Origin of the sequence: uncultured Psychroserpens sp., from assembly GCF_947501425.1 — a bacterium.
In the GTDB taxonomy this organism is placed as follows: Bacteria; Bacteroidota; Bacteroidia; order Flavobacteriales; family Flavobacteriaceae; genus Psychroserpens.
In genome coordinates this window covers 57,672-173,014 of the sequence record NZ_CANMVN010000004.1, presented here as the reverse complement: position 1 = coordinate 173,014, position 115,343 = coordinate 57,672, and the positions used below count along the sequence as shown (strand labels likewise).

The window sequence follows — 115,343 nt, the reverse complement described above, 5'->3', positions numbered from 1 at the left end:
AATGAAGTAATATAGTTATGGCTTATATTCCAAGATTAAAACAAGAGTACAAGGACAAAGTAGTTTCTGCTCTTACAGAAGAATTCGGATATAAAAACGTAATGCAAGTTCCTAAACTTAAAAAGATTGTTATATCTAAAGGTGTTGGAGCTGCTGTTGCCGATAAAAAATTAATTGATCACGCAATTGATGAATTAACAATGATATCAGGTCAAAAAGCTGTGGCTACACTATCTAAAAAGGATGTTGCATCTTTTAAATTACGTAAAGGTATGCCAATTGGTGCTAGAGTAACATTGAGAGGAGAGCACATGTATGAGTTTTTAGATCGTTTAGTAACTTCAGCTTTACCACGAGTTAGAGATTTCAATGGTATCAAAGCAACAGGTTTTGATGGTAGAGGAAACTATAACTTAGGTGTTGTTGAACAAATCATCTTTCCAGAAATTAACATTGATAAGATCAATAAAATCTCTGGTATGGATATTACTTTTGTAACATCTGCTGAAACAGATAAAGAAGCAAAATCGTTATTAACTGAAATGGGATTACCATTTCAAAAGAACTAAGATATGGCTAAAGAATCAATGAAAGCCCGTGAGGTAAAAAGAGCAAAGACAGTAGCTAAATATGCTGAGAAACGTAAAGCTTTAAAAGAAGCTGGAGACTACGAAGCACTACAAAAGTTACCAAAAAATGCTTCTCCTATTAGAATGCACAACAGATGTAAACTAACAGGAAGACCTAAGGGATACATGAGAACTTTCGGTATTTCACGTGTAACATTCCGTGAAATGGCAAACCAAGGTTTGATTCCAGGTGTTAAGAAAGCATCTTGGTAGATTACCATCGCAGAGCGAAAAACAAGAATTATAAATTGGTCTCAGGTTCGAGAGTTATCGAAAACCGTTACCGCAAATTAATATAAATGAATACAGATCCAATTGCTGATTACTTAACAAGAATCAGAAATGCAGTGAAGGCAAACCACAGAGTGGTAGAGATTCCTGCTTCAAATTTAAAAAAGGAGATAACTAAAATTTTATTCGATCAAGGATATATTTTAAGTTATAAATTCGACGATTCTACTGTACAAGGAACAATTAAGATTGCTTTGAAGTACAATAAAGACACTAAAGAATCGGTAATCAAAAAAATACAACGAATCAGTACACCAGGTTTACGTAAGTATGCTGGCGCTAATGAAATGCCAAGAATTCTTAACGGATTAGGTATTGCTATTGTTTCTACATCACATGGTGTAATTACAGGTAAGCAAGCGCAAAGAGAAAATGTAGGTGGTGAATTATTGTGTTACGTTTACTAATTTAAAGCAGAAAGAACATGTCAAGAATAGGAAATAATCCAGTAGCCATTCCAGAAGGCGTTACAGTTGACGTTAAAGATAACGTTGTTACTGTAAAAGGTAAATTAGGAGAACTAACACAAAAATTTGATACTGTTGAAATCAAAGTAGAAGATGGAAACATCCTCGTAAGACGATCAGCAGATAACAAAGAATCGAAAGCAAAACACGGTTTATACAGATCTTTGATGCACAATATGATTGAAGGTGTATCAAAAGGATGGACTAAAGAATTAGAACTTGTAGGTGTAGGTTACAGAGCAAATAACCAAGGTCAGAAATTAGATTTGGCTTTAGGTTTTTCTCATAACATTGTAATGGATATTGCACCAGAAGTGAAAATTGAGACCATTTCAGAAAAAGGTAAAAACCCAATAGTTAAATTAACATCTCACGATAAACAATTAGTTGGACAAGTTGCTGCGAAGATTCGCGGATTTAGAAAGCCAGAACCTTACAAAGGAAAAGGTATCAAGTTTGTTGGTGAAGAATTAAGAAGAAAAGCAGGTAAATCAGCTTAAAAAATTAGTTATGGCATTAACAAAGAACGAAAGAAGACTAAGAATAAAAAGCAGAATACGTAAGGTTGTTTCTGGAACAGAAGCAAGACCTCGTTTAGCTGTTTACAGAAGTAATAAAGAAATCTATGCTCAAGTAGTAGATGATGTAACTGGTAAAACATTAGCTGCAGCATCTTCAAGAGATAAAGATATAGCTTCTGCAAAAGGAACTAAGACAGAAATAGCTGCCCTAGTTGGTAAAGCTGTTGCTGAAAAAGCAACTAAAGCTGGTATCAATACAATCTCTTTTGATAGAGGTGGATACCAATATCACGGAAGAGTTAAATCATTAGCAGAAGGCGCAAGAGAAGGCGGACTTAAATTCTAAGACACTATGTATCAAAAATATAAAAACGCAGAATTAGTAAAACCAAGTGGAATTGATCTTAAAGATCGTTTAGTTGGTGTTCAAAGAGTTACTAAAGTAACAAAAGGTGGTAGAGCTTTTGGTTTTTCAGCGATCGTAGTGGTTGGTGATGAAGCTGGAGTTGTAGGTCACGGTTTAGGAAAATCTAAAGATGTAGCTACTGCAATTGCAAAAGCAGTTGAAGATGCTAAGAAAAACTTAGTTAGAATACCTATTATCAAAGGAACTTTACCTCATGAACAAAAAGGTAAATATGGTGGAGCAAGAGTAAATATCATACCTGCTGCTCCTGGTACAGGTGTAATTGCTGGTGGAGCTGTGAGAACAGTTTTGGAAGCAGTTGGTGTACATGATGTATTATCAAAATCTCAAGGATCTTCTAACCCTCATAACGTTGTAAAAGCTACATTTGATGCTTTATTACAATTAAGAGATGCAAGAACAATTGCAAAGGATAGAGGAATCTCTCTTGAGAAAGTGTTTAACGGTTAATCAATAGGACGATGGCAAAGATTAAAGTAACAAAAGTAAAAAGCGCAATAAATCGTACTCAAAATCAGAAGAGAATCTTAGAATCTCTTGGGTTAAACAAAATTGGTCAAACCAAAGTACACGATGCGTCTCCAAGTATTCTTGGAATGGTAAATAAAGTTTCACATTTAGTTTCTGTTGAAGAAGCTTAAAAATATAAACTTAAAAATGAATTTAAGTAATTTAAAACCAGCAGAAGGTTCTGTAAAGAATCAAGGAAAAAGAGTAGGTCGAGGACAAGGTTCTGGAAAAGGTGGTACTGCAACACGTGGACACAAAGGAGCAAAATCTCGTTCAGGTTACTCTAAAAAATTAGGTTTCGAAGGTGGTCAAATGCCATTACAAAGACGAGTTCCTAAATTTGGATTTAAGAATATTAACCGAGTAGAATATCAAGGTGTAAACTTAGATACTTTACAAGAGTTAGTAGACAACAAGAAAATAAAAGATGCAGTTGATTTTCAAACTCTAGTTGATCTAGGTTTGGCGGGAAAGAATGAATTAGTGAAAATTCTTGGTCGTGGTGAATTAAAATCAAAATTAACAGTAACTGCTCATAAATTTACTGCTTCAGCAAAAGCTGCAATTGAAGCTGCAGGTGGAGAAGCTGTAACTTTATAAGAACACTTTAGTATGAAATTTATAGATACATTAAAGAATGTTTGGAAAATAACAGAGTTAAAAGATAGAATCATTCTTACACTTGGTCTTCTTTTAGTTTACCGTTTTGGTGCTCAGGTTGTTTTACCAGGTATTGATGCAACTCAATTAGGTAATTTACAATCTGGTGCAGAAGATGGTATTATCGGTTTACTTAATATGTTTACTGGTGGAGCCTTTGCTAATGCATCTGTATTTGCATTGGGTATCATGCCGTATATCTCAGCATCGATTGTAGTTCAGTTGATGGGAATTGCGATTCCTTATCTTCAAAAATTACAAAAGGAAGGAGCTAGTGGTCAAAAGAAGATTACTCAAATCACACGTTGGTTAACTATTATTATTTGTTTGTTCCAGGCACCTGGTTATTTAGCAAGTTTACAACCAGCGTTCGGTATTCCTTCAACTGCATTCTTATTAGGAACTGGTCCAACATTCTATATATCTTCAGTGATCATCTTGGTAACTGGATGTATATTCGCAATGTGGTTAGGTGAAAAGATAACAGATAAAGGTATTGGTAATGGTATCTCATTATTAATCATGGTGGGTATTATTGCAACTTTACCAGCATCATTCATTCAAAATGCTGCTTCACGTTTAAGTGGTGGTGGAAACGGAGGATTAATGATGATCTTAATCGAACTTGTAGTTTGGTTTGTTATCATATTAGCTTCTGTAATGTTAGTAATGGCTGTACGTAAAATTGCAGTTCAATATGCTAGAAGAACAGCATCTGGAGGATACGAGAAAAACGTATTTGGATCTAGACAGTTCTTACCATTGAAGTTGAATGCCTCTGGAGTTATGCCAATTATCTTTGCACAAGCTATTATGTTCGTGCCGAGTTTAATTGGAAAATCTATGGGATCTTCAAGTGAAGTTGGGCAATGGATGCAAACACAATTTAATGATCCATTCGGATTATGGTATAACGTTGTGTTCGCTCTGTTAATTATCATCTTTACGTATTTCTATACAGCTATTACTGTTCCTACGAACAAGATGGCTGATGATTTAAAACGAAGTGGTGGTTTTATTCCAGGTATTAGACCAGGAACAGAAACATCTGAATATTTAGATAAAATAATGTCTCAAATTACATTGCCTGGCTCTATATTTTTAGCATTGATCGCTGTGTTCCCAGCAATCATTGTGAAACTAATGGACGTTCAAGGTGGTTGGGCATTATTCTTTGGTGGCACATCGCTACTGATCATGGTTGGAGTTGCAATAGATACAATGCAGCAAGTCAATTCATATTTGTTGAACAAACATTATGACGGCTTGATGAAAACAGGTAAAAACAGAAAAGCAGTAGCTTAAATGTAATACTAATTTAGAGGGAAGTCGACGGAAAAAAATTAGGCAAGGTATTTGCTAATCCAAGACTAAACACTAAAATATATAATATGGCAAAACAAGCAGCAATAGAACAAGACGGATCAATTATAGAAGCATTATCAAATGCAATGTTCCGAGTTGAACTAGAAAACGGTCACATTGTGACAGCACACATTTCAGGTAAAATGCGTATGCATTACATTAAATTGTTACCTGGAGATAAAGTAAAATTAGAAATGAGTCCTTACGATTTAACGAAGGCTCGAATAACTTATAGATACTAATACGATGAAGGTAAGAGCATCAATTAAAAAGAGAAGTGCAGACTGTAAATTGGTCCGCAGAAAAGGTAGACTTTACGTCATTAACAAAAAGAATCCTAGATTCAAACAAAGACAAGGGTAATTATGGCAAGAATTGCAGGTGTAGACATACCAAAACAGAAAAGAGGAGTTATCTCTTTAACTTATATCTACGGAGTAGGTAGAAGTAGAGCACAAGAAATTTTAGCAACAGCTAAAGTAGACGAAAGCATCAAAGTACAAGATTGGACAGATGAGCAAATTGGAGCAATCCGTGACGCTGTTGGAACTTATACTATTGAAGGTGAATTACGTTCTGAAACACAATTAAACATTAAGCGATTAATGGATATTGGATGTTACAGAGGTATCCGTCATAGAGCTGGACTTCCATTAAGAGGTCAGAGAACAAAAAACAACTCTAGAACTAGAAAAGGTAGAAGAAAAACTGTTGCTAACAAGAAGAAGGCAACTAAATAATAAATAGTCTTTAGTCTTTAGACGTTGGAAAGAATCTGTTTGAAATTTAACGGTTTAGGATTCTAGCGACTATTACTAAAACTAAAAGCTAAACAAATATGGCAAAGTCAAGTACAAAGAAACGTAAAGTAATAGTAGATGCTGTTGGAGAAGCTCACGTAGCTGCCTCTTTTAACAACATTATCATCTCTTTAACGAATAAGAAAGGTGACGTTATTTCATGGTCATCAGCTGGAAAAATGGGATTCAGAGGTTCTAAGAAGAACACACCTTACGCTGCTCAATTAGCTGCAGAAGATGCTGCTGGAGTTGCAAAAGAAGCTGGACTCAAAAAAGTAAAAGTATACGTTAAAGGTCCTGGTAATGGTAGAGAATCTGCTATCAGATCCATTCATAATGCAGGTATAGAAGTAACTGAAATCATCGATGTTACTCCATTACCACACAATGGATGTAGACCTCCAAAAAGAAGAAGAGTTTAATCTGAATTTACTTCAGATGTTACATGAGTTTTAATCATGTAATCTCAAATACTATTGAATAAACTAATATTAATACATTTATGTATGATATTAGTTTATTTTGCATAAATTTGCAAACTGAAAAATAACAAACAAGTATCAACGAGAGATCAACGTTTGTCGAAGGATAAGATTAAGACCTTAATTCACAAACACTCTCAAAACAAATTTTAAAAATGGCAAGATATACTGGTCCTAAAACTAAAATAGCTCGAAAATTCGGTGAAGCTATCTTCGGAGATGATAAAGCTTTTGAAAAAAGAAATTATCCTCCTGGTCAACATGGTGCAAACAAGCGTCGTGGAAAAAAATCTGAATATGCAATCCAATTAATGGAAAAGCAAAAAGCTAAGTACACTTATGGTATCTTAGAAAAGCAATTCAGAAACATGTTTAAAAAAGCAACTGCTGCTCAGGGTATTACAGGTGAAGTTTTACTTCAGCTATGTGAATCTCGTTTAGATAACGTTGCCTACAGAATGGGATTGTCTCCATCTCGTAGTGGAGCAAGACAATTAGTATCTCACAGACACATTACAGTTAACGGTCAAATCGTTAACATTCCTTCTTACCAATTAAAAGCTGGTGATGTTGTTGCTGTTAGAGAAAAATCTAAATCATTAGAGTCTATTCAAAATTCATTAGCTAACTCTAGCAATGTCTATGAGTGGATCACATGGAATAATGATACAAAACAAGGAACTTACGTTTCTGTTCCTGAAAGAATCCAAATTCCAGAAAATATCAACGAACAATACATCGTTGAACTTTACTCTAAATAATAATTAATCATATTGGTATTTAGCCAAAGGATTTATTGGTCTTCTTCAAACTTATAGATCGCGCAACTAAATAACAATCAAAACGAAGAACATATGGCAATATTAAATTTTCAGAAACCCGATAAAGTAATCATGATTGATTCTACTGAGTTCGAAGGTAAATTTGAATTCAGACCTTTAGAACCAGGTTACGGATTAACAGTTGGTAATGCGCTAAGACGAGTGCTATTATCTTCTCTTGAAGGTTTTGCAATCACATCAGTTAGAATTGAAGGTGTAGACCACGAATTCTCAACAATTGCTGGTGTTGTTGAAGATGTTACAGAAATGATTTTGAACTTAAAGCAAGTTAACTTTAAGCGTCAAATTGATGAAGTTGATAACGAATCTGTGTCAATTTCTATCTCTGGACAAAATCAAATTACAGCTGGTGATTTCCAAAAGTTTATCTCAGGTTTCCAGGTGTTGAACAAAGACTTAGTGATTTGTAACCTAGATCCTAAAGTTAACATCAATATGGAGATTACTATTGAAAAAGGTAGAGGTTATGTTCCTGCTGAAGAAAATAAAAAAGCTTCTGCGCCAATTGGAACCATCTTTACAGATTCAATATATACACCAATAAAGAATGTAAAGTACAGTATTGAGAATTTCCGTGTTGAACAAAAAACCGATTATGAAAAATTAGTTTTTGAAATCATCACTGATGGATCAATTCACCCAAAAGATGCTCTAACTGAAGCAGCTAAAATATTAATTCACCACTTCATGTTATTCTCTGATGAGCGTATCACTCTTGAAGCTGATGAAATTGCACAAACAGAGACTTATGATGAAGAATCACTTCACATGAGACAACTATTAAAAACCAAATTGGTTGATATGGATCTGTCTGTACGTGCATTGAACTGTTTAAAAGCTGCAGAAGTAGATACTTTAGGAGACTTAGTATCATTCAATAAAAATGACTTAATGAAGTTCCGTAATTTTGGTAAGAAATCTTTAACAGAGCTTGAAGAGCTTGTAAATGTTAAAGGTCTTAACTTCGGAATGGACTTAGCAAAATACAAATTAGATAAAGATTAAATTATAATAATCATATTTTGCTCCTCAGAAAATGAGTTTGGAAGCAAGATGATAAATAGAAAGTCATGAGACACGGAAAGAAATTTAACCATTTAGGAAGACAAACAGCGCACAGAAAAGCGATGTTAGCTAATATGGCTTGTTCATTAATAGAACACAAACGTATCAATACAACAGTTGCTAAAGCGAAAGCTTTAAAACAATTTGTTGAGCCAATGATTACAAAATCAAAGGAAGATACAACCCATAACAGACGTATCGTAATGTCTAGATTAAGACAAAAAGATGCCGTTACTGAACTGTTTAGAGAAGTAGCTGTAAAAGTTGCAGATCGTCCAGGTGGTTATACAAGAATCATCAAATTAGGAAACAGACTTGGTGATAATGCTGATATGGCAATGATTGAGTTGGTAGATTACAATGACATCTACAACGCTGGTAAGAAAGAGAAGAAGACGACGAGAAGAAGTAGAAGAGGTGGATCTAAACCAGCAACTCCTCCAGTTGATACTAAAGCAACTAACGAAGAAGAATAAATGTTAATAAGCATTTAATATATAAAGGATAATCTGTTTCAGATTATCCTTTTTTTTATGCAATTTTGTAAAACTTTTTTAATAAGATGAGATACCAAAAACGTAAAAAAGCCCTAATCTTACTCGCTGATGGAACAATTTTCCACGGAAAATCAATAGGTAAAGAAGGCACAGCCTTTGGTGAAGTTTGCTTCAACACAGGTACTACAGGTTATCAGGAAATTTTTACTGATCCTTCATATTACGGACAATTAATGGTGGCTACCAATGCTCATATTGGTAACTACGGAACAAAGGCCGATGAAGTTGAATCTGATTCCATAAAAATTTCTGGATTGATCTGCAAGAACTTTAGTTTTAACTATTCACGCCCTGCAGCCGATAAGTCACTAGAAGAATTCTTTGAAGATCACAATCTGTTGGCAATTTCAGATGTAGATACACGAGCACTGGTAAGTCATATTAGAGATCATGGTGCCATGAATGCTGTTATCACTACTGAAGTGGATAATGTTGAAGGATTGAAGAAGCAATTAGCCGAAGTACCAAGCATGGAAGGTTTAGAATTAGCCTCTCAAGTGTCAACAAAAGAACCTTACTATTATGGTAATGAGAACGCAACCTATAAGATTGCAGCTTTAGATATTGGAATTAAGAAGAATATCCTTCGTAATTTGGCTAAGCGTGACGCTTATATTAAAGTCTTTCCTTACAATTCAAAATTTGAAGATCTAGAAGCATTTAAACCTGATGGTTATTTCTTATCAAACGGACCAGGAGATCCAGAACCTTTAGTAGAAGCTCAGCAAGTGGCAAAAGAGATCATTAAAAGAGATCTTCCTTTATTTGGAATTTGCTTAGGGCATCAGGTGATTGCTTTAGCTAATGGAATTTCAACATATAAAATGCATAACGGACACAGAGGCATTAATCATCCTGTTAAGAACCTTATAACTACCAAAGGCGAGATTACCTCTCAAAACCACGGATTTGCCATTAACAGAGAAGAGACCGAAGCACATCCAGATATTGAGATCACACATGTACATTTGAATGATCACACAGTAGCTGGAATTAAAATGAAAAATAAAAACTGTTTCTCGGTACAATATCATCCTGAAGCTAGTCCTGGACCAAACGATTCAACATACTTATTTGATGAGTTTATTCAGAATATTCAAAAAAACTAATAACGAAAAAGCAATGATTTTTAAATTTCATTGCTTTTTTTCTTTTACGAAAACATTATCGTTGAGATATAATGTAATTCTGCTATGATAGGATTCTATTTGGGGCAACAATTTCGTAAATTTGTAGTAATAACTTTTGTCACCTTGAGCGCAGTCGAAAGGTCTTTGTTATTAAGAACTTAAAATAAGTTCTCGACTGCGCTCGAACTGACGGAAACAGTTCAATAATATTTAATCAATTATAAATCAATACAAATGAGCATTATTATCAATATTCATGCAAGACAAATTTTAGATTCAAGAGGAAATCCAACAGTAGAAGTAGATGTGGTTACTGAAAACGGTGTTTTAGGAAGAGCAGCTGTACCTTCAGGAGCGTCAACAGGAGAACATGAAGCTGTGGAGCTAAGAGATGGAGGAAGTGATTACATGGGAAAAGGTGTGTCTAAAGCTGTTGATAATGTCAATTCTGTAATTGCTCAGGAGTTATTAGGTGTTTCAGTATTTCAACAAAATATGATCGACAGATTAATGATCGAGATCGATGGCACGCCAAACAAATCAAAGTTAGGTGCAAATGCTATTTTGGGAGTGTCATTAGCCGTTGCTAAAGCTGCAGCTAATGAATTGAACATGCCACTATATAGATATGTTGGAGGTGTGTCTGCAAATACGTTACCTGTACCTATGATGAATATCATCAATGGAGGTTCACATAGTGATGCTCCAATCGCATTTCAGGAATTTATGGTGATGCCAGTTAAAGCAGAAGACTTCACTCACGCGATGAAAATGGGAACTGAGATCTTTCATAATTTAAAGAAAGTATTACATGATAGAGGTTTAAGTACTGCTGTAGGCGATGAAGGTGGTTTTGCACCAAACCTAGAAGGAGGTACAGAAGATGCATTAGATACTATTGCAAAAGCTGTAGCTAATGCAGGTTACAAATTAGGAGATGATGTAATGATTGCGCTGGATTGTGCTGCAGCCGAATTCTATAAAGATGGAAAATACGATTACACCATTTTTGAAGGCGATTCTGGCAAAGTAAGAACGAGTGAAGAACAAGCCGATTATTTAGCCGAATTAGCTAAAAAATATCCTATTATTTCTATTGAAGATGGTATGGATGAGAACGACTGGGATGGCTGGAAATACCTTACCGACAAAATCGGAGATAGTGTTCAGTTAGTTGGAGATGATTTATTTGTGACTAACGTAGAGCGTTTATCGCGAGGAATTGAAAACGGGATTGCTAATTCAATCCTGATTAAAGTGAACCAGATTGGAACACTTACTGAGACGATTTCCGCAGTGAATATGGCGCATAATGCTGGATATACATCAGTTATGTCACATCGTTCAGGAGAGACTGAAGATAATACCATTGCCGATTTAGCCGTAGCTTTAAATACAGGTCAGATCAAAACGGGTTCTGCATCACGTAGTGACCGAATGGCAAAATACAATCAGTTATTACGCATCGAAGAAGAATTAGACGATGTAGCTTACTTTCCTAAAATGAATGCATTTAAAGTGAAGTAAGACTTTTATAAAATACTAGATTTAAAAAGCCTATTCGTTCATTCGGATAGGTTTTTTGTCATACTGAGCGTAGTCGAAGTGTCTTGGTTATTAGTAGTATAATTACATTGGTTTGTTTAATGCTACTAGAACGTATATAACAAGCCGTTAGTCAATTCAAATTGCGTCTTTGGAATACTTGAACTTACCGGAAATGCGTCATAGAAATAATTGAAGTTAGTCTTAAAGGCCAGATCTTTAAAAATTTCGAATAGGAGTGAGGTGTTACTCGACAAACGATAGTCACTAAAGGCATCAATCTTTGGCTGATAATAACTAGTGCTGATAATGCTTATCGTTTCCGTAGGATACATGCTGAATGATAAATACGCACTTCCTCTGATATCCTTTTGAATGCGATCGCTAATCACATCTGAAGCGCGTTCATATTCGTACATGACCAAAGTGCCTAAGTAAAATTTATAATTGTCATTTTCGCTGAGTTTAAAACGCGGACCAGTACCTAGCAAACCTCTAAAATCAATTTCTGAAATGGCATCATATTGGGCTTGCCCGAAAGCTTCCCATTTGATCCGGTCAGAGACCTTACGGTTGTATCTCAAATGCTGAGTCCCTCGATTAACCAGAGAATTGCCCTCAACCTTTTGAAAATTAAGATCGTTGACAAACAGCCACAAATTCGTCTTGTCATTATACTGAACATGAGCTTTGTTGGCTATTCTGAAAATATCATTAGTATTTTTAATAAGCGATATATCCAAGCTAACAGATCCAGACCATTTCGCAGAGTCGGTCGATTTACGTAAGGTCTCAATATTGACCACCTGAGCAAAGCTCTTAAAGCTTATCAAAATAAGAAGAAGTTTGACGTATCTCATGCCTGTTAAAATTTCCGAAGTAAAAATAATATTTAAGATTAAAATTTTGATGGATGATCTCAAGAATTAACCGATAAGATATTCACAATTTGTAAGGATTTTGAGATATCAATTTTATCAATCTCATAATTGTTAAAAGCATTATAAATAGACTTCGTAAATCCTTAGATATTTCGTAATTTTACGAGACTTAAAAACAATATAAAAATTCAATATATATGTCAGATAAAGCTACATTAGAAATCAATGGTGAGAAGTATGAATTTCCTTTGGTAGTAGGTTCAGAAAATGAAGTTGCTATTGATATAAAAGCATTAAGAGGAGCAACAGGTGGTGTAACTACCTTGGATCCAGGATACAAGAATACAGGAAGTTGTGAAAGTGCTATTACCTTTTTAGATGGAGAGAAAGGAATTTTAAGATATAGAGGCTATTCTATAGAAGAATTAGCTGAAAAGGCTGATTTCCTGGAAGTAGCTTATCTATTGATCTTTGGTGAATTACCAAACAAAGAAGAACTTGAAAAATTTCATTCTGATATCAAATCACATTCTGTTGTAGATGATGATGTAAAGAAAATTCTTGACGCATTTCCAAAGTCGGCTCATCCAATGGGTGTATTGTCATCATTGACAAGTGCATTGACAGCTTTTAATCCTTCTTCGGTTGATGTAAATTCTGAAGAGCAAATGTACAATGCTATTGTAAGGATACTAGGAAAATTCCCTGTACTTGTAGCTTGGACAATGCGAAAAAAACACGGATTACCACTAGAGTATGGTGATGATAATTTAGGCTATGTAGAGAATGTTTTAAAAATGATGTTCAAGAGCCCAAACAAAGAATACGAACAAAATGATATTCTAGTTAATGCCTTAGATAAATTATTGATCTTACATGCCGATCATGAGCAAAATTGTTCGACATCTACAGTGAGAATCACAGGATCCTCACACGCTGGATTGTTTGTGTCCTTATCTGCTGGAATCTCTGCACTTTGGGGACCACTCCACGGAGGAGCAAACCAAGCTGTTCTGGAAATGTTAGAGGCCATTAAAGAAGATGGAGGTGATACCAAAAAATATATGGCGAAAGCTAAAGACAAAAATGATCCGTTCCGTTTAATGGGATTTGGTCATAGAGTCTACAAGAACTTTGATCCAAGAGCTAAAATTATTAAAGTTGCTGCAGATGAAGTGCTAAGTGATCTTGGTGTTGAAGATCCAATTCTCGATATTGCCAAAGGATTAGAAAAAGAAGCTTTAGAAGATCAGTACTTTGTAGATCGTAAATTATATCCAAACGTCGATTTCTATTCTGGTATCATATACAGAGCTATGGGAATTCCTGTAGAAATGTTTACCGTAATGTTCGCTCTTGGTCGTTTACCAGGTTGGATTGCGCAATGGAAAGAAATGCGTATGCGAAAAGAACCAATTGGCCGTCCACGTCAATTGTACATTGGTGAAACGCATAGACCATTTAAGACAATCAACGAAAGATAGGCTATTTAAAAAACTATTAAAAGTGCCTGTGATTTGAGTACATGCTATGTCACATTGAGCGGAGTCGAAATGTCTTTTTGAGAACTATAGAGTTTTCGACTGCGCTCAAACTGACAGTTATGCTCAGACTGCAAGCACTTTTTTATATTTGCAACCTATGAAACTAAATATTCAAAACGAAACCTCGCGTTTACGAGCTGTTGTCTTAGGAATAGCTGAAAGTTGCGGACCAACACCTACAGTAGAACAAGCTTACGATCCTAAATCTATTGAGCATATCAAAGCCGGAACCTATCCGAAAGAAACTGATATGATCAAAGAAATGGAAGCTGTAGCAGACGTACTTAAAAAATATGATGTAACGGTTTACAGGCCTGAGGTAATCAAAGACTGTAACCAGATCTTTGCCAGAGATATTGCCTTTGTTATCGATGATAAAGTAGTTAGAGCTAATATTTTACCAGATCGTGATGAGGAAATTGAAGCCATCAGGTATCTGTGGAATCAAATAGAGGATAAAGACCGAATCATTCTGCCAGAAGAATGTCATGTTGAAGGTGGAGATGTCATGCCGTGGAATGATTATATTTTCATAGGAACCTATTCAGGAGAGGATTATCCAGATTATATCACAGCTCGTACCAATATGGATGCTGTAATTGCCATTCAAGAGTTATTTCCGCATAAAACAGTAAAGTCGTTTGAATTACGTAAATCTAATACTAATGCTAAGGAAAATGCCTTACATCTGGATTGTTGCTTTCAGCCTGTAGGTAAAGACAAAGCTATTTTACATAAGAACGGATTTCTTGTAGAAAGCGAATATCAGTGGTTGGTTGATTATTTCGGAAAAGAGAATATTTTTGAGATTACAAAAGAGGAGATGTACAATATGAACAGTAATATTTTTTCCATTTCTGAAGATGTGGTTATTTCTGAGCGCAATTTTACAAGATTGAATGCTTGGCTTCGTGAGAATGGTTTTACTGTTGAGGAAGTCCCTTATGCCGAAATTGCTAAACAGGAAGGCTTGTTACGCTGTTCTACAATGCCTTTGATTAGAGATTAAAAAAAGCAATACCCAAATCTTAATTATTTGGATATTGCTATATTAATTAATCAAACTAAATTCTAATTTTTATATATAAGTCTGTCTTTACCCATAGTTATTCTGGACGATTCACAGCAATTATCAATATCAAAAGTAATAGTTCCACAACCTGCAGCACTTCCAGTAATAGAACCTCCGAGTGGACCAAAATTTGAATTTAGAGTAAAGGTAGCTGTATTTCCATTAGAGCTTACCAATGTAATTCCCGGACTTACAGAAGCCCAGTTCACATTGCTAGCACCATTAAATGTATAGGTTAAGGTGTCTCCTTCAACACCACAATTTGGCCCGCTGATGGAGCAGGTAGGAGGTGGTGGAGACGAACATGGAAGCACAATGATATTATCCTTACAACCAAAACTGCCATCGCAAACGGCTTGAATCCAGCCTTGTTGAAAGTTACTACTAAAGGTGAAAGCTTGACTTGAAGTACCAAGGCCGTTAGGACCTAAAGGTGTAGCTGGAGTAATGCCGACACCGCTTTGATACGACCAATATACGTTTCCACTTGGATTACTTGTACATGAAATGGTGAATGTTGTTGTTCCTCCTGGTCTAATACATGATGGACCACTTAATGGACATGGTAATTCTGGATGGTAATCTATTTCATTAAATTGACTTTTACGCTGACTAGGATCATTAAAGCTTTCAGCCTCCATATTCAAAGTGTTGTCTGGTGCTGTGTCGTTATCAGAATTACAGGCATAAAGTACAACGAACATGAGTACTAGGCATGATAAAAATAGTTTCATTTGTGTTTTCATAATTTTATATGCAATTAAGTTTAATTCCTACTCTCTTTTTAGGATTTTCGGATATCTCCATAATGGATTAACACAATGAGAATTATCTAGAATGCTCACATTGATTTGTAACTATTTAAATGTAGACACTTTATTTGAGAATGTGCTAGGGATTATCCTTAGTATTTTTACGGAAAAGCCCTACAAAATGTCTGTAATGAAAGATGAGCGACTTTTTTATCCGAATTAAGACAAGATAATTTCATATTGGATTATTATCTCTAGGTCATTATACATAAGATTATATTGACTAAGAATGGGTTATAGAGCTAAATTAATCAATACGCTCAATAGTCCATCTCGTTTTCCTATAGGTAGGTCTGGCACCACAGCAAGAGCAATTGGTTTTGCCTACAATCACCCAACCATTTGGAATGTTCTTTTTACTACAAATAGCAACTTTAGATCCTACTTTCATAGTACTAATTTTTTTAATTGTGTACCGAAAGCGTTTGTAAGTAGGAGCTGCACCACAGCAGGAGCAATATTCAATTCCTGTAATCACCCATCCTTCTGGTATGTTTTGTGTAGAGCATATTTTTTTGGTTTGCCCAAGACCAGAATGACTCACACTTAAAAATAAAATAATACAGACAATACGTAACATAGTTTTCATAATCTTAAAATTTATGTCAAGTACGTGGTTGTTATGAAGGTATACAATACCTGATCATAGGTATTTTTTGATGAGATAAGCCTGAGTCAAACGAAGATCTTACAATTCATTACATCTATACAATGCTCGAGTCCTACTAAACAATAATGAGCAATTGGTTATATGCGCTGTAATTACTGTTGTTATTTAAATAGACTGTCCGAAAGTCAATAAGTTTGAGTCAGGATCCAGCAGTGCGAATTCTTTTTGTCCCCAAGGTTTGGTTTCTAATGCTCCATTGGGATGAATCTTAACTGCACTGTCTAATAAAGATTGATATAAGCTTTCAATGGCGTTAGTTCTTATATAGACTTGCCCATAATTTTCTTTAGGATTAAGGTCTTTAAACTCAAAGAAATGAATTTCTATATTATCTTTTTGAACCATCAAATACTGTCTATAATCACCAAGTTCTTTAAATCCTAACTGATTTACATAATAATCTCTGGTAATCGTTTTGTTACGCATTGGTAATTTGGGATTGATATCTGTTAGCATAATATGGCTTTAATGTTGAACATGTTTTTATGGTATAATGTAATTTAAAGTAGTCTACACATTTAGGTCTGATAGGCGTTCTATAAGGTGTTTTTTAGGGTTAGTTACGTTGGCTAGAACTAAATTAGTGAAAGAAAACGAATAAAACTGAAATTAGACGTAATTCGAATTATTAATTTTTCCAACGATATCCTTACATACAACTGAATATGTTGGATTAAATATCGCTGTATTTGATTCAAAAGTTAATAGTTCGATAAATGTAGATGTCGGATTTTCAATACCTGTTGTAAATCTGTCACAACCAAAATTCAAAGCTGCCTCGTCAGAGTTTACAGTATACGTGCTAGATTTACATTATGAAAAGCGAGTAGACGTAAACAGTCCTAAGGCATAAAACGTATGAGTATATCCGTTTTCAATTGAATTCCAACTCCAGGACCGTATCTAGTTTTTACAGACTTCTATTACATAATACAATAGAATAGCGACTTGAATCAAGAATCAAATCGCTATTACTTGTAAACGTTGTTGACAATAGTTTTTTCTTCTATTGATGTATTTTTATTTTGCTAGTAAAAATTTTGATATTTTTCTTGCAATTGAGTAAACATATTCCTCTTGTGTATTACTGAGTATAATTATTGTAATTCCTTTATTGGGGTAAATCCAGAAGTCTGAAGCAAACAGATTGCTAGCACCACCATGAACTACTAACTTATTCTCTGAATCATTATTTTCAATTCCCCAGCCATATCCATAGTGCGTATACATCCCATTGAATTGAAAATGGGGATAGAGATATGTAGCTGTTGTTGCTTCATCAAGTACTGTATTATCCCTTATAGATTGACTCCAGAGTAATAAGTCGCTGGCTCTTGTCAATACACCACCATTTGCTTTAAGATTAAGATACGGTCCATTGTCACTCCAATTCTCTTCATTTGGTTTTTTAGCTTCTTTTCCATCTAAATAACCGTTGGCAACCTCGTTAAGTTCCCAGTCTGGAATTACATAGCCAGTATGGAACATTTTTGAAGGTTTAAAAATGACTTCACTCAAGTAGGTCTCATAATCCATTCCGCTTACTTTTTCAATGATTAAACCAAGTAAGCTATATCCCATATTAGAATAATTGAAATTTTCTCCAACTGGACTTAACAGTTTACTACGGAATACTTTTTTAAGAAACCTTTCTTCCGTGATACTTTCATAATCGTCACCTATCCCGTCGGTTAAACCAGAAGTATGTGTAAGTAATTGATGAATGGTAATATCTTTTTTATCTTTTGGAACATTTTCAAAATATTTAGATAGTTTATCATCTGTAGACACCTTGTTCTGCATGGACAATTTTAGTATTGCTGCTGCAGTAAATTGTTTTGTAATCGAACAAATATCAAAAACGGTATTAACGTCATTTGTTTGTTGATTGTTCTTTTTGCCATAGGCCTTATTAAATATAATACTATCATTTTGAGCGACTAGAATAACTCCTGAAAATTCTCTTTCTGTTAGTTTTTTATCAATAGTCGTTAGATCATCAATTTTCAATTCTCCATTACGAACCGCTGTATAAGTTCCATCAGGTTGTGTGGCGACTAATTCTTTAAAAACACCATTTTCAAGATTTTTAAATTCTATGTTATACTCGTCTGATATTTTAAAAGAGAATTTGTGCTCTCCAGTTGCAACTAATTCATATTCTGGTTGTCCATCTACAAATAAAAATAGTTTAGTATTATTTTCTTTTGTGTATATCTCTATTATCATTCCTGCTGCTTCAAGCACATATTGTCCTACATATGGTTTTAAAGAATTGATAGCAGTTACATCAGTCGTTTTTTGTTTACTACCATTTGTGCAACTAAAGACCATAGATGAAAATAACATCATTAGAAGTATTAAGATTGTGTTTGTTGTTTTCATTTTAAATTTTTAGTATTTATTTTCTTACTGCTGTATATATTCCATCAGGTTGAGTGGCTATTAATTTCTTAAACACCCCATTTTCTGGATTCTTAAATTCTATTTTATATTCATTTGATATTTTAAAAGTAAATTGATGTTCTCCTGTAGGAACTAGTTCATACGGTTGCTGGTCTGTCAAGAATAAATATAGCTTAGAACCATTCTCTTCTGTATATATCTTAATCGTAGTGCCTCGCAACTCATACTCACCAACGTATTGTTCTAAAATCCTTAAATCAATATCTATAGCTTTAGGTCTATCATCAATTGCATTAGGCTTTGCTTCAACTCTTAACATGTCTTCTCTAGTATTACCAGTTCCAGTCATTTCATCATTAATCCATTTAATAAATTGTGATACTCTGGTGTAATTCTCTACGACACCGTACAAGCCTTCTGGACCGTCTTTTGTATCTTGCCACGAGCTAATACCAGCTAGATATACAATATCATCTTTAACAATAAAAGCTGGTCCACCACTATCGCCAGGGCCACTAATACCTTCATGTTCGGTAAGATATTTTGTTTTGGTGTCGGGATGATCAAAGGTCCATCTTAACCATCTTTCGGTAGCTTTTTCTATTCTGTTGGTAGCACCTCTTTGCTTGCCGTCGTTACCATTTATTCCAATTAATCCGTCACCTTTATCTCCTCTACCCACCATATAGATAAGCTTATCTACTTCATCGTTTTTCATATATAATTTTGCTTGTAGTGCACCAATAGGTTTTGTCTTAAGATGTACTAATGCGATATCATTTAATGGTTCCATGGAAGTATATTCTTCGGTATTTTCCCATTCCTTATACATAATCACCTTGTCAACTTCTATTTCAGTATCATTGATTATGACGAAATGTTTTAGTCCCGCTTCAAATTTCTCTGCAATTCCTACAGCACAATGGGCTGCTGTTATTGCCCATTCATCGGCTATTATTGTGCCTTCACAATCAGGTAAGTTTAGATGACATATGTATTTTTCAAAACGCTTTGCTAGTTCGATAAATTCAGCGTCCTCTTTATCATGTCTAGTTATCATAGAATCGTGTTCGCTACTATTTGTGTAATTAAAGCTTACTAGTAGTATTGACGACGTTAGAAGTAATATGATTGATTTTATTTGTTTCATTTTTTATTTAAATTTTTGAATTTGATTTTATTATTCTACATAAACAGTGTTGTAGGTCATACTTTTACTCTACGAGTAAGAAGTTTGATATGTCTCCTGCAATCGTGTATACAAATGGGTCAAGTTCATTACTGAGTACAATTATTGTAATTCCTTTGTTTGGGTAGAACCACATATCAGATGCAAACAAATCAGTGGTGCCTCCATGTAATACTAATTTATTCTCGGAGTCATGATTTTCAATTCCCCAGCCATATCCATAGCTATCGTAAATATTTGTAGGTTGAAAATGTGGAAAAAGATATTTAGAGGTAGTTGCTTCATCTAGTACTGTATTATTCATTATGGATTGACTCCAGAGTAACATATCATTGGCTCGGGTTAGAATACCTCCATTTCCTTTGAGGTTGAGATAAGGTCCATTTTCATTCCAATTCTCTTCATTTGGCTTATTATTTTCAACACCATTCAAATAACCGTTAGCCACTTCATCTTCTTGCCAATCTGGAATTACATAACCAGTATGGTACATGTTTGAAGGTTCAAAAATCTCTACATTTAAAAAGGTTTCATAATCCATGCCGCTGGCTTTTTCTATGATTAAACCAAGTAAGCTATAGCCTACATTAGAATAATTAAATCTTTCCCCAACAGGATCAATTAATTCGCTATCAAAAACTTGGTCTAAAAACTCTTCCTCAGTAATGGTTTCATAATCTCCACCTATTCCATTTAATAAACCAGAAGAATGGGTTAGCAACTGATGAATGGTTATATTCTCTTTATCATTAGGAACATTGTCAAAGTAATTTGATAAGTTATCATCAACTGACAGCTCATTTTGCATCTCTAGTTTTAAAATTCCTGCTGCAGTAAATTGCTTTGTAATAGAGCCCATATCAAAAACAGTATTGATATCATTAAACCCATTTGCTTGACTATTTTTTCTTCCATAGGCTTTGTTAAATAAGATATCGTCATTTTGAGTGACTAAAACAACACCTGTAAAGTCCCTTGCTATAAGTTCTGTATCAAGTGAAGAGAAATCATCAATTTTAACTTCATCATCATTATTAGAACAACTAAAGTTCATTGATAATAATGACAGTGCTAGAAGTAATACGATTGTTTTTATGTTTTTCATGATTTTATATTTTGATTAATGAGTAAGAGCCCAAGTTAATTGGCTTGGGCTTTTAGAATATTAAGTTTTAGAAAAAGAAATAGCCTATGGATAGCTGAACTACACCGTTTCTGTTTTTATCTGTAAAACCGTCTACATCATTAATATTAGATAGTCCAAGATTATACCTTGCGCTAAAATTGAGACCGTTATCAAGTTTATAACCGACACCAAAATTCACACCAAAATCTATAGGTTTTAAAAGATCTTTATAATCTAAAGTTCCACCTTTAGTAGAAAGCAAATAACCTATTTGTGGACCTGCTTCTAAACTCAATCCTTTTGTAACATAGTACTTCCCGATTAATGGAACATTTAAATAATTTAGAGCAATACTCCCTTCTGATTCAATGTTTGTATCTGCTCCTTGTCCAGAATATATTAATTCGGGTTGGAAAGAGAATTTGTCTGAAATCTTAATTTCTGCCATGACTCCCAAATGAAAATCTGTGTTGGGATCAAAATTTTTTGTGTTGTCTCCGGTAATGAATGCAAAATTCAAACCTGCTTTAGCACCAAACTTAATTTCTTGTGCGTTAACATTTAATAATCCTATAACTGCAATAGCAGTTACTAATAATACTTTTTTCATAAATTATGTTTTTTGATTTATGGGTGCAAACGTAGATTTCAAATCAAAACAAAACGTTAATATTGAGATTGAAGACGTACTGAAACAATACAATTACACGAATCAGGACGTTTGATTCGTTCTATCATATACCTAACTAAAATGATTTTTTGAGATTGAAACGATAGGATACCCTCAATAGTAACAGGTCTAAAGATTCAGAATTTGACTTGACTATTATTGTATTCTTCGTTCCGATGTAATTGGGAGTAACTCCAAGGTGTTGATACCTTAATGATAGCGTGAAATTATTAAGATGTGCACCAATACCTATTCCAACAGTAACATTTGGTTGACTTATTTTGGTTTTATCATCTGTGTGCACAAATGTAAACAATGACGAATATCCTAATCTTGGCTCAACAAAACCATACGTTTTTACAGGTAATCTATATAGCACTGTAATAGCAGAAAACTTGAAGTCATTTGAAGATAATGTTTCCATATTTTCATCTACAATAGGTGTTGTGCCTAGAATGAAATTTCCACCAGTAGAAACGTCTAATCCTAATTGACCAAACTTGTAAGGTTTTATAATATTAAAATGTAATTCACCTTTACCACGAGCGTTTTTATTACCCACTACATTTCCAATCCCTACACCAATTTCCATGAATGTATGTTGAGCAACAATGGATTGTATTTTGAATAAAAAAAAAGCTAATAGTAATACATACCTCGATTTCATTTTTTGTAAACAGTGCTTGAAAATACTTTTCTATAAAAAAGTAGCGATTTTATCCACTAACGATAAAGATTAATGCAAATACTCCTCTTTATCTTAGCAATAAAATCGCTGTTTTGTTTATGTAATTTATTTTTAAATTAATATGAATAGTCGTTATTCTATTCCAAATGCTTCACTAAAACCTTGTTCGATGAAGCCCTCAAAAGGCTCATCATGACCGCCAGTCCCAGAAAGTATGTTCGCGTTTTTAGACTGTAAAAATGAAATTTCTTCAGCTGTAAGACTACCAACGGCTTCATCTGTTTCTCCATAAATGTATGTGATATTAGATAAGCTTTCTATAGAACTAAAATGCTGGGTATATCTGTTCATTATCAAACCAGCAAACAACTTAGCTTCATTTCTTCCGAATATAGTTTCCTCTGGTTCTGAGTTTAATATTGGTGTAACACCATTTTCAAAGTCTCCAGTTCTGCCTTCAGCTAGAGCCTGCCAAAAAACATCATTCATATCTAAACGTCCCGTAATAATTAGATACTTGTCAGCTACATCTATGCCTTTTTGAGCTATGAGTTCTTGGGTTATAAATGCACCAAATGAAAGACCTAAAACATAAACAGTTCTGCCTTCGTCTTTAAAATGATTGACGACCTCATATAGGGTTTCTATACTTTGATTGTTAAAATTAACGGCGTCATCCAGAGTAATATCATTGTTAAGCAGTATTTCTGGATTTAAGGTCTGCGCTTGATGCACATTCACAGTTAAAATACCTCTAGGACTTAAAAATCCGGAAAGATTATCCACTAATTCTTCATCTAACACGATAGAAGGTCCGGCTTGTGCATTAATGAGAACAGTGGAAGCCTTTTCGTCTCCGCTGAAATAGATTAGATCCTTAATATTTTGAGGTATGTCATTAAATGTCGGAGTAGGAGGTTTATCGTCATCATTTGAACAGGATAACATAATAACCGATAATAAGGTGGTTAAAATTAGTTTTGGAGTTGTTGCGCCATATTTTATACGCATCATTTTTGTCAATACTTTTTTCATTGATTTTTGTTTTTTGATTTATACCGGCAAAAGTATAGTTGTCAAAAAAACAAAAGAGTAATTTTTTTACTGAAGAAGTACTAATACAGTAGATTCAGACGAATCAGGACGATTTTTGGTGTTTTCTGAAAGCACCTGGAGACATTTCTAAGCTCATTTTAAAAACATTATAGAAAGCACTCTTTGATTTAAAACCAGCTTCCATGCCTATGGCCTCAATTGAGTATTTATTAAATGAAGGATCTTGCAAAAGATGTTTAGCTGCTTCAATGCGATATTCATTTACAAATTGGATGACACTTTTATTGATTTCCTGATTGATAATTTGAGATAAATAGCTTTCACTGGTCTCCAATCGAGTTGCTAGATCTAATCTACTTAAAAGCGGATCTTTATACAATTCTTCATCCTCCATTAACTTGTAAAGTTGAGTAATTATTTTAGACGTAGTAGCACTTTTTATTTTCTTCTTTACTGGAACGCTAGCTGTCTTTTTGGAAACCAAATAATTATGTATTTCCTCTTTTTGATCGATCACTTGCAATCTAAATACACCATAATATAAAATCCACCATAAAAATAAACACATAGATACCCATAGAATGTATGCAGTATATATGGAATTAAATAGATATATTTCGATTCTATTGATGATCCAAATGGTAATGAGACCTATAATAAACAGGTTTAATCGTAGTAGCCAATGTTTTTTGTTTTTAGAAATAGAGGTCGACTTCTGGATTAATGTTCTTCCCCAGAAAATTAAAAATATATTAAAGCCTATAGATGTAAAATCTTTAATGTAAAAGATAATGGAGTCATAAATTGAGCCATAAAGGTCAAATACAAACAAAGCGAGTTCAAGAATAACAGAGGCAAAGAACGGCAGATATATCAATTTGTACCATTTACTTTTTAAAATTGAGTGGTTTAAATGAATTAAAAAATAGGTAAATAATGTAGCTGCAAATAGAAAATCTAATCTTAAAAGTGTAAGAATTTCAACGAGTAGGCTAGAGGTATTAATACTAAACCAATCAATCAAGGTCAAATTAGAAATCAAGAATAGAGATAATGAGAGATAGTTATTTGCGCGATTCTTGTAGAATTTTGTTGTAATTAGTGAAATACTAACAAAATACCCTACAATAACACTTGCAATCATCACAAAGTCTAGTATGGTTTGATTCATTATGTGTTATAAACAGAAGTTAAATGATTCATAATCTATGTTTAACAGATATGATTCATAGAATAAATATATAGTGCTTTTATTTATGAAGACGTAAAACTATAGCAAATGGTTGCCTAATGTTTTAATATTAGCTTTTTTTTAACTTGCTATACATTTAGTTATGCAACGTTATGTTTTACAATTCCAAACTCCTCTAACATATTCCATTTTCCGCTATTTATTTGCTCAATCAGACTAATTTTTCCAAAACTCAATTCAGTTGGTAAGTCATAATTTCCAATGCTCTCAAATATATCATTAGTGCAAGTCGCATTTCTTGGATGCATTAGTGTTATATGAGGAACTTGTTCTTTTTTTAGTTCAGTTTGTCCCAGAACTAATTTCCGTAATGCTTTAAATTCGTTGTTGCTGCCAATAGATGAAATGTAAACACCTTTTCCGTCCGCAAACCGTTCGGCTTTTCCAAATTCAATTCGGATTGCTTTTTCTAATGAAATCGACTTTATTCTTTGAATAGTTTTCTCAATCGGTTCAATTTCGTCTTCGCGACAAAGCGTAACATGTGCAGGTATTAAATGGTATTGTCTTGGATTAAATTTGGCTCTAATTTTCTCAATACTACCATTCGGTTCATTAATGAACAAAGTCAATTGCCTTCTAATTCTTTCCATTTGTCACTACTATTAATCAACGTGTTTGTGTATGGTTTGTACGGCTGAGAATCCGCAGGATTTTCTGATGTAGTAAATCGTAAGTTTAAAGTTAGTAATTTAAATTGGAGTAGAGAAGTAGTATTAATTATACACGTTGTTGTGCTTAGTTTTTATTATCAATATCGCCATCCTTTTTTAAGTGTATTTTTCTTAAACTTTCTGCGTATTGAACAAAAGAGCCGTCAAAAAATTGTTTATTTGGACTTTCTAATAGTGCTCCAAAGCCAGGAGTTAGTATCATTCCATCAACTAAGGATTTTCTAGATTCCCAATTTTTTTTGCTCAACATTTTGTTTTCGTTCTGTAAAAATAGATTCTCAACGTGTCTTATTTCCGCGGCAAATAAGTGAAAACCATGATTATGTTCTTCTTCGGTTAAGTTATCTGGATTCGCTCGGAAAGTTGAAATTATTCTTGATGTTTCTTTTGAAGAACCTAAACTTAGAAGTATATGAATGTCTAGTGCCGCAATCTCATGAAAAGTTGAGGCTTGTGTTGCTTTTGTATTACTTCTTATTTGTAATCCAACAAAAATCAATGAAATGATAACAGCAAGGGCTGATATGATTTCAGCAATTAAAGCATATTCTTCAAGTATTTCTTTCATAATTATCTTCTTTAGTTCTATTATTAAAAATTCAACTCATTAATTTGCTTGTAGTAATTTTTCCATTTTCTGAAATTAAGCACAACTAGTTATATGCTCACTAAAATACATAATAATCCTATTCTATACTGGATACTACAACTCAATGGCATATTATTAATTTACTATTCAATCCTCAGGAGCTGCACTCATCGCTAAATAATCAGGATCGTCCTTAAACATAGCTTCGCCCTTAATCAACCAAGCAAATCCAAAGCTTTCAACAGCTAAAGTTTCCATCCAAAAGGTAAGTCGGTTGTTATTATAGGTGTCCTCTGGGATCACGTCCACAATCCCTAAAACAATCACAAGCAATGACAGAATAATCAATCCACCACACACTTTATAAATGGTATTTCGAATGCGTTTTTTACGCCCTTGCTCTGATTTAGGTTTATTTGATTTTGTAAATAACTTAATCGACATATAAGCCAGTAAGGCGATAAATATTCCTGCCGAAACCAAATGAAAAGTTTCCCTAAATCCTGCACTTGCATTACCCTTTATATACGTCACTGAGTATTGTTTTAAAGTGTCACAACAGGCATCACTTAAATTTCCTGTGGGAAAGAATACTACAAACAAAGCACATATACCTGCTATGGTAGAAATATAAAAGTCGATGGGCTCTTTTCCGCTGTAAACAATGAGAAAAATAGCAATCACACTCAAAATAACAGTGAAGACGGTTCCTGCTCGAGTATAATAATAGTGACTTATAGATTCGATAGGCTTGCCGAGATCAAAAAACAGAAAGGTAATGATGATGAGCAGAAATGGTAAAGCCATGCCTAAAACACCTATCAGTTTCCGTAAAGTCTTACTCTTTTTTAGCCAAATATCATCTTCTTTAGAATAATCTAGGTTAATCATTTCATTAACCTTTTGTGTGAATTGATTTTGCATAATACTCCCTTTTAATTCAAATACAGCTTTTTAAACGCATCGTTTTCAGATGATTATAGCCCGTCTAAACGAAGATAGCAGTTTTGGTGATACAAAATATACGTAGTTCTACGTATATTTTGATCAGGCCAATTGTGTTGTTTGAATGCTAACTTCCAATTCAGGGACTGCACCCACGCAATACTGCGTGGTAATGTGCAGATCGCTATTAAAATCATCATAATGATGAGGAATTGGTTTCGGTACTGTTAATCCACTTTGGTTGACCAGTAAATGTTCGTCCTCATACACTTGTATATCGGTGAGTACATACAACTGACTGCGCTCTTTAAGTTGGTCTTTGTTGATTACTGTATTGACTTTTGGAAAATGTAACGCATTAGTATCAACGCTATCAATCATAGATTCTTTACTTACTTCATAAACCTGTACCAATTTGTGATAATGCGTATTTCCTAAATCTAAAGAGGGAATCCCTTTGGTTTGAGTTGCTAAAAAGAGTTTGATCTTTTCTGGGATAAAAATAGCCTCAGGTTTGGCTTGTTGCATCAAGTTATAGAAGATAGGCACTTGCTGCTCTTTGTCCAGAGCACGTTGCATGGTTTCGCTAATGATGATGTCTGGTTGTTGCGCTCCATATCGATAACATGAGGCATCATCCTGTACAAAGGAAATATCATAGTTGTCCAATCCTAATGTAGACACCACATGTTTTACTAATTTCAGACTTATTGGGTTGATTTCTAAAAATGTATAGCTAATATTGGCATTCGGATATCTCAACAACACTGGAAGTAGGAGTGTAGCAAAAGGTCCAGTACCTGCATACAGTACCTGCAACTTAGTATTGGTTTTTATCTTGTCTTTAAATGCTTTTTCAATGCCTCTTACAAATTGTCGAGTACGCATAATGTCATCCAAACACATGGCTGCCCAAAGTGGTCCTAAGGCTTTCCCGTTGTTAAAGTGAATATCTTCTCTGGCCTCACGATGGTCGAGTTCGGTATCTATGATTCGCTTTAACAAGTCACCATAAGCTTTTGAAGATGTTGTCAAGCGTCCGTAATCAATAGTATTCTCAAAATAGGTTGCAGTAATACGAAGCAATTCTTGTTTTAAATCCATAGTGTGGTTGTATTAGCCGTGTAGATTAAAATTGTGTTTTTAAAACTATTAACTAATACAACGAGATGCAATAGGTAAATCTACCTGATTTTATTTAGCTGGCTACAAAACCATCCCAACGTTTCATGTAAGTAATGAAGGCATCGCCTAAACCTTCAGATTTAAGATATGCTTCGGAAACGGGTAATTCGGTAGGAGTGAAGTTCGGGTTATGAATCACTTGCGCAGGAAAATCATGATGTAATATTGCAGAGCGACCAATGGATACAAAATCAACACCAGCCTCTAAAACCTTATCAACGTCGTGTCCTGTTCTGATATTTCCAGCTACAGTCCATTTTACATTTTTGAAGTCCAATTCTACAAAGTGCTGAAGCAGACTTTTTTCTTGATGTGCTTCCTCTTCTGGGTCTTTAAAAACATTCCAAAGTGAAATGTCTAAAAAGTCAATCTGACCTTCTTCCACTAAGCGAACACATATGGCTTTGATCTCTTCTAGCTGCATACCAAAACGTTCAGGTGATAATCGAACACCTAAAGCAAATTGTGATCCGCAAGCTTTGCGTATGCCATTGACAATTTCAAATAATAAACGTGCTCTGTTGTTCAGGTTTCCACCATACTTATCGGTACGTTTGTTGATTTTTGAACTCAGAAATTGAGTTAGAATATAGCCATGAGCACCATGTACTTCCACGCCATCGTAACCACATTTTTGTGCTCTGATGGCTGCAGTAATAAAGTCATCTCGCAATTGGTATATTTCGTCTAATGTTAAGGCACGAGCGCCGTGTTTTTCACTTTCCGAAGGACAAACAGGACTAGTACCTATAATCTCTTTCGGAGAACGCATACCTGCATGATGAAGTTGGATAATCGCCAAACTTCCCTGAGCTTTAATTGCAGCGGCCAGACGTGTATGGCCTTCAATATGTTGATCGTCATAAATGCCTAATTGTCCGGGAAATCCTTTTCCAATAAATTGGACATGAGAAGCGCAGGTCATCGTTAATCCGAATTGCCCTTTAGCTCGCATCACCAACCAATTGTATTCATCATCAGAAAGAGTACCATCCTCATGACTTTGCGTATTGGTCATTGGCGCTAACATAAAGCGATTTTTCATGGTAGCACCACAATTAAATTCTAAAGCTGTTTCGGGTGTATTTTTCATAAATTAATAGCCTCTTAACCATTGTGCAAAAGCTTCAAAGCTTTCTGTATTATTATCTAACCACTCTTGAGAACTTTCACTCGCAGATTGCATAACGTAATGGCAATAGGCAGGCATATGGTCGCTTTGCGATAAGTTATCATAGAATGGAATATAGAGATTCCAGTAGATGCCTTCCTTTTTATCATCTCTTAATTCACCAAGCATACCAAAGAACGAATCGGTGTTTTCAATAAAGAGTTCATCATCAGATTTGCCTTCATTTTTCTCAAGAGATTTAGATGCCTCAAGTAGCGAAATCATCAATTCTGCAGCTCCAAAATCTTCATCCTTGTCTTTGTCATCATCATTAGGCAGCATCAAGTTGATATTGATGGTATTGGGTTTCTCTTTGTCTTTAGTCACATTATGCGCCATCATGGTTTGAATCATACTGGCTGCCTGTGGTGAGCGATTGCTTGTAGGTTCTAAAAAGAGAAAGTAGTGTAAGTTCAATAAACTTTGTACGCGTTTGTTTTTATCAAAATTGATATAGCCTAACATTAAATGACTACTAGAATGATCACTCTTTTGCTCAATGCCTTGAATGAGATAGGTTTCGGCATTATCTAAATCGTCTAATTTATAATAGTTGAGTGCAAGGTTATAATAGAGTAGGTTTTCATCCTTGTACTTTTTTATGGCTTTTTTAAAGAGTTTTATTGACTGTTTGGTTTTGCCAAGATTATCAAGACTTGATCCTTTAGTGATATATGATTCTTTAACATAAGGACCATCGTTATCAATGACCACATCGCTATATTTTATGGCATTCTTATAATCTTTTTTATAAAAGTAACTCAAGGCAATCTCATAATTGACCAAGGGCGAATTTCGATCAATCTTTAAAGCTTTCTTGTAGGTTTTAATGGCTTTGTCGTAATCGCCTTCATCGTGATAGACAATACCTTCATCAACCAAACTGATAATTTCATCCTGATCCTGACTATAATTAACATGGAATGATAAGATGCAAAGGAAAAGGAATAGATATTTCATATGTAGCTGTTTTTGTACAATATAAATATGCAAAAACTTTTTACAGGAACAAAGTGAAATATCAAAAACGAGTGACTATTTATTCCGAAGCAACAGCAAATTCTAAAGCGGCACCTATAGCGCCTTTGGTTACTTCATATACATAAGTAACATCCATATGTGTCAAATCATCTTTAGCTGTATGGTTAACAGGCGACTCATGTTTTTCGAATAATCCGGTAATAGTAAAACCCTGATCTTCAAAAGGCATATAATCTGAAGCATAGGCATTAGCGATTTCGGTTTTTAAATTGGAATAGAGTTCCATGTAACTGGCCAATTGTATTGTTACCGCATTAGAGGCTTCATTATTAGATTTCGGTTTTCCAAGATCTCGTTCACAAACTATCGTATCATTAGTAAGTCCATTTACGCCTCCAACTTCATCAATATTAAAAACAAGTTTGATGTCTAAATCTTGAGGAATTACAGTGTTTTTTACATAATACTTACTACCTAATAGACCATCTTCTTCACCTGAAAAATGAATGAACTTTATCGAATATTCAGTGTCTATATCTTTTAATAGTCGTGCCATTTCCATAATGAGAACGGTTCCAGTACCATTGTCGTTTGTGCCAGGACCATTGATGGTGTCGTAATGTGCATCGATAATGATATAGGTGTCAGGATATTTGGTTCCTTTTTTAGTGACTATGATATTGTTGCTTGTGCCTTTGCGATAGGTAAAGGCTTGAAGTTCAATATCAGTATAGTCAAGAGATTTATAGTAGTCTGTAATCCAATTTTCAGCATTGGTAAGTGCTTTAGACCCTACAGTTTTAACACCAAAATTTTCAAAAGTGGTCAAGTGATTAAGAATTGTTGCTTCCGAAGTTTTTGAAACGATGTCTGTATAGAACGAATTAGCAGTTTGTGCTGAAATGGTTTGAAATACTGCGGAAATGAGAAGACAAAAGACCAGTTTTTTCATAGGTTGAAGTTTTAGATGTGAATTAGAATTTATTTTCGGTAAAGGAAATAATTGTCAACCAATTCTATGTAAATCCGTTTAGCTTCATCTTCGGAAACATCCTGAACCTGAAACAAGGCGTTGGTTTTAAAAGCATTGATGATAGGTTTGCTACTGCTAGGTCTGCTGTAATCGTTAGTGGCTTTTTTGTAGTACGCGTAGAGACGAAGAAGGAAATCGGCAGGAAATGGTTCAGTATGCGCATTGATGCGTTCTACTGCTGTATTAAATGCTATGTCTAATTCTTCTGATGTCATAGTTTTTCGGCAATAATACTTTCACCACCTCTTACTTTTTGGTTGAGTTCTACTTTGATATCAGCATCTAAGGGCAAAAATAAGTCCACTCGTGATCCAAATTTTATAAATCCTGAATCAGCGCCTTGAATAGCATTGTCGTCCACTTTCGCATAGTTGACAATACGCTTTGCCAGAGCTCCTGCAATTTGTCTGTATAGAATCTTTCCGAAGTTTTTATTTTCAACAACTACAGTAGTACGTTCGTTTTCTTCGCTGGCTTTGGGATGCCAAGCTACAAGGTATTTTCCTGGATGATACTTACTATAAGTTACATTTCCGCTAATAGGATAACGTGTGACATGTACATTAATAGGCGACATGAATACAGACACCTGAATGCGTTTATCATTAAAGACTTCTTTTTCAAATACTTCTTCGATCACAACAACTTTTCCATCAACGGGAGACACAGCAGTGTGGTCTTCGAGCTTTGTATGTCGTTTAGGATTTCTGAAAAACTGTAGAATAAGGATCAACAATACCAACATAGTCACCATAAGCAACAATCGCAACCATGGAATATCAACAAAGCGATCTATTAAGAGCACAGATCCTGTAACGATAGCAAATGTGATAAGTATAATTTTATAACCTTCTTTATGAAACATAGGTAACAAGTCTTAAAAATAAAAATATAAAAGGTGCAGCAAAGATAATACTATCTAACCTATCAAAAAGACCACCATGGCCAGGCATGATAACTCCACTGTCTTTAACATTAGCCTGACGTTTAAACTTAGATTCTATAAGATCACCTAGTGTTCCGAAGACACTAACAATAATACTTAGAATCAACCAGTTTGTAAAGCTTAATGTTTCAGTAAAGTTAGCAATAAAATAGCTAGCAACACACGAGAAAAAGAGTCCGCCTAAAAAACCTTCAACTGTTTTTTTGGGAGAAATACTTGGAAACAATTTTTGCTTTCCAAAGTTTTTACCAACCAAGTAGGCAAAGGTATCATTGACCCAAACCAGTATAAATGATCCTAACAAAAGCAGTGGTGTAAAGGTTTGATTAAAATTGGCAATACAAATCAAAAAAACGAAGCCACTAGATAAGTAAAAGGTAGTTATGATAAAACGTTTTGAACTAAATAGCGGGATGGTTTTTTCTGAAAAGAGGTCTTTGATGAGTATAAGCTGTACAAAGATGGTAATGACGAGTAATATCTGTGCAGCTTCATCAATGCCTCGAGCAGAGTCTGCTATAATTTTCCAATAAGAAAACCCTAGATACATTAATGTGAACACTACATATGGGAAAAAACTTTTTAGTTGAATAAGTTTTTTAAACTCAGCCATGCATATCAATCCAAACACAAAAAAGAGTGCGATAAGTGCATTTTGCCAATATAGAGAAGCAATAAGAAGAGACACATATAATAGTCCTGAGAGTGCTCTTGTACCGATTTCTTTCATTTATAAATCTTCTAGGAGCAACAAATATAAGTTTTTTGAGCTGCTTCCGTAAGTAAGAAAGTCTTTATCTTCGACTGTTTTAAAATGCTTTATAGTAGTGATATTAGTTGGGATTTTCTCTCTGTTTTTCCCTTTAATTCCACGCAGACCTTCTCCTATGTTTTGAACAAACTGGCTAGTAGTAGCATAAATGATGAAATTATCAGGTAGTTCTTTTAATTTTTTCTCAGCGATCTGATTGGAGGAGATTAGTAAAGAACCATCATCAGAAATTAGGTATTCACAGGTAGAAAAGAAAAATGTGCTTTCAGAAATACGTCTTGTGGTATTAAAATTAAAATCTTTAAATAGTTCATTTAAACGATCATCAAATAATAAAACCTTGCTGTCTTCCCAATTGTTTTCTTTTAAAATGGAATTTAGGCTATCCTGAATTTCTTGCATATTTTCACAATACAGAAACTTTCCACCATTAGCTTTGAAGTTTATAGTAAATTGTTCGTCTACTGGCAGCTTTATTTCAGGCATGTATTTGCCTCTCTCTTCGCTTTTTATGTTGTCTTCAGGAGTGTTTTTTAAACCGAAGATTTTACGAAATAGACTCATGTATAGGGATAGCTATTAACCTAATTGTATTAATGTATTTCTCAAATATAAAAAAACTTAAACTAATGTGATATTAATTTAAGTTTTTTATATGATTATAATCGATAAAGGGAATACTTATTCTTCTTCTTCAATTTCTGTTTCTGAAGTTGATGATTCAGTTGTTTTTTTAACTGGTTCTTCCTCTTCTTTTTTGAAAGGTCGTTCACCAAATATTTTTTCCAGATTATCTTTGAAGATAACTTCTTTATCCAGAAGTACTTCAGCAAGTTCTGTAAGTTTATCTTTATTCTTTTCTAATAGGTCAACAGCACGTTGATATTGCTTCTCTATAATATCTGAAATTTCTTTATCAATCAGCTCGGCAGTTTGTTCACTGTAAGGTTTAGTAAATCCATATTCTGATTGACCAGAAGAGTCATAATACGTCAAGTTTCCAACTTTATCACTCAAACCATAAATTGTCACCATAGCTCGTGCTTGTTTAGTAACTTTTTCAAGATCACTTAATGCACCAGTTGAAATTTTATTGAAGATGACTTTCTCGGCAGCTCTTCCTCCAAGTGCAGCACACATTTCGTCAAGCATTTGTTCCGGTCTCACAATTAGACGTTCCTCAGGTAAATACCATGCAGCACCTAGAGACTGTCCTCTAGGAACAATAGTCACTTTTACCAAAGGTGCAGCGTGTTCTAACATCCAGCTTACAGTAGCATGTCCAGCTTCGTGATAGGCAACCGCTTTTTTCTCTTCTTTAGTAATGATTTTATTCTTTTTCTCTAATCCACCAACAATTCTATCTACTGCATCTAAGAAATCTTGTTTTCCAACAGCTTTTTTACCGTTACGAGCAGCAATAAGAGCAGCTTCGTTACATACATTAGCTATATCTGCACCTGAGAAACCAGGTGTTTGCTTTGCTAGGAAATCTACATCTAATTTTTCAGATTGTTTGATAGGTCTTAAGTGAACTTCAAAAATCTCTTTTCGTTCTCTAACGTCTGGAAGATCTACAAAGATTTGTCTGTCAAATCGTCCTGCACGCATTAAAGCTTTATCTAATACATCAGCTCTGTTTGTTGCAGCTAACACGATTACATTTGTGTTAGTGCCAAAACCGTCCATTTCAGTTAATAATTGGTTGAGAGTGTTTTCACGTTCATCATTAGAGCCTGAAAAATTACTTTTTCCACGTGCTCTACCAATAGCATCGATCTCATCAATGAATATGATAGCAGGTGATTTTTCTTTGGCTTGTTTAAATAGATCTCTTACACGAGAGGCTCCAACACCGACAAACATTTCTACGAAATCAGATCCTGATAACGAGAAGAATGGGACTTTAGCTTCACCAGCTACAGCTTTAGCAAGTAAGGTCTTACCTGTACCAGGCTGTCCTACTAACAAAGCTCCTTTAGGTATTTTACCACCTAGAGAAGTATATTTTTCTGGATTTTTAAGAAAATCTACAATCTCTTGTACTTCTTCTTTAGCACCTTCCAGTCCAGCAACATCTTTAAAAGAAGTTTTAACATCGGTTTTTTCATCAAAAAGCTTGGCTTTAGATTTTCCTATATTGAAAATTTGGCCGCCAGCACCTCCACCAGAACCACCAGACATACGTCTCATGATAAAGATCCATACTCCTATAATTAATATGAAAGGTAAAAGTGAGAAGAGTATATTACCAAAGATGTTTTCTTCTGTATCAAATTCAGTTGGAACAAAAATATTGTTATCCTCTTCATTGATTTTATCAATTTTTTCCTGAAAGATTTGCAGATCACCAAATTCGAATATATAATTCGGTTGCGGTGAAACTGAAGGAATGATATTATTAGGTTTTGTGCCTTTGTGAACCTCTTTATCTAACGCCTCTTTGGTTAGGAATACACGCGCTTCTCTTTCATTTATAATCAGAACTTCAGCTATATCACCTTGTTTCATGTAATCGAAAAATTCTGACGGATTGATTTTCTTTCCTGAAGCTCCACCAATACCACCTGAGAACATTTGAATTGCTAAAAATGCTGCAATTACAAATCCGTAGATCCAATATGGACTAAACTTTGGTTTTTTATTTAAATTTTTATTCTCTTTTGCCATCTATAATTACCACCAGCGTGGTTTTTTATTTAATATTTTAGTAACTCGTTTCTATGATTGTCGTCTTAGCATCTCCCCATAGACTCTCAATATCATAATATTCTCTGATGTGTTTTTGAAACACGTGTACAACAACATTTACATAATCCATCAAAACCCATTCAGCGTTATCGCTTCCTTCAATATGCCAAGGATTATCTTTGTGTTCTTTGCTTACCTTTTTTTGTATAGAATTTACAATGGCGTTAACTTGTGTGTTAGAAGTACCTTCACAAATAACAAAGTAGTCGCAAACAGTGTTTTCAATTTCTCTTAAATCTAAAATCGTAATTTCTTTTCCTTTTACATCTTCAATTCCAGCAATAACTGTTGATATGAGTTGATCTGGATTCGTATTTTTTTTCGCCATTAAATTGATTTAATTTTGTGCAAAGTTATTATTTTTTTACTTCTTATAAATAGTTATTAATCATAAGAAATTTATAATTTTTTTTAACACATCACAATGCGTATAATCAAACTTAGTGCCATCGATTCTACTAATAGTTTTTTAAGACAGTTAAGTAGTACTGAAGCACTGACTGATTATACTGTTGTTGTAGCTGATTCACAAACCAACGGACGCGGACAAATGGGGACAACCTGGAGTTCTCATCCTTCAAAAAACCTTATGGCTAGTGTGTTTCTTGATGTTTCTTTTCTCGATACTGAAAACAGTTTTTTTATTAGTATGGCAACGTCATTGGCAATTTCTAATGCTGTAAAAACTTTCCAAATAAAAAATATTAAAATAAAATGGCCTAACGACATTTTGGCAGACCAAAAAAAGATTTCAGGTATTTTGATTGAAAATGTCATAAAAAATAATCAAATACAGGGCACTATCATTGGTTTTGGTTTGAATATCAATCAGATTGTTTTTGATAATTTGCCTAACGCAACATCCATGCATATGGTTACAGGTAAAACCTATGATCTTGACGAAGTATTACAAAGTATTATTAATTATTTGAAACAATACATGAACATGTTGCGAAACAGCAAGTTTCATGATTTGAAGACGTTATATGAATCTGAATTATTCAGAAAAAATAAACCTTCGACATTTGAAGATGCCAAAGGTTTAAGGTTTTCAGGTTATATAAAAGGTGTATCTAATTCTGGTTACCTTCAAATACTTTTAGAAGATAATATTACTAAAGAATTTGACTTGAAGGAAGTTAAGCTTTTATATTAAACGTGTGCAGGCATATTGCCAGCTAACGTTTCAATAAATTTACTGATTGGTCCTTTAATCATCATGGCCATCATAGCATTGAATTCACCCTCAAAGACCAATTCTACTTCACTTTTTGTAGAATCTATTTCAGAAATAAGTCCGGTAAGTGAGAAGTCCAATTTACCTCCTGCTGCTCCCAAAACAATTTTATTAGGAGCTATAGCTTCTTTCTTTTTTAGCACAATTTCAGGCATGCCTTTAAGAGCAAATAAAAACTTATCGTCTTCTAAAACTTCAAATTTACTGATGTTTTCTGGCATTAACTTTTCAAAATTCTTAACATCGGATAAAAATTCAAATGTCTCCTGTGCAGATTTATTTATTGTTGTTTTTGGTGATTCTAATTTCATTATTAAAGTATTATTTATTTACAAGCTATAATCAAATAGCGTTCCATTCACTAGGATTGTCATTCCATAATGCCAGAACTTCTTGTTCTTTAGCATTGATATACATTGTTTCTAGTGCTTGTTCTAAAAGGTTTTCATAATTGCTAAGTGTATGTAAATTGACTTTAGCAGTTTCAAAGTTTTTCTTTGCAACATCAAATCCGTATGAAAATATGGCCACCATTCCTTTGACATTTACATTAGCTGTTTCTAATGCCTTTACAGCATTTAAGCTACTTTTTCCGGTGCTTATCAAATCTTCAACAACCACTACATTTTGTCCAGCTTCAACAAATCCTTCAATTTGATTTTGTCGTCCATGCGATTTAGCCTCAGGTCTTACATATATAAATGGAAGTCCTAAGTATTCAGCAACCAATATCCCAATACCAATAGCTCCAGTGGCCACACCAGCAATGACATCAACTTTGCCATAATGAGCTTCAATATGTTTAGCCATAGTTTCTCGAATGTAATTTCTAATCGGCGGAAATGATAATACAATTCTATTGTCACAATAAATTGGAGATTTCCAACCAGAGGCCCAAGTAAAGGGTTCGTTCGGTTGTAGTTTTATAGCATTAATCTGCAATAAAACTTCTGCAGTTTGTTTAGCGGTTTCTTTATCAAAAATCATGTTGCAAAACTACGGATTTTAACAAAACTAAAATTCAAAAATTTGAATAAAAAATATTTTAAAAATGTAGATGATCTTGATAAAAATGATATTTTTACTATCTAAATAACCTACAGTTAGACTTCATGTATCAAGTTTTTGTAAATGACAAGCCTATAATTTTGACCACTGTTGTGGAAAAAGAAGATGGCTTCAAAAATTACCTCCTATCAAAGGTGAACATTGGTAAGGTAATAAGAGAACTCCGCTCCACACCCTTAAAAGAGGTTAGACTCATTGCAAAAAAAGAAGATAAATTATTAAGCAAATTTTTGAAATTATTGCCCAATGTCATTGCAGGTGGTGGAAAAGTGTATAATGATAAGAATGAAATCCTTTTTATCTACCGAAATAATAAATGGGATTTACCCAAAGGTAAAATAGAAGGTAAAGAAACTATCGAAGCTACAGCAATAAGAGAGGTAGAGGAGGAAACTGGAGTTACTGGATTAAAAATTACAAAACCACTTAATACTACATATCATATATTCAAACGAAATGGGAAGCACAAAATAAAAGTGACCTATTGGTTTGAAATGAAAACAACTTTCAACGGAAAATTATATCCTCAGGAAAAAGAAGGAATCACTAATGTAGAATGGCTCAATACTACACAGAGCCTTGAAGCACTCAGAAATAGCTACGCAAACATTAGAGCTTTAGTGCGATAAGCAACTCATTTTGAATTGATTCAATTGTTAAACTTTAGCTAAAATTCTTAATAGTGAGTAAATATTTATTTCTACTTTGTTTAATTTTATACAACAAACATTAAACAAAATAAAGTACAAATGAAAGACAAATTACTTCTCAAAAGCCCCTTTCAATTGACATTTTTATTCGTTTTTACATTAATGACATCAGTAATGATGGCCACCAATGTATCAACAAGTGTATTGCACAATGATGAGGAATCCTACGCCTCAACATTAACTTCATTTGATTGTGAAGCAAAAGCTGGTACCATGAGTACAGACATGCCAACTGCTGACATATCTAATGGAGTTGCTATTATTACAGCAACTGCAGATGGAAATGCAGAAGTCCCTGATGGCTATGCCAATATTTATGTATTAATGCAAGGTGACGGACTAGTAATTATTGATGCTGGGCCTGAACCATCTTTTGAGGTTACAGAATCTGACGAATATACCATTCACAGTTTAGTTTTTAATCCTGATACTTTAGATTTGAGTATTGTTCAATTTGGTGTGACTACAGGATTTAATGTCTTCGGATTATTGATCGAGGGTGGCGGTAAAATATGTGCATCACTAGATGTGGCAGGCACATCTTTTAAGGTTTATCCTGAAACTTGTACTGCAGACGCAGGTACGATGACTACAGATATGGCCAATGTAGAATTATCCAACGGATCAGCAACCATCACAGCGACAGTAGATGGGAATGCAGTAATTCCAGAGGGTTATGTTCAGGCATTTGTACTCACACAAGGCGAAGGACTTGTAATACTTGGAGCAGGAGGAGAGCCATCGTTCGAAGTGACAGAAGCAGGAGATTACACGATTCACAGCTTGGTATTCAATCCAGATACTTTAGATTTAGGTATTGTACAACCAGGAGTCACTACAGGATTTGATATCTTCGGATTATTAATCGCTGGAGGTGGAGAGATTTGTGCATCACTAGATGTAGCAGGTGCATCATTCAAAATAGATGAAGAGCAATGTACTGCAGATGCAGGTACGATGAGTACAGATATGGCTAATGTAGAATTATCCAACGGATCAGCAACCATCACAGCGACAGCAGATGGGAATGCAGTAATTCCAGAGGGTTATGTTCAGGCGTTTGTATTAACACAGGGTGAAGACTTAGTGATACTTGGAGCAGGTGGAGAGCCATCGTTCGAAGTTACTGAAGCTGGAGATTATACAATCCATAGCTTGGTATTCAATCCAGATACTTTAGATTTATCGATCGTACAACCAGGCGTAACCACAGGATTTGATGTCTTTGGATTATTAATCGCTGGAGGTGGAGAGATTTGCGCATCACTGGATGTAGCAGGCGCATCATTCAAAGTTGACGAAGAGCAGTGTACTGCAGATGCAGGTACGATGACTACAGATATGGCCAATGTAGAATTATCCAACGGATCAGCAACCATCACAGCGACAGCAGATGGGAATGCAGTAATTCCAGAGGGTTATGTTCAGGCATTTGTACTCACACAAGGTGAAGGACTTATAATACTTGGAGCAGGTGGAGAGCCATCGTTCGAAGTAACAGAAGCAGGAGATTACACGATTCACAGTTTAGTATTTAATCCAGACACTTTAGATTTAGGTATTGTACAACCAGGAGTCACCACAGGATTTGATGTCTTCGGATTATTAATCGCTGGAGGTGGAGAGATTTGTGCATCACTAGATGTAGCAGGCGCATCATTCAAAGTTGATGAAGAGCAGTGTACTGCAGATGCAGGTACGATGAGTACAGATATGGCCAATGTAGAATTATCCAACGGATCAGCAACCATCACAGCGACAGTAGATGGGAATGCAGTAATTCCAGAGGGTTATGTTCAGGCATTTGTACTCACACAAGGTGAAGGACTTATAATACTTGGAGCAGGTGGCGAGCCATCGTTCGAAGTTACTGAAGCTGGAGATTATACAATCCATAGCTTGGTATTCAATCCAGATACTTTAGATTTATCGATCGTACAGCCAGGCGTAACCACAGGATTTGATGTCTTCGGATTACTAATTGCAGGAGGCGGAGAGATCTGTGCATCACTGGATGTAGCAGGCGCATCATTCAAAGTAGATGAAGAGCAATGTACTGCAGATGCAGGCACAATGAGTACAGATATGGCCAATGTAGAATTATCCAACGGATCAGCAACCATCACAGCGACAGTAGATGGGAATGCAGTAATTCCAGAGGGTTATGTTCAGGCATTTGTACTCACACAAGGTGAAGGACTTATAATACTTGGAGCAGGTGGCGAGCCATCGTTCGAAGTTACTGAAGCTGGAGATTATACAATCCATAGCTTGGTATTCAATCCAGATACTTTAGATTTATCGATCGTACAACCAGGCGTAACCACAGGATTTGATGTCTTCGGATTACTAATTGCAGGAGGCGGAGAGATCTGTGCATCACTGGATGTAGCAGGTGCATCATTCAAAGTAGATGAAGAGAAATGTACTGCAGATGCAGGTACGATGACCTCAAGTCATCCAATTAGCTGCCTCTCTGGTGGTCAGGCTACAATTTCCGCAGAAATAGCAAGCGTTCCTGTAATTCCAGATGGATACCAACAAATTTTTGTCTTGACGAGTGCATTTTCATTAACTATTTTAGATGCATCGCCAACTCCAGAATTTACAGTAGATCATCCTGGATTCTATCGCATTCATAGTTTAGTCTACAATCCAGACTCTCTTGATTTATCAATAGTAGATTTTGGATCAACAACAGGATTTAATGTGCTACATTTAATTGAGCAAAATAACATTTGTGCTTCACTAGATGTTCATGGTGCTTTAAATTTGGTTATTCCAAGCTGGATATGTCATTTCTTTAATAACAACAGAATTGGTGATCCAACAGCATTAATTGAAGATTATGTAGGCAACTATAGTAGCTATGAGGCATTTGAAGCGTCTTTCAGAAATGAGAAGCTGGATATTGCTTTATATCCAAATCCGACATCTAGTATAGTTCGCATTGATACTGAAATAGTTCCTGAGGAAACGATTAACTATACTGTTGTAGATGTTAGTGGAAGAGTGATGTTGTCAGGAGAAACAACCGCAATTCAAAATGATAATTTGTCTATTGATATGAGCCGTTTAAAAGACGGAACATATTTCGTGAAATTTGAATCTAAATACAGAAACTTTACCAAAGCGGTACAAGTGAGAAAGTAAGATGATTATAACTTAATATTTGTAAAAGGCACTATGAAAATAGTGCCTTTTTATTTGTATGAATTTCTATTCTATACGATAAACAGGATATTGTAAATGTGCTTTTTCATAATGTATACTTTGCTTATGGATCCAATCCAATTGTGCATACCAATTATTGGCAAAATCTTCATCGAATGACTTTTTAAGATTAAAATCGATTTGCAATTTCGGGTTTTGAGTCAGTAGCAGTTTTGCTTTATCTTCCCATACATAAGGAGAGAAGCCTTCTTTTTGTTGTAAGATGGTATCGAAAAAATTCCAACTGAAAAAAGAGTCAGGTGCTTGAGGTTCTAATGTTTCGAGTAAATACCTGCAACCACGTTGATTGGTGTTGATAAGGAGGTCACCTTCGCGAAACTTGACTTTTTCTGTAGAAGATTCTATCTCAACATTATAATGTGGATAATGCCCTTCATAGGCTCGTGTTCTCGTTTCATAATTTTTGATTTTATATGAAGTAACAGTTATCGTTGTGTCTTTTTCTAGTTTTTGAATTACAATATCATTTAAAGTGAGAGGATTAATGACGTTCCACCAGCCTTGCGGAATAACATATGATTTTGGAATGTCAACTTCTAAAGTTGGTGTCATGTAATTTTTATATGTAACCTCTTTAGTAAACGGTTGAGTTCTATCATATTTTAATCGTTGCGCTCCTGTCAAATCACTTTCAATCATTTGTCCTTCATAGCCTTTAAATTGCAATATTGTTGATTGTGTAGTATCTATGGTCCATTGTAGCGGATATGTTTTTTTTGATTTTAGTTCAGCTAATGCATTCTGTCGTAATTCTGAAATTCGTTCACCCTCACCCTCAGTAATTTCTATCATACTCTTCATAAGTTCGTAGGTGCCTTCGACACGTTGTTTGTAAGGTTTAAGCATGTGTGTTTCTACCATCATTCCAAGAGTGTTCCATAGTGTTGTATAGCCTGTTGAGTAACGCGGTGAATCCATAAACTGACTAAAGCCTTGTTCAGGTGTTCTGTTAAATACATTGACATATGGCGTGATATCCCAATCTTTTTCTCCGAGCTTTTGTTCTAATTGTGGCATCATTTCAGTGTGTAAAAATTCTCCAAGTGCACCACCTAACTTGTTATGCTGAGTGAATAGATGCGTAAGTGTGTATTGATAATCGGCACCATTACTCACATGATTATCTATGAATACATCAGGACGAACCTGATTAAAAATAACAGAAAAAGCTTTAGCATTTTTAGTATCAGTTTTAATAAAATCTCTGTTAAGGTCATAGTTACGCGCATTTCCTCTAAAACCGTAAGCTTCTGGTCCGTTTTGATTAGTTCGTGTTGAAGAATTCCGATTTAAACTTCCGCCAACATTATAAACAGGAATGGTTACCAATACTGTGCTTTTTGGCATCTCAATTGTTCCTTGTACCAAATCACGAAACAAAAGCATTGTAGCATCTATACCATCAGATTCTCCAGGATGTATCCCGTTATTGATCATAAGGATACGCTTATTTTCTCTGATCTTTTCAAAATCAAAGTTGTTATCAGGATTCAATGTAACCACGTGTAATGGTTTTCCGGAGTCGGTTTCACCAATTGTTTCTATTGTGATGGCATCATAGGTTTTAGCTAAGTTTTTATAAAAGTCAATGACTTCATCATAAGTTGGAGTTTGTGTGCCTTTTGAGGTTTCAAAAACAGTTATGAAATCAGCATTTTGATTTGTCTTTTCAGAAGAGCAAGACATTACAATTAGAAACAGTAGTATGAGTTTTTTCATATTGAAATTTTTAAGGATAGGTCAATTGTTAATATCGTTGTTTATTTCTTTATCAATTAGAATTAAAAACAATTCAAAGTTAATCTAAATTTGGATTATCCCTCTAAATTAATAGCTAATGAAAGTTTTTGTCCTACCCTTCGGAAAAATAAAGATACTGGAGTCTAATATTGCCGAAGTTATCATTGATGACGGTGTTGTTATTGATGAATCTATGGTTAATGCTTACCGCGCAGTATTAACTTCTCATTTAGAATCTCCTTTTTCCCTTTTGATAAATAAAGAACATGCATACTCATATACGTTTGATGCACAAAGAGCCATGGGAACTCTTAAAGATACCATTGCATTTAGAGCTGTAGTTGTTTACAGTGTTAGTGCAGAAATGGCTACCCAAATAGTTATGAATATCAACAAACACAATAATTGGAATATCAAAATATTCAGGGAAAGAGAAGCAGCTTTAGAATGGCTACTATCCAACCAAAATAATAAAAGTGCGATATAGAATTCTACATTAAATTTATTTAATTTTGTTGCACTTTAAATTTCAGAAATGTCGCAAACCACTAATACCATCTTAATGATTCGTCCTGTCAATTTCAGGATGAATGAACAAACCGCTGTCAATAACTATTTTCAGGAAGATTTGGCTATAAAAAATGCTGAAATCAATGTAAAAGCTCAAAATGAGTTTGACGCTTTTGTTGATAAGTTGAGAGCTGTAGGTGTTAATGTAATTGTAGAACAGGATGATAAATTAATGGACACTCCAGATTCAATTTTTCCTAATAATTGGGTGAGCTTTCACGAAAATGGCGATATTGGTTTGTACCCAATGTTTGCAGAAAACAGAAGAAAAGAACGTCGGGACGAAGTATTTATACGTCTAGAGAAAGAAGGTTTTAGAATTGAAAATATTATTGATTACACAAGTGCTGAAGACGAAGGCGTCTTTTTAGAAGGTACAGGTAGTTTACTATTAGATAGAATTAATGCAAAAGCGTATTGTGCGTTATCAGCCAGAGCTGATGAGGACTTATTTATCGAGTTTTGCGAAGACTTTGAATACACACCAGTTATTTTTACTGCAAATCAGACTGTTGATGGCAAACGTTTACCTATTTACCATACCAATGTTATGATGTGCCTTGCTGAGCAGTTTTCGGTCATATGTTTAGATACCATTGACGATAAAAAAGAACGTAAGAACGTTATCAAAAACCTAAAAGCCGATGGTAAAACCATTATTGAGATCTCAGAGGATCAAATGCATCAATTTGCAGGCAATATGCTTCAGGTTCAAGGACACAATGGGCAACGCTATTTAGTTATGAGTCAAGCAGCTCATGATAGTTTATCGCCAAAACAAATTGCAGATATCGAACGATTTTGTCCTATTCTATCCAGTTCTCTGGAAACTATTGAAACCTGTGGTGGTGGCAGTGCTCGTTGTATGATGGCTGAGGTGTTTTTGCCTAGGGTCTAGTCTAATTTATCAAAAATATAACCGCCTTTTTCAGCACCCAAAATATGTTTATCGTTGTTGTCAAAGCCTCTGTCCCAAGAAATGATTTTATCTTCCATGATTTCAACTTCGCTAGTAGCATAAGAGGCTCCGTAAAGTGTGCTTTCGCATGTCTTTTCTCCTGTTTCTCCTTTATAAAAGTTGGGTTCAATTCGTTGTAATAAGACGTCACAGCCTTCTTTTTTAGAAACCATATCCATCGTAAGACTATCAAATGCTTCAGGTGTTTTCCATTTTCCAATCCATAACGAATCGTTTTCAATGGTGTAAATGGCAGAACTATATATGCTGTCATTTAATTGTGTGACCTCGTAAATACGTTGTCTGTAAGGCTTATCTTGTTTCGTGTTAAGGGCTTGTTCTACATAAAGAAAGTTTCCTTTGTCTTTCCAAATCGGGTACATATGAAGCGAGATGTTTAAATAAGTAGTATCTACCTGAGCCTGTACTTCTGAATTAAATGAACCTTGCATCATAGCAAACAATTCAGGAAGATGATTGGGTTTAGAATCCTCATTAGTTTTTGATGGATCATTTTTACAGGAATAGCATATAATGGCTAAAAGGAATACTAGGAAATATCGAGTCATGGCTGAATTGTTTTTGGGAAGATACCAAAAATTAATTATTCAGCTGGTTTAATTTTTGGAAGCTCTACGTAGAATTTAGTCCCAACATTTGGCGTACTTTCTACCCAAATTCTTCCGTTGTTAAGCTCTACTAATTCTTTACAAATAGTCAACCCTAAACCAGTTCCTTTCTCATTACTGGTACCACGTGTTGTAAATGTTCCATTCTTGAAAAGCTTATCAATATTCTCTTTTGAAATACCAACACCTGTGTCTTCTACACAAATTAGACTATTTCCATTGAGGTCACTATTTGATACCGTAATGACATCTCCAACGCGTGTGAATTTAACAGCATTTGTAATCAAGTTTTGGATTACAATTTCAATCATACTCTTGTCAGCATAAACGAAATCTCTGTGTGACTCATCAATTAATACAATGCGTTTCTGCTCAACTTTTTGTTCAACCAAACTGATTTTGTTCTTGAAAACATCCTGAATATTGAATAATTCAGGTTTTGGCTCTAAATTTTGCATTTGTGATTTAGACCAGTTCAATAAGTTATAAAGAAGCTGTGAGGCACTGTCTGCATTTTCGCTTAGTTCCGGAACCAAATCGTAGAATTCTTCACGAGATATCCCATCCTCTTTGAGAAGATCAATAAAGCCTTTAATTGATGATATAGAATCTTTAAGATCATGAGATACAATGGAAAATAATCTGTCTTTTACACTATTGACTTCTTCAAGATGTTTGGTTTGTAGAGCAAATTCTTCGTTTTGTTTTTCTATTTGCTTATTTTTTTCCTGAAGCTCTCTATTGAACTTAAGGGTGTTTTTTCGTTTAAGGTAGATCAGTAAAAGAATAGTAGATACTATCAAAAATGCAGCACCAAGCACATAGGAAATAGCCTTAAGCTTCTTAAACATAATTTCGTTTTCAGCTTCTTTTTGTTTGATGGCTATAGCATTGAAATCTTCATTAGCATCTAAAGGCTCTACTTCAATTGGTTTTGTGATTACTGGTACAATTGGTTGATTCTCTTTATCAAGTTCACTTTTTAAGTTGAAATATTTTCCTTGCCAGAAGAACGCATTTTGAAACTTACCATTGATAGAATCAATCTCTTTATGAAGTTTGTAGTTCTTTAATAATTCTGGCTTGTTATTGATTCTAGTTGCGATCTCATAAGCTTCGTTAACTTGAATTTCAGCCAGTCGCACTTTTTCTTGCTGAATGTTTAAATCGGCTATAGCATTTAGTGCTCTGAGCACTCCATCGTCATTGTTGTTCTTTCTATTGAATTTTAAGCCTTCTACTAAATATTCTGCAGCTTTGTCGTAATCTTTGAATCTAAGATATTCAGCGCCAATACGAGGTAAAATTTCACCTTTAAGTTTTTGATCAGTACTTGGATTAAGAAGTTTTAAAACCTTTTCGTAGTATTCTATTGCTTTTCTATGTTCTTTTCTTTCAGAATATAGTAAGGCTATATTTCTTGTGGATGTTTTAATACCAATACTATCTCTTAATTGTTCTCTTACATTTAAGGCTTTGATATTAAACTCTAATGATTTATCAACTTGATTGGTGTTATAGTAAGCTTCTGCCAAATTATTGTAAGCAGAACTTAATTCGTCTTTTAAATTTCTGGATTCAAACGTTTGTATAGCAGACAGTGAGTTTTCTAAACCAACGCTGTAATTTCCTCTTTTGATCTCTATTAAACCAATACTGTTGTTTACTTTTGCAATTCCTAGAGTGTCACCTAACTGACTGTAATACCTGCGTGATCTGTTGTAACCATCAATAGCATTGTAATAATCGTCTTTTTGAGCATAAATTAAAGCTTTGTAATAATTGACGTCAGCTATACCTTTTGCATGATTAAGAAGTTGTGATAAACGCTCAGTATTTTCAATGTAGATGAGTGCTTTCTTGTAGCTCTTAGCTTCATAAAGCGCTTTTACTAAACGTAAAGAGGTGTCTACTTTTGATGAGTCTTGGCTTTGAAAAGATAAATGCACAGTCAAACTGTCGATCTCATTTGTTTGTGATAAACAGAAGAACGAAGAACATAAAACAGCTAATGTTATTAACTGCTTCATAGTTTAGTTAGAGTATTAATAATTGCAAAATTATTTTCACACGAAACTTCCATTAGGGTTGGATAGTTAGAGTGCTGTAATAATAATGTCAATCTCAATAAAGATTGATTATTAAGTTTCATCAACGTTTGGGACTTTGATTAATAGCAGTATCAAAAATCAATAAAAAGGATATTAAAGCCTAATTTTTGGGTTTTAATGCCTATAAATTAGTTAAAGTGAACATTGAAATTCATAAAAACATCGACGAATAGATTAACGGCAAAAATCATAGAAAAACGGCACTTTTATCGATGAAATGCATGTTGTGTTATTGTAAGAAATAAATTACTGATAATCAGTTGTTTATTGGTTTATATGCGTATTTAATAAAATTCCGATAATTTCATGTAAAGAAAACTTACGATTATCATTAAGTGAATTTTCTAATTTTTCTTTGCATGGTATATGTTTTCAAAAGGATGTATTATAATCAATTAAAGCATATCATCTATCAAAAAAAATAATAAAAAACATATCTTTGCTGACTTAAAAATAAAAACCAAAATGAATCTTCAGGACACATTAGCACACCAGGTAAAACAGGCCGTAAAATCTGTTTTTAATGCGGAATTAGAATCAGTAGAATTTCAAGCGACTCGCAAAGAGTTTGCTGGAGATATTACTGTTGTAGTATTTCCGATGTTAAGGGTTGTGAAAGGGAATCCTGTTCAGATTGGTGAACAAATTGGTCAGTATTTAGTTGAGCATGTGGATGAGGTAAAGGCATTCAATGTGGTTAAAGGCTTTTTAAATCTTGAGATCAGTGATGCGTATTACATGACGTTTTTCAATTCAATTAAAACGGATGATACTTACGGTTTTGAAACTCCAAATTCAAAAGGCAAAGCGGTTATGGTTGAGTATTCTTCTCCTAACACCAATAAGCCATTGCATTTGGGTCATATCAGAAATGTGATCTTAGGATACAGTGTTGCTGAAATTTTGAAAGCTTCAGGTAAGAAAGTTTACAAAACTCAGATTATCAACGATAGAGGGATTCATATCTGCAAAAGTATGTTGGCCTGGAAGCGCTTCGGAAATGGAGAAACTCCAGTATCGTCTGGTTTAAAAGGGGATAAGCTGGTTGGGAATTATTATGTGAAGTTTGATCAGGAATATAAAAAGGAAATACAGCAGCTTATTTCCGAAGGACAAACCGAAGAAGAGGCAAAGAAAAATGCATCAATATTATTAGAAGCCCAAGAGATGCTCCGAAAATGGGAATCTGGTGATCCAGAAACCGTCGAACTTTGGACAATGATGAACTGTTGGGTATATGACGGATTTGATGTGACCTACAAAAATATTGGTGTTGATTTCGATACTTTATATTACGAAAGTCAGACTTATTTACTCGGAAAAGAATTTGTAGCTGAAGGGCTGAAGACAGGCGTGTTTTTTAAGAAAGAAGACGGTTCGGTATGGTGTGATCTCACTAATGAAGGTCTGGATGAAAAAATTGTGTTACGTAGTGACGGAACAGCCGTTTACATGACTCAGGATATTGGTACAGCTATCCAACGTGTTAAAGACTTTCCAGATGTTGGAGGTATGGTATATACAGTTGGAAATGAGCAAGAATATCACTTTCAGGTGTTGTTCCTCATCATTAAAAAGCTTGGTTTTGATTGGGCAGATAACCTGTATCACTTAAGTTATGGTATGGTTGATTTACCTTCTGGAAAAATGAAGAGTAGAGAAGGTACTGTAGTTGATGCTGATGATCTTGTAGATGAAATGGCACAGACTGCTGGAGAGATCTCAGAAGACTTAGGAAAACTTGATGGCTATTCTGAAGATGAAAAGCAAAGTCTCTATAAAACAATTGGATTGGGTGCTTTAAAGTATTTTATTCTGAAAGTAGATCCTAGAAAACGTATTTTGTTTGATCCTAAGGAGTCTATCGATTTTCAAGGAAATACTGGTCCGTTTATTCAATACACTTACGCCAGAATACAATCTATCTTAAGAAAGTCTGATGTCAATACTAATGTCACACTGAGCGCAGTCGAAGTGTCTCTGCATGATAAGGAAAAAGAATTGCTCAAGCAGTTGGAATTATTTCCTGAGGTTGTTCAAAATGCTGCCGATCATTACAGTCCGGCACTCATAGCTAATTATACCTATGATCTGGTTAAAGAGTTTAATTCATTTTATCAAAACGTTTCCATTTTAGGAGCTGATAATGAGGTGGAAAAGGTGTTTAGAGTACAGTTGTCTCAAACTGTTGCAGATGTTATAAAAAAATCATTTGGATTGTTAGGTATTAATGTGCCTGAACGTATGTAATCTGATATAACCAAAACAAAAAAGCTCAAAATGTTCATCTTGAGCTTTTTTGTTTTTAAAATCGTTTTGAAATTTTAGAGTTCTACCAAATTATTATTTACAAAGAAAATTGAATTCACAAAAAAGAGTTTCCCGTTTTCCCAAAAGCTTCTAAACATGACATTATCTACCATATAGATAACACTTCCGCTTCCCATTCGTTGTTCACCAAAAACTAACGAATTATCTAATTTCTTTAAAGCTTCTTTTCCTGCATAACCAGATACATTCTTTGGCGAATTACCTAAATAGGCAACATTATAACCACTGTCTAGTAAGCTGTAAGATGAACTACCGAGTTTTAATGTAAAATAGTTCTCATCATAACCATAAGCCATAGGATGCGTATTATCTACATCGGTTTTAAAAATAGCTCCAGTGATTAGGTTTTTGGTGTAATCACGCTCTCGGTCTGCATATTTGATACGTCTGTTGTCCTCTTGTGTTTCGGAAGCATCCTGCTGATTTCGTTTCAACCCAAATCCCTCTTTATCAGCAAAACTATTTAAAGCACCATCTATAGCAATTAGCTTTCCGCCAGAGCGTACCCAAGTTTTGAGTTTTTCCATAAGGTTTTCATTCAGCAAACCATTGTAGTACCCATTTGGCATGATCAGTACATTGTATTTTGATAAATTAGTTCTACTTAAATTATTAGTATTTATAGAAGTAACAGGATATTTTAATTGTTGTTCAAAGAAATGCCAGAGTTCCCCATAACTCAAAGATGAGGTATAGTCTCCCGAAAGCATAGCAATTTTTGGAGGATTCACCAATTTGATATCTGGCGATCCAAAGTCAGGTCCTGAGGTTGAAAACCCAGAAGTAATGGCTTTCGGACTTCGGTTATGTCTAAAGGCCATTTGGATAATTTTATTATCCAGATCATCAATTGTTTTATTGTCTCCTCTCACTATAATCAAAGCGCCTCTGTCGAAATTTTTTCCTTGAGCGGCAAATGGTTTTTCTGTAAAACGAACTTTTATTCCTGCCTTTAATAGCTCAGCTAAAAACTGCGCATCTTTCATGCTATTCCATTCTAAGGCGTAACCCGTTGCTCCAGAATTTGCAATGGTATAAGGAAGTGTTCTCGGAACACTTTTATCTGTAGCAACTAATGACCTTGATGCAATAGCATCTAAACCATAAGCGTAAGGTACAGACCATGCTGTAATATCATAAGTTAATGAATCACTCAATTTTGTATTGGGTTCAAATAACACTTTAACCATTTTTCCTTTTGGCTGATTGGTACTTACTACAAGATCAGCAGAGTTTGTCGTCATTTGACCTTGACTTGAAGTGGTATAATTGTAACCACTTGCTTTTCCGCCTTGAGCAAAACCATACTTGATCTCATGTTTATCAAGTAATGCCGTTAAGCTATTGATTTTATCAGGATTGCCTTTTAGAACATAACTCTTGTATTTAAGGCCTGAGTTATCAAAATATTTAGCAAATTCTGAATTTAATTGTTCCGCATTTTTAGAGGATATTTCTACTGTAGATAAGCCTGTTACTGTATGATGCGTTAATCGATCGATGAGAGTCAATACATCACCTTCATCGTTTAAAATACCCAAACCAGCACGACCATGGCCACCTTGCTCGTAAGTCATACCAATAGCTCCCATATACGTTGGGTAAGTGTCACCATAACTTGGGTATAATAGGTCAAAGCGTTCTTTGGTAAAATACAACCAGCCTTCAGCATCAAAATATTTGGCATGATTCTTACCAATTTGAGTCTGAAAATCGCGTTGCCAATCACTAATCACTTCATGAAAAGGTTCAGCAGCAGGAGCGAAATAATAAGGTTCATTGATACCTTGCTCATGAAAATCGACATGAATATGTGGCATCCATTTGTTGTAAGCCTTTAATCTCAAAGTTGATTCCACTTGAGTTGCCCATGCCCAATCTCTGTTGAGGTCAAACAAATAATGATTTGGTCGTCCTCCTGGCCATGGTTCTTGGTGCTCACTGGCTTGTTGATCAATATCATAAGGTGCACTTGCTGTTTCATTATACCAATTGACATAACGGTCACGTCCATCAGGATTAATACAAGGATCAATGATTACAACTGTATTTTTTAAATAGTCCTGTTTTTCAGTAAGTAATTTGTAGATGGTACTCATTGAGGCCTCAGTACTTGACGCTTCATTACCATGAACATTATAACTAAGCCAAACGATAGCAATATTGTTGGAGGATGGAGTACCTTCAATAATACCAGTGTTTTTAAGATTATTCTCTCTAATACTTTCCAGGTTTTTCATATTCTCTTCGGAAGATATAAACGCCAACATTAGAGGTCGTCGTTCGTTAGTTTCTCCATACTGTTCTAACTTGACCTGTTGAGGTTTTTGGCTTTCTACATGTTTGAAATAATCAATCACCTGATGGTGTCTTGAAAATTGTGTTCCCAGATCATAGCCCAAAAAATCTGATGGCGATTGTAGGGTTTGAGCAAAAGTTGAGACAGAAAGAATAAATGCGATAAAAATTGAGAGTGATTTAATCATGAAATAAATCTGTATTTTTAGTGATAAGCAGTAAAGATATGAAGTGCTTGTGAATTAACTAAAATTTAGGACTTAAAAAAAGTGAAGAAGCTTATATTTACGCTTGAATTGAATTGTAACTATGCCAACTGACTGTATTCCGTTTAGAGACACTAATTATTTTTCTTCGTTAATATGTGATTATTTAGATGAAAAAGAGGCTTTAAAACCGTTTTATCATCGATATCCCAATCTCGAAAATTTCAAAGATCAAATTTCAGAAAAACAACAATCATTTTCTTCGGAAAACAGAAAAGTATTGGTGCAATCTCTTAAGCGTCAATACAAAACAGTAGCAGTTTCCGAAACAACTACAAAGCACATCAATCTGCTGGCTGATGATACTACTTTTACAATTACTACTGGTCATCAATTAAATCTCTTTACAGGACCACTTTACTTTTTTTACAAGATCATTTCAACAATTAATCTTTGTAAACAGTTGAAAGCAGCCTATCCAAATCATAATTTTGTTCCTGTATATTGGATGGCAACAGAAGATCACGATTTTGAGGAGATCAATTTCTTTAATTATGAAGGCAAAAAAATTCAGTGGAATCGAGATGCTTCAGGAGCAGTAGGCGAGTTAGACCTCAACGGACTAGATAAAGTATTTAATGTGTTTTCTAATCAGTTGAATCATATTGACAACGCCAACGATCTCAAACGTTTGTTCAAAGGTGCTTATTTAGAGCATGGTAATTTAACTGATGCTATGCGTTATCTGGTGAACGAATTATTTTCAGCTTACGGATTAGTTATTGTAGATGGCAATGACGCAGGTTTAAAACGTTTGTTTATTCCGTATCTAGAAGATGAATTAGTAACACAAACCTCATTTGAAAAGGTCTCTCAATCTAATGATGAACTAAATGCTTTGGACGGAAATTATAAAATTCAAGTCAATCCAAGAGCCATTAATTTGTTCTACATCACTAAAGATATTCGTGAGCGCATTGTTGAAACAAATGGTGTGTATCAAGTCCTTAACACCAAGATTACCTGGAGCAAGAGTGAAATACATAAAGTGCTCTTAGAGCACCCTGAGCGATTTAGCCCAAATGTGATTGTTCGTCCGTTGTATCAGGAAGTTATTTTGCCAAATCTCTGTTACATTGGAGGAGGAGGAGAGTTGGCGTATTGGTTACAACTCAAGTCTAATTTTGAAGCACAACACGTTGTTTTTCCTATGCTATTATTGCGAAATTCGGTACTGTTGATCACTGAGAAACAAAGAGAAAAATTAAATAAGCTAAATGTGTCTGTTAATGACTTATTTCTAAAACAAAATGAATTAGTAACAAAAGTCGCTAAGAATATTTCAGAAATTGATATTGATTTTTCATCGCAAAAAGCACATTTGGAGGAGCAATTTAAAGGATTATACAAGCTCGCTGAGCAGACCGATAAATCTTTTAGAGGTGCAGTTGCAGCTCAAGAAAGAAAGCAAATTAAAGGGCTCGAGAATCTGGAAAAGCGATTGCTAAAAGCTCAGAAACGAAAGCTTAATGATCATATAGAACGCGTTACAGAAATTCAAGATGCTTTATTTCCTAGTCAAAGTCTTCAAGAGCGTAATATGAATTTTTCTGAATTTTATTTAGAGCATGGTGCAACTTTAATTTCTAAGTTAGTAGAGACCTTAGAACCATTAAAAGGTGAGTTTTCTATATTAACACTATAAAAAGCAAACCTCACAATAAACTATTGCTTGATTTGCTTTCCATTCAACTAAATCAATTTTAATTTTTAATGAATTTTAGAGTGTTTCTATTATTCAGCTTTAGGAAATATATCCCTTTTTCTAAATGTATTACTGAAATTTGAGATTCTGGTAATAGTTGACCTGAAGCTAAAGTTTTACCTGTTACATCATAAATTGCATAGTTTTCTTTTGTGTTTAAGTTTGAAATGCTGATGTAATCTGATGTTGGATTTGGAAATAACTCAATAGAGTTCGTTTTGTAAGTATTGACATCTAGTGTTTCTTCTGCAATGTTGATTTTGAAGAAAAAATCCCAATTATTTGTGTTTGAAGTTCCATTAATATAAGGAACCCCTTCAGGATATGGATCTTGGTATAATATCGAAATATTAAGAGACGTTACTGGAATTTCTATAGTATAGTTTTGGTTAGCAGTAAGCTGGATGTTATTATCCAAATCAAATAATAGCTCACCATTTCCAACTGGAACTATAGCGTCAAAACCTTGACTATAGATGATAGTGCCAGTTTGTGGATTGCCTTGGTAAATATTAAATGTGCCAGCGGGAAGCACTTGATTTATATTAGGATTAATGTATGCAAAAAATGCAAATTCTTCTAGATTTCCGCTACAATTAGCAACAAACTCTTGCGCATATAAGTTGGTAGTGGGAGTCATGCCTAAATTAACGTTTGGTGTTGCTGTGTTTTCTATATTGCACATAATGATACCACTAACTTCAATGTCGTCCAAATACCAATCATCTTGGTATTCATCAACATGAACAAAAGCAATATAGATTTGTTGTCCATCATAAGTCGAAAGATCAATGGTAAATTTCTCGTAATCTAAAGGAAAATCATTGTAAGTGGCAAGGGTTGTAAAATCTGCATGAGCTGTTTGCGAAGCAGTGGATACTCTAATATCGTATTGCGAAGCATAGCTTGTAGTCCAAAATTCTCTTGAAAAAAACGATAGAGCCGCATTTGTGGTATTAGATAAATCTATTAAAGGGGATACTAGCCAATCTTCAGCAATACCAATTCCAGGATCGGAATAACGACTAAAAGCAGCATTATTACCTGTGTTAGCACTTGCTGTAACTTCCCAATCATTATTAGGTCCAATATCATCAAGTCCTCTATAAGTTACCCAACCATTAGGAGGAAATGATCCGGTTTCGAAATCTTCACTGACAATTACGGTTTGTGCTTCTATTATGGTAATCATAAAAAGAAGAAGTATGTATGTAATAATATGTTTCATAATGTATTGTTATTTGTGGTTGTTAAAAGGAAATTATTAGTAATAATATTTGACAAGTATTGTACTATTTTAAAGTTGTAATTTATTGTGTCGTCTTATATCATTTTTACTCATTTTTACTTGAATTGGGTGATATGTTTTTGGGGTAACATGTTTTGTGTTTGAAACTCTAAGTATATCTTTTACAAAGGTGTTATTGACAGTTTGAACATTTTCTCTTTTGTGGTCTTCTAAAATTAGATGTTCATAGTTGTAACAAGAGTGTATTGTAGTGACTATTGAAAGGTATAATACCCATGCTACAACATTGTAGTGTGTTTTCATGATAAATTGATTTTCGTGTTTTTGTGATCCTCGTTTTGTGCGACTTACTCAAAGAAGGTCTGCAGTCCTTTTGAACAAGACACCACAAAAACGGTAGTTGTCAACCTAATGACAGAGCAAACATATACGACTGATTTTCAGTATCAAAAAAAGAACTGGGTACAAAAGGGGTACATAAAAAAAAACACCTGTGTTTATAGGTGTTTCGAGTGGTTTTAGTTTTGTGGTTTTTATTTAAATAGCAATGACAATTGCTTCGAGAGATTCACTAGAATCCAATCCCATTTTCTTACGAAGTCGCTGTCTGGCTTTTTTAATACCATCGCTAGAAATATTTAGAATATTTGCAATCTCCTTTGAGGATAAATTCATTTTTAATAAGGCCATTAATCTAAGGTCATTAGACGTTATATTTGGAAATTGCTCCTGTGCTTTCGCATTAAAGTCTTTGTGTACTTCTTCAAAGTATTTACTAAAATTCTCCCAGTTGTTATCATCCTGAAGATCAAAGTTAATGGTTTGGATGAGCATTTGGTAACCAGGATCAGCATCGGCATCCTGTTTTAGTACTTTTGCTTTTTGCTTCAAATCATTTAAAACTTCGTTCTTTTTAGCTAAATGTAGGGCATGAGTGGTCAATTCTTTGGTTTTAAATTCTAAGTCGGCCATGACTTTTTCTTTAGCCAATTTATTTCGTTTGTTTCTTTGATATAAAGCATACAATCCCAATAAGGCTAGTAATAGTCCAAATGCAAGTAGCAATCGTTGTAAGTTGTTCACCTTGCCTTTTACATTCAACAATTCGATTTCATTTTTCTGATTAATGATCTCTTGCTCTTTTTTCTCAGTTTGGTATTTAATTTCTAGATCATTGATTTTTTCTACGTTTTCAACAGAATATAAGGAATCACTTAAGTGCTGATATAGAACTCTGAAGTCATAGGCGTTTTTGTAATCATTTTTAGCCTTATATACATCAGACATTGACAAAAAACTATACATCAATTGTGTTTTATTATCTATGTCCAAAGCACTTTCTAATGATCTTTTATTGTATTCAAGAGATTCATTGAGCCTATTTCGTTTTAGGAGCACGTTTCCTAAATTTCGCTCATTTATGATTGTTGCTAGTTTGCTTCCTAGTTCTTTGCTGAGATTAAGTGATTTTACAAAGTTGACCTCGGCTTGCTCTATGCTATCAATTTCAAAATACATCTGACCCAAATTCATATAATCATCCATGAGTGAGCTTTTGTCAGACTTAGATTCGAAATAAGCTATGGTTTCTTTAATGTAAGGTATAGCATCAGCCTCGTTGCCACTATCAGCAAAGTTGATAGCTATGTTGCTTCTGGCCATATTGACTTGTCTGTCAAAACCTTCAACTTCAAATAAACGCTCTGCCTTTTTCAAATAGGTAGTTGCAGTTTCAAAATTACCTATGATACTATGTAAATTTCCAATACGCATATAATTGTTAGCAATATCATAGGGTCTAATAAGGTCTGAGTTGGCCTCACGAAGCTTCAGTGCTTCCATTTGAGAGGATATGGCTTTTTCATATTGACCAGATTTCGATTCAATAACTCCTATGTAAGATTTGATCTGACTTATCTTTGGAATATTATTTAACGCTGTATAAATTGTTAATGCACTATCCAAATATTTAAATGAACGCTCATAATTTGTTTTTAAATTGTTTAAAACCGCTAAGCGAAATAGACTCTGGGCAATAAAATCATCATTTGATATGGATTTAGCTTCTTTTAAAGCAAGTGTATAATTTAATAAACTTAAAGAGTCATTACTTCTTTGGTAGGATATTCCTAGATTGAGGTATGATTTAATTAATGTTGTGTCTTTTTGAGTTGGTATAATTTGCGAAATGCTATCTGTAAAGTTTGAGTTTTGAGCATTAGATAATACGACAAATGAAAATATTACCAGAAAGAATAGAACAGATCGTTTCATAAGATTGCATAGTTAATATTTTAAAGATACTAATTATAAAAGTTGGTCAAAAATGACAGATAGGACAAAAGGGGTACATTCAAAAAACACCAGTGTTTACATGTCTTTCAAAATGTTAAAAAAAAAGTCAAAAAATCATTAACTCTAAATCGCCAATCTAAAATCAATTATTACTTTTGCACATGCAACACAATAAAGTCCTTATTTTAGATTTCGGTTCGCAATACACTCAGCTTATTGCGCGTCGCGTTAGAGAGTTAAACATCTACTGCGAAATTCATCCATTCAATAAAATTCCTGCAGATTCTGAAAGCTTTAAAGCCGTCGTTTTATCTGGTAGCCCAAACTCGGTCAGAGGTGAAGATGTATTGCATCCAGATCTCTCTGAAATTAGAGGAAGAAAGCCAATGCTCGCTGTATGTTATGGCGCGCAATATTTAGCCCATTTTTCAGGTGGAGAGGTTGCTGAATCCAATACGCGAGAATACGGAAGAGCTAACTTAGGTTTCATCAAAACTGATGAAGATTTCTTCGAGAATATTCACGAAGGTAGTCAGGTCTGGATGAGTCACAGTGATACTATAAAAAAATTACCAACTAATGGTTTACTTCTGGCAAGTACTGAAGATGTTGAAAATGCAGCATTTAAGATTGAAGGAGAAGATACCTATGCCATTCAGTTTCATCCTGAAGTTTACCATACAACTGACGGACATCAGCTTTTACAAAATTTCCTAGTTAAGATTGCTAAGGTAGATCAGGATTGGACACCAAATGCTTTTGTTGAAGAAACTGTAGAGGATCTAAAAACAAAATTAGGAGATGATAAAGTCGTTCTTGGATTGTCAGGAGGTGTCGATTCTTCTGTAGCTGCAATGCTTTTACATAAAGCTATTGGTAAAAACCTGTATTGTATTTTCGTAAATAATGGTTTGCTTCGGAAAAATGAGTTTGAAGATGTATTGCATCAGTACGAGGGTATGGGACTCAATGTCAAAGGTGTTGATGCTTCGGCACGCTTTTTGGATGCTCTTGAAGGTGTAAGCGATCCTGAGCTAAAACGAAAAGCTATAGGGCGTGTGTTCATTGAGGTTTTTGATGATGAGGCACATCGCATACAGGATGTGAAATGGTTAGCGCAAGGTACTATCTATCCTGATGTTATTGAGAGTGTGTCGGCCACTGGAGGTCCAAGTGCCACAATAAAAAGTCACCATAATGTTGGTGGTTTACCTGATTATATGAAATTGAAAATTGTAGAGCCACTCAAGGCACTTTTCAAAGATGAGGTTAGACGTGTTGGTGCTTCTATGAATATGGATTCACATTTGTTAGGTAGACATCCATTTCCAGGCCCTGGATTGGCAATTCGAATTTTAGGTGATCTAACTCGCGAAAAAGTACGTATATTACAAGAGGTGGATGCTATATTTATCAATAATTTACGTTCATGGAATTTATATGATAAAGTATGGCAAGCTGGAGCAATGTTACTTCCTGTAAATAGTGTAGGAGTAATGGGAGATGAGCGTACCTATGAAAAGTGTGTAGCTTTGAGAGCTGTGGAAAGTACAGATGGAATGACTGCTGATTGGGTCAATCTTCCTTATGAATTTCTACAAAAAACCTCTAATGAGATAATAAATAAAGTGAAAGGCGTTAATAGAGTAGTGTATGACATTAGTTCTAAACCGCCAGCAACTATAGAATGGGAATAATGTCTTGTGACTTATAGATTTAAAATGTTTCATAAGATTACAGGTCTAATTGACTTAAGAATATAAATACTATTGAATGAAAAAATTTCTAATCATAATCATCTTGCTATGCAGTTTTACTGCTATGGCTCAAGATTATAAAACCCACAAGGTTCAAGAAGGGGAGACTATTGAGAGTATAGCAAAGCAATACTTGGTCACTCCATTTGATATATATGCACTAAATCCTGATGCTAAAAGTTCTGTAAGTGTCAATACGGTTTTAATCATTCCTACATCGAGAGTTAAAAATGAACCAATTCCAGAGGAAATAAAAGAAGTTGTTAGTTTTAAAACACATAAAGTAAGACGTAAAGAAACGTTGTTCAGTATTTCTCAAAAGTATGGTATTGAGATTGAAGATATCAAAAAGTATAACAAGCGTTTGTATTCAGAAAACTTGCGAAAAGGCGATAAGATTAAAATTCCGAAGTATAAAACAATAGTGAATAAAGTATCGCTAAACAATACTGTAAAGAAGTATACAGTATTACCTAAGGAAGGAAAATGGCGAGTGGCTTATAAATTTGGAATCACAGTACCAGAATTAGAAGCTTTAAATCCAAATCTGGGAGAAGTGCTACAACCTGGCCAGAAGGTTAATGTTCCCAATATCAGTAATAATGAAGAAAAAACTGTTGAGGAAGCTTATAACTACTACACTGTTTTAAAAAGTGAGGGTTATATGGCACTTAACAGAAAGTTAGGTGTTACTCAAGAAGAATTAGAAGCTCTAAATCCTGAATTAAAGGAAGGTGGTTTAAAATTAGGAATGGTATTGCGTGTGCCTCAGGATGTTAAAACCGATTATGTTATAAAAGATATTGAAAACACCAATTTGTCAAGTAACCTTAGAAACTTAAGTGCCAAAAAGATAGCTCTGATGTTGCCTTACAGAACACATAAAATAGATGTCGATTCAACTGAAGAAGCAAAAAAGAAAATACGAACTGATCGTTTATTGTCAGTGTCTTTAGACTTTCATGCAGGTGCTTTAATTGCAATTGATTCAGCTAAACGTTTGGGAATATCAACACATATGAAAGTGTTTGATACCAGAAATCAAAGCGCTCAGATCTCTAGTATTTTGAATGACAATGATTTTTCAGAGTATGATGCAGTTATTGGTCCGTTAATGCCAAAACACTTGGATCGTGTAGCTTCGGAATTAAAAAAGGATAACACACCAGTAGTGTCACCGTATTCGATGCCAGTTAATCTTTACAGTAATGTGTTTCAAACTGTACCTTCAAGTGAATTACTTCAGGAAACTATGATAAATTATGTAAAATCTGATTCCTTGCCTAAGGATATGGTTATCATCTCAGATTCTAAACATAAAGCTATTAGTGATAAGTTGTTGGCAGAGTTTCCTTCAGCTAAACAAATTTTTTCAAGAAAAAACAAAAAAGGTCAAGAAGCTTATTTTATATATCAAACAGAATTGGAAGCCATTTTTAAAAACGGTAGAACCATTGTGTTTTTGGAAACCGATAATGAAGGTTTTGCTTCTAATGTAATTAGTGTGATTAATGGTTTAAACACTAATGGAAAGGAAATTATATTAATGACAACAGATAAAAACAGAGCTTTTGAAGGTAGGGAAATTTCAAATTATCATTTATCCAATTTGAAATTCCATTACCCATCAGTTAATAAAACTGCTGAACCTACATCAAGGAATGGGTTTATAAGAGCTTACAGAAGAGCATACAACGTGAGTCCCAATAGATATGCTGTTCGCGGATTTGATCTTACTATGGATCTACTATTGCGTTTAGCTAGTGAGGATGATCTGTATAAAGCCTCAACTACTGAGATTGAAACCGAATATGTTGAAAATAAGTTTAGATATTCTAAAAAGATGTTTGGAGGATATTATAACGAAGCTGTCTATATCGTTAAATATGATAACTTAACAATTGTTGAAGCCAAAAGATGACATCAAAAGTAACTTATCTTGGTAATTTAAGGACTGAAAGTGTTCACCTGAAATCTAATAATTCTTACTTAACAGATGCGCCTACAGACAATAATGGCAAAGGAGAAGCGTTTTCACCTACAGATACTGTTACTACAGGATTAGCAAGTTGTATGATTACAGTTATGGGAATTAAAGCTAGAAATCTGGGTGTTGATATGTCAGGAACTACAGCTCATGTTACTAAAACTATGGCCAGCAATCCCAGACGAATATCTAAGATAGAAGTGGCTTTGGAGTTTCCTTTTGAAGCTGATGAAAAAACACGAAAGATATTAGAACATACCGCTAATACTTGTCCTGTGCATTACAGTTTACATCCTGATATCGAAAAAGATATCACGTTTAACTGGAAATAAAAGGATACATGTTATCACGATTTTTAATTATTGTTTTATGCCTTTTTAATACATCTTCAACAGATGAGGTTACTATTGAATGGAATGAATCTAAGAAGTTGACTTGGGCAGATTTTAGAGGTCCTGTTGAGGACGACTCAGATGCAGTTGCTGTCACTGCTTCAGGAATTACATTCTCATTTTCAGTAAAGCAATCTAATGAAAGGTTTGTAAGTTTCAATGCCACAGTTGAAGCGCATTTTTATCCTGAAAAATCCTGGTATATAAAATCTAAAGGTGATGATCATATTCTCGCTCATGAGCAACTTCATTTTGATATTACTGAATTACATGTAAGACAACTGCGTTATGGGATGTCGAAACTACGAATCTCTCAAAATATAAAAGAAGAGTTGCGACGTTTACATCGTCAGGCCAACGAAAATCTTGCCAAAATGCAAAATGATTATGACACTCAAAGTCAGAATTCCATTAATAAGGAAATGCAAGCAGTTTGGTCGAAGTTTGTTACAGATGAACTCGACAAATTTAAAGCGTATAAGTCGCAATAGACATGCTTCAACCTGATAAAGATTTCCTGATAAAATTAGCACATACCAAAATGCCTTATGGTAAATATGAAGGTCGTTATCTTATTGATCTTCCTGAGTATTATGTGGTATGGTATCACAATAAAGGGTTTCCAAAAGGAAAGCTAGGTGATATGCTTACGCAAGTCTATGATTTGAAGTTAAACGGTTTAGAATATTTGATACGCGACATACAGAAACGGTATCCAAGATAGTAACTACCTGAATCTAGAGGTCATTCCACCATCAATAATAAATGAATGTCCAGAAATATATTTTACATCACCTTCGCAAAGCCATAAGACTGTTTTTGCCAATTCCTCAGGATCACCAAATCGACCCTCAGGTATAAACTGTTTGTATTGAGCCTCGATAGCTTTCTTTTTATCTGTATCTCCCCCAGATTGTAGGTTCAAAGCATGATGAAGCATTGGTGTGTCAAATGGTCCTGGAACAATGGCATTGATAGTGATGTTGGATTTTGCAGTCTCAAGTGCAGCAGATTTAGTTAAAGAGATTACGCCTGCTTTTGCGGCAGCGTAAATAGATAAATACTCAGCACCTCCAAGTCCGTTTATAGAGGCAATGTTAATAATCTTTTTGTCGGTGTTTTGGTCCTTAAACATCATTTTGATCTGATGTTTTAAGCCCATCCATAAGCTTTTCAGATTAACATTTATGGTGTTGTCAAACTCTTCTTCAGTAATTTCAGTAAGAGGTTTTAAACTTGCAGTGCCTACATTATTTATAGCAATATCGAGTTTTGGATACTTTTCAGAAATGATATTATAAAGCGACTCTACAGAACTCATACTGCTGAAATCTGTTTCAACAAACACAATATTCTCGTTGTTTTGATCAAAATTGTTTTCAAACTTAGATCGTGTACGTGAAGCAATAATGACAGTAGCACCTTTATCAATAAAAGCCTTGGATGTTGCTAGTCCTAATCCAGAGGTTCCGCCAGTTATGAGTACAATTTTATCTTTCATAACATTATTGTAGATAAACATTGGTAATGAGTTGCGAGACTGTTGGATGGTCATTTCCGCCTGCAGGCTCAATGGTAATGTTTAATGATTCAGCATTATCAATATAATTCATAGCAAGCATATCTTTACTTTTATCAATAACTCCCATATTTATCATTTCACCTTCGACATCAGCCCACATTTGATAATCATGATCGTCATCAAGTTTTGGTAGATATTTGGTGTTTATGACAACCGATTTATCAATATTGTTAACATAGCTAATAACTGTTGCTTCTGGCATCATAGCATTTCCCGTTAGCACATATTTTTGAACATCGGGATCATTGATAGCGACATACCATTTATTGGTTTCGCTTAAATAGTTATTTAAGTTTTCTATGTTGCTATTAAGTTTTGCATTTTCCTGTTCAACAACTTCTAATCGTTTTTTGGTAGAATTTAGTTGTGAGTACATATACACGGAACCTATTAATAACAGCACGGTAATACTTGCAGCAATGTTCAAATACGAACGTAACGATTTTTGAGGTGCTATAGAAACAGTTTTTGTTGTGGTATTAGAAATGGTATTAAGTAACTCCGATTTTATGTTGACAGGAATGTCTATGGCATTTTCGAAAGCCATTTTTTCAAAGCTTTCTTCAATGGCATCTAAATGAGATTGTAGTTCAGGATATTGAGATATAGCAGTATCTACCTGTTGTTGATCACTTTCTGAAAGTTCTCCCAACACATAAAGTTCCAGTATTCCGTTATCTAGTATGTACGCCTTATCCATCATCTCATTACATCAATTAAGACCATCAAAAATATAATCAATTTAAAGTACGATTGTTGTAACTGTCTCAGTGCTTGTTTAATGTAAGATTTAAATGTTCCCAGTGGAACATCCATTTCTTTATGGGCTTCTCTGTGAGTAAGGCCATTAAAGTACACCAGTTCAATAGCTCTTTGGTGGTGAGCATCTAAGCGTTTGATCGTACCTTTAAGTTTAAGATAATCTAGTTTATCAGTTTCTTCTTCTGTTCTATCTTTATATACACTTAAATCTTCTACTTGGATGAGCTGATCTGTTTTTCTTAGAAAATTTAACGTTTTGTTTCTGGCAATCCTGTACGCCCAAGTATAGAAGCGTCCTTTATTTGGATCATATTTATCAGATTTCTCCCAAATTGTCATGAAAGTATCTTGTAGTAAGTTCTTTGCAGCATCCTCGTCTCTACACATTCTTATAATAACACCATACAAAGCCGCCGAATACTTATCATATATGAGTCCCAAAGCAGTTTCGTCTTTGCTTTGAAGTTTCAATATAAGGGCTTTATCGTTGCTCATTAATGTTAAAGATTTCACAAAATAAATCCATAGCTCATCCACAGATAACAATGCTGTGTAAATATAAATGAAAGTACTTCAAAACGAAAACAAGTACATTAAATAGTTTAACCAAATAAAAAAAAATTATGAAAAAGTTAGTATTTATTTTAACAACATTTGTTGCATTGACATTCAGTCAAAATGCAAAGGCTCAAGGAACAATTGTAGATGCAGCAGCTGGAAACGATGATTTCTCAACATTAGTTACAGCATTAAAAGCAGCAGATCTAGTATCAGCATTACAGGGAGATGGTCCTTTTACTGTATTTGCACCAACAAATGCAGCATTTGGAAAGATTGATTCAAAAACATTAGGATCTTTATTAGAGCCAGAAAACAAAAAAGCACTAGCAAATATTTTAACTTACCACGTAGTATCAGGGAAATTGGCAGCATCAGATGTTGTAGCAGCTTTAAAGAAAGGAAATGGGAAAGTTGAGCTGAAAGCACTAAACGGACAAACACTAACAGTATTACAAAAAGATGGCAAAATATGGTTGAAAGACCAAAACGGAAATTACAGTGAGATTACTGCAACGGATGTAATGGGAAGTAATGGTGTAATCCATGTAATTAACACAGTAGTGATGCCTAAATAATTTGGGAATAACTGCTATGAAAAAGAGAAAAAGCATTCACGAACGTGAATGCTTTTTTGTTTTATGTGATATCTGTGATTATCGTTAAGATTTCTTGGCTTTTAATGAAATCTTTAATTCCATATCATCACTAATAAACTTATCTCCTAAATCATCAAAAATAGATTTAGAACCATAATTAACGCCCCAAACTGTTCTGTCAATAGTAAATGGCTCACTATCGATAGACATCATGTCACCTTCGTTAGACATTGTTACAGGGAATGAAATATTATGCTTTTGTCCTTTAATGGTCAGGTTACCAGAAAGTTTTGTCTTTCCATTTTCCATCGCTTCTGTTCCAGTAATTTCGAAAGCTGCATTCGGAAATTTAGTAACGTTAAAGAAATCTCCTTCTTTGCCTTCAACAGTTCCCATAAGATGCGCTTCTAAATTTTCTTTCCCATCACCAGACTCTAAATCGGTTACATTTATGGATTTCATATCGATAAGAAAAGAACCGCTTTGTAATTGTCCGTCTTCAGTTTTGAAGACACCATTGTCTAAACTGATAGTTCCTGTATGTGTTCCTGTAGGTTTGAACCCTTTCCAGTGAATTGTAGATTCGGCAACATTTACAGTATATTTTTCTGATGTGCTTTCGCTTACTGCAGCAGCTTCTGCGTCACTAACATTAGCTTCTTCAGCCTTGTCTTTGCAACTTGTAAAAGCAATGGTTAATGCTAAAAGCATAGAAAATTTTAAAAAATTCGTTTTCATAGTGTTTAATATATTAGTTGTTTATGTCATACAAAAATAAGCATTGTTGAGTCATAAGTCAATTCCGTAGAAAATAATTTGATGACATTTTGACATTTTAATAATAATGGCAGTACTTTTGCCATCTTAAATCGAAGATTTATAAAATAATCCACAAATGAGTAAAAAAGATAAAGACCAAACTATAGAGGAACCTCAAATGCAAGAAGAAACTGTTGAGAGCACTGAGGATGCTAAAATAGAAACATTAACACCAGAAGAGCAATTGCAAGAAGAATTAGCAAAGGAGAAGGATAAATTCATGCGTTTGTTTGCTGAATTTGAAAATTATAAAAAGAGAACTACAAAAGAACGCATCGATTTATTTAAAACAGCCAGCGAGGAAGTAATGGTAGCAATGTTGCCTGTACTTGATGATTTTGAGCGTGCGTTGTTGCATATTGAAGATGACAAAGAAGCTGAAGAATTACGCAAAGGTGTATTATTAATCTATCAAAAACTATTAACAACTTTAGAACAAAAAGGATTGAAGAAAATAGAAGTTGCTCAAGGCGATACATTCAATCCCGATGATCACGAAGCGATAACTCAAATTCCTGCACCAAGTGATGATTTAAAAGGGAAAATTATTGATGTTGTTGAGAGAGGATATAAACTAGGTGAAAAGGTAATCCGTTTTCCTAAAGTTGTAATCGGACAATAAAGAAACTATGGCAAAGAGAGATTATTACGAAGTATTAGGAATTCAAAAAAATGCTTCTGCTGCAGAAATAAAGAAAGCCTATCGTAAGATGGCTATCAAATATCATCCAGATAAGAATCCAGATGATAAAGATGCTGAAGCTAAATTCAAGGAGGCTGCAGAAGCTTATGAAGTCTTGAGTGATGCTGATAAAAAAGCACGTTATGACCAGTTTGGTCACCAAGCCTTTGAAGGTGCAGGTGGTTTTGGTGGTGGCGGCATGAATATGGATGATATATTTAGCCAGTTTGGTGATATCTTTGGAGGTGCTTTTGGTGGCGGCGGAGGTTTCTCTGGTTTTGGAGGAGGATTTGGCGGTGGCCAAAGACGAGTTAAAGGAAGTAACCTTAGAATTAGAGTCACATTGACGCTGGAAGAAATTGCCAATGGCGTTGAAAAGAAAATCAAAGTAAAACGAAAAGTTCAGGCTCCTGGCACAACTTACAAAACTTGTGAAACATGTAATGGTGTTGGCCAAGTAACACGTGTTACTAATACTATCTTAGGTCGTATGCAAACATCTTCTGCCTGTCCAACTTGTGGTGGTGCAGGACAAAGTATTGATAAAAAACCTTCAGATGCGGATGCTCAGGGGTTAAAAGCTCAAGAGGAAACAGTGTCTGTTAAGATTCCTGCAGGTGTTGTAGATGGTATGCAATTAAAAGTTACAGGAAAGGGTAACGAAGCTCCAGGTAATGGAATTTCTGGAGACCTTTTAGTGGTTATTGAAGAAAAAGAACACGAGACATTAAAACGAGAAGGCGACAACTTACATTATGATTTATACGTTAGTTTACCAGACGCCGTTTTGGGGACTTCAAAAGAAATTGATACAGTGACTGGTAAAGTGAGAATCAAAGTAGAATCTGGTGTGCAATCAGGTAAAATCTTACGTTTACGCGGAAAAGGGATTCCTAGTATAAATGGTTATGGAAGTGGTGATTTACTAGTGCATGTTAACGTATGGACACCTAAAACACTTAACAAACAACAAAAGGAATTTTTCGAAAATATGAGAGACGATGAACATTTCGTTCCTAAGCCTCAAAGCTCTGATAAATCGTTTTTTGAAAAAGTTAAAGATATGTTTTCATAACAATCCTCTTATTTAAGAAAAAACACTATATTTGAATTATCACTAATTTCTATTAGTGGTAATTTTTCTTTTTCATAGCAATTTTTTCCCATCCTTAATTAACATTAAGGGTGGGTTTTGTTTTTTATTTAATTTGTTAATATTCGTTGTGGTAAATTTAGTTTATTTATTGAATAATAGTTTAAAACATTAATAATTTAGTAAGATAAGCACGATTTAGATGGTTTACATTTTTATCTTTACATTTATTAATTGAACCAATCAAATTCTATATATGAATAACCTATTAGTAGCAGATTCAGTATCAAAAAACTTTGGAACATTTAGAGCCTTAAATGACGTCTCTATTTCTGTGCCTAAAGGAAGTATTTTTGGTCTGCTTGGTCCTAATGGAGCAGGAAAGACGACACTCATTAGAATTATTAATCAAATCACAATGCCAGATACTGGTTTTGTACAATTAGATGGTGAGCCTCTCAAACCTGAACACATTCAAAACATAGGTTATCTTCCTGAAGAACGCGGACTTTACAAGTCGATGAAAGTTGGAGAGCAGGCTTTATATTTGGCTCAACTCAAGGGTTTAACAAAACCTGAAGCAAAAAAACGATTAAAATATTGGTTCGATAAATTAGAGATCGGAGATTGGTGGAATAAAAAAATTCAGGAACTCAGTAAAGGCCAAGCTCAAAAAATTCAGTTTATCGTTACCGTTTTACATCAACCAAAGCTATTGATTTTTGATGAGCCATTCTCAGGATTTGATCCTATAAATGCCAATTTGATTAAAGATGAAATCCTACAGCTAAGAGATGAAGGCGCTACAGTTATTTTTTCTACACACCGCATGGAATCTGTTGAAGAATTATGTGACCATATAGCCCTTATTCATAAGTCAAATAAAGTATTAGACGGAAAATTGACAGATATCAAGCGTCAATACAGAACGAATACTTTTGAAGTGGGCTTACAAACCGATGCTGTTGATACTGTAACTCAAGCCATAAAGGAGCAATTTGAGGTGTTGCCTGCAACGTTTAAAAACCTTAATGATGATGTGAAGCTCAATATCAAGCTGAATGGTCAAGGCAATTCAAATGATCTGCTGAAATTTTTAATGTCAAAAGCAGAGGTGCATCATTTTGTAGAAGTGATTCCAAGTGCTAATGATATCTTTATTCAAACCGTAAAAAATAATTAATATGAACCATTTACCTCTTATCATAAAGCGAGAGTATCTCACTAAGATTAAAAACAAATCGTTCATAATTATGACATTTGTAAGTCCGTTGATCATGGTAGCACTCATAGCGGTTGTGGCTTATTTATCACAGTTGAATAACGACAAAGAACGTCACATTTCGGTATTGGATGAAACAGGAATAATGGCTGATGTTTTTGTCGATACTGAACATACAAAATATAACGTACTAACCAATACAAGCCTTGAAACAGCCAAAGAATTAGTAAAAGCTAAAGAGGAATATGGACTTTTGCATATTCAAAACGCTCTTGATGATCAGGATATGATTACTGCTGTAAAGTTTTATTCAGATGAATCACCTTCACTCTCAATCATGTCTAGTTTAGAACAGAAGATTGAAAAAAAGCTTACAGATTCTAAACTTCAGAATAATGGAGTTGATATTGAAAAAATTAAGGCTTCTAAAACAAATATTACTATCGCTCAAGAAACATTTACCGGAGAAAAAACCTCAAAAATTGATAGTTATTTGAAGTTAGCCTTTGGTGGAGCAGCTGGATATCTGTTATTTATGTTTATCATCATCTACGGAAATATGATCATGCGAAGTGTCATCGAAGAAAAGACCAGTAGGATTATCGAGATCATAATTTCTTCGGTTAAGCCTATTCAGCTTATGTTAGGTAAAATAATAGGAACGTCTCTTGCGGGAATCACACAATTTGCAATTTGGGTTATTCTCGGAAGTATTTTGATTTTTGTCCTTTCAACCATCTTCGGAGTAAATATAGCCGAAATGCAAACGCCACAGCAAGAAATGTTAGATCAGGCGATGCAAAATCCTGAAATAGCCAACGAAGTACAAGGGGCCATCCAATCGTTTTTCAATTTACCATTAGCCAATCTGGTCGTTGCATTTATGTTTTTCTTTATTGGTGGTTATTTGTTATATAGCTCTCTTTACGCAGCAGTTGGTGCTGCTGTGGACAATGAGACAGATACACAACAGTTTATGCTTCCTATTATTATGCCATTAGTTTTAGCAGTATATGTCGGGATTTTTACAGTTATTGAAGATCCTCACGGAACTGTATCCACAGTATTCTCATTCATACCTTTTACTTCACCAGTAGTTATGCTTATGCGAATACCGTTTGGAGTGCCTATCTGGCAACAAGTATTATCTTTTGTAATTTTAGCAACCACCTTTGTATTAACAGTTTGGTTCGCAGCGAAGATTTACAGAGTTGGTATTTTAATGTACGGAAAAAAACCAAGCTATAAAGAACTTTATAAATGGATCAAGTACTAAATAATGATTCAAGATTTATCTAAAATAGAAGAAACAATTACAGAAAGCTCAGCTTGGGAAAAGACAAGAGATTTTCTCAGTTTGCATGTCGATTTCGGTAAAGATATTAGTATTTCAATTTTGGATCTACTGGTTGTAATTACCGTTATTTTCATAACAACCTTAGTGCTGAGATTAGCACTGAGAGTGATTACAAAAAAATTGCCTGAAGAAGATAAAAGTAAATTCAATGTTGTTTACGGTTACTTTAGGTGGCTTATATATATCGTTATTTTATTAATCACGCTACACTCTGTTGGTGTAAATGTTACAGCAGTTTTTGCAGCATCTGCAGCCTTATTAATTGGTGTTGGTTTAGCATTGCAAACCTTATTTCAAGATATTATATCCGGAGTTTTTATTTTAATTGATCAGTCTGTTCATGTAGGTGATATTATCGAAATTGAAGGTAAGGTTGGACGTGTTGAAGAAATTAAACTTCGAACAACTCGTGCTGTTACTATTGATAATAAAGTATTGGTTATCCCTAACCACTTATACTTAACCAATAGCTTATATAATTGGACCCAAAATGGGTCATTGACAAGAGAAAGCGTAGAAGTAGGCGTAGCTTACGGAAGTGATGTGCAATTGGTTAAGCGATTATTACTACAAGCTGCCAGTACACATCCAGATGTGATAAGTGAACCTGAACCTTCTGTCATTTTTACAAACTTTGGAGACAGTTCACTGAATTTTAAATTGGTATTTACTCTAGCTGATAGTTTTAAAGCACAATTTCCTAAGAGTGATATACGTTTTGAAATTGATAAACTCTTCAGAGAGCATAACGTGACTATTCCGTTCCCTCAAAGAGATATTCATATCATTAGTAACAACCAGTAATTTTAATTAACTATTTATGATCAATACATCGTGTAAAGTTTTATGTGTTATGGTTTGCTGCCTGATTTCTCAAACCATTTTTGCACAACTCACAGACTTAGCACGATTAGAATACTCATTCATACCAAAAAGTAATTCTGAAGATCAATACACGCGTATCAGAGCATTAGTAAATTACCCTATTGAAACCAGTGAAGATTGTTATCTCGTTATTGGTGCAGAGTATAACCGTATTATACTTAATTTAGAAGATGATTACCCTTTCGATAATACGCTGTTAGAAACCATTAATGTTATTGATCTTAATATTGCATACACATTTAAAACAAGCGATAACTGGAGGTTAGGTGCTAAATTTAATCCTCGAATTGCATCCACGCTTACTGAAAAATTAACGTCTGATGATTTCTTTATCAATGGAGGAATTTATGCTATAAACGACAGAACTAAAGATGACAATTTAAAGAAACCATACCGTTTAATCTTGGGGCTAACTTATAATACAACGGCTGGGATTCCTTTTCCGCTTCCATTTGTAAGCTACTACAGACGCGTAAATGACAACTGGTCATTTTCTGCAGGTGTTCCAAAATCAAACGTAAAATACTTTTTTTCTGAAAGTAGTATGTTGCAAACCTTTGTTGGCTTAGATGGATATTTTGCACATTTGCAACGTCCTCAGTTAATTAACGGAAAACAGGTGGATAATATTTCTTTATCTGTAGCTGTTGGCGGACTTGGGTATGAATATTGCTTTACAAAACATTTAGTAGCTTATGCCTACGCAGGATATACATTTCGGTTAAATAATGTACTTCGTAATGATAATCGCGATGAAGTTTTTAAATTAGACGATATTAATGCATTTTATTTGCGAACAGGAATAAAATTTAAAATATAAATATGGCAAAGATTTTAGTAATAGAAGATGAAGCAGCAATTCGAAGAGTATTGGTTAAAATACTTTCTGAGGAAAGTGATACTTACCAAGTTGATGAAGCTGAAGATGGATTGGTTGGAATTGAAAAAATAAAAAAGGAAGATTTTGATTTGGTACTCTGTGATATAAAAATGCCTAAAATGGATGGCGTAGAAGTACTTGAAGCCGTTAAAAAGATCAAACCTGAAACCCCTATGGTCATGATCTCAGGGCATGGAGACCTTGATACTGCAGTTAATACAATGCGTCTAGGCGCTTTTGATTATATTTCTAAACCGCCAGATTTGAATAGACTACTTAATACAGTTCGTATCGCTCTAGATAGAAAAGAGCTTGTTGTAGAAAACAAAATGCTCAAAAAGAAGGTCAGTAAAAAGTACGAAATGATAGGTGAAAGTGATGCCATCTCTCATATTAAGGATATGATTGAAAAAGTATCTGCAACCGATGCCAGAGTATTAATTACAGGTCCTAATGGAACAGGTAAAGAGCTTGTTGCTCATTGGTTACATCAAAAAAGCCAACGCTCTAAAGGACCATTAATAGAGGTGAATTGTGCTGCTATTCCTGCCGAGTTAATCGAAAGTGAACTATTTGGTCATGTAAAGGGTGCCTTTACAAGTGCTGTTAAAGATAGAGCAGGAAAATTTGAAGCAGCTAATGGCGGAACAATTTTTCTGGATGAAATTGGAGATATGAGCTTGTCTGCACAGGCCAAGGTGTTACGTGCTTTACAGGAGAATAAAATTCAACGTGTTGGTAATGATAAAGATATCAAAGTTGATGTTCGGGTGGTTGCTGCAACTAATAAAGACTTAAAAAAGGAAATCGAGGAAGGTAGATTTAGAGAAGATCTCTACCATAGATTAGCTGTGATTCTAATCAAAGTTCCTGCATTGAATGATCGCCGTGAGGATATTCCTTTATTGATCAACCATTTTGCATCCAAAATTGCTGAAGAGCAAGGAAATGCTAAAAAAGAATTCTCAAATAAGGCTGTCAAATTGTTACAGGAATATGATTGGACAGGAAATATTCGTGAACTTCGAAATGTTGTAGAACGTTTAATTATATTAGGCGGAAAGGAAGTCAGTGAAAATGACGTTAAGCTATTTGCATCAAAATAATATCTTATGAAGAATATCAATGTAAACCAATTCAAAGTTACTGAGACCATTCAGTTAAAAAACACAAGTACTACTTTCGACTTGAATGCCAAAAAAAAGGACATTGAAAAGGAGTTGGAAGAAGTACGTGAAAAGCTTGGGGACTTTCAAAATACCATCTATGCTCATGGAAAATATGCTATTTTGGTTTGTATCCAAGGTATGGATACTGCTGGTAAGGATAGTATGATTAGAGAGGTGTTCAAAGATTTTAACACTAGAGGAATTGTAGTGCACAGTTTCAAGGTGCCTACCGAATTGGAACTAAATCATGATTATTTATGGAGACATTATATCGCACTTCCCGCTCGTGGTAAATTTGGTATATTTAATAGAACACATTATGAAAATGTATTGGTTACCAGAGTGCATCCAAATTATATTTTAGGTGAGAATTTACCTGATGTTCATAATTTAGATGATGTCAATGAGGCCTTTTGGGATAAACGCTTTGATCAAATCAATGATTTTGAAAAACACATTGCTGAAAATGGTACCATCATATTTAAATTCTTTTTACACTTATCTAAAGAAGAACAAAAGAACCGACTCTTAAGACGCTTACATAAAGCCGAAAAACACTGGAAATTCTCTCCAGGAGATCTCAAAGAGCGCAAGCTTTGGGACAAATATCAGGAATGCTATGAAGATGCTATTAACAGAACATCTAAAGATCATGCACCTTGGTACACTATTCCAGCTGATGATAAACCAACAGCACGATATATTGTGGCTCGAATTCTATACGACACATTGATCCAGTATAAGGATATTGTAGAACCTGAACTGGAAGACGACATCAAAGATAATATTGGACAATACATTAAAGAACTTGAAAATGAGTAAGCCCTTAGTAGTTATTTATACATTAATAACGTTTTGTCTCTTTTCCTGTACTTCGGAAAAAAAGCCTGTTGGCTATACCATCAATGGAACAGCCAAAGGGATATCAGATAGTACTTATATTAAGTTAAATGTTAATAATAAAGCTATAGATTCTGCATTGATCATTAATGAAACATTTAGTTTCAATGGCCAGGTTGAAGTACCCAAAAAAGTATATTTGATTATTGAAGACACGAGAGATGTCAAAGCGTTTTGGCTCGAAAACACCAACATTGATTTTAGTGGAGAAACAGGAGTATTTAGAGATGCTGAAGTAAGAGGTTCTGATATTCAGGATCTTTATGGCGAGTTAAATAAACGTATTGATCCGTTTACCAAGGCACAAGATAGTATGAATGCTATATTATTTAATGATAGTTTGTCTCTTGATTACAGAAAAACAGTCTTTAAAATGTACGAGGATAATAGAGCCAATGAGGCAAAAGCATATCAGGAATTTATCAAAGAATTTCCAAATTCTGTAGTAAGTGCTGATATTTTCAATATTTATAAAACGACCTGGGGAAAAGATATTGCTGAGGAGCTCTACGCTAAATTATCAGATTCCTTAAAAGAAAATGAAGATGTATTGTCAATTAAACGATATATCGATTTAAGCAGAAATCTAAAAGTTGGTGACAAGTTTGTCGATTTCTCACAAACTACACCAGAAGGGAAAACAATAAAAGCTTCAGAAGTAAAATCAAAACTAACGCTAATAGAATTCTGGGCTTCATGGTGTGGTCCATGCAGAGCTACTAATCCGAGCCTTGTCAAAACTTATGATGAATTCAAACCTAAGGGGTTTGAAATTTTAGGCGTGTCCTTAGATCAATATAAGGACGATTGGATTAAAGCTATCAAAGAGGATGAATTAACATGGACTAACGTTAGTGATCTACTCGGAGATGAGAATGAAGCTGCCCTAATCTACAATGTCAGCGGAATTCCAGATAATATTCTTATTGATGACCAAGGAATTATTATAGCCAGAGATTTAAGAGGTGGGCAGTTAAGAGAAAAGCTTATAGAATTTCTCAAATAGAACTTAAGATGTGATATTTTTATGATTTATTTATAAATCTTCAGTACATTAAATAGTATATTTAAGCTTCAATGTAAAATACCATCACATGAGGCAATTAATGACTATTCTTTCACTTTTTGTAGTATGTCAAATTTCGGCACAATCTGATGCTGAACATCTAAAAACTATTTTTTCCAATTCATTAACTGACGGGATGTCTTATCAATGGTTAGATCATTTGTCTAACAATATTGGTGGTCGATTATCAGGATCATTAAATGCAGAGAAAGCAGTTAAGTATACCAAAGAGGAATTTGAAAAACTTGGTTTAGATAAAGTTTGGTTACAACCAGTTATGGTGCCAAGATGGGTTAGAGGAGCACCAGAATTTGCCTATTTTGAAACTTCTCCAGGAGTCACTACTAATGTCAATATTTGCGCTTTAGGAGGCTCAGTCGCCACACCTAATGGTGGTGTGAAAGCTAAAGTAATTGAGGTGAAAACCTATAAAGATCTTGAGGCATTGGGAGAAGAAAAAATCAAGGGCAAAATAGTATTTATCAATAGACCAATGCAGGCAGACCTTATTAATACATTTGAAGCTTATGGAGGTTGTTCTGTAGAGCGTTATGCTGGAGCTGCTGAGGCTGCTAAGTATGGAGCAGTAGGCACAATAGTCCGTTCATTGAACTTAAGACTTGATGATTATCCGCATACAGGAAGTATGGGTTATGGTGACCTGCCAGTAAGTAAACGCATTCCTTCAGCAGCAATCAGTACCAATGATGCAGAACTGTTAAGCGGAATGTTATCTCTAAATCCAGATTTGAATTTCTTCTTTAGACAAAACTGTAAGCAACTTGAAGATGTGCAATCTTATAATGTAATTGGTGAAATTACTGGTAGTGAATTTCCAAATGAAATTATTGTAGTAGGTGGACATTTAGATTCCTGGGATCTCGGAGATGGATCTCATGATGATGGCGCAGGTGTGGTTCAATCTATGGATGTGTTAAGACTACTTAAGAAAAGTGGAATTCGTCCTAAAAGAACAATTAGAGCTGTACTGTTCATGAATGAAGAGAACGGTTTGCGAGGTGGAAGAAAATACGCTGAGGTAGCTAAATCTAAAAATGAGAAGCATGTATTTGCTCTTGAAAGTGATTCGGGAGGATTTACTCCCAGAGGATTTAGTTTTCAGTGTAGTGATCTAATGTTGTCTAAAGTACAGAGTTGGAGACCACTTTTTAAACCCTATTTAATTCACTTTTTTGAAAAAGGTTATAGTGGCGCAGATATTGGTCCTTTAAAAGATGATAGTATTGTTTTAGCAGGTTTACGTCCTGATTCTCAACGTTATTTTGATCATCACCACGCCTCTAATGATACATTTGAGCATGTTAATAAACGTGAGTTAGAACTCGGAGCAGCTTCTATGACAGCACTAATCTATTTGATTGATAAGTATGGTACAGACACCATTTCGAACACAGAGCAATTAAAAGACTAAAGACAATATGAAGTATATATTATCAGTACTGGCATTTGTAATTTCGGTAGCAACATTTTCACAAGAACTTAAAAAAAATAACATTCCGTATTATCAAGTACCTGAATATTCAGAGACATTTACAGCTGGAACTATGGCTGCAAGAATGGTTGATGCTCTCGGATTTAGATTTCATTGGGCTAGTAAGAATTTGACAAATAAAGACCTAAAGTATAAGCCTAATAGTGAATCGCGTTCTACAGGAGAAACTATTGATCATATCTTAGACTTGTCTTATATTATTGTGAATTCTACACTTAAAAAAAGTAATGGTAAAGTTGATAAGTCAGCAATGTCTTATGAAGATAAACGTAAACAGACACTTATCAATTTGAAAACTGCAGCAGATATTCTTAGGAATAGTGATGATATTTCTCAGTACAAAATTATTTTTGGTACAACCGAAATTCCATTTTGGAACCAAGTTAATGGTCCAATTGCTGATGCCATTTGGCATTGCGGACAATTAGCATCCTACCGACGATCGAGCGGGAATCCAATTAATTCTAACGTAGACCATTTTAGAGGTACAGTCAAAGAGTAACTCAAGATCCTTTACGCTCATTTATTTTTTGAAGTTGTTCGTCAATAGCTTGTTTTCTCGCTAGGAGTTCTTCATTAAAATATACACCATCAGAATGCATGTCGGCTGGTGTTCTGTAACTCATGTAGTGTTGTTGCTTTTTCATATAATTATATTTGTTTACAATTTATTAAAAAAGATTAAACAAAATTGTTAATGCTATATTAATTGATTCAGATTAAATTGATTTTTTTTTGAATTTTATAATACTTATCTTACAAATAAAATACTGAATGTCTGCATATCTAAAACAAATACATCCTGTTTTGCCTGTTAAGAATGTTACTGAAGCCATTCAATATTATGTTGAAAAACTCGGCTTCAAACTAGCATTTAAAGATACTGGAGATCACCCAAGTTATGCAGGAGTTAGAAAAGATGGCATTGAAATTCACTTACAATGGCACGACGAAAAGGATTGGGAGAATGGTATGGATAGTGCTTTACTTAGAATTTATGTTGATGAGGTAGATATACTTTTCGAAGTATATAAAGCACGTTCAGTATTTCATAATAATACAAGTTTGAAGGATACGCCTTGGGGAACAAGAGAGTTTGGTTTTTATGATATGGATAACAATGGATTAGTATTTTATAAAGATCTATAAATAACTTAGAATCTAATGAAACAGAGAATTTTATCAGTATGTATAATCTTTTTCGCAACGTTTTGTTATTCCCAAAATGTTGAAGAAATTTTTTGTAAGGTTATGGAAACAGGTACAACTTATCCTGTTCCTTATGCTACCGTTCAAATTAAAAATAGTAGTAAAGGTGTGGTAGCTAATGTGGATGGCGATTTTAGAATCCCTTATCGTTATAAAGCAGCTAAGGATACCATAATTGTATCCTGTTTGGGATATGAAACCAAGAAAATTGCCTTGTCTTCTCTTAATGATCTACAAACTAACATCATCAATTTAAACACTAAAATAGAAGGTCTAGATCAAATACTGATTAAAGGAAAGAGAAAGCCAAGTAGCGACATAAATGCTTATACATTAGTTAAAAAGGCTATTGCAAACATTCCAAATAATTATCCATCTAATAAATATGCTTCCATAGGATATTACAGAGATTACCAAATCATTAGAGATGAATATTATAATTTAAATGAAGCGATCATTGAATCGTTTGACGCTGGGTTTCAAACGGATATTATGATGGATGACTATAACGAAAGCGCTATTTTAAGTTACAAAGAAAACAATGATTTTCCTCGAGATAAAAAACTATTAGCTGAGTATGATGGTCAATCTAAGTATATTCAGAATACCATACTCTCTGGACAGGGTGGAAATGAATTGGGCATTTTAAACATTCATAACCCAATACGAAATTTTGAACATCTGAGCTTTTCATTCGTTTACGTGTTTAAAAAGAAGTTCTTAGAAAATCATGAATTTGAAGTTCTTAGAAAAGTATATCTCAATGACGATGTGATCTATGAAATAGGATTTAAAGCCAAAAAATTCTTGATTGGTTCAAGTCATTTGGCTAAAGGAAAAATTTATATAGCAAAACAGAACTTTGCTATCCATAAGTTAGAGTATAGTGTTTTTGAGGTCAATAATTCAGATCCGCTTTTTGAAGTAGAAATTGAATACCAGCCAAAAGGGGAGATGATGTACTTGAATTATATTACATTCAATAACAGATTTGTAGTTAGTGATGATTTTACATTTGACATTGAAAATGTTGAGTTTGTTGTGCCTGAAAGAGCGTTTCACGTAAAATTCAATAATAAATTGAAGGTCAGTACTGTAGATAGAAGAGATTTTAAGTTTAAGTATCAAAAAAAGAAATTGCAGGTAGAATCTTTTGAAATTATTGATAAACAAACCGTAAGAGTAACTATTGCAGATTGGAGTTTACCTAAATCTGTATTAGAAAAAGGACTTGAAATGAAAGATTTTGAATACCGAATCAAAAATATTTATGACGTCACTAATCGAAAACTTCTAAAAAATCCTAATATCCAGGGCTATCAGTTCAGAGAGTTTTTTACTCAAGATATTTTTGAGAACAAAGCAAAACCTAATGATTTAAGCTTTATTAAAAAGTACAAGCCATTATCAGAGGCTGAAGTAAATGATACAGGAGCAGATGAAGATTACTGGATGAATACACCTTTAAAAACTAATAAGTAATATTATGAAGAAAGTATTGTCTCTTTGTTTTGTCTTTATTTTTGCCTTAGGATTTACTCAAGAGCCAGGTGAACTCATCGATGCTTATGAAGATTACACAGATCTTTCCAGAGAGCAGGTCTATGTGCACTTGAACAAGTCGACTTACATTTCCGGTGAAATGCTGGGTTTTAATGCTTATGTATTTCATAAGGATATTAAAGAGCTTTCGGAAAATACAGCTAATTTGTATTGTCAAATACTGGATAAGAACGACAAGGTTATAGCAGAAAAATTACTCATGATGAATCTAGGTGTTACCAGAGGAGAATTTATGATTGATAGTACTTATACTAGTGGAGAGTACAAGTTTAAAAGCTATACCAACTGGTCTAGAAATTTTCCTGATGAACACAATTACTATTTAGAAAATTTTCAAGTAATTAATCCCTCTGATAAAACTACAGATAAGCCAGTTGCAGCTGCTCAAGATATTGATGTTCAGGTGTTGCCCGAGAGTGGACACTTCCTGTCAGGTACAGAAAATACCGTCGGTGTTATTGCTAAAAATAGTTTAGGCTTAGGTATTTCGAATTTGGAAGTAAGTATTTTAGATAAAAGTAGAAATAAAATCACATCAACAGTCTTAAATAGATTTGGAATTGGGAAGTTACTATTAACGCCAGATCCAAATGAAGAGTACACGATTGAGTATGTTTACAATGACACCAAAGCGAATATCAAATTACCAAAACCAAAAGATATTGGAGTTCTGCTCTCAATACAAGAGGTACCAGGTAAGAACGCCATTACGTTAAGTTTAAAGACTAATGATGCTTCTTTTGATACCGTAGGAAACAAAAATTACACATTAGTCATCCACAATGGAAGTGAGGCAAGTGAGGCTGCTATCAGTTTTAATGGGAACACTAAATTTACAACTACAATAACGCATAATAACTTATATACTGGAGTTAATATGTTTACATTATTTGATGAGACTTACAATCCTATAGCAGAACGTTTATATTTCAATTACAATGATTTACCATTAAAGACAGTAAATAACGCAACATTTAATGAGATTGCTAACGATAGTATTGAGATCAAATTATCTGTGTCAAATGTCAATGTAGAGCAGTTGCAAAACTTAAGTATTTCAGTATTACCTAATGAAAGTAAAAGTTATAGACACCATCACAATATCATATCGGCTGTGTACCTTCAACCTTACTTAAAAAGCACAGTAGAACAAGCATCCTATTATTTTACTGATATCTCACAAGAAAAGAAATATGAACTAGACAATCTCATGCTCACTCAAGGTTGGAGCAGCTATGATTGGACCACTATTTTCAATGCACCACCTGAACCTGTCTATGATTTTGAGGTTGGCATCAATTACACCATCAATGCTAACAATAGTAAAGGTAAGAGCCTGTTGATCTATCCAAATATCAATACCAGTTCAGAAGTGTTAACCTTATCTGCCGAAGAGAAATCTTTTGAAAAACGTGGCTTTTTCCCATTAGATGATGAACAAATCAGAATAGGAGAAATAAGACGAAATGGAGGTGTTGGAGCGTCAAATGTTGTCTTGCAATTTTCGCCATCAAAAATTTTAGGATTTAATACCAATTACCAACCTAAATCAATTGTAGAAGCTAATACATATGCTGCAACTGATGTTGAGACATTTAAAGACGTAGAGGAATTGGATGAGGTGAAATTGTATGCAAAAAAGAAGTATACTAGAATTGAAAAATTACAAAATAAAACACTTGGACAAATTACAGAGTTTGGAGAAAGAGAGCGACAATTTTATCGCACTTTTGCTCAATTTATAAGTGAGAGAGGGTTTTATGTAGAAGAAACACCTGATGAAGATCCGTTAACTGGAGGATATTCTATTTTTAGGATATTTAATAGAAATATTGCGTCCATAAATGCAACGTCAGTACCATTAATTTATTTGGATAATGTGATATTGGTCGACTTAAATATCCTTAATAATTTTAGTATGCAAAATGTAGATTACGTAGTGATCAACAAAGGAGGCGCAGGAGAAGGAATAAGAGGAGGAGCTGGTGTTATAAGAATAGTGACAGACCCTAATAAACAATTTGAGGTAACTCCTAAAATAAGCTTTACAACTTATGACATACCTCTAACCTATACCACGCCTCAGCGATTTTATATTCCTAAATACAACTCATACGATTCTAAGTTTTTTAATGCTTACGGAGTTATCGATTGGATTGCAAACGCAAAGCTAGATGCCAATGGCATACTTAAGATCAAAGCCTATAATAACCATGCACCTGTAAAACTATTTATAGAAGGTGTTGTAAATAATCGCGAGTTGATCTCTCAACAAATAGATCTTGGAAATTGATTAGATCTGTATTTCAATTTGATTATTTAAGATGTCGTCAAACGTTTCCCGTTTCCGTATCAAATGTGCTTTTTTGTTATGCCATAACACTTCAGCAGGACGATAGCGAGAATTATAATTAGAGGCCATTGAATAACAATAGGCGCCTGCGTTTTTAAATGCTAAAATATCATCTTCGGAAATTTCATTAATACGTCTGTTATTGGCAAAGGTGTCGGTTTCGCAGATATAACCTACAACCGAATAAAAACGTTCACGACCATTAGGATTAGAGATGTTGATGATCTCATGTTGCGATCCGTAAAGCATAGGTCTTATTAAATGATTAAATCCTGAATCTACCTGTGCAAAAACAGTAGATGTGGTTTGTTTTACTACATTAACACGTGTTAAAAAATATCCGGCTTCACTTACTAAAAACTTTCCTGGTTCAAATGCTAAAGTGAGCTCTTTTCCATAGTCTTTACAGAACTCATTAAAACGTTTAGATAGCTTTTTTCCCAATTCTTCAATGTTGGTTTCAATGTCACCAGTTTTATAAGGCACTTTAAAACCAGAACCAAAATCAATAAAATCTAGATTTTTGAAGTTTTTAGCAGTATCAAAGAGGATTTCACTGGCATATAAGAACACATCAATATCTAGGATATCACTTCCTGTGTGCATGTGAATACCATTTATAGTCATATTGGTATTCTCAACTATTCGTAACAAATGCGGAATTTGATGTATTGAAATTCCAAATTTGCTATCTATATGTCCAACTGAAATATTGGTGTTTCCTCCAGCCATAACATGCGGATTGATCCTGATGCAAACAGGAGTTTTTGGGTGTCTTGTTCCAAACTGCTCCAATATGGATAGGTTGTCTATATTAATTTGAACACCTAGTTTTGCAGCTTTTTCAATTTCTTCGAGCGAAACACCATTGGGTGTGTATATGATTTGTTCTGGTTTAAACCCAGCTTTTAATCCTAGTTGTACCTCCTGTATCGAGACAGTATCCAAACCAGACCCCAACTGATTGAAGATTTTTAAAACCGAAATATTAGACAATGCTTTTACGGCGTAATTCAATTTTAAATGTTTGACTTTGCCAAACGCTGATGTTAAACGATTATACTGAAATTTAATCTTTTCAGAATCATAAACATATACAGGGCTTCCGAAGTCCTTTGCTATCTGCAGTAAGGTATTTGGTTTCATTATTTAAAATATTTGAATTTTTTTTAGTCCGCCAAAAGTAGTAGTAATCCTTTCTATAAACATAAATATTAAAAAATATTGCTAAATTTACACAAAATGTTAAATAGTTAACAAATTGAAAACAATAGCATCTTGTGTTCAAGACATCATAGTATCAAGTCCTTTTTTGGAAGAGGGCTTATCACGACAAATCATTAATTTTTCTGCTTTAGCCAAAGATTTAAATAAACCTATCTCCGAAATGCTAAGAAAACCAGTAAAAGATGGTGCTATCATGATGGCCTTGAGACGCTATCAGCAACCTTTAAATATTGAAAACTCTAAACGTATAAAGCATACATTTAAGAATTTGGGTGATATTACTGTACGTTCAGATTTAAGTGATTTTACATTTCAAAATTCGAAAACCTTAATTGACAGTCACTCGCAGGTTTTAGAAAGCATTGGTGCCAATAACCAAATTTTTTATGCTTTTACACGGGGTATGTTTGAAAGCAATATAATCATATCCACTTCAGAGAAAGAGAGTATTTTAAAGGCTTTTATAAATGAAACTCAAATTGGAGCACAAGATAAATTATCGGCTATAAGTATTTATCTACCTAAAGGTAATTCTAAGATTGCAGGATTATATTATCAGATTTTTAAGCGATTAGCCTGGGAAAATATCACATTATACGAGGTGGTTTCTACCACAAATGAGTTTACTATTGTGGTGGAAGATCATTTGGTAGATCGAGCTTTTTCAGTAATTAAAAGATTAAAAACCTGATACTGTTCATTTAAAATAAAAAGAGAGGAACGTTGCGTTTTTTTTGAAAGAAGATCTAGTGTCTAAATCAATACTAAAAACTATTGGTAAAAACTTTTAGTATGTTTATTTTTGTGCTCGTAAAAATGACTTCGGAAAGTAATCGAAGACGAACCAAAAATTTCTAAACCAAATGAATTTACACGAATATCAAGGAAAAGAATTATTAAGCAGTTTTGGCGTACGTATTCAACGTGGTATTGTAGCACAAAATGCTGATGAAGCAGTGGCAGCAGCTAAGAAATTAACTGAAGATACTGGAACAGGTTGGCACGTTATTAAAGCACAAGTTCACGCAGGTGGCCGTGGAAAAGGTGGTGGAGTTAAGTTAGCTAAGAACTTAGACGAAGTTAAAACTATTGCAGGACAAATTATTGGTATGGATCTGGTAACTCCGCAAACTTCAGCTGAAGGAAAACGTGTACACCAGGTATTAGTTGCAGAAGATGTTTACTATCCAGGAGATTCAGAACCAGAAGAGTATTACATGTCGGTTTTATTAAATCGTAGTAACGGTCGTAATATGATCATGTATTCTACTGAAGGTGGAATGGATATTGAAACGGTTGCTGAAGAAACTCCTCATTTAATATTTACTGAAGAAATTGATCCAGCTACAGGTATTTTACCATTCCAAGCTCGTAAAGTAGCATTTAACCTTGGATTATCAGGAGCTGCATTTAAGGATATGACCAAGTTTGTGACATCTTTGTATACAGCTTATGAGAAATCTGATTCGTCGTTATTTGAAATCAATCCTGTGTTGAAAACAAGTGATGATAAGATCATGGCTGTAGATGCTAAAGTAACCTTAGATGACAATGCCTTATTCAGACATAAAGATTTGGCAGAACTACGTGACTTACGTGAAGAGAACCCAATTGAGGTTGAAGCTGGTAAATTAGGATTAAACTATGTTGATCTTGATGGAAATGTAGGTTGTATGGTGAATGGTGCTGGATTAGCAATGGCAACAATGGATTTGATCAAACAAGCAGGAGGTGAGCCAGCTAACTTCTTAGATGTTGGTGGTACAGCAGATGCTGCTCGTGTAGAGGCCGCATTCCAAATTATATTAAAAGATCCTGCAGTTAAAGCAATCTTGATCAATATTTTTGGTGGAATTGTACGTTGTGATCGTGTTGCACAAGGGGTTATTGATGCTTATAAAAATATGGGTAACATAGAAGTACCCATCATCGTTCGTTTACAAGGAACAAATGCCGATATCGCTAAAGAATTAATCGACAATTCTGGTTTAGATGTGATGAGTGCTACAGAATTCCAAGAAGCAGCAGATAAAGTACAGGCTGTTTTAGCTTAAAACTAATTTTATAAATTAAAAAGCGCTCAATTCGAGTGCTTTTTTTATGCGCTAATGTTAAATAACTGCTAATCAACGTTAAACACTGTTAATTCTTGTAACATCTTCATTTTTGTATAGTCTATTAAGTATCAATCTAAAAAACAAACAATCATGAAGACATTAAAAATGTTAGTACTAGTCGTAGCCATTACGTTTAGTAGTGCGATCTCAGCGAGCACAAATCCAGTCGAAAATGCTGAACCAAATTCTGTAACTGCTACAATAGCAGAATTATTGAAAAACCCAAAAGTTCAATTCAACAAAGACATGAGTGCGATGGTAGAAGTTACCATTAATCATGACAATGAATTGGTTGTACTGTCTGTAGACACCGAAAATAAAGCCTTTGAGCGCTTTATTAAGAATCGTTTAAATTACAAGAAGGTATCAAAGGAGGTTATTGGTAATCATAAAAACTTTAAAATCCCTGTGACTATTACAAAGTAGTCAGTATTGTTGATTTAAAAAGCGCTCAATTTGAGCGCTTTTTTTGTCTGTAATGATAAATCATTACATTAGATTCAATTGGTGAAGCTGTTTAATCGTAGTTGATTACCTATTAGTGTCTCCTTGTTTTGATTAAGTTTTCTAAACTTTCCTTAAAGAAGCGTCCAAGTTTTTGACTATGATTGTTTATTAGAGGATACAATCTATTGTAAATATCACGATTAAATTCATTATCCGGATGAGATGTATCAAATATAAAATGGAACACGCCTTTTATTTCATGATCTTTACGTTTCAGTAGAATATTACAAAACGTTTCAGTGTCAGATTCCAAACGCTCGTAGATCTGGAAACCTGCATAAATATGGTCGGCCATATAATCACCATCCCAACAAAAATCGATATACTTATTATAATAAGATTCTGGAGCTACAGATTGAATTTTGCTGTAAAACGCAACGAAAGGATGAATCATTTCAATTGGAGGAGGTATGTTACCACGCGATTTATATTCGTTATAAACTAGTGTCGACTCTAGATCGATAAGGTCAAGCATTCCTATAAAAGTGTCAGGTGTCGCACAAAAGAATTGCTGTTCAATGCGTGCTTTATCTTCCCCTTGTGCAGTTTGGGCACGTTCAATTAAAGACTTGAGATAGTCTACATGAGCTTTATCAAAGGTGAGTTTAGTACTGTCACACTCAATAGTATGTGATTGAGTATATGATACCACTGAAACCAGTAACATAAGAGCGACAAAGTAGCGTTTTATATGTATTATAAATGTAGACCACATTCTGTTTTTGGATTATTATTCCAACGACCACTTCGATCTTCTCCAGGAACTGTACAGTGCTTGCAACCTATAGAATGATATCCTTTGGCAACCAAGGGATGAAAAGGGAGATCATGCGTTTTGATGTATGCGTCTCTCGTGTCTTTTGAAATATCCAGCAACGGATAGAACTTTAAAATATCGCCTCGTAATTCAAAAATGTCTAGAGTAGAACGATGGTCACTTTGCCATTTCATTAGACCAGATACCCAAACCTTGTAATTGGTTTTGATTGCATCTAACGGACGCACTTTGTTAATCGAGCAACAGAAATCAGGATTTTTGGTCCACGTTTTATCTTTAGTCGTAAACTCATGTTCCTCTTTTAAAGCACTTATTGATGATACATTTAAACCATAGCGTTTTGTAAGTGCTTCTTTATATGCTAAAGTATCTTCAAAATGATAACCTGTATCAATAAAAAAGACTTCTTGTTTTTGGTTGACTTCAGAAAAAAGTTTTAATAAGAAAGCAGAAGTAGCAGCAAATGAACTTGTTAGCATCACTTCTGAAACATCAAAGTCTTTGTACAGCTCTTTAATACGATCAGTTGCCGATAAGGGTTTGTATTTCTTATTAAGTGCTTTTATTTTAGCGTCAGAAATATTAAAGTTGATTTGCTTTGTAGATGTGGTTTCAAACATAAATTCAATAGAGATTGAGAACTACAAGTTAGTATACATTTCCGAAGAATATACAATAACAATTAATTTTTACGATTTTGATAATTTAGGCTTTCTTTTTTTGAGGTTTTGGCATTGGGCCTCGTAAATGAATGATTAATCCGTTAAGAAAATTTCTTAGGATCTGATCACCACACTCCATATAATTCGGGTGATCTTCCCGTCTAAAAAACGCATTTAATTCACTTTTAGAGATTCTGAAATCAACAAGTGCAAGAATTTTTACAATATCGTCATCGCGTAATTTGTGTGCTACTCTTAGTTTTTTAAAGATGTCGTTGTTTGTTAGTGCCATTAATTATGTGTTGTTATTAACCATTGATAAGCTTTTGGGAAATTAGAACCCCAAAAGGCTTCGTTATGTTCTCCACCTTCAATAATCTTATTCTGAATTTGTGATTTACTTACCCCTTTATCAAACAATAAGGCCACCATTTTCTCCTGATCTGGCACCATGGAATCACCTTCGTTTGTGCCAACCAAAAAGAAAAACTTTGACGTTTCAGGAATATCTGTGCTACTCACCAATTCATATATTTTATTGTTAACCCAAAACGATGGTGAAAACACACCAGCTTTACTAAAGGTGTCAGGATACTTTATAGTTGCATAAAACGCCATTAAACCACCAAGCGACGCACCAAAGATACTTGTGTGCTCAGGCTCTGGTTGAGTTCTGTAAGATACATCTATATGTGGTTTTAAGGTTTGTATTATAAATTGCATGAACGCATCTCCTTTTCCTCCTCCATATTTATCATGCGGATAAGGAGTGAGCTCTTCTAAACGTTTTTCATTGCCATGTTCAATACCAATAACAATTACTTCCTTGTCTTTTAAAGTATCTAAATACTCATCAACTTTCCATTCACCTACATACGATGTTTTCGCGTCAAATAAGTTTTGTGCATCAAACATGTACATAACAGGATAAGAGGACTTAGATTGTTTATAGGATTTAGGCGTGTAGACCCAAATGGTCTTATGAGTTTTGAGTTGTGGTGCTTCAATGCTAAATGTTGATACTTGATTAGAGGCTGTACTTTGAGCAACGCACTCAGCTATTGATAGGACTAAAAAGCAGAAATATAATAAGGTCTTTTTCATCTGAAAATGGCTTCAGACGAAAGTACATAAAATTAAATAATTAGTGACTATGCAGTTCATCGATAATTATTTTTAAGTGTCAAAAAGTCGGTGAACTGCATAATGTTTTTAATTACCTGAAAATCAATAATTTAAATGTGATTTAAGTATGAAAGTAGGAAAAATACGATGAATTGCACTTTATTTTTCGATGAGCGACGAATTATGAAGGATTATAACCTAAACAAACTATTTAAATTTATAAAACTAAAAATCATGAATCCCTCCAATATGATAAATCGCGTTGAAAAGCTTAGTTTACTATCAGAAATGATTGCCTTTGCACAGACAGACGAAAATATAAAATCCATTGAATATAAATTTCTTTTTAGCATTGCTAAGCAATTAGATATTTCAAAAGAAGATTTCGACTATTTATTTGATCATCCAGTTAATTACGTGCACCTAAAATCGCACAGTGAGCGCATCGTTCAATTTCACAGATTAGTACTCTTAATGAATCTGGATAATCACATTTCTAATAAAGAACTTGTGAAGCTTCACAATTTTGGATTGCGAATGGGCTTGAGTCATGAATCGATTAATCGTGTGCTTGATCTTATGGAAAGTTTTCCAAATAAAATTGTACCACCAGACTTTTTAATTGACATCTTTAAGGTGCAATACAATTAAGATACTTTTAGTTTTTCTAACTTTTGCTGATATGCCTTGATCTCATCACGTAGCTGTGCAGCAATAATAAAATCTAATGCTTTAGCAGCTTGCTCCATAAGTTTACGTTTGTCACGTATTTTTTGTTCCAGTTGACTCTTAGTTAAATATTCACTTTCTGGTTCTGCAGCTTTAGCAGCTTCTAATTCATAACTGTATGTACTTACTGAATTTTTGGATAACACATTATCTAAACTCTTGTTCAAAGCCTTAGGTGTGATATTGTGTTCTGTGTTATAAGCGATTTGCTTTTTACGTCTGTATTCAGTTTCGTCAATGGTTTTTTGCATACTTTTAGTCACCTTATCTGCATACATAATAGCTTTTCCATTTAAGTTCCTTGCTGCTCTACCAACCGTTTGGGTCAATGAACGTGTCGAACGTAAAAACCCTTCTTTGTCGGCATCTAAGATGGCTACTAATGATACCTCTGGTAGATCTAAACCTTCACGTAGTAGGTTAACACCAACTAGTACATCAAACAAACCTTTACGCAGATCCTGCATGATCTCAACACGTTCTAAGGTATCCACGTCACTATGAATATAGCGACATCTAATTTGAATGCGGTCTAGATATTTCGTGAGTTCCTCTGCCATTCGTTTGGTTAAGGTTGTTACTAATGTACGTTCATCTTTTTCAACACGTTGTTGAATTTCTTCAATCAAATCATCAATTTGATTTAAACTCGGACGTACTTCAATGATTGGGTCTAATAATCCAGTTGGACGTATGACTTGTTCTACATAGACACCATCGGTTTTTTGCATTTCATAATCTGCAGGAGTAGCACTTACATAGATAACTTGATTTTGCAAGGCTTCAAACTCTTCAAATTTTAACGGTCTATTGTCCATTGCAGCAGGTAATCTAAATCCGTATTCAACCAGATTCTCCTTTCTGCTTCGGTCACCACCATACATGGCATGCACTTGCGAAATGGTAACATGACTTTCATCAACTACCATTAAAAAATCTTCAGGAAAATAATCTAATAAACAGAACGGTCGCGTTCCTGGTTGTCTACCATCTAAGTATCTTGAGTAGTTTTCAATTCCAGAGCAATAGCCTAATTCGCGAATCATTTCCAAATCAAATTCTGTACGCTCCTTGAGACGTTTAGCTTCCAGATGTTTTCCTATCTCTTTAAAATAATTGTATTGTTTGACCAGATCATCTTGAATCTCACGAATAGCACCTTGTAAAATATCTGGAGACGTTACAAACATGTTTGCTGGATAGATATTCAGTCGGTCGTAATGCTCAATAACTTCATTAGTTTGGATATTAAACTGTTCAATATCTTCGATTTCATCACCAAAAAAGTGAATACGAAAAGCATCATCTGCATAACTTGGAAATACATCAACAGTATCTCCTTTTATTCTGAAATTTCCATGGTTGAAATCAGCTTCCGTTCTAGAATACAAACTTTGAACAAGTCGATGTAACAGATCGGTTCTTGAAATTTCCTGATCAACTTCTAATGATATGACATTCTTCTGAAACTCAACAGGGTTTCCAATACCATATAGACAAGACACTGAGGCTACAACAATCACATCACGACGACCTGACAGTAGGGAAGAGGTGGTACTTAAACGCATTTTCTCGATCTCTTCATTGATGGACAGATCCTTTTCGATATACACGCCAGAGACAGGAATGTAGGCTTCAGGTTGGTAGTAATCGTAGTAGGATACAAAATACTCCACAGCATTGTCTGGAAAAAACTGTTTAAACTCAGAGTATAATTGAGCTGCTAAAGTTTTGTTGTGTGCTAAAACCAGAGTTGGTCGCTGTACGTCTTGAATGACATTAGCCACAGTAAAGGTTTTACCAGAACCAGTCACACCAAGAAGTGTCTGGTATTTTTCATTAGACTCAATACCATCTACTAATTGTTTGATGGCTTGTGGTTGATCTCCAGTAGGTTTGAATTCGGATTGTACTTTAAAACGCATCTAACAAAGTTACAATAATACGTTCATATTTTAAGTCAATGCGTTGTCCAATTCTGTTAAAAAAATTATGTGTTTTTAACGCTTATTTTTTTGATTCAATCCACAGAGGTGCACCTTCTTCCCATTTGTTGTGAGTTAAGCGTACTTTCTTCCCATCTGCAATGCGAATGGCAACTATTTCACCATACATCTGAGGTGCAAATATGTACGACTGTACAATAGGCTGTTCGTCATTAATTCCAAATTCTTCCGAAGCATAAATGATCCAATTTCCGTCAGGTGAAAAATGAGGATGTCCCTCTTGTCCCGAATAGGTTGTGATTTGTTTTGGTGATGACCACGTTTGATCTGACTGACGTTCAATTAAAAACACATCCATAGTTTTAACGATATCCTTTAAATTCTTTCCATGATGATCTGAGCAATACACAATTTTGTTTCCATCTGGTGAGATGACTGGAAAGTTCTCCTTAGCTTCACTATTAGTCAGGTTAGTGATGTTACCATTTTCTTTCACATAAATATCCATATTACCTGAAGCACCACTTCTGTAAACCATTGTGGTGTTATCTGCTGAAAAATCTGCAAATCCGTAGTTGGCATTTAAAGGTGTAATTTTTTCTATAGTTTTATGTTCCAAATGATAGGTATATACTGCGCCTTGGGCTTTGGGATTTCCTCTAAAGCTTCCAACTGAAAACTGTAGGGCAGTTCCATCTGGTGTAAACTTCGTGTCGATAATCTGGGAAGATTGAGGATTAAAGTCTTTATCGGCTTTGAAATCGAATAATTTTTCTACTTCATTTGTATGGTAGTCTACCATGTAAAACGTGGTCTTGCTACTTAAAAAGGAACCTGTAAACAACGTTATATAAAGTAACCCTATGGCATATCCAAAAAACATCATGGCATATAGTTTATATAGTGAAGCTATAGGTTTGTTTGCTGTTTTCCGTTTTTTATAAATTCTGTACACGAGTAATAAAGCGATAAGTACCGCTAATAAAATCAATCCTACGTATAGTTTGACCACATTCATTGGAAGCCTGAGAACACCAACCCAATTATTCAATTGGATAAAAATAAATGCAATAAGCAATACTGATAACACTGAAAATATAAGATGTTTCCAAAACTTGATTTCTCGACGTTTTTTTATGCTCTTTACTATTCCTACTACAAACCATATGAGTGCAAGAACAGGAAGCAATGCAAGTGGGTATAAAAAAGGAGTTACGAAATCCCCAAAACCTCTTGCTGGATTATAACTGTATACAACTTTGGTATCATTTAGAACAGGCGGTGCTGCGAATGAACGACGAATCCCAAAAAGCGACAGTTCTTTGTTGTCGAGACTGTCTCTAGCTGGATGGTTCTTTACCAAAATATCTCCATAAAAATCACCTTTGTTACCTTCAGTTTCATTTAGTGTTTTTCCGCCATGGAACACCATAACACCAGAGTTGTGATAATCTATGTTCAGCATATGCATATCACTTACAAATGAAGAATCTATAGTTTTAGTATTAGGATTTATTTCAAGTATTTGAAAAATTCCTTTTTCCATATTGCGATTGGTAAAAAGAATACGCTCCGAATTAATAACTAATGGTGACATTGCGCCACTCAACGCCTTTGAGGTTATCATAACTTCATTTTCTCCATTGGCCTCTATTTGGTATAGGTCAGGTTTGCCATTGTCATCATTTCTAGTGCTGTAAAAAATGATTTTAGAATCATCATCAGACCAATTAGGACTCCCATCCCAACCATCAGAACTAGTTAAGCGTTGTACATTATCACCATCTGAAGACATGGTATATATATCGCCTGTTCGTTGTAAGGCAAATACTAAAAATTTATGTGGTTTTATCTCATGAGCTCTATCACTTGAAAAAGCTATAGACGTTCCATCATTAGAAAATCGAGGTCTGAAATCGCCTGCTAAATTATTTGTCAGGTTTTTAGCCTCACTTATCGATAAGGTATCTGAAGGCTTAAAAGGGAGTTTGTATATCTCGGCATTATCCTCATGTGAAGATACAAAGACAATCCATTTGCCATCGGGTGAAAAATCCACCTGATCTTGCATGCTAGCACTTTTTACTAATAATCTAGGTAAGGTATCACCTTGTACATGTTTTATGAATAAATTCGGTTTCCCCAAACGCTCCGAAGTGAATACAATCCAATTGCCATCAGGACTAATTTTGGCATCGTAATCTAAGCTGGAATGCGAGGTGAAGGATTTGAAGCTTTTACCATTATCTTTTGAAATATGAATATCCCAACCTTGAGGTCTAAATGATGAGTAATATATCTCCTCATTGTTTTCTTGTCCGTGACCTGTCATACAATAAAATGATATGAAGATTATAAATTTTAGGTATTTCATATGTTAAAGTTATTAATACTGAATAAAATTTGATTTATAGTGTTGAGTTTTAATTAGTGATTTTCTGTTCTAAACTTGAGATTCTTTCTTCCAAAGATTTTTGTGTTTTTAGTGCTTTTTTTAAGTCTTCAATTTCTTTGTGTTGTTCTTTTATGGCATTGATTAACACAGGAATCAAATCAGAATAATATACACCAAGTCTGTCAAGTTCAACTTTTTTTAGTGTAGAATTTTCTCCTGAAGTTGTTTCCCAAGTGTGTGTTTTTACGACTTCAGGAATGAGTTTTAAAAGGTCTTGAGCAATTAAACCGATTTTAGCATCAGGATTATTTTTGTCTTTCCAATTGAAGCTCACCGGTTGCATTTGTAGTACTTCATGTAAACCATAATTAAGGTTTTTGATGTTTTTCTTTTCACGTCTATCTGAAGTGTTGATAGAACCATTGGTTGCATAAACAGTATTCCAACGGAAATCTGCAGCACCCAAATCTGTACTATTATTTACATTTGGTAATAAACTTGCGTCAAATGATAACCTATTTAGACCAGTATCTTCTATGGTTTCGGTTCCTATTCTGACAATACCTTCTATATGTAATAATTCCTCTGGATTTGTAGTTCCTATACCTACATTACCACCAATAAGAACTCTACCACCTTCAATTTGTAGATTTAAGTCAGCAGCATTGCCATTATTTCTAGCCATGATTTCATTGTTGTCTATTGAAATATTAGCTCCATTCGTTTCACCTAGTAAAATAAACCCATTATTATTGCCTAATCCTGTATCATTGCCTTGTGGAATATGAATTTTACTTAACGGTGCATTTGTATTAATCCCCAAATTACCATCTATAATCACATTACCATTTTTAAAAATGGTAAAAATATTGCTTCTGTTGAACCCAGTTACAGAATTTCCAGTGCCATTTCCAATCTCAAAAATGGCATTACTATAGCCTACATTCAACCTTCCTAGAGCTGTAGCGTATAAAGAATTTGCTATGGTGCTAATTCCTATTGAAAAAGAACTGTTTACATTGGCAACTGCATCGTTTCCAATGGCTACAGAACTACTACCAAGTGCTTTGGTATCAAAGCCCATTGCAATTGCGAAGACATCAGCAGCATTTGCATTACGTCCAACGGCAAATGATTGACTTCCAGTAGCTCCACTGTTTGCTTCATTAAAAAAAGTAAGATCTAAAGCAGAAGAACCAACATTATTATTCGTTCCTGCAAGTCCTAGACCTTGACCTACTGGTACTATGGAAACATTCGCAGCACTTTGGGCTATAACAGCTGTTTGTGCCGATTGTGCCTTTTCAGCATAAAATGCTCTTGGAACATAATTAAATGGTTCTGAGCCGAGGTCTACAAAGCTTCCATCTTGCTCAATATCTATCTGAGTATTTAGCTGGATATTTTGATTCCAATCAATAGAACTAAACGTTCCTGAAAGTATTGATCCGTCTCCAATATTTGTAACTATCAAACCATTTTGATCAGTTGTGATTGTATGTATTTCCTCATAAACTGTTGTTGCTCCTTCAAGGATTGTAAATTGAATGTCTATATTTTGATTACTTAGAACATTTCCATTTGAATCTTTTACAAGCGCTTTGTAGTTAATGCCGTTTTGTGCTATTCCTATTGCGTAAACATATAGTAATAGAATGAATAAGAATCTTGTTTTCATAGTCACTATCTATTTGTTTTATTACACAGTTATTCTGTGTAAATTATTTTTATTCCTTTTATTCCACTAAAACCACTCCATTCATGACCTGAGGATGGTCCGATTCGTACATAATAGGAGTAGTTAGAAGTAATTTGAATATCTGAAGTATTCGTTAATATTTGGTTGTTATTACTACCATTGGTTGTGCTTAAACTGAATAATGAACTTTCGAAGTTTGTAATCATGTTTTTAAGCTGCAATGAAAAATCAAAGTTATTGGCAGAGTCATCGTATATATAGGCACTTATTTCTGTAATTGTAGCTCCAACTGGTAACACGATAGGAGTAAATAGAGGAGAGAAATCTGAAGATGACGCTATTCCATTGTAAACGGCTAAACCATAGTACGAGTTAATAGGTACAAATGAAGAAGCAGGTATGAAAACTTCTTTAGTCACTATGGGGTTATTGCCATAGGTTTCGTCTGCATATTTTTTTGTTATTAAAGATTCATCTCCAGTATTTTCAATAAGGCTATTAGTTAATGAAGGAGCTGTTATTGAACCATTTTGATTTAATTTTAATCTAGGTGTACTATTTGATCCTAAAATCAACGTATTGCTATTGGTATACATTCGTGTAATACCTGCTCCTCCGCCACCTGTGGCAATACCTATTCTAAAATTATGTGTTGTATTTCCTATTCTAAAATCACCTGGATTACCAGCATCTAAGTTCCAATCACCACCTTTGACATCTAATTGTGCTTCGGGATTATTTATACCTATTCCAACATCTGTATTTACAGTATGAATTCCATTTCCATCTTTTGTCCAAGGATGATCACCACTACTCAACGCATAAGGCACTGCCATAAATTGAGTGGTTCCTAAATCTAACAAGCCAGAGCCAAAATCTGCATTTACGCTTAAAAAATGTTCATCATTATTCCACATAATTGCGTTAAAATCGTCATTAGTCGTGCCTTCTCCAATGTTAACTATTACAAAACCATTGGTGTCTGTATGTACTGTATGGTTTTCTTGATAAACATTATTGGTAAGACCTGCCCCTTCATAAATAGTAAATTGCATAGTGACTAATGTTGAAGCTAGAACATTTCCATTTGAGTCTTTTACAAGCGCTTTATAATTGATCCCATTTTGTGCAATACCAGTAGCAGTAATACATATGGTTAAAAGAAGTATCTGAAATGTTTTCATTGTCTGTTAATTTGATTGGTTAGCTTCTAAATCTTCAATTCTTGATAGTAGAGCCTCTAACTGTGAATTTTGTTTGGCATTGATTGATTTTTCATTGTCAATGATTTTCTGTTGTTCCTGAATCGCTTTTATAAGCACAGGAATTAAATCAGAATAGTAAACTCCCAATCGATTAAGTTTTACTTTTTCAGTAGTATTGTTAGTGTCAGAAATGGTTTTCCATTCATGGGTTTTTACGACTTCTGGAACTAATTCCAAGAGATCCTGAGCAATTAATCCCAGTTTGGTGTCTTGATCCTTTCTGTCTTTCCATTTGAAGCTTACGGGATTCATTTGTAAGACTTCTGTTAGACCATAATCAAGCGCTTTAATATGTTTTTTCTCACGCCTATCCGAAGTGTTTATAGTGCCGTCAGTTGCCCAAAGTCCAGTCCACCGCAACGTTGAGTTTCCTAAACTCATTACATTATTATTATCAGGTAGTAAACTCGCATTAAATCGCAATGCATTGTTGCCACCATCTTCAATGGTTTCTGTACCTATTTTTAAGCGACCTCCAGTGATGTGTAACTTTTCGTCAGGTGTATCATTGCCTATTCCAATGTTGCCGTTTTTTAAAATGACCATGGCGTTAGAACGAGAACCAGACTGGCCATTGCCAACTACAAATAATCGATCTAAAGCATTCCATGTCAAAGAAGCATTTGGAGTGTAGTTTGTATTATATGTACCAACAACTGTTTCTGCATATGAAGGAGCCGTTGTTCTAACTCCGTTGACTGAAGACGAAAAACCAGATCCTGTTGTAAAATAACCCATTGCTGTGGAATAAGCGCCTGCTGCTTCCGTTGAGTTCCCCATTGCTGTGGAAAAATTTCCTGAGGCTATTGTATTTCCACCCATTGCTGTAGAAGAAGGAGCTAATGCTTGAGTTTCATCTCCCAGTGCTGTAGAATTCTGTGCTGATGCTATTGTGCTTCTTCCCATCGCAGTAGAATTAACTCCTGTGGCTGTTGTTTCACGTCCCATAGCTGTGGAATAAGACCCTGTTGCCTCAGTTCCATCTCCCATTGCTGTAGAATAAGCTGATGCAGTTGTATTCCTGCCCATAGCTGTAGCATAAATTCCTGAAGTTGAAGTATTTCTGCCCATTGCAGTAGAATAATTTCCTGTGGCTGTTGTTTGACTCCCCATTGCTGTGGAATAATCACCTGATGCGGTTGTTTGGCTACCGAATGCAGTAGCGTAATCACCAGTAACATCGATTAAATGCCCTAATGCCATAGACGTAATTCCTGATGCTGAAGATTGATTTCCCATAGCAGTTGAATTAAATCCTGATGCCACAGTATTTCTACCTGTTGCTATGGAATAAATTCCTGAAGCTGTTGTGTTAAAACCTGTTGCGATAGCATAATCACCTGTGGCACCTCTAAGGTTTGATGCCGTGAAACTACTACTTAAATCAATTGCATTTAAACCAATATTTCCATGATTGTTAGGGTTAGAATCAGTTAGTCTCCAACCAATACCGTTACCTTCATCTATAGGTTCAAGGCCTTCAGAGGTTAAAGCATGTATGGCATACGGTACAGCATGAAATGCTGTTGTGCCTAGATCAATATAGCCACTTCCAAAATCTATTTGTACATTAAGAAAAGTATTGCCATTCCTCCATAAAATGTTTTCAAAATTTCCAATACTAACCGTTCCTAATCCAATAGTAGCAATTGCGATACCATTTACATCTGTTGTGATTTGTTGTGTTTCTCTATACACTGTCGCACCTTCAATATTGATAGAGAATTGTATATCGATGTTTTGACTGTTGATCACATTGCCATTAGTATCTTTAATGAGCGCCTTATAGTTGATGCCATTTTGAGCAAAACCAATTGCTGAAATACATAGCATGATTAAAAATAATTGAAACGTTTTACTCACAGTATATCTATTGCTTTTGTTGAGTTCGTGATTTTTCTTTGAAAAGTTCATAGTGCCTTAGTTTGAAGTTTTCGACTCAATGATCTCTATCCTTGACAACAAGGATTGATAATTATCTTTTAGTTCTGATAGCTCCGCTTTTTGAAGATCGTTGTCAAGCTGTTGTTTGTTAATAATCTCTTGTTGTTCTTGAATGGCTTTAATGAGTACAGGGATTAAATCGGAATAGTATACACCTAATCTATCTGATTCTTTTTTTGTGAGTTTTCCAGTAACCTTATTATTTTCCCATGTATGTGAAATTACTACTTCGGGTACAAGTTTTTGGAGATCTTGGGCAATCAATCCCAGTTTTGTGTCTTGATCTTCTCGGTCTTTCCATTTGAAGCTTACGGGATTCATAAGTAAGACTTCAGTTAACCCATAATTTAAACTTCTGATGTTTTTCTTTTCACGTCTGTCAGAGGTGTTAATGGTTCCATCTACGGCCCAAACTCCAACCCAACGATTGCTAGAATTTCCAAGTCGCATTATATCATCACCGTCTGGTAAGAGACTAGCATTAAATGACAATTGATTGCTTCCTGTGTCTTCAATGGTTTCAGTTCCAATGCGCAATCTACCATTTATATGTAAGCGTTCTTGTGGTGTATCTGTACCAATACCAGTGTATCCATTTTTCAAGATGGTTAATGCATTTCTACGAATTAATTGTCCGAGGGTATAGCCTCCATTGGCAACAACAAATAGTCGATTTAAATCTGTTTCAAATGGTCCATATGATTGAGGTGTGTATGTTGTGTTGTATGAGCCAAATACTATTTCTCGTTGGGAGTAGGCTGTAACGTTATTCCCGTGTGCAAACGAGGTGGCTCCTAAAGCTTGCGCTCTAAATCCCAAAGCAATACTGGATGATCCACTAGCAATATTTTCATAGCCAAAAGTAAAACTATCAGGAGCATCATTTACATTTCCATAACCAAAAGCAAAAGACCTGTATCCATATTCACTGATATCATTATTTTGTCCAAAAGCAAAACTATTAGGTTGAGTAACTGAATTATCCATTCCAATAGCAACCGAACCAATTCCATTAATGAGATTAGATTGTCCAAAAGCGAAAGCATCTTCGCTTGAACTAGATATTTGATTACTTCTTCCAACTGCAAAAGAGAAATCTCCACGTGCTAAATTACTTCTTCCCAAAGCGCTACTGTAATCTCCAGATGTGAGGTTGTTGAAGCCCATTGAGACAGAAAAATCACCTGGAGAAGAACTCTGTTCACCAAAGGCAAACGATTGTTCACCACCTGCGCTTGCAATATCTCCCATTGCAAAAGACGAATATCCTATAGCCTGAGAATACCGTCCGAAAGCCACAGAGAGTTCTCCTGTAGCTCCTGAATTAGCTACTGGCAATGGTTGTTCAGAAAAATCTAACGCATTTATTCCAATAGGACCATGATTGGCGTTATTTGATGTTGATAATCGCCAACCTGAATTTCCATTTTCGGTGACACGTTCTAGTCCTTCTAGATTAAGGATGTTTAATGCATAAGGTACTGCATTAAATGGAGTATTTCCAAAATCTACTAATCCAGCCCCAAAATCAATTTGTACATTAAGTTCGGCATTACCACGAGTCCAATCTATAGTATCAAAATCTCCGTTAATTGCAGATCCTGTACCAATAGTTGCAATAGCAATTCCGTTGTTGTCTGTAACAATGACCTGTAGTTCGCTATAAGCAGATTCGCCTTCAAATTCGATATTGAATACCATATCAATACCTTGATTGATTATTGCGTTTCCGTTGGTGTCTTTGATCAGTGCTTTATAATTAATTCCCGTTTGAGCTATAGAAACTAATGCTATCAAACAGGCTGTAATTGTGAGTTTAGTTTTACTTACAATAGTTCTGTTATTTTTTTTGTATTCGTGATTTTTCTTCGAAAAGCCCATAATATCATGTTTTTATCCTTCTGTTTTATCAAAAACAACAGTTTCATCTTCAGCAGTAACAATTAATTCATCTTCGGAAATAGAAACAATGTTAGCTGTGACTGTTCCATCAGGAACATTAATCTCTAAAGTATTACCCGATAAGTTGTAGTTTGCATTGACAACGCCCTCAGATTCGCAAGGACCAGAGTCATCATTATAAAAGTGAAGTGCAATATCTGTTTCATTTGAGAACTCGATATAGCTGCTTTTTTCACATGTAGAAAAACTACCAGGTGTTTTTGATTCCTGATACCATCTTCCTGAAACCAATAATTCTAATGTTGATTGTTCTCCACCGTCGTTACTATTTCCGTCATCATTATTGCTGCATCCGAAAGCAAATAGAAGCGTTATGGATACACTAAGTTTTATAAACGTTTTCATGTGTTTTTTGTTTATATTATTCTTTGATAATTCTTTTGGTAACAACGCCATCAATAGTTTTAATTTTTAGGAAATAAGCACCAGAGCGTAATTGCTCCACGGTCATTGATTTCGTGTTTCTTAATGCGATGACTTGTTTTCCGAGGATATCATATAGTTTAAGCTCAAGGACTTCTAATTCTGTAGATACATGAAGAATATCAACGGCAGGATTTGGGTACACTGCTATGGTGTAGTTTTCAAGTTCGATGTCATCGATACTTAATGTTTCTAGCATGAAATCTTCTTGTCCTGGTACCAGACCACCAAAATAGTCTTGTGTGGTAGTATTGTCAATATTAGAATTGTAGAAGCTATTCACTGCACCTCCTAATCCAATTGCTATTGGATCGGTATTGGATAGAAGTTCTAATAGTCCAGACGTGGGCATATTACTAATATCAAAAGAGACCAGAACAAATGGTGTATCTGTCGTATGAGATAATAGTGTTTGACCAGGAGGTAAATTCAGAACAAAGGCATCTCTTGTGCCATCACCCAATCCAGCTCCAGTAAGTTGCGCTGCAGTGACCTGATTTGATGTCCAATCTCTGCCGTTAAATTGAGAAACGTTAATAATGTCTGCATCTCCTGCTGGTAGCATCAATGCAAAACCTATATCTGAAATATCAGTGTTAGTACCATCAAAACTTGGTACAGCTACTACTGAGAAATTATAGTCTGTGTTATGAACAATACCAAATTGATAATCTTGTGAAAATCCAGAATATGCTATTGTTAATGTAATGAGTAATGTGTAAAGATTTTTCATAATAACTTTTTTAATTGTTTGGAGGAACTGTTGTTGATATAATAAATGTTGGTAGATTAAGAATATTAGCAGGATGATTAAGAATATTATCCTTTATGATATTACTATCGTTTGGTGAGCCCGAAAATCTTGCTGTACTATTTAGATCAGCATCCTGAATGAGGTAACCTAATGAGCCATAAGTGATAAAGTTTAAAATGTTACCAGGATCAGCAAGAATATAATCTTTGATGGCGTTAACATCGTTGTTACTACCAGAGAAGACAATCGCATTATCATTGTTTGTATCACCAGCCCATAATGCTGTGTCACCTGAATTTAAAACGACTTGTGCATTACTTCCAAAAGTTGAGAAACTAGTGTCAGTAAAATCTACAAGTGTTGATGTAGTATCGGACAAATTAATCACAGCAGAGCTCATTGCTCCTAAATGATTTCTATGTTTAACAACCACAAAATAATTGGTTGGTGCAGCTTGCATGATTACAGAGGAGCTTCCATCTAAATCTACTACATCACCATCGCGTTGTACTAATGCAGATCTGCCATTAATGAGACGTTGGTTATCGTTAGCAGCTCTCAGTTCTATCCAGATCCAGTCTACAATGGCATTGTTTCCTGTAACACTAAATACTGAAGCGTTACACATAGCAGCATCTGGATAAGGACTGGTTGTTGGTAATAAAGCGTCTTCTCGTAAGTTGTCATTCATTAAATTGGCTGAAGCTGGGTTTAATAATGGTCCCTGTAAAAATACTTTTGGGTCAATGAGAATTCTTAGTTCTGCATTGATAAAGCCTTCGGAAATTGATATGCTTGAAGTACTTAATTCCTGAACATTGACTTCGCCAATGGTATAAACGATTTGTATATTTCCTGAAGTTGATGATGCGCCTCCAGAGTCAATACTGGATTTTACTATGGTTTGCGCATTCAGAATGAAGACGCTAAACAGGAGTATGATGCTAGAAAGTGTTCTCATAATGTTATTGTTTATTTATTAATGTTTGAACTAATGATTTCAGCTCATCAATTTGTTTTTGTTGATTGTCTATAAGGGCCTGCTGTTCTTGGATGGCTTTTATTGCAATCACACTAAAGGAACCATAATCAATTCCGTAGAGATTATCTGCTTGAGAATAATGAACCACTTCAGGAAAAATAGATTTCACCTCCTGAGCAATAAATCCTAGTGCTTTAGTTCTGGACGAATCACTCTTATAGAAATAGGAGGTTGGTCTTAGTAAATTAACTTTAGCAAGAACAGTATCCATATTAATTATGTTTGATTTCAAGGTGGCGTCTGAGGACTGTGTATAAGCACCTGTATTTGCATTAATAAAACCTCTAAGATTTCCTCCGTAATGAAAACGAAGTGAAAAACCATGGGTAATGTCCCAGTCACTATTTGCTGTGCCATCATCAAAGCGTAAGCCTGTCCCAACAGCCTGCCCCTTTTGATAAAGCTCTAATCTTGCAGTTGGGGTACCGTCGACGCCAACTTTGCCATCACCTGTAATGGTTAGTTTATCTCCAGCTCCGGAGGCATTTCTAAAATAGAAATTTAACCTAGCATTTGCTGCAGTAGATGAAGGTAAACCAGCTACGTGCCAGTATGCTCCACTAGTAACGTCGTTAGTTAGTTCTAATCTTGCATAGTCATTACCAATTTCTTCAAGTTTTAGATGTGGTTTAGTAAGTCCAGAATTATTTCTAATATGTGCCCATGCAGAAGGTGTTGCACTTGTTCCTATTTGAAACTCTCCACTTTGATTAAACTTAAAACGTGTACTAAAAGAATTACTACCACTAGGTTTTGAACGAAATAGTAAGTCTGCTCCGGCATTTGTGGTGCTAAATCGCCATAGATTTCCATTATCAGGAAAACCTAAAAGTAAAGCTCCCACATTAGATTGAATAAGGAGATTACCTGCCACATGCATTTTTTCTTCTGGTTCATCAACACCAATACCAACATTACCTTGTCCGGTAGTTAATGCTGCTGTACCTGATAGTGTTGTGTAAAAATGACCTCCAACTCCGCCTCCAAAGCCATATCCTTGTACACCAACACCATCTACTGACTCGGACACACCTTGAACACCAGCATAAAAGCTATTTTTAGAAAACCCATAAACGCCATGAGCATTAGTTGAATATCCTAAAACACCAGCTCGATTTGCAGGAATAGTCGCTCCATCTGATCCTGTTGTTCCTACCAAACCGTAGGATGCATTGGTACTCGTATTGTGAATATGAAATGCGGCGCCATTTGATAAGGTGGTGTTGTCATAGTACGGCAATTCAATAGCTTCTGAGGACATAGCCTTGTCTGCTACTTTAGCATATGGTACTGATTTAAATTCTGTGGTACCCATGTCAACAAATCCAGAGCCTGTATTAATTTGTACATTAAGAGAATGGTCATTACTTCCCCAATCTATAGTTGAAAAATTTCCTGAGGTAGGAGTGCCTTCACCAATGTTAATTATAATTATACCATTTTCATCGGTTGTAGGAGCATGAGTTTCTGTGTATACATTTGTAGAACCTCCTTCAAGTATGGCAAATTGAACAAAAATGTTTTCATTAACTAGAACATTTCCAATATTGTCCTTAATAACTGCCTTATAGTTGATACCGTTTTGAGCATAACTTAAGCAGGTTAATAATAGAATAAGTATTGTGAATTTTGATTTCATGATGTGATTTTTAAATAGAAAAGGAAACAACGCTAACTCCACGTTTTATTTGTTGTCTCCTTTTCTCAATTGATTAATAGCTTCGTTTTATTCTTTAATGAATTTTATAGTTTTAATAATTTCATTCTTTAATAATAAATTGAGTTTATAGGAACCCTCTTTTAAATGATCGATACTTAGGTATATCGTTTCATCTTTTTTTTTTGGATGATTATCCATGTTAGTTAGCTATTGAATTCTTTATGGATGTAAAATTATAGGGAAGTCATTGTTGAGAATACAAGATATGTTTCAAAGCATGAAACATATGTAACATATTGTAATATTAAGTTTTAATATGCTGAAAATAAGGTGATTGTAATTTTTATTTTTTCAGATTATAGTCGCTTGGCGTACAATTGTATACGTCTTTGAAACACTTGATGAAGTATGATGGTGTGTTAAATCCAACTTGATAGGCAATCTCAGAAGTAGTAGCATCAGACTTTTTTAGAAGTTCAATGGCTAATTTTAAACGTTGGGATCTTATAAATTCCGAAGCACTCATTCCTACAATGGCTTTTAATTTCCTGTGTAGTTGTGTTCGACTCATGTTCATAGCAATAGAAAATGCTTCACTTGTAAAATCTGAGTCTGTGATTTTGTCATCGAGAACAGTTTTTAAACGCTTTAAAAAATCAGCTTCGGTAGAGGTGATGGATAGTTCAGGATTAATGTTAAAATCTTTACTAAAGTGCTTTTGTAGTTGTTGTCTGTTTTCAATGAGTTTTTTTACTCTTAACTCTAATTTTTCGCTATTAAAAGGTTTTGTGATATAAGCGTCGGCTCCAGTTTTTAAACCTTCTATTTCGTTTTCTTCACCCACTTTGGCTGTTAGAAGTATGATAGGAATATGACTTGTGAGTTCATTGTATTTTAAGGTGTTACAGAGTGCAATACCATCTTGTACAGGCATCATAACATCACTAATAATAATATCTGGTATGTATTTTAAAGCTGTATCAATACCAGCTTTGCCATTTTCAGCTTCAACAATTGTATAGGAATTTTTAAAAATGGAAGCTACAAAAGCTCTTATATCATTATCATCTTCTACTATTAATAAAACGGGTGAATCGTTATTTTCATTTGATTGCGCATCTGTTTCATTTGACCGAGGTTCGGTATCACTTTGAATTTTAATTTCCGAAGTATCAAAAGCAGTTTTATGAATAGGTAAGGTGACCGTAAATTGAACTTTATCATTATCGACCGTATTAGCAGTGATATTACCTTTTGATAAATTTACTAACTCTTTCACAAGAGCCAAACCAACTCCTACACCTTCAGAGGCTTCATTATCCTGATAAAAGCGTTGAAATAGTTTTGCAAAGTTGCTTTTAGATATGCTTATGTTTACGTTGATTATCGATAACACTAAATTATGATCCTGATCATTGGCATCTATAATTATTTTGCTGTGTTCTGGAGCATATTTTATAGCATTTGACAATAAATTAGAGACGATCTTTTCTATAGAATCTACATCAAACCATACCTGATCTAGGTTATTTATAGTACTGATAATATTAATGTGTTTCTCATCAGCTTTATACTGAAAAGCAGCTACGATTTGTTTGAGAAGAATGTTAAGGTTCCCTTCTGTAACCTGCAAGCGTAATTGTCCCGAATCTATCAATGATAAATCCAGCATTTGATTTACCAGATTAAGCAACCTGTTTGCATTTTGTTTGACCAGATTGAGCTCTTTACGGTCTTGTGGTTCTAATGTGTCTTTAGATAATTGATGATCTATTGGGCCTGAGATGAGGGTTAATGGTGTTCTGAATTCGTGGGAAATATTAGTGTAGAGTTTTGTTTTGAATTCGTCCAGTTGTTTCAGTCGTTCAGTTTCGGCATGCTCCAATCTGAATTGTGTTTCTAATTTCCACTTAAATTTAAAATAACTGAATACAGCATAGATACCTAAAATTAGCAGGAGTCCGTATATAGTGTATGCTAGGTTTGTTTTATACCAAGGTTTTAATATTTCAAATGAATAACGGGTAGGTGTCTTATTCCAAATACCTTCATAGTTACTCGATGTAACTAAAAACTTATATTCGTTGGGAGGTAAGTTGGTGTAATGTGCTACATTATTATAACTTGGTTTGGACCAATCTTCATCGTGGTTGAGCAATTTATAGCGATATAAGTTTTTTGAAGGTTCAGAAAAGTGTAAGCTGGCAAATGTAAATGTTAGTGTATTTTGATTATGACGAAATTTGGCCATAGGTGTCATGTCTTGACCTTCGTTAAAGATCTCAAACTTAGAAATGACAGTTTTGGGTTTGACTTCATTGCTGGTAAGATTACTAGGTGAAAACCAATTGATTCCTTCAAGTCCACCAAAAAACAATGTGCCATCATCTGCTTTGAAATAGGCACCTGTGTTAAATTCAAAGGATTGTAAGCCACTATTCTCAGTATAGTTTTCAGCATAAAATGTTCGTTTGTCCTTTGGATTAAATCGTGTAATTCCCTTGTTAGAACTCAACCATAAATTCCCGTTTTCATCTGGTAAAATACCATAAATGACATTGTTAGATAAGCCATATTCAATCGTGTACGTTGTAATGCTTTTATTTAAAGGATAAAATGCCTTAATACCATTACCATTGGTGCCTATCCATAAAACATTGTCATCATAATATAGAGATTTTATTTTGTCAGGAATTTCATTTACAGATTCAATTTGCTTGGTTTTTGTATTTAAAAGAAAGAGCCCGTTGTTTTCACTTCCAATCCAAATGTCATCACTAGATCCCTTTTCTATGGTTCTAATATTGTTAGAGGTTAACGCTGAATTGTCAGTATTATATTGCTGTATTACACCATTGTTCTTTTCATAAAGTATAATACCACTATCTCTTGTACACAACCAAAACTGATTTGGTGCATGTTTTATGATCTTCCAAATTGTTTCGTTTTGTAATGCATCAATTGTTGAAATATTACCATTAGACTCTAAAACTTGTAACCCTTCACCTTGATGCCCAATCCACAAATCATCATCAAATAACAAACTCATAATCCGGTTACTATTGAGTGATGTGTTTTTTGTAGTATATGATCTATAAATGTCTTTATCTAGATTGATCGCTGTTAAGCCTTTTCCTGAAGTACCAATCCATATGGTTTTTTCATCATCGTAAGCAATTGCTCTTGCAACATCTACTGGTATATCTTTAGGAGTTTGATCATTTGTAATTCTATTAAATTTAGTGAGATGCTCATCATAATAGCTTAATCCAGCGCCATCAGTACCTAACCAAACAGTACCAGTATAATCTTGAAACAGACATAATACATCATTGTATTGTAAGGCATAAGGGTCGTCTTTATTTTCACTGAAATGTGCAACGCTATTTTTTTCAATATCTACAATGTATAAACCATTTCCGTAGGTTGCTATCCATAGATTATTACTGGTGTCAGTCAATATATCCTGGATATTTAGTGTTTCAGGTAATTTAGGATGTCTAAATTTTTTAAACGTTTGTGCATCTTTAGATTTATAAAACAGACCATTCTCAAAGCTACCTAACCAAATGGTTTCGTCTTTTGATGTCGTAACGGCACTGAAGTTTTTGTGATTATTTTCAATACGCACTGGCTCCAGATTATTATTTGTGATTTTAAAAAGTTGTGTAGATGTAGCGATGTAATGTGTATTGTCAAATTCAATTATATCATAGATGTTTAACTGTTTAAGCTGACTATCGAATACTTTAAGCGTGTCATTTGATTTCGAATTTATCTTGTATAGACCATTTCCAAAGGTTCCGATGTAATAATTGTTTTCAGAATTTTGAACAATAATACTAGCATTATTAATCTTAGGAATGAATGTAAACTTTTGAGTGTCACGATTAAATTTTTCAAGGTGACCTGAGTTACTGATAATCCATAGGTTATCCTGTTTGTCTACATATAATTTTCCCAGCTTGCTGTAGGTTGGTCTTGTGACATCTTCAAATTGTTTATTGAAAAAAGAGAATGTTCTACCATCGTATTTGTTGAGTCCGTCTTGAGTAGCAAACCACATATAACCTGTAGTATCCTGAGCAATACTAACCACACTATTTTGTGATAGACCTTCTGCTACTGTTAATTCACGAAACGATACTTGTTTTGAATCTTGAGCAAAAGCACTAAAACTTACAAAAAGAAGAATGATAGTAACAATACGAATCATCAATAACTAATATTTGAACTTAAAGTTAAGTAATAAAAGCGAAATAAAAGTGAGATGATTTAGCTAACAGCTAGTTATCTCTTTAATGCAAAGTGGCCAGAAAAGGTTCTGCCATCAATTAAAGTGACTACAAACCAATAGTCATCGCTTGGAAGGGGTTGTCCATTTAGTGTACCATCCCATCCAGCACTGCTGTTATTAAACTGTGTTAGTAATTTTCCGTAGCGATTAAAGATTTTAATATCTGTACCTTGGTTAAAATCTGAATTGACACCATACACTTGCCAGCGCTCATTAAATGAATCACCATTAGGCGTGAAAAATTTCGGAAAGCCAAGTACCGAAATGGTTTGCTCAACAATGCCACAACCATTGAGATCTCTTACAAAAACCGTGTGAAACCCAGGTGACACATTTAAAAATGTATTGTCCCCTTGATAATTACCCTCAGGATCATCTAGAGCAAATTCGTAATCGCCTTCTCCTGAAACTTCAACAGTTACCGTATTGTTGGTAGTTCCTTCGGAAATGATGATATCATCAATAGTAGCAAGATTTGAAGCCAATACTGTAATTGTTCTGCTCGACGAACAACCATTGGGATCTGTGACGATAACAGTATAGGTTCCTGGTTCATTTATGTCATTAAATGTTGTATTTACTGCTGTGGGACTTCCATTGAATAACCATTCGTAATAGTAATTGTTGGGTAGATCATTTAATACACCACCAACAAGCGTTAGGGTTTCCGGAAAGGTATTCAGACAATAAATTACAGTCTCATTAGCTTGTAATACAGGTGTGTAAAGTACGATCAATTCAGCAGTAGTAATAGAATAGCACTGATCATTACTCACTACTTTTACAAAAATGGTTTGCGTATTCGGAGTTGTATTCTGAAATGTGCCAGATATGGTATTGGTCTCTGAAAATGCATCTGCTTCAGTTTCATAGAATGTGACTTCAGCATCCATCGGAATTTGAGATGCAATCGTCGCTGTAATCTCGTTGAGGTCAAAACTCGCAAATCCGTCAACAGTATCACCATCGCAAACTTCAAGAGGAGGGATGCTAATGGTAGTATTTGAGATTTGAAGTTCTACTTGGGCAATACTAAAGCAATTCGCCTGATTCTCAACTCTGGCATATACGGTTTGAAAAGGTGTAGTATTCTCAAAGGTATTTCCACCAACTATGGCATTTATATTCTGTTCGGCGTCATTTTGGGTGAGGAAAAAGTCGCTGATAAAAATAGATGAATCATTATTAGTCACCAGAGGTTCTACATCATACAAGTTGTAAAACGTTAAGCCATCCTGATTTTGATCGCATTCTGTTAGAATAGAATCAAAAACAATTGGGTTTTCTGCGTACTCTATAATCACTTCGCCAAAGAGAACACAAGTATCTTTTGTGATTTCAACGTTGTAAATCCCAGCTTCGGAAACGTCTAATGTAGTTCCTGTTTCAGCTAATAATTCTACACCGTCTTTAAACCATTTGTAAGTATTGTTATTACCTGATTCGTTGGTTTGGATTTGATAGGTGTCGTTACCACATATGGCAGTACCATTAGCGACCAAACGATCTGGTCCAAGATCTGTTGAAAGTCTGAAACTTCCTGCTTCCAGAAATACTGCTGAGTCAAATCTAAAGTTTTGCTCATCAGCAATCACTAGTTTTACGTGATAAGTCTCATTGGGAATAACTTGCGCTGTAGCCGTAAGTATTTTTGTTTGTCCGTTGAAATTAATCGGACTCACATCACCATTAAAACTTTCAAAATAGGCTTCGTTTTCTGCAGGGCATCCACCAGGAATATCAGGATGAACAGTAGTTACTTTTACAGGTGTATTGGTGCCTGGAACTATAGCAATATTAGTGTATTGTTGTCCATTAACAGGTCGAATTAAAAATCCAAACAAATCGGAGAAATTACAAGTATTAGGATTTCCTTCCTGATATTCTTCAGAAGCAAAAATATATCTAAAACTAATTTCTGTAGCCACAGAGGTAAAGTCAAATTCTAAGATTGTGGCATTTAGTGTATTGGTTTCGTTCAGTATGGATTCAAGTTCAGAATCACCAGCCCAGTCCGTTGCATCATCATCACTAAGCGTTGTATTAGGTCCAGGCACATTAGATAATCTGCCAGTACTTAAAACGATTCCTGTTTCAAAAGGAAATGTGGTGCCTGTAGCATCAAAAAAACCATAGCTTTGATCTGAATTTCCAAAATTGCCACCAACCACATTTGTCACTAGAACATTGTCAATACAATCACTATCAATAAGAATGTCTTCAACTAATTGTTGAGCTGAAAAGGATTGACTATCTACTGTAATGTTTTGACTAAAAGACATCACAGTGAATAGAAAACAAAGAATATTTACAGCGAATTTCATTTGCAATTTTTCCGATTGCAAAGATACGTATAGATGCTGTTGTTAAACCTTAAAAAGTGTTAAGATTACTTTTATAGTCGCAAAGTAAAATGACCTTTGACCTGAAATGCGATGTTATCTTTTTTAACATCGGCAACAAACCAATAATCATTGGCAGGCATTAGGTTTCCGTTATAAAAACCATCCCAACCTTTATCGTCAGAATCTAATGTTTTAAGTAGTTTTCCATAGCGATCATAAATATATACTACAGTTCCGGTTAAGGTCTCCACACCTGTAATATGCCATGTATCGAAATACCCATCATTATTAGGTGTGAAAAATTTTGGTGCATCAATAACAACGATTTCTTTAGATACTTCTGCACAACCATTAAGATCGATAATAGTGATGGTGTGGTAACCAAGACTTACATTTTGAAAGAAACCATTATCCTGTGGTGGATTATCATCTAACTGATAGAGGTAATTTCCTATACCACTAACAGTAACCGTAATATTATTAGGATCGGAAAAGTCAACCGTTTCTGTAATTTCTATTGTAGCAGCTTCAGATTCTGAAATTGTAAATACTCTGGTTGTTGCGCAACCAAATGGTGAAGTTACTGTAACCGAATAGGTGCCAATTTCAGTTATTTCAATCTCAGGAGTAGTTTCATTTGTAGACCATAAATAGGTGTCTCCTATATTATTTGTATTTGCTGATACTAGATGTGGTAAATTATCTAAACAAATAAACTGATCATTAATATCAACAACTGGTTTTGGGTGTACAATGGTTTCAAACTGTGTAATGCTATAGCATCCTGTTGTGGTGTTCTCCACACGAGCATAAATGATTTCGTTTGATATGGCTTCATATGTGTTTCCTAAATCACCTACGCCTTCTTCGGCTAAAATGTCATCTGTGTAATAAGACACTGTAAAGATATTAGGGTTCTGACCACCTAAAATTTGTGTGTTTTGTTGTGAGAGATCAAAAACTAAAAAGCCATCAAAGTCATCATCACAATCTTCTAGATTTGAGGGCTGATTTGCATTAGGTAAAGGATTGACCTGTAAGTTGAATTGATAAACAGCGAAACACAATGTTGTTGTAAATTCAACTCTTGCAAACAAGGTATCATTATTGGTTTGATATGAATAGACGTTATCTAATGCATTTTCTTGATGTCTTGCATCAGCATCAGAAATGTAGTAGGATACTAATACATTTTCAGTTTCAGCAAGTAATATAGAGTTAATCTCTGACAGGTCTGTTGTATTCGTTTCATTGTCACAAATAGAGTATGATCCAAAATCATTGATAGCAGGAGGTAGATTGACATTCAATTCTAATGGTACTGTTACGAAGCAGTTTGAGATTGTATTATTGATCTTAATGAATACAGTTTGCGGATTAGAGATGTTGGTATATGCTCCAGGATTTTGAATGGCATTAGTGTCTGCTTCCAGATCTTCTATAGTTTCAAAATAGGTGACTGTAATATCATCTTGTCTCACGTCTAGAATGTCAAATTCTGCTTGTGTAATATCAAAAACCGTGAAGCCGTCATAATCATCGTCACACATTGTCATTGGTAAAGCTGGATTAGCTTCAGGAGATTGAATTACATTTAGTTCAAAACTAGTAATGGAATTACATATGGTACCATTATCAATAACTGCAAAGATTTGCTGCGGATTTACGGTATTGTTAAACTGAAGCGGGATAGGATTGTTTAAATTTTCAGCGTCAGATAATGAGGTGTAAAATGTGACATCTAAGGTATCATTTATACCTTCTGAAATTTCCTGAATTTTATCATTAAGATCAAACGTTTCACTTCCGTCGTTCAGTATGTCATCACAAACAAACCAATCGGTTGGTGTATTGTATAGAGGATTTGTTCCTACTTCAATGATAAAAGAAGTCGTATCATAACAATCAGAATCAGTAATGTTTTCAACTCTAACAATTATGGTTTGTGGGTTTGATATATTTTGGTAAGCAGTAGTTTTGTCTATTGCATTAGTATTATTATCTGCATCTGTTTGGTTTAAAAAGTAAAATACTTCTTTACCTGTTTGCCCATTTAAGATCTCTATATCTTTAGTTGAAAAGATAAAGTCTCCAATACCATCACTAGTATCTTCGCAAATTTTATAATTAGAAATTGCAGTAAAATTTGGAAGTGTATTCACTATGATCTCAAAACTTTCTGTTGAGTGACAGCCTGTAATTGTATTTTCAACTCTTACAAATACGGTTTGTGTATTTGCAGCGTATGATGAGGTAGATGAAATAGGATTTGTATTGCTATCAGCATCACTTTGTGTATTGTGAAATGTAATAGCTCTATCAGTTGTATCGTTGACTACTTCAGAGATTTTAGTCTCTAAATCAACAATGAAGACGCCATCCTGATCATCATCACAAATAATGATATCTGTGGGTTGATTAGAGAGTGGTGCTGGTAAAACTTCAATTTCGAAGCTGTTAATATCTGAACAGGAATTTACATTAGCTGTAATTCTTGTGTAAAAGGTTTCAGGATTTGAAACGTTGTTATATTGGGTTGGTAACGGATTTACATTGTTGTTTGCATCATCTTCAGAAGCAAAATAAGTGACTGTAAATTCTGAGGTTTGATTGTTTGTTACAAGTGCATCAAACTGACTTAGATCAATAAGTGTAAATCCGTCTTGATCAATATCACACACGGTTTGATCTTCAATAGGTTCAAATTCAATAATAGGTAATAATACCAAGTCAAATTGTGAGACTTCCTGACATGACGGGCTCGTTAAAGTAATGAATATGGTTTGCGGATTAGACGTTGGTGCAAAAGGCACAGATGTATCAATAGGATTGATTTGATTGTCCCTGTCAGTTTCAGTTAAATAGTAATCGATATCGATGTTGTATTCCATAACTTCCTCAACATCATTAATGATTGCCGTAGAGATATTTGTAAAAATAAATTCTTCATATCCATCGTTATCTTCATCACATCTAGTGAAATCTCTAATGTGTGTTGCCGTTAAAAGAAGATTGGTATGAATCTCTATTGGAGTTGTAGAGGCACAGCCAGTATTGGCGTCTTCTACTCGTATATAAAGTGTTTGCTCATTAATGACGGTGTTGGCATAGTTGGTTGAATTTGCTACAGCATTTATACCAAGATCTGCATCTTCCTGTGTTTCATGAAACGTTACATTAACACCAGTTATACCTTCTAATACATCATCTACAATAGAGGTGAGGTCAAAAGTTGCAAATCCATCATGATCCGTATCACAGGCATCGATATAATGATTATTTGTGTTTATCACAGGATTGTTCAATACTTCTATATCAAGTGTGGTTGTAGTTGAACAACCAGTATTAATATTGGTAACATTAACAAATAGAGTTTCTGTTGAGTTAGTATTTACATAAGGTAACGGAATTGCATTTGTACCACTATCAGCATCATTTTGTGTATAGTGATACGTCACTGCCAAATCAAAATTCCCGTTAGTTATCTCATCATCTTTTTGTGAAAGATCTATTGTTGTAAACCCGTCACCTGTTGCGTCATCACAAGTTAATAGAATTGTAGGTTGAGTAATAACAGGTAAAGCATTTACAATAAGATCAAAATTTTGAAAAGCGAGACATCCATTGGTGGTGTCTTCAATTCTAACAAATATGGTTTGTGGATTTGATGTATTCTGAAATGTTCCTGAAATGGCATTTAATCCATTTTGAGCATCATTAGCTGTTAAATGATAAGATATTGAATACGTTGATGCTGGAACTGCAGCTAAAACTTCGGTGTCTTTAGTTGAAAGATCAAAAGTTTCAATGTTATCTGCACTAGCATCATCACAAAGTTCATAATTGGAAATTGAACCTGCAGATTGTGTAGAACTTAAGGTAACGTTGACAGTATCTTCTATAAGACAGGTAGAACCTGCTAAGGGAATTTCAATTGCTACATGATATTCACCAGATTGAGTTACATCGAGTGTTGGTTGTACTTCACCAGGAATTTCGTTATTGTTTAGAAA

General features: G+C 34.6%; 108 protein-coding genes (2 of these 108 cut by a window edge). 52 read left to right on the top strand and 56 right to left on the bottom strand.

The annotated features are described in order from the left end of the window. From rplX to eno, 19 genes are all read left to right on the top strand, one after another. Positions 1–15: the 3' end of a 50S ribosomal protein L24 gene (gene rplX / locus Q0951_RS07590; RefSeq protein ID WP_299335975.1), read on the top strand. The gene continues 297 nt to the left of window position 1, outside the view; only the last 15 of its 312 coding nucleotides appear in the window; the start codon falls outside the window, past its left edge; the stop codon is at positions 13–15. A gap of 2 nt (positions 16–17) precedes the next feature. Next, positions 18–569 (top strand): 50S ribosomal protein L5, encoded by a 552-nt coding sequence (rplE, locus tag Q0951_RS07585; protein ID WP_299335974.1) that lies wholly within the window; start codon positions 18–20, stop codon positions 567–569. A 3-nt stretch (positions 570–572) separates the two neighbouring features. Continuing rightward, positions 573–842: a 30S ribosomal protein S14 gene (rpsN, locus tag Q0951_RS07580; RefSeq protein WP_099563531.1), complete on the top strand. Its 270-nt coding sequence runs from the start codon at positions 573–575 to the stop codon at positions 840–842. 86 nt (positions 843–928) lie between these two features. Next, the gene (rpsH, locus tag Q0951_RS07575; RefSeq protein WP_299227513.1) at positions 929–1,327 is read left to right on the top strand and encodes a 30S ribosomal protein S8; all 399 of its coding nucleotides are present in this window, start codon (positions 929–931) and stop codon (positions 1,325–1,327) included. A gap of 17 nt (positions 1,328–1,344) precedes the next feature. After that, a complete protein-coding gene (gene rplF, locus Q0951_RS07570; RefSeq protein ID WP_299335973.1) occupies positions 1,345–1,887 on the top strand; it encodes a 50S ribosomal protein L6 in 543 nt (180 codons plus the stop codon). A gap of 10 nt (positions 1,888–1,897) precedes the next feature. Then, positions 1,898–2,254, top strand: a complete 357-nt coding sequence (gene rplR / locus Q0951_RS07565; RefSeq protein ID WP_299335972.1) for a 50S ribosomal protein L18 — start codon at positions 1,898–1,900, stop codon at positions 2,252–2,254. Between the two features lie 6 nt (positions 2,255–2,260). Then, on the top strand, positions 2,261–2,785 hold the full coding sequence (rpsE, locus tag Q0951_RS07560) for a 30S ribosomal protein S5 (RefSeq protein WP_299335971.1): 525 nt from the start codon (positions 2,261–2,263) through the stop codon (positions 2,783–2,785). Positions 2,786–2,796: 11 nt separating this feature from the next. Further along, the gene (gene rpmD / locus Q0951_RS07555; RefSeq protein WP_299335970.1) at positions 2,797–2,976 is read left to right on the top strand and encodes a 50S ribosomal protein L30; all 180 of its coding nucleotides are present in this window, start codon (positions 2,797–2,799) and stop codon (positions 2,974–2,976) included. Between the two features lie 16 nt (positions 2,977–2,992). After that, positions 2,993–3,445: a 50S ribosomal protein L15 gene (gene rplO / locus Q0951_RS07550; protein WP_299335969.1), complete on the top strand. Its 453-nt coding sequence runs from the start codon at positions 2,993–2,995 to the stop codon at positions 3,443–3,445. Positions 3,446–3,457: 12 nt separating this feature from the next. Next, positions 3,458–4,810, top strand: a complete 1,353-nt coding sequence (secY, locus tag Q0951_RS07545) for a preprotein translocase subunit SecY (RefSeq protein ID WP_299335968.1) — start codon at positions 3,458–3,460, stop codon at positions 4,808–4,810. An 86-nt stretch (positions 4,811–4,896) separates the two neighbouring features. Next, complete coding sequence (infA, locus tag Q0951_RS07540; protein ID WP_026753784.1) at positions 4,897–5,112, top strand: translation initiation factor IF-1; 216 nt, start codon at positions 4,897–4,899, stop codon at positions 5,110–5,112. Positions 5,113–5,116: 4 nt separating this feature from the next. Further along, on the top strand, positions 5,117–5,233 hold the full coding sequence (ykgO, locus tag Q0951_RS07535) for a type B 50S ribosomal protein L36 (RefSeq protein WP_081990159.1): 117 nt from the start codon (positions 5,117–5,119) through the stop codon (positions 5,231–5,233). 2 nt (positions 5,234–5,235) lie between these two features. Next, entirely contained in the window at positions 5,236–5,610 is a 375-nt protein-coding gene (rpsM, locus tag Q0951_RS07530) for a 30S ribosomal protein S13 (protein WP_299335967.1), read from the top strand. 98 nt (positions 5,611–5,708) lie between these two features. Further along, positions 5,709–6,092: a 30S ribosomal protein S11 gene (gene rpsK, locus Q0951_RS07525; RefSeq protein WP_120202429.1), complete on the top strand. Its 384-nt coding sequence runs from the start codon at positions 5,709–5,711 to the stop codon at positions 6,090–6,092. Between the two features lie 215 nt (positions 6,093–6,307). Beyond that, on the top strand, positions 6,308–6,913 hold the full coding sequence (rpsD, locus tag Q0951_RS07520) for a 30S ribosomal protein S4 (RefSeq protein ID WP_299335966.1): 606 nt from the start codon (positions 6,308–6,310) through the stop codon (positions 6,911–6,913). 93 nt (positions 6,914–7,006) lie between these two features. Further along, positions 7,007–7,999 (top strand): DNA-directed RNA polymerase subunit alpha, encoded by a 993-nt coding sequence (locus tag Q0951_RS07515; RefSeq protein WP_298903618.1) that lies wholly within the window; start codon positions 7,007–7,009, stop codon positions 7,997–7,999. Positions 8,000–8,064: 65 nt separating this feature from the next. After that, positions 8,065–8,535, top strand: coding sequence for a 50S ribosomal protein L17 (rplQ, locus tag Q0951_RS07510; RefSeq protein WP_299335965.1), 471 nt, complete (start codon positions 8,065–8,067; stop codon positions 8,533–8,535). A gap of 86 nt (positions 8,536–8,621) precedes the next feature. After that, positions 8,622–9,725, top strand: coding sequence for a glutamine-hydrolyzing carbamoyl-phosphate synthase small subunit (gene carA, locus Q0951_RS07505; protein ID WP_299335964.1), 1,104 nt, complete (start codon positions 8,622–8,624; stop codon positions 9,723–9,725). A 255-nt stretch (positions 9,726–9,980) separates the two neighbouring features. Then, positions 9,981–11,273: a phosphopyruvate hydratase gene (eno, locus tag Q0951_RS07500; RefSeq protein WP_299335963.1), complete on the top strand. Its 1,293-nt coding sequence runs from the start codon at positions 9,981–9,983 to the stop codon at positions 11,271–11,273. Positions 11,274–11,398: 125 nt separating this feature from the next. Here eno and Q0951_RS07495 read toward each other — a convergent pair whose 3' ends face one another. Beyond that, positions 11,399–12,151, bottom strand: coding sequence for a DUF481 domain-containing protein (locus Q0951_RS07495; protein WP_299335961.1), 753 nt, complete (start codon positions 12,149–12,151; stop codon positions 11,399–11,401). A gap of 218 nt (positions 12,152–12,369) precedes the next feature. On the opposite strand from Q0951_RS07495, the gene Q0951_RS07490 reads away from it, so the two are divergent. Together Q0951_RS07490 and Q0951_RS07485 are read left to right on the top strand one after the other, a co-directional pair. Then, positions 12,370–13,656, top strand: coding sequence for a citrate synthase (locus tag Q0951_RS07490; protein WP_299335959.1), 1,287 nt, complete (start codon positions 12,370–12,372; stop codon positions 13,654–13,656). Positions 13,657–13,813: 157 nt separating this feature from the next. Beyond that, positions 13,814–14,725 (top strand): dimethylarginine dimethylaminohydrolase family protein, encoded by a 912-nt coding sequence (locus Q0951_RS07485; RefSeq protein ID WP_299335957.1) that lies wholly within the window; start codon positions 13,814–13,816, stop codon positions 14,723–14,725. Positions 14,726–14,787: 62 nt separating this feature from the next. Here the strand turns inward: Q0951_RS07485 and Q0951_RS07480 are convergent, their stop codons facing one another. The 23 genes from Q0951_RS07480 to rsfS all read right to left on the bottom strand — a co-directional run bounded on the left by Q0951_RS07480 (position 14,788) and on the right by rsfS (position 36,032). Then, positions 14,788–15,522 (bottom strand): hypothetical protein, encoded by a 735-nt coding sequence (locus tag Q0951_RS07480; protein WP_299335955.1) that lies wholly within the window; start codon positions 15,520–15,522, stop codon positions 14,788–14,790. 325 nt (positions 15,523–15,847) lie between these two features. Beyond that, positions 15,848–16,189, bottom strand: coding sequence for a hypothetical protein (locus tag Q0951_RS07475; protein ID WP_299335953.1), 342 nt, complete (start codon positions 16,187–16,189; stop codon positions 15,848–15,850). Positions 16,190–16,375: 186 nt separating this feature from the next. Continuing rightward, on the bottom strand, positions 16,376–16,726 hold the full coding sequence (locus tag Q0951_RS07470) for a VOC family protein (protein ID WP_299335951.1): 351 nt from the start codon (positions 16,724–16,726) through the stop codon (positions 16,376–16,378). Between the two features lie 564 nt (positions 16,727–17,290). Further along, on the bottom strand, positions 17,291–18,655 hold the full coding sequence (locus Q0951_RS07465) for a serine hydrolase (protein WP_299335949.1): 1,365 nt from the start codon (positions 18,653–18,655) through the stop codon (positions 17,291–17,293). A 16-nt stretch (positions 18,656–18,671) separates the two neighbouring features. Further along, entirely contained in the window at positions 18,672–19,826 is a 1,155-nt protein-coding gene (locus Q0951_RS07460) for a trypsin-like serine protease (protein ID WP_299335948.1), read from the bottom strand. 64 nt (positions 19,827–19,890) lie between these two features. Continuing rightward, positions 19,891–20,970, bottom strand: coding sequence for a serine hydrolase (locus tag Q0951_RS07455; protein WP_299335946.1), 1,080 nt, complete (start codon positions 20,968–20,970; stop codon positions 19,891–19,893). Positions 20,971–21,037: 67 nt separating this feature from the next. Continuing rightward, on the bottom strand, positions 21,038–21,601 hold the full coding sequence (locus Q0951_RS07450; protein ID WP_299335944.1) for a porin family protein: 564 nt from the start codon (positions 21,599–21,601) through the stop codon (positions 21,038–21,040). Positions 21,602–21,737: 136 nt separating this feature from the next. Beyond that, positions 21,738–22,328 (bottom strand): hypothetical protein, encoded by a 591-nt coding sequence (locus Q0951_RS07445; RefSeq protein ID WP_299335943.1) that lies wholly within the window; start codon positions 22,326–22,328, stop codon positions 21,738–21,740. A 153-nt stretch (positions 22,329–22,481) separates the two neighbouring features. Continuing rightward, the gene (locus Q0951_RS07440; protein ID WP_299335941.1) at positions 22,482–23,384 is read right to left on the bottom strand and encodes a hypothetical protein; all 903 of its coding nucleotides are present in this window, start codon (positions 23,382–23,384) and stop codon (positions 22,482–22,484) included. 103 nt (positions 23,385–23,487) lie between these two features. Further along, entirely contained in the window at positions 23,488–24,576 is a 1,089-nt protein-coding gene (locus Q0951_RS07435) for a helix-turn-helix domain-containing protein (protein ID WP_299335939.1), read from the bottom strand. Positions 24,577–24,737: 161 nt separating this feature from the next. After that, positions 24,738–25,250: a 2'-5' RNA ligase family protein gene (locus Q0951_RS07430; RefSeq protein WP_299335937.1), complete on the bottom strand. Its 513-nt coding sequence runs from the start codon at positions 25,248–25,250 to the stop codon at positions 24,738–24,740. Positions 25,251–25,395: 145 nt separating this feature from the next. Then, on the bottom strand, positions 25,396–25,899 hold the full coding sequence (locus Q0951_RS07425; protein ID WP_299335935.1) for a hypothetical protein: 504 nt from the start codon (positions 25,897–25,899) through the stop codon (positions 25,396–25,398). A 168-nt stretch (positions 25,900–26,067) separates the two neighbouring features. Continuing rightward, complete coding sequence (locus Q0951_RS07420) at positions 26,068–26,844, bottom strand: hypothetical protein (RefSeq protein WP_299335933.1); 777 nt, start codon at positions 26,842–26,844, stop codon at positions 26,068–26,070. Between the two features lie 123 nt (positions 26,845–26,967). Then, positions 26,968–27,969, bottom strand: a complete 1,002-nt coding sequence (locus Q0951_RS07415; RefSeq protein WP_299335931.1) for a hypothetical protein — start codon at positions 27,967–27,969, stop codon at positions 26,968–26,970. A 94-nt stretch (positions 27,970–28,063) separates the two neighbouring features. After that, positions 28,064–29,143 (bottom strand): NADH:flavin oxidoreductase, encoded by a 1,080-nt coding sequence (locus Q0951_RS07410; RefSeq protein ID WP_299335929.1) that lies wholly within the window; start codon positions 29,141–29,143, stop codon positions 28,064–28,066. 3 nt (positions 29,144–29,146) lie between these two features. Further along, positions 29,147–30,181 carry a tetratricopeptide repeat protein gene (locus Q0951_RS07405; protein WP_299335927.1) on the bottom strand — a complete coding sequence of 345 codons (1,035 nt, stop codon included), beginning with the start codon at positions 30,179–30,181 and terminating at the stop codon, positions 29,147–29,149. A gap of 79 nt (positions 30,182–30,260) precedes the next feature. Then, positions 30,261–31,154, bottom strand: a complete 894-nt coding sequence (locus Q0951_RS07400) for a M28 family peptidase (protein ID WP_299335925.1) — start codon at positions 31,152–31,154, stop codon at positions 30,261–30,263. Positions 31,155–31,183: 29 nt separating this feature from the next. Next, positions 31,184–31,450 carry an acyl-CoA-binding protein gene (locus Q0951_RS07395; protein WP_299335923.1) on the bottom strand — a complete coding sequence of 89 codons (267 nt, stop codon included), beginning with the start codon at positions 31,448–31,450 and terminating at the stop codon, positions 31,184–31,186. Continuing rightward, entirely contained in the window at positions 31,447–32,100 is a 654-nt protein-coding gene (locus tag Q0951_RS07390) for a phosphatidylserine decarboxylase family protein (protein WP_299335921.1), read from the bottom strand. The genes Q0951_RS07395 and Q0951_RS07390 overlap by 4 nt, the downstream gene beginning before the upstream one ends. Then, positions 32,090–32,911: a phosphatidate cytidylyltransferase gene (locus Q0951_RS07385; RefSeq protein WP_299335919.1), complete on the bottom strand. Its 822-nt coding sequence runs from the start codon at positions 32,909–32,911 to the stop codon at positions 32,090–32,092. Before Q0951_RS07385 ends, Q0951_RS07390 begins: the two co-directional genes overlap by 11 nt. Further along, entirely contained in the window at positions 32,912–33,517 is a 606-nt protein-coding gene (locus Q0951_RS07380) for an LUD domain-containing protein (RefSeq protein ID WP_299335917.1), read from the bottom strand. A gap of 117 nt (positions 33,518–33,634) precedes the next feature. After that, positions 33,635–35,623 carry an ATP-dependent zinc metalloprotease FtsH gene (ftsH, locus tag Q0951_RS07375; RefSeq protein WP_299335915.1) on the bottom strand — a complete coding sequence of 663 codons (1,989 nt, stop codon included), beginning with the start codon at positions 35,621–35,623 and terminating at the stop codon, positions 33,635–33,637. Between the two features lie 37 nt (positions 35,624–35,660). After that, positions 35,661–36,032, bottom strand: coding sequence for a ribosome silencing factor (rsfS, locus tag Q0951_RS07370; protein WP_299335913.1), 372 nt, complete (start codon positions 36,030–36,032; stop codon positions 35,661–35,663). A 96-nt stretch (positions 36,033–36,128) separates the two neighbouring features. Between rsfS and Q0951_RS07365 the strand changes: the two genes are divergently transcribed. Beyond that, entirely contained in the window at positions 36,129–36,860 is a 732-nt protein-coding gene (locus Q0951_RS07365) for a biotin--[acetyl-CoA-carboxylase] ligase (protein ID WP_299335911.1), read from the top strand. On the opposite strand, the gene Q0951_RS07360 is transcribed toward Q0951_RS07365, so the two are convergent. Further along, on the bottom strand, positions 36,857–37,252 hold the full coding sequence (locus Q0951_RS07360) for an SRPBCC family protein (protein WP_299335909.1): 396 nt from the start codon (positions 37,250–37,252) through the stop codon (positions 36,857–36,859). The two genes, Q0951_RS07365 and Q0951_RS07360, sit on opposite strands and share 4 nt — an antisense overlap. A 31-nt stretch (positions 37,253–37,283) precedes the next feature. Beyond that, complete coding sequence (pyrE, locus tag Q0951_RS07355; protein ID WP_299335907.1) at positions 37,284–37,928, bottom strand: orotate phosphoribosyltransferase; 645 nt, start codon at positions 37,926–37,928, stop codon at positions 37,284–37,286. A 125-nt stretch (positions 37,929–38,053) separates the two neighbouring features. Here pyrE and Q0951_RS07350 point away from each other — a divergent pair, with 125 nt between their 5' ends. Continuing rightward, complete coding sequence (locus tag Q0951_RS07350; RefSeq protein ID WP_299335905.1) at positions 38,054–38,638, top strand: NUDIX domain-containing protein; 585 nt, start codon at positions 38,054–38,056, stop codon at positions 38,636–38,638. Between the two features lie 120 nt (positions 38,639–38,758). Further along, entirely contained in the window at positions 38,759–41,872 is a 3,114-nt protein-coding gene (locus tag Q0951_RS07345; RefSeq protein ID WP_299335903.1) for a T9SS type A sorting domain-containing protein, read from the top strand. Between the two features lie 66 nt (positions 41,873–41,938). Here the strand turns inward: Q0951_RS07345 and Q0951_RS07340 are convergent, their stop codons facing one another. After that, complete coding sequence (locus Q0951_RS07340; protein ID WP_299335901.1) at positions 41,939–43,672, bottom strand: M14 family metallopeptidase; 1,734 nt, start codon at positions 43,670–43,672, stop codon at positions 41,939–41,941. Positions 43,673–43,790: 118 nt separating this feature from the next. Between Q0951_RS07340 and Q0951_RS07335 the strand changes: the two genes are divergently transcribed. Together Q0951_RS07335 and ctlX are read left to right on the top strand one after the other, a co-directional pair. After that, positions 43,791–44,180, top strand: a complete 390-nt coding sequence (locus Q0951_RS07335) for a hypothetical protein (protein WP_299335900.1) — start codon at positions 43,791–43,793, stop codon at positions 44,178–44,180. Between the two features lie 48 nt (positions 44,181–44,228). Next, positions 44,229–45,161, top strand: a complete 933-nt coding sequence (gene ctlX, locus Q0951_RS07330; protein ID WP_299335898.1) for a citrulline utilization hydrolase CtlX — start codon at positions 44,229–44,231, stop codon at positions 45,159–45,161. Here the strand turns inward: ctlX and Q0951_RS07325 are convergent. Together Q0951_RS07325 and Q0951_RS07320 are read right to left on the bottom strand one after the other, a co-directional pair. Next, positions 45,158–45,790 (bottom strand): chromophore lyase CpcT/CpeT, encoded by a 633-nt coding sequence (locus Q0951_RS07325; protein ID WP_299335896.1) that lies wholly within the window; start codon positions 45,788–45,790, stop codon positions 45,158–45,160. The genes ctlX and Q0951_RS07325 overlap by 4 nt on opposite strands. A gap of 35 nt (positions 45,791–45,825) precedes the next feature. Further along, positions 45,826–47,880 carry a tetratricopeptide repeat-containing sensor histidine kinase gene (locus Q0951_RS07320; protein WP_299335894.1) on the bottom strand — a complete coding sequence of 685 codons (2,055 nt, stop codon included), beginning with the start codon at positions 47,878–47,880 and terminating at the stop codon, positions 45,826–45,828. Between the two features lie 546 nt (positions 47,881–48,426). On the opposite strand from Q0951_RS07320, the gene argS reads away from it, so the two are divergent. After that, entirely contained in the window at positions 48,427–50,211 is a 1,785-nt protein-coding gene (gene argS / locus Q0951_RS07315; RefSeq protein WP_299335892.1) for an arginine--tRNA ligase, read from the top strand. Between the two features lie 74 nt (positions 50,212–50,285). Here the strand turns inward: argS and Q0951_RS07310 are convergent, their stop codons facing one another. Next, on the bottom strand, positions 50,286–52,778 hold the full coding sequence (locus Q0951_RS07310) for a M14 family metallopeptidase (protein WP_299335891.1): 2,493 nt from the start codon (positions 52,776–52,778) through the stop codon (positions 50,286–50,288). Positions 52,779–52,899: 121 nt separating this feature from the next. On the opposite strand from Q0951_RS07310, the gene bshC reads away from it, so the two are divergent. Beyond that, a complete protein-coding gene (bshC, locus tag Q0951_RS07305; protein WP_299335889.1) occupies positions 52,900–54,501 on the top strand; it encodes a bacillithiol biosynthesis cysteine-adding enzyme BshC in 1,602 nt (533 codons plus the stop codon). Positions 54,502–54,559: 58 nt separating this feature from the next. Here bshC and Q0951_RS07300 read toward each other — a convergent pair whose 3' ends face one another. The 3 genes from Q0951_RS07300 to Q0951_RS07290 all read right to left on the bottom strand — a co-directional run bounded on the left by Q0951_RS07300 (position 54,560) and on the right by Q0951_RS07290 (position 58,084). Continuing rightward, positions 54,560–55,789 (bottom strand): choice-of-anchor J domain-containing protein, encoded by a 1,230-nt coding sequence (locus Q0951_RS07300; protein WP_299335887.1) that lies wholly within the window; start codon positions 55,787–55,789, stop codon positions 54,560–54,562. Between the two features lie 69 nt (positions 55,790–55,858). After that, positions 55,859–56,113: a hypothetical protein gene (locus tag Q0951_RS07295; protein ID WP_299335885.1), complete on the bottom strand. Its 255-nt coding sequence runs from the start codon at positions 56,111–56,113 to the stop codon at positions 55,859–55,861. A gap of 234 nt (positions 56,114–56,347) precedes the next feature. Next, positions 56,348–58,084 carry a hypothetical protein gene (locus Q0951_RS07290; RefSeq protein WP_299335883.1) on the bottom strand — a complete coding sequence of 579 codons (1,737 nt, stop codon included), beginning with the start codon at positions 58,082–58,084 and terminating at the stop codon, positions 56,348–56,350. Positions 58,085–58,266: 182 nt separating this feature from the next. Here Q0951_RS07290 and guaA point away from each other — a divergent pair, with 182 nt between their 5' ends. From guaA to Q0951_RS07265, 5 genes are all read left to right on the top strand, one after another. Then, positions 58,267–59,802, top strand: a complete 1,536-nt coding sequence (gene guaA, locus Q0951_RS07285; protein WP_299335881.1) for a glutamine-hydrolyzing GMP synthase — start codon at positions 58,267–58,269, stop codon at positions 59,800–59,802. 76 nt (positions 59,803–59,878) lie between these two features. Next, entirely contained in the window at positions 59,879–61,783 is a 1,905-nt protein-coding gene (locus tag Q0951_RS07280) for a LysM peptidoglycan-binding domain-containing protein (RefSeq protein WP_299335879.1), read from the top strand. Beyond that, positions 61,780–62,181 carry an OsmC family protein gene (locus tag Q0951_RS07275; protein WP_299335878.1) on the top strand — a complete coding sequence of 134 codons (402 nt, stop codon included), beginning with the start codon at positions 61,780–61,782 and terminating at the stop codon, positions 62,179–62,181. Before Q0951_RS07280 ends, Q0951_RS07275 begins: the two co-directional genes overlap by 4 nt. 8 nt (positions 62,182–62,189) lie before the next feature. Continuing rightward, positions 62,190–62,732 (top strand): DUF922 domain-containing protein, encoded by a 543-nt coding sequence (locus Q0951_RS07270; RefSeq protein ID WP_299335876.1) that lies wholly within the window; start codon positions 62,190–62,192, stop codon positions 62,730–62,732. Positions 62,733–62,734: 2 nt separating this feature from the next. Beyond that, the gene (locus Q0951_RS07265; protein WP_299335874.1) at positions 62,735–62,965 is read left to right on the top strand and encodes a DUF3820 family protein; all 231 of its coding nucleotides are present in this window, start codon (positions 62,735–62,737) and stop codon (positions 62,963–62,965) included. A gap of 3 nt (positions 62,966–62,968) precedes the next feature. Here the strand turns inward: Q0951_RS07265 and Q0951_RS07260 are convergent, their stop codons facing one another. Genes Q0951_RS07260 through Q0951_RS07250 form a run of 3 tightly spaced genes read right to left on the bottom strand, consistent with a single transcriptional unit; the run spans position 62,969 to position 65,080 of the window. After that, on the bottom strand, positions 62,969–63,742 hold the full coding sequence (locus tag Q0951_RS07260; RefSeq protein ID WP_299335872.1) for an SDR family NAD(P)-dependent oxidoreductase: 774 nt from the start codon (positions 63,740–63,742) through the stop codon (positions 62,969–62,971). Between the two features lie 4 nt (positions 63,743–63,746). After that, complete coding sequence (locus Q0951_RS07255; RefSeq protein ID WP_299335870.1) at positions 63,747–64,526, bottom strand: anti-sigma factor; 780 nt, start codon at positions 64,524–64,526, stop codon at positions 63,747–63,749. Then, positions 64,523–65,080 (bottom strand): RNA polymerase sigma factor, encoded by a 558-nt coding sequence (locus Q0951_RS07250; RefSeq protein WP_299335868.1) that lies wholly within the window; start codon positions 65,078–65,080, stop codon positions 64,523–64,525. Before Q0951_RS07250 ends, Q0951_RS07255 begins: the two co-directional genes overlap by 4 nt. A gap of 128 nt (positions 65,081–65,208) precedes the next feature. Between Q0951_RS07250 and Q0951_RS07245 the strand changes: the two genes are divergently transcribed. Next, the gene (locus Q0951_RS07245) at positions 65,209–65,721 is read left to right on the top strand and encodes a fasciclin domain-containing protein (RefSeq protein ID WP_299335866.1); all 513 of its coding nucleotides are present in this window, start codon (positions 65,209–65,211) and stop codon (positions 65,719–65,721) included. Between the two features lie 84 nt (positions 65,722–65,805). On the opposite strand, the gene Q0951_RS07240 is transcribed toward Q0951_RS07245, so the two are convergent. After that, entirely contained in the window at positions 65,806–66,480 is a 675-nt protein-coding gene (locus tag Q0951_RS07240; protein WP_299335864.1) for a YceI family protein, read from the bottom strand. Between the two features lie 157 nt (positions 66,481–66,637). Between Q0951_RS07240 and Q0951_RS07235 the strand changes: the two genes are divergently transcribed. From Q0951_RS07235 to Q0951_RS07185, 11 genes are all read left to right on the top strand, one after another. Continuing rightward, positions 66,638–67,183, top strand: a complete 546-nt coding sequence (locus Q0951_RS07235) for a nucleotide exchange factor GrpE (protein ID WP_299335862.1) — start codon at positions 66,638–66,640, stop codon at positions 67,181–67,183. A 7-nt stretch (positions 67,184–67,190) separates the two neighbouring features. Then, the gene (gene dnaJ, locus Q0951_RS07230) at positions 67,191–68,318 is read left to right on the top strand and encodes a molecular chaperone DnaJ (protein ID WP_299335860.1); all 1,128 of its coding nucleotides are present in this window, start codon (positions 67,191–67,193) and stop codon (positions 68,316–68,318) included. Between the two features lie 274 nt (positions 68,319–68,592). Further along, the gene (locus Q0951_RS07225) at positions 68,593–69,519 is read left to right on the top strand and encodes an ABC transporter ATP-binding protein (protein WP_299335858.1); all 927 of its coding nucleotides are present in this window, start codon (positions 68,593–68,595) and stop codon (positions 69,517–69,519) included. Position 69,520: 1 nt separating this feature from the next. Continuing rightward, positions 69,521–70,834 (top strand): ABC transporter permease, encoded by a 1,314-nt coding sequence (locus Q0951_RS07220; RefSeq protein WP_299335856.1) that lies wholly within the window; start codon positions 69,521–69,523, stop codon positions 70,832–70,834. A 3-nt stretch (positions 70,835–70,837) separates the two neighbouring features. Continuing rightward, positions 70,838–71,719 carry a mechanosensitive ion channel domain-containing protein gene (locus tag Q0951_RS07215; protein ID WP_299335854.1) on the top strand — a complete coding sequence of 294 codons (882 nt, stop codon included), beginning with the start codon at positions 70,838–70,840 and terminating at the stop codon, positions 71,717–71,719. A gap of 16 nt (positions 71,720–71,735) precedes the next feature. After that, positions 71,736–72,620 (top strand): DUF6268 family outer membrane beta-barrel protein, encoded by an 885-nt coding sequence (locus Q0951_RS07210; protein WP_299335852.1) that lies wholly within the window; start codon positions 71,736–71,738, stop codon positions 72,618–72,620. 2 nt (positions 72,621–72,622) lie between these two features. Further along, positions 72,623–73,786, top strand: coding sequence for a sigma-54 dependent transcriptional regulator (locus Q0951_RS07205; protein ID WP_299335850.1), 1,164 nt, complete (start codon positions 72,623–72,625; stop codon positions 73,784–73,786). 6 nt (positions 73,787–73,792) lie between these two features. Next, positions 73,793–74,671, top strand: coding sequence for a PPK2 family polyphosphate kinase (locus tag Q0951_RS07200; protein ID WP_299335848.1), 879 nt, complete (start codon positions 73,793–73,795; stop codon positions 74,669–74,671). Beyond that, a complete protein-coding gene (locus Q0951_RS07195) occupies positions 74,664–75,755 on the top strand; it encodes a TlpA disulfide reductase family protein (RefSeq protein ID WP_299335846.1) in 1,092 nt (363 codons plus the stop codon). The genes Q0951_RS07200 and Q0951_RS07195 overlap by 8 nt, the downstream gene beginning before the upstream one ends. A gap of 88 nt (positions 75,756–75,843) precedes the next feature. Then, a complete protein-coding gene (locus Q0951_RS07190; protein WP_299335844.1) occupies positions 75,844–77,247 on the top strand; it encodes a M20/M25/M40 family metallo-hydrolase in 1,404 nt (467 codons plus the stop codon). 7 nt (positions 77,248–77,254) lie between these two features. Further along, the gene (locus tag Q0951_RS07185) at positions 77,255–77,830 is read left to right on the top strand and encodes a hypothetical protein (RefSeq protein WP_299335842.1); all 576 of its coding nucleotides are present in this window, start codon (positions 77,255–77,257) and stop codon (positions 77,828–77,830) included. A 1-nt stretch (position 77,831) separates the two neighbouring features. On the opposite strand, the gene Q0951_RS07180 is transcribed toward Q0951_RS07185, so the two are convergent. Continuing rightward, positions 77,832–77,975: a hypothetical protein gene (locus Q0951_RS07180; RefSeq protein ID WP_299335840.1), complete on the bottom strand. Its 144-nt coding sequence runs from the start codon at positions 77,973–77,975 to the stop codon at positions 77,832–77,834. Positions 77,976–78,102: 127 nt separating this feature from the next. Between Q0951_RS07180 and Q0951_RS07175 the strand changes: the two genes are divergently transcribed. From Q0951_RS07175 to Q0951_RS07165, 3 genes are all read left to right on the top strand, one after another. Further along, a complete protein-coding gene (locus Q0951_RS07175) occupies positions 78,103–78,477 on the top strand; it encodes a VOC family protein (protein WP_299335838.1) in 375 nt (124 codons plus the stop codon). Positions 78,478–78,579: 102 nt separating this feature from the next. After that, a complete protein-coding gene (locus Q0951_RS07170; RefSeq protein ID WP_299335836.1) occupies positions 78,580–80,019 on the top strand; it encodes a carboxypeptidase-like regulatory domain-containing protein in 1,440 nt (479 codons plus the stop codon). Between the two features lie 4 nt (positions 80,020–80,023). After that, complete coding sequence (locus tag Q0951_RS07165) at positions 80,024–82,393, top strand: hypothetical protein (RefSeq protein ID WP_299335835.1); 2,370 nt, start codon at positions 80,024–80,026, stop codon at positions 82,391–82,393. Here Q0951_RS07165 and lysA read toward each other — a convergent pair whose 3' ends face one another. Further along, complete coding sequence (gene lysA / locus Q0951_RS07160) at positions 82,394–83,599, bottom strand: diaminopimelate decarboxylase (protein WP_299335833.1); 1,206 nt, start codon at positions 83,597–83,599, stop codon at positions 82,394–82,396. Between the two features lie 115 nt (positions 83,600–83,714). Here lysA and Q0951_RS07155 point away from each other — a divergent pair, with 115 nt between their 5' ends. From Q0951_RS07155 to Q0951_RS07145, 3 genes are all read left to right on the top strand, one after another. Continuing rightward, positions 83,715–84,371, top strand: a complete 657-nt coding sequence (locus Q0951_RS07155; RefSeq protein WP_299335831.1) for a hypothetical protein — start codon at positions 83,715–83,717, stop codon at positions 84,369–84,371. Positions 84,372–84,543: 172 nt separating this feature from the next. Further along, positions 84,544–85,734 carry an ADP-forming succinate--CoA ligase subunit beta gene (gene sucC, locus Q0951_RS07150; protein WP_299335829.1) on the top strand — a complete coding sequence of 397 codons (1,191 nt, stop codon included), beginning with the start codon at positions 84,544–84,546 and terminating at the stop codon, positions 85,732–85,734. 153 nt (positions 85,735–85,887) lie between these two features. Beyond that, a complete protein-coding gene (locus Q0951_RS07145) occupies positions 85,888–86,223 on the top strand; it encodes a hypothetical protein (RefSeq protein ID WP_299335828.1) in 336 nt (111 codons plus the stop codon). A gap of 112 nt (positions 86,224–86,335) precedes the next feature. Here the strand turns inward: Q0951_RS07145 and Q0951_RS07140 are convergent, their stop codons facing one another. From Q0951_RS07140 to Q0951_RS07125, 4 genes are all read right to left on the bottom strand, one after another. Continuing rightward, entirely contained in the window at positions 86,336–86,971 is a 636-nt protein-coding gene (locus tag Q0951_RS07140; RefSeq protein ID WP_299335826.1) for a hypothetical protein, read from the bottom strand. A gap of 29 nt (positions 86,972–87,000) precedes the next feature. Next, positions 87,001–87,702, bottom strand: coding sequence for a phosphoadenylyl-sulfate reductase (locus tag Q0951_RS07135; protein ID WP_299335824.1), 702 nt, complete (start codon positions 87,700–87,702; stop codon positions 87,001–87,003). 85 nt (positions 87,703–87,787) lie between these two features. Continuing rightward, positions 87,788–88,036, bottom strand: a complete 249-nt coding sequence (locus tag Q0951_RS07130; RefSeq protein WP_299335822.1) for a DUF1456 family protein — start codon at positions 88,034–88,036, stop codon at positions 87,788–87,790. After that, positions 88,036–88,848 carry an alpha/beta hydrolase-fold protein gene (locus Q0951_RS07125; RefSeq protein ID WP_299335821.1) on the bottom strand — a complete coding sequence of 271 codons (813 nt, stop codon included), beginning with the start codon at positions 88,846–88,848 and terminating at the stop codon, positions 88,036–88,038. The genes Q0951_RS07130 and Q0951_RS07125 overlap by 1 nt, the downstream gene beginning before the upstream one ends. Before the next feature lie 270 nt (positions 88,849–89,118). Between Q0951_RS07125 and Q0951_RS07120 the strand changes: the two genes are divergently transcribed. Further along, a complete protein-coding gene (locus tag Q0951_RS07120) occupies positions 89,119–89,520 on the top strand; it encodes a TerB family tellurite resistance protein (RefSeq protein WP_299336142.1) in 402 nt (133 codons plus the stop codon). Here the strand turns inward: Q0951_RS07120 and uvrB are convergent. The 13 genes from uvrB to Q0951_RS07055 all read right to left on the bottom strand — a co-directional run. Further along, positions 89,517–91,523 carry an excinuclease ABC subunit UvrB gene (gene uvrB, locus Q0951_RS07115; protein ID WP_299335819.1) on the bottom strand — a complete coding sequence of 669 codons (2,007 nt, stop codon included), beginning with the start codon at positions 91,521–91,523 and terminating at the stop codon, positions 89,517–89,519. The two genes, Q0951_RS07120 and uvrB, sit on opposite strands and share 4 nt — an antisense overlap. Before the next feature lie 82 nt (positions 91,524–91,605). Further along, positions 91,606–93,918, bottom strand: a complete 2,313-nt coding sequence (locus Q0951_RS07110; RefSeq protein ID WP_299335817.1) for a hypothetical protein — start codon at positions 93,916–93,918, stop codon at positions 91,606–91,608. A 49-nt stretch (positions 93,919–93,967) separates the two neighbouring features. After that, positions 93,968–95,617 carry a tail fiber domain-containing protein gene (locus tag Q0951_RS07105; RefSeq protein WP_299335815.1) on the bottom strand — a complete coding sequence of 550 codons (1,650 nt, stop codon included), beginning with the start codon at positions 95,615–95,617 and terminating at the stop codon, positions 93,968–93,970. A gap of 29 nt (positions 95,618–95,646) precedes the next feature. Continuing rightward, positions 95,647–96,822 (bottom strand): hypothetical protein, encoded by a 1,176-nt coding sequence (locus Q0951_RS07100; RefSeq protein WP_299335813.1) that lies wholly within the window; start codon positions 96,820–96,822, stop codon positions 95,647–95,649. Positions 96,823–96,828: 6 nt separating this feature from the next. After that, positions 96,829–98,817, bottom strand: a complete 1,989-nt coding sequence (locus Q0951_RS07095; RefSeq protein WP_299335811.1) for a tail fiber domain-containing protein — start codon at positions 98,815–98,817, stop codon at positions 96,829–96,831. A gap of 6 nt (positions 98,818–98,823) precedes the next feature. Further along, the gene (locus Q0951_RS07090; RefSeq protein ID WP_299335810.1) at positions 98,824–100,728 is read right to left on the bottom strand and encodes a tail fiber domain-containing protein; all 1,905 of its coding nucleotides are present in this window, start codon (positions 100,726–100,728) and stop codon (positions 98,824–98,826) included. A gap of 12 nt (positions 100,729–100,740) precedes the next feature. Continuing rightward, entirely contained in the window at positions 100,741–101,154 is a 414-nt protein-coding gene (locus Q0951_RS07085; RefSeq protein ID WP_299335808.1) for a lipocalin family protein, read from the bottom strand. 16 nt (positions 101,155–101,170) lie between these two features. Further along, a complete protein-coding gene (locus tag Q0951_RS07080; protein WP_299335806.1) occupies positions 101,171–101,965 on the bottom strand; it encodes a T9SS type A sorting domain-containing protein in 795 nt (264 codons plus the stop codon). A gap of 10 nt (positions 101,966–101,975) precedes the next feature. Continuing rightward, the gene (locus tag Q0951_RS07075; protein ID WP_299335804.1) at positions 101,976–102,947 is read right to left on the bottom strand and encodes a hemagglutinin protein; all 972 of its coding nucleotides are present in this window, start codon (positions 102,945–102,947) and stop codon (positions 101,976–101,978) included. Between the two features lie 4 nt (positions 102,948–102,951). After that, positions 102,952–104,667: a tail fiber domain-containing protein gene (locus Q0951_RS07070; protein WP_299335802.1), complete on the bottom strand. Its 1,716-nt coding sequence runs from the start codon at positions 104,665–104,667 to the stop codon at positions 102,952–102,954. A 364-nt stretch (positions 104,668–105,031) separates the two neighbouring features. Next, positions 105,032–108,904 carry a hybrid sensor histidine kinase/response regulator transcription factor gene (locus tag Q0951_RS07065; RefSeq protein WP_299335800.1) on the bottom strand — a complete coding sequence of 1,291 codons (3,873 nt, stop codon included), beginning with the start codon at positions 108,902–108,904 and terminating at the stop codon, positions 105,032–105,034. A 74-nt stretch (positions 108,905–108,978) separates the two neighbouring features. Further along, the gene (locus Q0951_RS07060) at positions 108,979–111,309 is read right to left on the bottom strand and encodes a choice-of-anchor L domain-containing protein (protein ID WP_299335798.1); all 2,331 of its coding nucleotides are present in this window, start codon (positions 111,307–111,309) and stop codon (positions 108,979–108,981) included. Between the two features lie 71 nt (positions 111,310–111,380). After that, positions 111,381–115,343, bottom strand: the 3' portion of a protein-coding gene (locus Q0951_RS07055; protein ID WP_299335796.1) for a T9SS type B sorting domain-containing protein. Its footprint extends 882 nt past the window's final position; only the last 3,963 of its 4,845 coding nucleotides appear in the window; its start codon lies off the right edge, out of view — the gene reads right to left on this strand; it ends in the stop codon at positions 111,381–111,383.

Coding starts and splice junctions, on each gene's coding strand:
- rplE (WP_299335974.1), top strand. CDS start 18: ATGGCTTATATTCCAAGATTAAAACAAGAGTACAAGGACAAAGTAGTT.
- rpsN (WP_099563531.1), top strand. CDS start 573: ATGGCTAAAGAATCAATGAAAGCCCGTGAGGTAAAAAGAGCAAAGACA.
- rpsH (WP_299227513.1), top strand. CDS start 929: ATGAATACAGATCCAATTGCTGATTACTTAACAAGAATCAGAAATGCA.
- rplF (WP_299335973.1), top strand. CDS start 1,345: ATGTCAAGAATAGGAAATAATCCAGTAGCCATTCCAGAAGGCGTTACA.
- rplR (WP_299335972.1), top strand. CDS start 1,898: ATGGCATTAACAAAGAACGAAAGAAGACTAAGAATAAAAAGCAGAATA.
- rpsE (WP_299335971.1), top strand. CDS start 2,261: ATGTATCAAAAATATAAAAACGCAGAATTAGTAAAACCAAGTGGAATT.
- rpmD (WP_299335970.1), top strand. CDS start 2,797: ATGGCAAAGATTAAAGTAACAAAAGTAAAAAGCGCAATAAATCGTACT.
- rplO (WP_299335969.1), top strand. CDS start 2,993: ATGAATTTAAGTAATTTAAAACCAGCAGAAGGTTCTGTAAAGAATCAA.
- secY (WP_299335968.1), top strand. CDS start 3,458: ATGAAATTTATAGATACATTAAAGAATGTTTGGAAAATAACAGAGTTA.
- infA (WP_026753784.1), top strand. CDS start 4,897: ATGGCAAAACAAGCAGCAATAGAACAAGACGGATCAATTATAGAAGCA.
- ykgO (WP_081990159.1), top strand. CDS start 5,117: ATGAAGGTAAGAGCATCAATTAAAAAGAGAAGTGCAGACTGTAAATTG.
- rpsM (WP_299335967.1), top strand. CDS start 5,236: ATGGCAAGAATTGCAGGTGTAGACATACCAAAACAGAAAAGAGGAGTT.
- rpsK (WP_120202429.1), top strand. CDS start 5,709: ATGGCAAAGTCAAGTACAAAGAAACGTAAAGTAATAGTAGATGCTGTT.
- rpsD (WP_299335966.1), top strand. CDS start 6,308: ATGGCAAGATATACTGGTCCTAAAACTAAAATAGCTCGAAAATTCGGT.
- Q0951_RS07515 (WP_298903618.1), top strand. CDS start 7,007: ATGGCAATATTAAATTTTCAGAAACCCGATAAAGTAATCATGATTGAT.
- rplQ (WP_299335965.1), top strand. CDS start 8,065: ATGAGACACGGAAAGAAATTTAACCATTTAGGAAGACAAACAGCGCAC.
- carA (WP_299335964.1), top strand. CDS start 8,622: ATGAGATACCAAAAACGTAAAAAAGCCCTAATCTTACTCGCTGATGGA.
- eno (WP_299335963.1), top strand. CDS start 9,981: ATGAGCATTATTATCAATATTCATGCAAGACAAATTTTAGATTCAAGA.
- Q0951_RS07495 (WP_299335961.1), bottom strand. CDS start 12,151: ATGAGATACGTCAAACTTCTTCTTATTTTGATAAGCTTTAAGAGCTTT.
- Q0951_RS07490 (WP_299335959.1), top strand. CDS start 12,370: ATGTCAGATAAAGCTACATTAGAAATCAATGGTGAGAAGTATGAATTT.
- Q0951_RS07485 (WP_299335957.1), top strand. CDS start 13,814: ATGAAACTAAATATTCAAAACGAAACCTCGCGTTTACGAGCTGTTGTC.
- Q0951_RS07480 (WP_299335955.1), bottom strand. CDS start 15,522: ATGAAACTATTTTTATCATGCCTAGTACTCATGTTCGTTGTACTTTAT.
- Q0951_RS07475 (WP_299335953.1), bottom strand. CDS start 16,189: ATGAAAACTATGTTACGTATTGTCTGTATTATTTTATTTTTAAGTGTG.
- Q0951_RS07470 (WP_299335951.1), bottom strand. CDS start 16,726: ATGCTAACAGATATCAATCCCAAATTACCAATGCGTAACAAAACGATT.
- Q0951_RS07465 (WP_299335949.1), bottom strand. CDS start 18,655: ATGAAAACAACAAACACAATCTTAATACTTCTAATGATGTTATTTTCA.
- Q0951_RS07460 (WP_299335948.1), bottom strand. CDS start 19,826: ATGAAACAAATAAAATCAATCATATTACTTCTAACGTCGTCAATACTA.
- Q0951_RS07455 (WP_299335946.1), bottom strand. CDS start 20,970: ATGAAAAACATAAAAACAATCGTATTACTTCTAGCACTGTCATTATTA.
- Q0951_RS07450 (WP_299335944.1), bottom strand. CDS start 21,601: ATGAAAAAAGTATTATTAGTAACTGCTATTGCAGTTATAGGATTATTA.
- Q0951_RS07445 (WP_299335943.1), bottom strand. CDS start 22,328: ATGAAATCGAGGTATGTATTACTATTAGCTTTTTTTTTATTCAAAATA.
- Q0951_RS07440 (WP_299335941.1), bottom strand. CDS start 23,384: ATGAAAAAAGTATTGACAAAAATGATGCGTATAAAATATGGCGCAACA.
- Q0951_RS07435 (WP_299335939.1), bottom strand. CDS start 24,576: ATGAATCAAACCATACTAGACTTTGTGATGATTGCAAGTGTTATTGTA.
- Q0951_RS07430 (WP_299335937.1), bottom strand. CDS start 25,250: ATGGAAAGAATTAGAAGGCAATTGACTTTGTTCATTAATGAACCGAAT.
- Q0951_RS07425 (WP_299335935.1), bottom strand. CDS start 25,899: ATGAAAGAAATACTTGAAGAATATGCTTTAATTGCTGAAATCATATCA.
- Q0951_RS07420 (WP_299335933.1), bottom strand. CDS start 26,844: ATGCAAAATCAATTCACACAAAAGGTTAATGAAATGATTAACCTAGAT.
- Q0951_RS07415 (WP_299335931.1), bottom strand. CDS start 27,969: ATGGATTTAAAACAAGAATTGCTTCGTATTACTGCAACCTATTTTGAG.
- Q0951_RS07410 (WP_299335929.1), bottom strand. CDS start 29,143: ATGAAAAATACACCCGAAACAGCTTTAGAATTTAATTGTGGTGCTACC.
- Q0951_RS07405 (WP_299335927.1), bottom strand. CDS start 30,181: ATGAAATATCTATTCCTTTTCCTTTGCATCTTATCATTCCATGTTAAT.
- Q0951_RS07400 (WP_299335925.1), bottom strand. CDS start 31,154: ATGAAAAAACTGGTCTTTTGTCTTCTCATTTCCGCAGTATTTCAAACC.
- Q0951_RS07395 (WP_299335923.1), bottom strand. CDS start 31,450: ATGACATCAGAAGAATTAGACATAGCATTTAATACAGCAGTAGAACGC.
- Q0951_RS07390 (WP_299335921.1), bottom strand. CDS start 32,100: ATGTTTCATAAAGAAGGTTATAAAATTATACTTATCACATTTGCTATC.
- Q0951_RS07385 (WP_299335919.1), bottom strand. CDS start 32,911: ATGAAAGAAATCGGTACAAGAGCACTCTCAGGACTATTATATGTGTCT.
- Q0951_RS07380 (WP_299335917.1), bottom strand. CDS start 33,517: ATGAGTCTATTTCGTAAAATCTTCGGTTTAAAAAACACTCCTGAAGAC.
- ftsH (WP_299335915.1), bottom strand. CDS start 35,623: ATGGCAAAAGAGAATAAAAATTTAAATAAAAAACCAAAGTTTAGTCCA.
- rsfS (WP_299335913.1), bottom strand. CDS start 36,032: ATGGCGAAAAAAAATACGAATCCAGATCAACTCATATCAACAGTTATT.
- Q0951_RS07365 (WP_299335911.1), top strand. CDS start 36,129: ATGCGTATAATCAAACTTAGTGCCATCGATTCTACTAATAGTTTTTTA.
- Q0951_RS07360 (WP_299335909.1), bottom strand. CDS start 37,252: ATGAAATTAGAATCACCAAAAACAACAATAAATAAATCTGCACAGGAG.
- pyrE (WP_299335907.1), bottom strand. CDS start 37,928: ATGATTTTTGATAAAGAAACCGCTAAACAAACTGCAGAAGTTTTATTG.
- Q0951_RS07350 (WP_299335905.1), top strand. CDS start 38,054: ATGTATCAAGTTTTTGTAAATGACAAGCCTATAATTTTGACCACTGTT.
- Q0951_RS07345 (WP_299335903.1), top strand. CDS start 38,759: ATGAAAGACAAATTACTTCTCAAAAGCCCCTTTCAATTGACATTTTTA.
- Q0951_RS07340 (WP_299335901.1), bottom strand. CDS start 43,672: ATGAAAAAACTCATACTACTGTTTCTAATTGTAATGTCTTGCTCTTCT.
- Q0951_RS07335 (WP_299335900.1), top strand. CDS start 43,791: ATGAAAGTTTTTGTCCTACCCTTCGGAAAAATAAAGATACTGGAGTCT.
- ctlX (WP_299335898.1), top strand. CDS start 44,229: ATGTCGCAAACCACTAATACCATCTTAATGATTCGTCCTGTCAATTTC.
- Q0951_RS07325 (WP_299335896.1), bottom strand. CDS start 45,790: ATGACTCGATATTTCCTAGTATTCCTTTTAGCCATTATATGCTATTCC.
- Q0951_RS07320 (WP_299335894.1), bottom strand. CDS start 47,880: ATGAAGCAGTTAATAACATTAGCTGTTTTATGTTCTTCGTTCTTCTGT.
- argS (WP_299335892.1), top strand. CDS start 48,427: ATGAATCTTCAGGACACATTAGCACACCAGGTAAAACAGGCCGTAAAA.
- Q0951_RS07310 (WP_299335891.1), bottom strand. CDS start 52,778: ATGATTAAATCACTCTCAATTTTTATCGCATTTATTCTTTCTGTCTCA.
- bshC (WP_299335889.1), top strand. CDS start 52,900: ATGCCAACTGACTGTATTCCGTTTAGAGACACTAATTATTTTTCTTCG.
- Q0951_RS07300 (WP_299335887.1), bottom strand. CDS start 55,789: ATGAAACATATTATTACATACATACTTCTTCTTTTTATGATTACCATA.
- Q0951_RS07295 (WP_299335885.1), bottom strand. CDS start 56,113: ATGAAAACACACTACAATGTTGTAGCATGGGTATTATACCTTTCAATA.
- Q0951_RS07290 (WP_299335883.1), bottom strand. CDS start 58,084: ATGAAACGATCTGTTCTATTCTTTCTGGTAATATTTTCATTTGTCGTA.
- guaA (WP_299335881.1), top strand. CDS start 58,267: ATGCAACACAATAAAGTCCTTATTTTAGATTTCGGTTCGCAATACACT.
- Q0951_RS07280 (WP_299335879.1), top strand. CDS start 59,879: ATGAAAAAATTTCTAATCATAATCATCTTGCTATGCAGTTTTACTGCT.
- Q0951_RS07275 (WP_299335878.1), top strand. CDS start 61,780: ATGACATCAAAAGTAACTTATCTTGGTAATTTAAGGACTGAAAGTGTT.
- Q0951_RS07270 (WP_299335876.1), top strand. CDS start 62,190: ATGTTATCACGATTTTTAATTATTGTTTTATGCCTTTTTAATACATCT.
- Q0951_RS07265 (WP_299335874.1), top strand. CDS start 62,735: ATGCTTCAACCTGATAAAGATTTCCTGATAAAATTAGCACATACCAAA.
- Q0951_RS07260 (WP_299335872.1), bottom strand. CDS start 63,742: ATGAAAGATAAAATTGTACTCATAACTGGCGGAACCTCTGGATTAGGA.
- Q0951_RS07255 (WP_299335870.1), bottom strand. CDS start 64,526: ATGATGGATAAGGCGTACATACTAGATAACGGAATACTGGAACTTTAT.
- Q0951_RS07250 (WP_299335868.1), bottom strand. CDS start 65,080: ATGAGCAACGATAAAGCCCTTATATTGAAACTTCAAAGCAAAGACGAA.
- Q0951_RS07245 (WP_299335866.1), top strand. CDS start 65,209: ATGAAAAAGTTAGTATTTATTTTAACAACATTTGTTGCATTGACATTC.
- Q0951_RS07240 (WP_299335864.1), bottom strand. CDS start 66,480: ATGAAAACGAATTTTTTAAAATTTTCTATGCTTTTAGCATTAACCATT.
- Q0951_RS07235 (WP_299335862.1), top strand. CDS start 66,638: ATGAGTAAAAAAGATAAAGACCAAACTATAGAGGAACCTCAAATGCAA.
- dnaJ (WP_299335860.1), top strand. CDS start 67,191: ATGGCAAAGAGAGATTATTACGAAGTATTAGGAATTCAAAAAAATGCT.
- Q0951_RS07225 (WP_299335858.1), top strand. CDS start 68,593: ATGAATAACCTATTAGTAGCAGATTCAGTATCAAAAAACTTTGGAACA.
- Q0951_RS07220 (WP_299335856.1), top strand. CDS start 69,521: ATGAACCATTTACCTCTTATCATAAAGCGAGAGTATCTCACTAAGATT.
- Q0951_RS07215 (WP_299335854.1), top strand. CDS start 70,838: ATGATTCAAGATTTATCTAAAATAGAAGAAACAATTACAGAAAGCTCA.
- Q0951_RS07210 (WP_299335852.1), top strand. CDS start 71,736: ATGATCAATACATCGTGTAAAGTTTTATGTGTTATGGTTTGCTGCCTG.
- Q0951_RS07205 (WP_299335850.1), top strand. CDS start 72,623: ATGGCAAAGATTTTAGTAATAGAAGATGAAGCAGCAATTCGAAGAGTA.
- Q0951_RS07200 (WP_299335848.1), top strand. CDS start 73,793: ATGAAGAATATCAATGTAAACCAATTCAAAGTTACTGAGACCATTCAG.
- Q0951_RS07195 (WP_299335846.1), top strand. CDS start 74,664: ATGAGTAAGCCCTTAGTAGTTATTTATACATTAATAACGTTTTGTCTC.
- Q0951_RS07190 (WP_299335844.1), top strand. CDS start 75,844: ATGAGGCAATTAATGACTATTCTTTCACTTTTTGTAGTATGTCAAATT.
- Q0951_RS07185 (WP_299335842.1), top strand. CDS start 77,255: ATGAAGTATATATTATCAGTACTGGCATTTGTAATTTCGGTAGCAACA.
- Q0951_RS07180 (WP_299335840.1), bottom strand. CDS start 77,975: ATGAAAAAGCAACAACACTACATGAGTTACAGAACACCAGCCGACATG.
- Q0951_RS07175 (WP_299335838.1), top strand. CDS start 78,103: ATGTCTGCATATCTAAAACAAATACATCCTGTTTTGCCTGTTAAGAAT.
- Q0951_RS07170 (WP_299335836.1), top strand. CDS start 78,580: ATGGAAACAGGTACAACTTATCCTGTTCCTTATGCTACCGTTCAAATT.
- Q0951_RS07165 (WP_299335835.1), top strand. CDS start 80,024: ATGAAGAAAGTATTGTCTCTTTGTTTTGTCTTTATTTTTGCCTTAGGA.
- lysA (WP_299335833.1), bottom strand. CDS start 83,599: ATGAAACCAAATACCTTACTGCAGATAGCAAAGGACTTCGGAAGCCCT.
- sucC (WP_299335829.1), top strand. CDS start 84,544: ATGAATTTACACGAATATCAAGGAAAAGAATTATTAAGCAGTTTTGGC.
- Q0951_RS07145 (WP_299335828.1), top strand. CDS start 85,888: ATGAAGACATTAAAAATGTTAGTACTAGTCGTAGCCATTACGTTTAGT.
- Q0951_RS07140 (WP_299335826.1), bottom strand. CDS start 86,971: ATGTTACTGGTTTCAGTGGTATCATATACTCAATCACATACTATTGAG.
- Q0951_RS07135 (WP_299335824.1), bottom strand. CDS start 87,702: ATGTTTGAAACCACATCTACAAAGCAAATCAACTTTAATATTTCTGAC.
- Q0951_RS07130 (WP_299335822.1), bottom strand. CDS start 88,036: ATGGCACTAACAAACAACGACATCTTTAAAAAACTAAGAGTAGCACAC.
- Q0951_RS07125 (WP_299335821.1), bottom strand. CDS start 88,848: ATGAAAAAGACCTTATTATATTTCTGCTTTTTAGTCCTATCAATAGCT.
- Q0951_RS07120 (WP_299336142.1), top strand. CDS start 89,119: ATGATAAATCGCGTTGAAAAGCTTAGTTTACTATCAGAAATGATTGCC.
- uvrB (WP_299335819.1), bottom strand. CDS start 91,523: ATGCGTTTTAAAGTACAATCCGAATTCAAACCTACTGGAGATCAACCA.
- Q0951_RS07110 (WP_299335817.1), bottom strand. CDS start 93,918: ATGAAATACCTAAAATTTATAATCTTCATATCATTTTATTGTATGACA.
- Q0951_RS07105 (WP_299335815.1), bottom strand. CDS start 95,617: ATGAAAACAAGATTCTTATTCATTCTATTACTATATGTTTACGCAATA.
- Q0951_RS07100 (WP_299335813.1), bottom strand. CDS start 96,822: ATGAAAACATTTCAGATACTTCTTTTAACCATATGTATTACTGCTACT.
- Q0951_RS07095 (WP_299335811.1), bottom strand. CDS start 98,817: ATGAACTTTTCAAAGAAAAATCACGAACTCAACAAAAGCAATAGATAT.
- Q0951_RS07090 (WP_299335810.1), bottom strand. CDS start 100,728: ATGGGCTTTTCGAAGAAAAATCACGAATACAAAAAAAATAACAGAACT.
- Q0951_RS07085 (WP_299335808.1), bottom strand. CDS start 101,154: ATGAAAACGTTTATAAAACTTAGTGTATCCATAACGCTTCTATTTGCT.
- Q0951_RS07080 (WP_299335806.1), bottom strand. CDS start 101,965: ATGAAAAATCTTTACACATTACTCATTACATTAACAATAGCATATTCT.
- Q0951_RS07075 (WP_299335804.1), bottom strand. CDS start 102,947: ATGAGAACACTTTCTAGCATCATACTCCTGTTTAGCGTCTTCATTCTG.
- Q0951_RS07070 (WP_299335802.1), bottom strand. CDS start 104,667: ATGAAATCAAAATTCACAATACTTATTCTATTATTAACCTGCTTAAGT.
- Q0951_RS07065 (WP_299335800.1), bottom strand. CDS start 108,904: ATGATTCGTATTGTTACTATCATTCTTCTTTTTGTAAGTTTTAGTGCT.
- Q0951_RS07060 (WP_299335798.1), bottom strand. CDS start 111,309: ATGAAATTCGCTGTAAATATTCTTTGTTTTCTATTCACTGTGATGTCT.